Annotated in this window: 96 protein-coding genes and 2 pseudogenes (1 of these 98 running past the window's edge); 53 read left to right on the forward strand and 45 right to left on the reverse strand. The window is 71.6% G+C overall.

The window, feature by feature from the left end; translation table 11 throughout:
• Positions 1-98 precede the first annotated feature (98 nt).
• On the reverse strand, positions 99-1,826 hold the full coding sequence (locus tag ACWGJM_RS19065) for a recombinase family protein (RefSeq protein WP_453412834.1): 1,728 nt from the start codon (positions 1,824-1,826) through the stop codon (positions 99-101).
• A 41-nt stretch (positions 1,827-1,867) separates the two neighbouring features.
• Here ACWGJM_RS19065 and ACWGJM_RS19070 point away from each other — a divergent pair.
• The 4 genes and pseudogenes from ACWGJM_RS19070 to holA form a co-directional block, all read left to right on the forward strand.
• Positions 1,868-2,011: pseudogene (locus tag ACWGJM_RS19070) on the forward strand (ComEC/Rec2 family competence protein); the annotation flags it as partial.
• Positions 2,012-2,015: 4 nt separating this feature from the next.
• Complete coding sequence (locus ACWGJM_RS19075) at positions 2,016-2,843, forward strand: arylamine N-acetyltransferase family protein (RefSeq protein WP_453412835.1); 828 nt, start codon at positions 2,016-2,018, stop codon at positions 2,841-2,843.
• A 4-nt stretch (positions 2,844-2,847) separates the two neighbouring features.
• Positions 2,848-3,093 (forward strand): hypothetical protein, encoded by a 246-nt coding sequence (locus ACWGJM_RS19080; protein WP_453412836.1) that lies wholly within the window; start codon positions 2,848-2,850, stop codon positions 3,091-3,093.
• A 53-nt stretch (positions 3,094-3,146) separates the two neighbouring features.
• Complete coding sequence (holA, locus tag ACWGJM_RS19085) at positions 3,147-4,136, forward strand: DNA polymerase III subunit delta (RefSeq protein WP_453412837.1); 990 nt, start codon at positions 3,147-3,149, stop codon at positions 4,134-4,136.
• A 200-nt stretch (positions 4,137-4,336) separates the two neighbouring features.
• Here the strand turns inward: holA and rpsT are convergent, their stop codons facing one another.
• On the reverse strand, positions 4,337-4,603 hold the full coding sequence (rpsT, locus tag ACWGJM_RS19090) for a 30S ribosomal protein S20 (protein WP_361797179.1): 267 nt from the start codon (positions 4,601-4,603) through the stop codon (positions 4,337-4,339).
• Positions 4,604-4,823: 220 nt separating this feature from the next.
• Between rpsT and lepA the strand changes: the two genes are divergently transcribed.
• Complete coding sequence (gene lepA / locus ACWGJM_RS19095; protein ID WP_453412838.1) at positions 4,824-6,692, forward strand: translation elongation factor 4; 1,869 nt, start codon at positions 4,824-4,826, stop codon at positions 6,690-6,692.
• Positions 6,693-6,953: 261 nt separating this feature from the next.
• Complete coding sequence (locus tag ACWGJM_RS19100; protein WP_453412839.1) at positions 6,954-8,828, forward strand: AMP-dependent synthetase/ligase; 1,875 nt, start codon at positions 6,954-6,956, stop codon at positions 8,826-8,828.
• A 14-nt stretch (positions 8,829-8,842) separates the two neighbouring features.
• Here ACWGJM_RS19100 and ACWGJM_RS19105 read toward each other — a convergent pair.
• Both ACWGJM_RS19105 and ACWGJM_RS19110 read right to left on the reverse strand, forming a co-directional pair.
• Positions 8,843-8,947, reverse strand: a pseudogene (locus tag ACWGJM_RS19105) (response regulator); the annotation flags it as partial.
• Between the two features lie 43 nt (positions 8,948-8,990).
• Positions 8,991-13,082, reverse strand: a complete 4,092-nt coding sequence (locus ACWGJM_RS19110) for a HAMP domain-containing protein (RefSeq protein ID WP_453412840.1) — start codon at positions 13,080-13,082, stop codon at positions 8,991-8,993.
• A gap of 113 nt (positions 13,083-13,195) precedes the next feature.
• Between ACWGJM_RS19110 and ACWGJM_RS19115 the strand changes: the two genes are divergently transcribed.
• Both ACWGJM_RS19115 and hemW read left to right on the forward strand, forming a co-directional pair.
• A complete protein-coding gene (locus ACWGJM_RS19115) occupies positions 13,196-15,154 on the forward strand; it encodes a SpoIIE family protein phosphatase (protein ID WP_453412841.1) in 1,959 nt (652 codons plus the stop codon).
• Positions 15,155-15,181: 27 nt separating this feature from the next.
• Positions 15,182-16,414: a radical SAM family heme chaperone HemW gene (hemW, locus tag ACWGJM_RS19120; RefSeq protein ID WP_453412842.1), complete on the forward strand. Its 1,233-nt coding sequence runs from the start codon at positions 15,182-15,184 to the stop codon at positions 16,412-16,414.
• Positions 16,415-16,433: 19 nt separating this feature from the next.
• On the opposite strand, the gene ACWGJM_RS19125 is transcribed toward hemW, so the two are convergent.
• Positions 16,434-17,249 carry a DUF3097 domain-containing protein gene (locus ACWGJM_RS19125; protein ID WP_453412843.1) on the reverse strand — a complete coding sequence of 272 codons (816 nt, stop codon included), beginning with the start codon at positions 17,247-17,249 and terminating at the stop codon, positions 16,434-16,436.
• A 31-nt stretch (positions 17,250-17,280) separates the two neighbouring features.
• The gene (locus ACWGJM_RS19130) at positions 17,281-18,006 is read right to left on the reverse strand and encodes an MBL fold metallo-hydrolase (protein WP_453412844.1); all 726 of its coding nucleotides are present in this window, start codon (positions 18,004-18,006) and stop codon (positions 17,281-17,283) included.
• Between the two features lie 173 nt (positions 18,007-18,179).
• Between ACWGJM_RS19130 and hrcA the strand changes: the two genes are divergently transcribed.
• The 10 genes from hrcA to ACWGJM_RS19180 all read left to right on the forward strand — a co-directional run bounded on the left by hrcA (position 18,180) and on the right by ACWGJM_RS19180 (position 29,119).
• Positions 18,180-19,196 carry a heat-inducible transcriptional repressor HrcA gene (gene hrcA / locus ACWGJM_RS19135; protein WP_453412845.1) on the forward strand — a complete coding sequence of 339 codons (1,017 nt, stop codon included), beginning with the start codon at positions 18,180-18,182 and terminating at the stop codon, positions 19,194-19,196.
• Positions 19,197-20,333: a molecular chaperone DnaJ gene (gene dnaJ / locus ACWGJM_RS19140; protein ID WP_453412846.1), complete on the forward strand. Its 1,137-nt coding sequence runs from the start codon at positions 19,197-19,199 to the stop codon at positions 20,331-20,333.
• Between the two features lie 225 nt (positions 20,334-20,558).
• Entirely contained in the window at positions 20,559-21,632 is a 1,074-nt protein-coding gene (locus ACWGJM_RS19145; protein ID WP_453412847.1) for a nitronate monooxygenase, read from the forward strand.
• Entirely contained in the window at positions 21,629-22,381 is a 753-nt protein-coding gene (locus ACWGJM_RS19150) for a 16S rRNA (uracil(1498)-N(3))-methyltransferase (RefSeq protein WP_453412848.1), read from the forward strand. The genes ACWGJM_RS19145 and ACWGJM_RS19150 overlap by 4 nt, the downstream gene beginning before the upstream one ends.
• 16 nt (positions 22,382-22,397) lie before the next feature.
• Positions 22,398-22,790, forward strand: coding sequence for a VOC family protein (locus ACWGJM_RS19155; RefSeq protein WP_453412849.1), 393 nt, complete (start codon positions 22,398-22,400; stop codon positions 22,788-22,790).
• A 122-nt stretch (positions 22,791-22,912) separates the two neighbouring features.
• Positions 22,913-23,488, forward strand: a complete 576-nt coding sequence (locus ACWGJM_RS19160; protein WP_453412850.1) for a hypothetical protein — start codon at positions 22,913-22,915, stop codon at positions 23,486-23,488.
• Between the two features lie 46 nt (positions 23,489-23,534).
• Positions 23,535-26,771, forward strand: coding sequence for a S41 family peptidase (locus tag ACWGJM_RS19165; RefSeq protein WP_453412851.1), 3,237 nt, complete (start codon positions 23,535-23,537; stop codon positions 26,769-26,771).
• A gap of 57 nt (positions 26,772-26,828) precedes the next feature.
• The gene (locus ACWGJM_RS19170) at positions 26,829-27,194 is read left to right on the forward strand and encodes a histidine triad nucleotide-binding protein (RefSeq protein WP_453412852.1); all 366 of its coding nucleotides are present in this window, start codon (positions 26,829-26,831) and stop codon (positions 27,192-27,194) included.
• 6 nt (positions 27,195-27,200) lie between these two features.
• Positions 27,201-28,106: a ribonuclease Z gene (locus ACWGJM_RS19175; protein WP_453412853.1), complete on the forward strand. Its 906-nt coding sequence runs from the start codon at positions 27,201-27,203 to the stop codon at positions 28,104-28,106.
• A gap of 20 nt (positions 28,107-28,126) precedes the next feature.
• Positions 28,127-29,119, forward strand: coding sequence for an adenosine deaminase (locus ACWGJM_RS19180; RefSeq protein WP_453412854.1), 993 nt, complete (start codon positions 28,127-28,129; stop codon positions 29,117-29,119).
• A gap of 203 nt (positions 29,120-29,322) precedes the next feature.
• Here the strand turns inward: ACWGJM_RS19180 and ACWGJM_RS19185 are convergent, their stop codons facing one another.
• Positions 29,323-30,606 (reverse strand): MFS transporter, encoded by a 1,284-nt coding sequence (locus ACWGJM_RS19185; protein WP_453412855.1) that lies wholly within the window; start codon positions 30,604-30,606, stop codon positions 29,323-29,325.
• 201 nt (positions 30,607-30,807) lie between these two features.
• On the reverse strand, positions 30,808-31,587 hold the full coding sequence (locus ACWGJM_RS19190; protein WP_453412856.1) for an IclR family transcriptional regulator: 780 nt from the start codon (positions 31,585-31,587) through the stop codon (positions 30,808-30,810).
• A gap of 95 nt (positions 31,588-31,682) precedes the next feature.
• On the opposite strand from ACWGJM_RS19190, the gene ACWGJM_RS19195 reads away from it, so the two are divergent.
• The 11 genes from ACWGJM_RS19195 (at position 31,683) to ACWGJM_RS19245 (ending at position 42,433) form a co-directional block, all read left to right on the forward strand.
• Entirely contained in the window at positions 31,683-32,621 is a 939-nt protein-coding gene (locus ACWGJM_RS19195) for a 5-dehydro-4-deoxyglucarate dehydratase (RefSeq protein ID WP_453412857.1), read from the forward strand.
• On the forward strand, positions 32,618-33,907 hold the full coding sequence (locus ACWGJM_RS19200) for a glucarate dehydratase family protein (protein WP_453412858.1): 1,290 nt from the start codon (positions 32,618-32,620) through the stop codon (positions 33,905-33,907). Before ACWGJM_RS19195 ends, ACWGJM_RS19200 begins: the two co-directional genes overlap by 4 nt.
• A gap of 95 nt (positions 33,908-34,002) precedes the next feature.
• Positions 34,003-35,154, forward strand: coding sequence for a carbohydrate kinase family protein (locus ACWGJM_RS19205; protein ID WP_453412859.1), 1,152 nt, complete (start codon positions 34,003-34,005; stop codon positions 35,152-35,154).
• A gap of 229 nt (positions 35,155-35,383) precedes the next feature.
• Positions 35,384-36,454, forward strand: a complete 1,071-nt coding sequence (locus tag ACWGJM_RS19210; protein ID WP_453412860.1) for a PhoH family protein — start codon at positions 35,384-35,386, stop codon at positions 36,452-36,454.
• Between the two features lie 14 nt (positions 36,455-36,468).
• On the forward strand, positions 36,469-36,966 hold the full coding sequence (ybeY, locus tag ACWGJM_RS19215) for an rRNA maturation RNase YbeY (RefSeq protein WP_355931716.1): 498 nt from the start codon (positions 36,469-36,471) through the stop codon (positions 36,964-36,966).
• Between the two features lie 9 nt (positions 36,967-36,975).
• Entirely contained in the window at positions 36,976-38,286 is a 1,311-nt protein-coding gene (locus tag ACWGJM_RS19220) for a hemolysin family protein (protein WP_453412861.1), read from the forward strand.
• Positions 38,283-38,642 (forward strand): MmcQ/YjbR family DNA-binding protein, encoded by a 360-nt coding sequence (locus ACWGJM_RS19225; RefSeq protein WP_453412862.1) that lies wholly within the window; start codon positions 38,283-38,285, stop codon positions 38,640-38,642. Before ACWGJM_RS19220 ends, ACWGJM_RS19225 begins: the two co-directional genes overlap by 4 nt.
• 17 nt (positions 38,643-38,659) lie before the next feature.
• Entirely contained in the window at positions 38,660-39,013 is a 354-nt protein-coding gene (locus ACWGJM_RS19230; protein ID WP_453412863.1) for a cytidine deaminase, read from the forward strand.
• Between the two features lie 292 nt (positions 39,014-39,305).
• A complete protein-coding gene (locus ACWGJM_RS19235) occupies positions 39,306-39,782 on the forward strand; it encodes a hypothetical protein (protein ID WP_453412864.1) in 477 nt (158 codons plus the stop codon).
• A gap of 156 nt (positions 39,783-39,938) precedes the next feature.
• Positions 39,939-41,267 (forward strand): beta-xylosidase, encoded by a 1,329-nt coding sequence (locus ACWGJM_RS19240; RefSeq protein ID WP_453412865.1) that lies wholly within the window; start codon positions 39,939-39,941, stop codon positions 41,265-41,267.
• A gap of 98 nt (positions 41,268-41,365) precedes the next feature.
• Positions 41,366-42,433 (forward strand): WxL protein peptidoglycan domain-containing protein, encoded by a 1,068-nt coding sequence (locus ACWGJM_RS19245; RefSeq protein ID WP_453412866.1) that lies wholly within the window; start codon positions 41,366-41,368, stop codon positions 42,431-42,433.
• On the opposite strand, the gene ACWGJM_RS19250 is transcribed toward ACWGJM_RS19245, so the two are convergent.
• Positions 42,327-42,665 (reverse strand): P-II family nitrogen regulator, encoded by a 339-nt coding sequence (locus ACWGJM_RS19250; RefSeq protein ID WP_361797268.1) that lies wholly within the window; start codon positions 42,663-42,665, stop codon positions 42,327-42,329. The two genes, ACWGJM_RS19245 and ACWGJM_RS19250, sit on opposite strands and share 107 nt — an antisense overlap.
• A complete protein-coding gene (locus ACWGJM_RS19255; RefSeq protein ID WP_453412867.1) occupies positions 42,662-43,978 on the reverse strand; it encodes an ammonium transporter in 1,317 nt (438 codons plus the stop codon). Before ACWGJM_RS19255 ends, ACWGJM_RS19250 begins: the two co-directional genes overlap by 4 nt.
• Positions 43,979-44,152: 174 nt before the next feature.
• Between ACWGJM_RS19255 and era the strand changes: the two genes are divergently transcribed.
• Positions 44,153-45,106, forward strand: a complete 954-nt coding sequence (era, locus tag ACWGJM_RS19260) for a GTPase Era (RefSeq protein WP_453412868.1) — start codon at positions 44,153-44,155, stop codon at positions 45,104-45,106.
• Positions 45,107-45,155: 49 nt separating this feature from the next.
• Here era and ACWGJM_RS19265 read toward each other — a convergent pair whose 3' ends face one another.
• Complete coding sequence (locus tag ACWGJM_RS19265) at positions 45,156-46,022, reverse strand: helix-turn-helix transcriptional regulator (RefSeq protein ID WP_453412869.1); 867 nt, start codon at positions 46,020-46,022, stop codon at positions 45,156-45,158.
• Positions 46,023-46,154: 132 nt separating this feature from the next.
• Here ACWGJM_RS19265 and ACWGJM_RS19270 point away from each other — a divergent pair, with 132 nt between their 5' ends.
• Complete coding sequence (locus ACWGJM_RS19270; protein ID WP_453412870.1) at positions 46,155-47,009, forward strand: NAD-dependent epimerase/dehydratase family protein; 855 nt, start codon at positions 46,155-46,157, stop codon at positions 47,007-47,009.
• Positions 47,010-47,020: 11 nt separating this feature from the next.
• Here the strand turns inward: ACWGJM_RS19270 and ACWGJM_RS19275 are convergent, their stop codons facing one another.
• The gene (locus ACWGJM_RS19275; RefSeq protein WP_453412871.1) at positions 47,021-48,274 is read right to left on the reverse strand and encodes an MFS transporter; all 1,254 of its coding nucleotides are present in this window, start codon (positions 48,272-48,274) and stop codon (positions 47,021-47,023) included.
• Positions 48,271-49,584, reverse strand: a complete 1,314-nt coding sequence (locus ACWGJM_RS19280; protein ID WP_453412872.1) for a GH1 family beta-glucosidase — start codon at positions 49,582-49,584, stop codon at positions 48,271-48,273. Before ACWGJM_RS19280 ends, ACWGJM_RS19275 begins: the two co-directional genes overlap by 4 nt.
• Before the next feature lie 117 nt (positions 49,585-49,701).
• Here ACWGJM_RS19280 and ACWGJM_RS19285 point away from each other — a divergent pair, with 117 nt between their 5' ends.
• A complete protein-coding gene (locus ACWGJM_RS19285) occupies positions 49,702-50,256 on the forward strand; it encodes a GNAT family N-acetyltransferase (protein ID WP_453412873.1) in 555 nt (184 codons plus the stop codon).
• Here ACWGJM_RS19285 and ACWGJM_RS19290 read toward each other — a convergent pair.
• Together ACWGJM_RS19290 and ACWGJM_RS19295 are read right to left on the reverse strand one after the other, a co-directional pair.
• Positions 50,253-50,519, reverse strand: a complete 267-nt coding sequence (locus tag ACWGJM_RS19290; RefSeq protein WP_453412874.1) for a protealysin inhibitor emfourin — start codon at positions 50,517-50,519, stop codon at positions 50,253-50,255. The two genes, ACWGJM_RS19285 and ACWGJM_RS19290, sit on opposite strands and share 4 nt — an antisense overlap.
• A 31-nt stretch (positions 50,520-50,550) precedes the next feature.
• On the reverse strand, positions 50,551-51,621 hold the full coding sequence (locus ACWGJM_RS19295; protein ID WP_453412875.1) for a M4 family metallopeptidase: 1,071 nt from the start codon (positions 51,619-51,621) through the stop codon (positions 50,551-50,553).
• A gap of 338 nt (positions 51,622-51,959) precedes the next feature.
• Between ACWGJM_RS19295 and leuA the strand changes: the two genes are divergently transcribed.
• The 3 genes from leuA to ACWGJM_RS19310 all read left to right on the forward strand — a co-directional run bounded on the left by leuA (position 51,960) and on the right by ACWGJM_RS19310 (position 55,915).
• On the forward strand, positions 51,960-53,681 hold the full coding sequence (leuA, locus tag ACWGJM_RS19300; protein WP_453412876.1) for a 2-isopropylmalate synthase: 1,722 nt from the start codon (positions 51,960-51,962) through the stop codon (positions 53,679-53,681).
• 185 nt (positions 53,682-53,866) lie between these two features.
• Complete coding sequence (locus tag ACWGJM_RS19305; RefSeq protein WP_453412877.1) at positions 53,867-54,562, forward strand: TerB family tellurite resistance protein; 696 nt, start codon at positions 53,867-53,869, stop codon at positions 54,560-54,562.
• Positions 54,563-54,736: 174 nt separating this feature from the next.
• Positions 54,737-55,915, forward strand: coding sequence for a sialidase family protein (locus ACWGJM_RS19310; protein WP_453412878.1), 1,179 nt, complete (start codon positions 54,737-54,739; stop codon positions 55,913-55,915).
• A gap of 12 nt (positions 55,916-55,927) precedes the next feature.
• On the opposite strand, the gene ACWGJM_RS19315 is transcribed toward ACWGJM_RS19310, so the two are convergent.
• Genes ACWGJM_RS19315 through ACWGJM_RS19335 form a run of 5 tightly spaced genes read right to left on the reverse strand, consistent with a single transcriptional unit; the run spans position 55,928 to position 62,541 of the window.
• On the reverse strand, positions 55,928-56,863 hold the full coding sequence (locus ACWGJM_RS19315) for a dihydrodipicolinate synthase family protein (protein ID WP_453412879.1): 936 nt from the start codon (positions 56,861-56,863) through the stop codon (positions 55,928-55,930).
• On the reverse strand, positions 56,860-57,915 hold the full coding sequence (locus ACWGJM_RS19320) for an oligopeptide/dipeptide ABC transporter ATP-binding protein (RefSeq protein WP_453412880.1): 1,056 nt from the start codon (positions 57,913-57,915) through the stop codon (positions 56,860-56,862). The genes ACWGJM_RS19315 and ACWGJM_RS19320 overlap by 4 nt, the downstream gene beginning before the upstream one ends.
• Before the next feature lie 51 nt (positions 57,916-57,966).
• Entirely contained in the window at positions 57,967-59,943 is a 1,977-nt protein-coding gene (locus ACWGJM_RS19325) for a dipeptide/oligopeptide/nickel ABC transporter permease/ATP-binding protein (RefSeq protein ID WP_453412881.1), read from the reverse strand.
• Entirely contained in the window at positions 59,943-60,899 is a 957-nt protein-coding gene (locus ACWGJM_RS19330; RefSeq protein WP_453412882.1) for an ABC transporter permease, read from the reverse strand. The genes ACWGJM_RS19325 and ACWGJM_RS19330 overlap by 1 nt, the downstream gene beginning before the upstream one ends.
• Before the next feature lie 4 nt (positions 60,900-60,903).
• On the reverse strand, positions 60,904-62,541 hold the full coding sequence (locus tag ACWGJM_RS19335; protein WP_453412883.1) for an ABC transporter substrate-binding protein: 1,638 nt from the start codon (positions 62,539-62,541) through the stop codon (positions 60,904-60,906).
• A gap of 528 nt (positions 62,542-63,069) precedes the next feature.
• On the opposite strand from ACWGJM_RS19335, the gene ACWGJM_RS19340 reads away from it, so the two are divergent.
• The 6 genes from ACWGJM_RS19340 (at position 63,070) to ACWGJM_RS19365 (ending at position 68,358) form a co-directional block, all read left to right on the forward strand.
• Positions 63,070-64,224, forward strand: a complete 1,155-nt coding sequence (locus ACWGJM_RS19340; RefSeq protein ID WP_453412884.1) for an abortive phage infection protein — start codon at positions 63,070-63,072, stop codon at positions 64,222-64,224.
• A 68-nt stretch (positions 64,225-64,292) separates the two neighbouring features.
• A complete protein-coding gene (locus ACWGJM_RS19345; RefSeq protein ID WP_453412885.1) occupies positions 64,293-64,424 on the forward strand; it encodes a hypothetical protein in 132 nt (43 codons plus the stop codon).
• Positions 64,421-65,167, forward strand: a complete 747-nt coding sequence (gene recO / locus ACWGJM_RS19350; RefSeq protein WP_453412886.1) for a DNA repair protein RecO — start codon at positions 64,421-64,423, stop codon at positions 65,165-65,167. Before ACWGJM_RS19345 ends, recO begins: the two co-directional genes overlap by 4 nt.
• A 30-nt stretch (positions 65,168-65,197) precedes the next feature.
• Positions 65,198-66,049, forward strand: a complete 852-nt coding sequence (locus ACWGJM_RS19355) for an isoprenyl transferase (protein ID WP_453412887.1) — start codon at positions 65,198-65,200, stop codon at positions 66,047-66,049.
• Positions 66,050-66,086: 37 nt separating this feature from the next.
• Positions 66,087-67,457, forward strand: a complete 1,371-nt coding sequence (locus ACWGJM_RS19360) for a histidine-type phosphatase (protein ID WP_453412888.1) — start codon at positions 66,087-66,089, stop codon at positions 67,455-67,457.
• Between the two features lie 64 nt (positions 67,458-67,521).
• A complete protein-coding gene (locus ACWGJM_RS19365; protein WP_453412889.1) occupies positions 67,522-68,358 on the forward strand; it encodes a glycosyltransferase family 2 protein in 837 nt (278 codons plus the stop codon).
• A 12-nt stretch (positions 68,359-68,370) separates the two neighbouring features.
• On the opposite strand, the gene ACWGJM_RS19370 is transcribed toward ACWGJM_RS19365, so the two are convergent.
• The 4 genes from ACWGJM_RS19370 to ACWGJM_RS19385 form a co-directional block, all read right to left on the reverse strand.
• Complete coding sequence (locus tag ACWGJM_RS19370; protein WP_453412890.1) at positions 68,371-68,781, reverse strand: Fur family transcriptional regulator; 411 nt, start codon at positions 68,779-68,781, stop codon at positions 68,371-68,373.
• Between the two features lie 126 nt (positions 68,782-68,907).
• Complete coding sequence (locus ACWGJM_RS19375; RefSeq protein ID WP_453412891.1) at positions 68,908-69,810, reverse strand: metal ABC transporter permease; 903 nt, start codon at positions 69,808-69,810, stop codon at positions 68,908-68,910.
• Positions 69,810-70,613 carry a metal ABC transporter ATP-binding protein gene (locus ACWGJM_RS19380; protein WP_453412892.1) on the reverse strand — a complete coding sequence of 268 codons (804 nt, stop codon included), beginning with the start codon at positions 70,611-70,613 and terminating at the stop codon, positions 69,810-69,812. The genes ACWGJM_RS19375 and ACWGJM_RS19380 overlap by 1 nt, the downstream gene beginning before the upstream one ends.
• A gap of 20 nt (positions 70,614-70,633) precedes the next feature.
• The gene (locus tag ACWGJM_RS19385; protein ID WP_453412893.1) at positions 70,634-71,587 is read right to left on the reverse strand and encodes a metal ABC transporter substrate-binding protein; all 954 of its coding nucleotides are present in this window, start codon (positions 71,585-71,587) and stop codon (positions 70,634-70,636) included.
• Between the two features lie 149 nt (positions 71,588-71,736).
• Between ACWGJM_RS19385 and ACWGJM_RS19390 the strand changes: the two genes are divergently transcribed.
• Positions 71,737-73,119, forward strand: coding sequence for a glycine--tRNA ligase (locus ACWGJM_RS19390; protein ID WP_453412894.1), 1,383 nt, complete (start codon positions 71,737-71,739; stop codon positions 73,117-73,119).
• 95 nt (positions 73,120-73,214) lie between these two features.
• Here the strand turns inward: ACWGJM_RS19390 and ACWGJM_RS19395 are convergent, their stop codons facing one another.
• Positions 73,215-74,297 carry an endonuclease/exonuclease/phosphatase family protein gene (locus ACWGJM_RS19395; protein ID WP_453412895.1) on the reverse strand — a complete coding sequence of 361 codons (1,083 nt, stop codon included), beginning with the start codon at positions 74,295-74,297 and terminating at the stop codon, positions 73,215-73,217.
• Positions 74,298-74,512: 215 nt separating this feature from the next.
• Between ACWGJM_RS19395 and ACWGJM_RS19400 the strand changes: the two genes are divergently transcribed.
• Complete coding sequence (locus tag ACWGJM_RS19400; RefSeq protein WP_453412896.1) at positions 74,513-75,124, forward strand: LysE family translocator; 612 nt, start codon at positions 74,513-74,515, stop codon at positions 75,122-75,124.
• A 3-nt stretch (positions 75,125-75,127) separates the two neighbouring features.
• On the opposite strand, the gene ACWGJM_RS19405 is transcribed toward ACWGJM_RS19400, so the two are convergent.
• Entirely contained in the window at positions 75,128-76,180 is a 1,053-nt protein-coding gene (locus tag ACWGJM_RS19405) for a chitinase (protein ID WP_453412897.1), read from the reverse strand.
• A 174-nt stretch (positions 76,181-76,354) separates the two neighbouring features.
• Here ACWGJM_RS19405 and ACWGJM_RS19410 point away from each other — a divergent pair, with 174 nt between their 5' ends.
• A complete protein-coding gene (locus ACWGJM_RS19410) occupies positions 76,355-77,362 on the forward strand; it encodes an aldo/keto reductase (protein ID WP_453412898.1) in 1,008 nt (335 codons plus the stop codon).
• Positions 77,363-77,384: 22 nt separating this feature from the next.
• Positions 77,385-77,978, forward strand: a complete 594-nt coding sequence (locus ACWGJM_RS19415) for a TetR family transcriptional regulator (RefSeq protein ID WP_453412899.1) — start codon at positions 77,385-77,387, stop codon at positions 77,976-77,978.
• Between the two features lie 187 nt (positions 77,979-78,165).
• Here ACWGJM_RS19415 and ACWGJM_RS19420 read toward each other — a convergent pair whose 3' ends face one another.
• The 3 genes from ACWGJM_RS19420 to ACWGJM_RS19430 form a co-directional block, all read right to left on the reverse strand.
• Positions 78,166-79,320, reverse strand: coding sequence for a serine hydrolase domain-containing protein (locus tag ACWGJM_RS19420; RefSeq protein WP_453412900.1), 1,155 nt, complete (start codon positions 79,318-79,320; stop codon positions 78,166-78,168).
• Between the two features lie 84 nt (positions 79,321-79,404).
• Positions 79,405-79,614 carry a hypothetical protein gene (locus ACWGJM_RS19425; RefSeq protein ID WP_453412901.1) on the reverse strand — a complete coding sequence of 70 codons (210 nt, stop codon included), beginning with the start codon at positions 79,612-79,614 and terminating at the stop codon, positions 79,405-79,407.
• Between the two features lie 107 nt (positions 79,615-79,721).
• Complete coding sequence (locus ACWGJM_RS19430) at positions 79,722-81,149, reverse strand: MFS transporter (RefSeq protein ID WP_453412902.1); 1,428 nt, start codon at positions 81,147-81,149, stop codon at positions 79,722-79,724.
• Positions 81,150-81,250: 101 nt separating this feature from the next.
• On the opposite strand from ACWGJM_RS19430, the gene ACWGJM_RS19435 reads away from it, so the two are divergent.
• On the forward strand, positions 81,251-82,171 hold the full coding sequence (locus ACWGJM_RS19435) for a helix-turn-helix transcriptional regulator (RefSeq protein ID WP_453412903.1): 921 nt from the start codon (positions 81,251-81,253) through the stop codon (positions 82,169-82,171).
• On the opposite strand, the gene ACWGJM_RS19440 is transcribed toward ACWGJM_RS19435, so the two are convergent.
• A complete protein-coding gene (locus tag ACWGJM_RS19440) occupies positions 82,132-83,574 on the reverse strand; it encodes an MFS transporter (RefSeq protein ID WP_453412904.1) in 1,443 nt (480 codons plus the stop codon). The two genes, ACWGJM_RS19435 and ACWGJM_RS19440, sit on opposite strands and share 40 nt — an antisense overlap.
• An 82-nt stretch (positions 83,575-83,656) precedes the next feature.
• Between ACWGJM_RS19440 and dusB the strand changes: the two genes are divergently transcribed.
• Positions 83,657-84,799 (forward strand): tRNA dihydrouridine synthase DusB, encoded by a 1,143-nt coding sequence (dusB, locus tag ACWGJM_RS19445; protein ID WP_453412905.1) that lies wholly within the window; start codon positions 83,657-83,659, stop codon positions 84,797-84,799.
• Positions 84,800-85,120: 321 nt separating this feature from the next.
• Here the strand turns inward: dusB and ACWGJM_RS19450 are convergent, their stop codons facing one another.
• The 3 genes from ACWGJM_RS19450 to ACWGJM_RS19460 form a co-directional block, all read right to left on the reverse strand.
• Positions 85,121-86,797: a CDP-alcohol phosphatidyltransferase gene (locus ACWGJM_RS19450; protein ID WP_453413012.1), complete on the reverse strand. Its 1,677-nt coding sequence runs from the start codon at positions 86,795-86,797 to the stop codon at positions 85,121-85,123.
• Positions 86,798-87,664: 867 nt separating this feature from the next.
• Positions 87,665-89,602: an amylo-alpha-1,6-glucosidase gene (locus ACWGJM_RS19455; protein WP_453412906.1), complete on the reverse strand. Its 1,938-nt coding sequence runs from the start codon at positions 89,600-89,602 to the stop codon at positions 87,665-87,667.
• Positions 89,599-91,188 (reverse strand): MGH1-like glycoside hydrolase domain-containing protein, encoded by a 1,590-nt coding sequence (locus ACWGJM_RS19460; protein WP_453412907.1) that lies wholly within the window; start codon positions 91,186-91,188, stop codon positions 89,599-89,601. The genes ACWGJM_RS19455 and ACWGJM_RS19460 overlap by 4 nt, the downstream gene beginning before the upstream one ends.
• Before the next feature lie 120 nt (positions 91,189-91,308).
• On the opposite strand from ACWGJM_RS19460, the gene ACWGJM_RS19465 reads away from it, so the two are divergent.
• The 3 genes from ACWGJM_RS19465 (at position 91,309) to ACWGJM_RS19475 (ending at position 96,910) form a co-directional block, all read left to right on the forward strand.
• Positions 91,309-92,511 carry an ROK family protein gene (locus tag ACWGJM_RS19465; protein ID WP_453412908.1) on the forward strand — a complete coding sequence of 401 codons (1,203 nt, stop codon included), beginning with the start codon at positions 91,309-91,311 and terminating at the stop codon, positions 92,509-92,511.
• Between the two features lie 440 nt (positions 92,512-92,951).
• The gene (gene ppdK / locus ACWGJM_RS19470; RefSeq protein ID WP_453412909.1) at positions 92,952-95,672 is read left to right on the forward strand and encodes a pyruvate, phosphate dikinase; all 2,721 of its coding nucleotides are present in this window, start codon (positions 92,952-92,954) and stop codon (positions 95,670-95,672) included.
• Positions 95,673-95,983: 311 nt separating this feature from the next.
• On the forward strand, positions 95,984-96,910 hold the full coding sequence (locus ACWGJM_RS19475; protein WP_453412910.1) for an oxidoreductase: 927 nt from the start codon (positions 95,984-95,986) through the stop codon (positions 96,908-96,910).
• A gap of 4 nt (positions 96,911-96,914) precedes the next feature.
• Here ACWGJM_RS19475 and ACWGJM_RS19480 read toward each other — a convergent pair whose 3' ends face one another.
• The 3 genes from ACWGJM_RS19480 to ACWGJM_RS19490 form a co-directional block, all read right to left on the reverse strand.
• Positions 96,915-97,682 carry an SDR family NAD(P)-dependent oxidoreductase gene (locus tag ACWGJM_RS19480; protein ID WP_453412911.1) on the reverse strand — a complete coding sequence of 256 codons (768 nt, stop codon included), beginning with the start codon at positions 97,680-97,682 and terminating at the stop codon, positions 96,915-96,917.
• A 68-nt stretch (positions 97,683-97,750) separates the two neighbouring features.
• A complete protein-coding gene (locus ACWGJM_RS19485) occupies positions 97,751-98,335 on the reverse strand; it encodes a TetR/AcrR family transcriptional regulator (protein ID WP_453412912.1) in 585 nt (194 codons plus the stop codon).
• Positions 98,336-98,372: 37 nt separating this feature from the next.
• Entirely contained in the window at positions 98,373-99,215 is an 843-nt protein-coding gene (locus ACWGJM_RS19490; protein ID WP_453412913.1) for an AraC family transcriptional regulator, read from the reverse strand.
• An 80-nt stretch (positions 99,216-99,295) separates the two neighbouring features.
• Between ACWGJM_RS19490 and ACWGJM_RS19495 the strand changes: the two genes are divergently transcribed.
• Positions 99,296-100,285 carry a DMT family transporter gene (locus ACWGJM_RS19495; protein ID WP_453412914.1) on the forward strand — a complete coding sequence of 330 codons (990 nt, stop codon included), beginning with the start codon at positions 99,296-99,298 and terminating at the stop codon, positions 100,283-100,285.
• A gap of 3 nt (positions 100,286-100,288) precedes the next feature.
• Here the strand turns inward: ACWGJM_RS19495 and nirD are convergent, their stop codons facing one another.
• The 6 genes from nirD to ACWGJM_RS19525 all read right to left on the reverse strand — a co-directional run bounded on the left by nirD (position 100,289) and on the right by ACWGJM_RS19525 (position 106,933).
• On the reverse strand, positions 100,289-100,648 hold the full coding sequence (gene nirD, locus ACWGJM_RS19500) for a nitrite reductase small subunit NirD (RefSeq protein WP_453412915.1): 360 nt from the start codon (positions 100,646-100,648) through the stop codon (positions 100,289-100,291).
• Positions 100,645-103,251 carry a nitrite reductase large subunit NirB gene (nirB, locus tag ACWGJM_RS19505; RefSeq protein ID WP_453412916.1) on the reverse strand — a complete coding sequence of 869 codons (2,607 nt, stop codon included), beginning with the start codon at positions 103,249-103,251 and terminating at the stop codon, positions 100,645-100,647. Before nirB ends, nirD begins: the two co-directional genes overlap by 4 nt.
• Complete coding sequence (locus ACWGJM_RS19510) at positions 103,251-104,468, reverse strand: NAD(P)/FAD-dependent oxidoreductase (RefSeq protein WP_453412917.1); 1,218 nt, start codon at positions 104,466-104,468, stop codon at positions 103,251-103,253. Before ACWGJM_RS19510 ends, nirB begins: the two co-directional genes overlap by 1 nt.
• A gap of 130 nt (positions 104,469-104,598) precedes the next feature.
• The gene (locus tag ACWGJM_RS19515) at positions 104,599-105,219 is read right to left on the reverse strand and encodes a class F sortase (RefSeq protein WP_453412918.1); all 621 of its coding nucleotides are present in this window, start codon (positions 105,217-105,219) and stop codon (positions 104,599-104,601) included.
• A 169-nt stretch (positions 105,220-105,388) separates the two neighbouring features.
• Complete coding sequence (locus ACWGJM_RS19520) at positions 105,389-105,970, reverse strand: hypothetical protein (protein WP_453412919.1); 582 nt, start codon at positions 105,968-105,970, stop codon at positions 105,389-105,391.
• 219 nt (positions 105,971-106,189) lie between these two features.
• The gene (locus ACWGJM_RS19525; RefSeq protein WP_453412920.1) at positions 106,190-106,933 is read right to left on the reverse strand and encodes a TetR/AcrR family transcriptional regulator; all 744 of its coding nucleotides are present in this window, start codon (positions 106,931-106,933) and stop codon (positions 106,190-106,192) included.
• 187 nt (positions 106,934-107,120) lie between these two features.
• Between ACWGJM_RS19525 and ACWGJM_RS19530 the strand changes: the two genes are divergently transcribed.
• A complete protein-coding gene (locus ACWGJM_RS19530; RefSeq protein ID WP_453412921.1) occupies positions 107,121-108,647 on the forward strand; it encodes an MFS transporter in 1,527 nt (508 codons plus the stop codon).
• Positions 108,648-109,881: 1,234 nt separating this feature from the next.
• Here the strand turns inward: ACWGJM_RS19530 and ACWGJM_RS19535 are convergent.
• The gene (locus tag ACWGJM_RS19535; RefSeq protein WP_453412922.1) at positions 109,882-111,525 is read right to left on the reverse strand and encodes a M4 family metallopeptidase; all 1,644 of its coding nucleotides are present in this window, start codon (positions 111,523-111,525) and stop codon (positions 109,882-109,884) included.
• 139 nt (positions 111,526-111,664) lie between these two features.
• On the opposite strand from ACWGJM_RS19535, the gene ACWGJM_RS19540 reads away from it, so the two are divergent.
• Positions 111,665-112,081: a gamma-glutamylcyclotransferase family protein gene (locus tag ACWGJM_RS19540; RefSeq protein ID WP_453412923.1), complete on the forward strand. Its 417-nt coding sequence runs from the start codon at positions 111,665-111,667 to the stop codon at positions 112,079-112,081.
• On the opposite strand, the gene ACWGJM_RS19545 is transcribed toward ACWGJM_RS19540, so the two are convergent.
• Together ACWGJM_RS19545 and ACWGJM_RS19550 are read right to left on the reverse strand one after the other, a co-directional pair.
• A complete protein-coding gene (locus ACWGJM_RS19545; RefSeq protein ID WP_453412924.1) occupies positions 111,971-114,115 on the reverse strand; it encodes an alpha-galactosidase in 2,145 nt (714 codons plus the stop codon). The genes ACWGJM_RS19540 and ACWGJM_RS19545 overlap by 111 nt on opposite strands.
• Before the next feature lie 23 nt (positions 114,116-114,138).
• Positions 114,139-115,343 carry the 3' portion of a molybdopterin oxidoreductase family protein gene (locus ACWGJM_RS19550; RefSeq protein WP_453412925.1) on the reverse strand. 943 nt of this gene lie beyond the right edge of the window, so 1,205 of the gene's 2,148 nt are visible here — the last part of the coding sequence; its start codon lies off the right edge, out of view; it ends in the stop codon at positions 114,139-114,141.

Here is a 115,343-nt window from a genome sequence, read left to right on the forward strand (position 1 = left end):
CCTGAGGCTCTGTGCGCCTGCCTGCGGGCAGCAGAGAGCCCCGCCCGACCGATCCACGCGGGACCAGCCGACGGGGCTCAGCGGGGCGCTCAGGGCGTCTAGGCGTTCAATTGCCGCGCTGCGTCAGCGTCGCCGAGTAGCTCCGCAAGCTCGATGGCATCGGCCGGGATATCGCCTGCTGCCGCATTGAAGAACGGGTCTCGGACGTTGAAGTCCACCCGCCGCTCATCCAACTTGCGCCAGCCTCCACGTGCCGCACGCTTCACGCTCAGGTGCGCCCCGGCGTCCTGCAACATCTGTCGCCTGCCCGCCGTGTCGGCCTTCACCCAGAGCGTGTCGTAGGTCTTGCCGGTACGGATTTCCTCAGTGCGGGGCTCCACCTTTTCGCGGGACTCAAGGTCAGCGAGCCGCGCGTCAAGGGCATCTGCGTGCCTCTGCCACGCTGCCTTAGCCGCATTCGACTTTTGGCGCCCCTGCTGCGCCTGATGCTCTTCGAACTCGGCGAGAGTGGCGTCAATCTCCGGCTGCGGGTCGTATCCGGGAATGGTGCGGGTCTGGGTGACTTCCAGCGCCCCCAGCATCCGCAGAAACTCGCGCTCTGCGTACTCTTCGGCCCACTCGCGTTTGATGATGGCGGGCGCATCGCACTTATGACCCCTAGTGTGCGCGCCGCACTTGTAGGTTTCCGTCTTGCTGGTGCTCTTGCTGGTGGGAGACGGCCGGTGAAGATACATCCGTTCCCCGCAGCTATCGCAGTGAATGACCCGGAGCAGGAGTGCCACGCTGTCCACCCGGTCCGCCGGTTTGTTATCCACGGAGCGCTCAGCCAGAACAGCGCCGATAGCGTCGAATTCCGCGCGGGTGAGTATCGGCTCGGCGGTAGCCATGACGGGCGCACCCTCGCTGTCCCGCACAGGCTTGTTATCGGTGATCTTCCATCCCAACAGGCGCTGAGAGGTCAAGAGTTCTTTGATGGCTCCGTGTCGCCATGTAAAGCGCCCTCGAACGACAGTCTCGCCAGCCTTACCGCCAGTCTTCCCGCCGGTTTCCCGTCCCTGCTTGAGACTCCAGTGATCACGGGACGAGGGAATGCCGTCCTCATTTAGTCCGCGTGCGATTGCTGCAAGGCTCTTACCGGGAATGCCCTGGCTCGGGTCTCCCATGAGTTCCCGGATGATGCGCTCAAGTACGGCCACGGCTTCCGGGTCCTGAACCAGGGTCCAGCCGCCACCTTCCAGGGGGGCGGGCATGTAGCCGTACGGCGGACGGGACCCACGCCAGCGAAGAGGCATGGCCCGCATTGCTGCCTGTGCGCTGGTCACGCGTTCGCGGATGGACTGAGCTTCCATCTGTGCGGCGAACGCGAACAGCGTGACCATGAGCTGAGCCATGGGGTCCAGCGAGTTGCGGAAGTCGAGCACCAGGCGCCCACCCGGCCCCTCGGCGAACACGATCATTTTGCAGTTTTCGCGCGCCCACTTCGCCAATTCGTGCATGTCGTCCATGGATCGGACGGCGCGATCGAAGCGCCAGAAAACCAGCGCGTCAAAGTCGTTCGGGTGGCGAAGCCAAGAGCCCAATTCCGGGCGCTCAAAGGGCGTGGTCTTGCTTGCGCTTACTCCCAGGTCGACGGCTTCCCGGTCGGCAAGGTCGATTCCCAGAGAGGCGGCAGCGCCTCGGTTGGCCTCCCGCTGGCGCTCGGGGCTGGTGGTCTCGTCGGTGAGTACGGACAGGCGGAGGCAGGACACGCCCCTGAGTTGAGTGGTCATGCGCGTGTACTGGCGAGTCGGATACTCGGTGCCTCTGACCTGCGCAGATGTCGTCATGGCCGGTGTCTCCCAGAACTGCTAGTCGGAGACCCTTTGGAAACCCGTACGGCCACCCGGCGCCCGGCACGGTACAGGCGCTGCGGGCCGAGGGCGCGGTGGTGCTGCGCACGGACCGGGACGGCGCGCTGGCGGTCGGGGGGACCGGCGGGGCGGACGGGGAGGTGCGGGTGGCGAGAGACTGAGGGCATGAACTCCGCACAGGCCGACGCCTACCTCCGCCGTCTCGGAGCCGCGCACCCGGCGCGGCCCACCGCCGAAGCACTGCGCGAACTGCATCTCGCCCATCTTCGGACCGTGCCCTTCGAGAACCTGTCCGTGCACCTCGGAGAGGAGATCGTGCTGGAGGAGAAACGGCTCGTGGACAAGCTGGTGGGCGCGCGGCGGGGCGGGTTCTGCTACGAACTGAACGGTGCCTTCGGGGCGTTGCTCGCCGCGCTCGGCTTCGACGTCCACCTGATCGCGGGGCGGGTGTACGGGGACGAGGGCCGGCTGGGGATCCCGTACGACCATCTGGCGCTGCGGGTGCGGACGGTGGACGCGGGTGAATGGCTCGCCGACGTCGGGTTCGGGGCGCACAGCCACCATCCGCTGAAGCTGGGGGAGCGGGGCGAGCAGCGGGACCCCGGCGGCACGTTCCGGATCGAGGCGGCCGGGCCGGACGCGGCCACGGACCTGGACGTCGTGCGGGACGGCAATCCCCAGTACTGCCTGGAGACCCGGCCCCGGGCGCTCGGCGACTTCGCCGCCGGTGCCTGGTGGCACAGCACCTCGCCGCGGTCGCACTTCACGCGGTCCCTGGTCTGCTCACGGGTCACGGAGGACGGAGGGCGGGTCACCCTGAGCGGTCGCAGATGGACGGTGACGGCCCCCGACGGGACGCGTGAGGTGCGGGGACTGGGCTCGGACGAGGAGGTGCTCGCGGTGTACCGGGAGCGGTTCGGGATCGAGCTGACCACCGTGCCGACCGTGGGAGTGCCCGCCGTGGAGGCGCCGGTCGTGGGTCGCGGAGAATGACGCGGTGAGCGATGTGAGACATGTGCTGGTGCTGCCCGACCGGGATGCCGCGGAAGAGGTGGCTGAGGCGCTCGGGGAGCGGTTCGGTGTCAAGGAGGAGCCGCAGCTGGTGCGGGACGCGCTGGCCGGTGAGGACGACGCCGAGGACGCGCAGTGGCTCCTCGTCCTGCGGGACGAGGAGGAGCGGCTGGCCGCGGAGGACCTGGACGCGCTGGCCGGCGAGTGGGACGGCTGGCGCGAGGAGCCGTAGGCCGCGGGGCCGGCGCCGGGGCGTTGTCAGTGGCGCGTGGGATGCTTGTCGCGATGGCCAGGAAGACTGCGAATGACGACCCTCTCGCCCCGGTGACCCTTGCCGTGGGCCAGGAGGACCTCCTGCTCGACCGTGCCGTGCGGGAGGTGGTGGCCGCCGCCAGGGCCGCCGACGCCGACACGGACGTGCGGGACCTGAACCCGGACCAGTTGCAGCCCGGCACGCTCGCCGAGCTGACCAGCCCCTCGCTCTTCGCTGAGCGCAAGGTGGTGGTCGTACGCAACGCTCAGGATCTGTCGGCCGACACGGTCAAGGACGTGAAGGCGTATCTCGGATCGCCCGCGGAGGAGATCACCCTCGTGCTGCTGCACGCGGGCGGCGCGAAGGGCAAGGGACTGCTCGATGCCGCGCGCAAGGCGGGGGCGCGCGAGGTGGCGTGCCCGAAGATGACCAAGCCGGCCGACCGGCTGGCGTTCGTGCGCGGGGAGTTCCGCGGGTTCGGGCGGTCGGCCACGCCCGAGGCGTGCCAGGCGCTGGTGGACGCGATCGGGAGCGATCTGCGGGAGCTGGCGTCGGCGGTCTCGCAGCTGGTCGCCGACGTCGAGGAGACGATCGACGAGGCCGTCGTCGGGCGGTACTACACCGGGCGGGCCGAGGCCTCCAGCTTCACGGTCGCGGACCGGGCGGTCGAGGGGCGTACGGCGGAAGCCCTGGAGGCGCTCAGATGGTCGCTGGCGACCGGGGTGGCGCCGGTGCTGATCACCAGCGCGCTGGCCCAGGGCGTACGGGCCATCGGAAAGCTGTCGTCGGCGCGCGGTGGCCGCCCCGCCGACCTCGCCCGGGAGCTGGGCATGCCGCCCTGGAAGATCGACCGGGTGCGGCAGCAGATGCGCGGGTGGACGCCGGACGGGGTGGCGATCGCCATGCGGGCGGTGGCCGAGGCGGACGCGGGCGTGAAGGGCGGCGGGGACGATCCCGAGTACGCCCTGGAGAAGGCGGTCGTCACCATCGCACGGGCGGCGCGGTCCAGAGGGCGGGCGTAGAACAGCAGCACTGGGCGGTCACGCCGAAGGCCCCGGCACCCGCCCTGGGGAAGGACGGAGGCCGGGGCCTTCGGTTCAGGCTGTCGGATCCGCGCCCGCGTGGCGAACGCAGGCCGCGCGCGGATCCTGGGGTGCCGGTCGGGAGCGGATGAGAGAGGGCCCGCTCTGGGTCCTTCCGGCGATCAGATCAAAGAAGAGGTTCAGCCCTTGAGGGACGCGACCTTGTTGGCCAGCGCCGACTTCTTGTTGGCGGCCTGGTTCTTGTGGATGACGCCCTTCGAGACGGCCTTGTCGAGCTGACGCGCGGCAGCGCGCTGGTACTCGGTGGCCTTCTCGACGTCACCCGCGGCAGCAGCCTCACGGGCCTTGCGGATCGCGGTCTTCAGGGAAGACTTGACGGCCTTGTTGCGCAGCCGGGCCTTCTCGTTGGTCTTGATCCGCTTGATCTGGGACTTGATGTTCGCCACGAATGAGCCTTCTCAGGTTCTGGCACGGGGCCGCACTGGTCCCGCGCCGGTGATTTCTTGGGTCGTGCCTCACGCAGAGACGGCATGAGACACAGCCACCCAGCCTACCAGCGGCCCACCGAGTGGCCCAAACCCGTCGCCGGTCCCCACCCGTGGGACCATGGAGACTACGTATCGATCCGACCCGAGGCATAAGGCGCCTCAAGAGACAGGACCCTGCGTGCCCGCGACCCCTAACCATGTGCCCGAGCCGAGCCGTACCGACCCGGCACTGATCCGCAATTTCTGCATCATCGCGCACATCGACCACGGCAAGTCCACGCTCGCCGACCGGATGCTCCAGCTGACCGGTGTGGTCGAGCAGCGGCAGATGCGTGCTCAGTACCTCGACCGGATGGACATCGAGCGTGAGCGCGGTATCACGATCAAGTCCCAGGCGGTGCGCCTGCCGTGGGCTCCCACCCACGACCCCGGCAACACGCACATCCTCAACATGATCGACACCCCGGGGCACGTCGACTTCACCTACGAGGTCTCGCGGTCGCTCGCCGCCTGCGAGGGGACCGTCCTCCTCGTGGACGCCGCCCAGGGCATCGAGGCGCAGACCCTCGCCAACCTGTACCTGGCGATGGAGAACGACCTCGCCATCATCCCGGTGCTCAACAAGATCGACCTGCCGGCCGCCCAGCCGGAGAAGTTCGCCGAGGAACTGGCCAACCTCGTCGGCTGCGACCCCGACGACGTGCTCAAGGTCTCCGCCAAGACCGGCCTCGGCGTGGAGGCGCTGCTCGACAAGGTCGTCGCCGAGATCCCCGCCCCGGTGGGCGTCAAGGACGCCCCCGCGCGCGCCATGATCTTCGACTCGGTCTATGACTCCTACCGCGGCGTCGTGACGTACGTACGAGTCATCGACGGGCAGCTCAACAAGCGCGAGCGCATCAGGATGATGTCCACCGGCGCCACCCACGAGCTGCTGGAGATCGGGACCAACTCGCCCGAGATGCTGCCGGCGGACGGCCTCGGCGTCGGCGAGGTGGGCTACCTGATCACCGGCGTGAAGGACGTCCGCCAGTCCAAGGTCGGTGACACCGTCACCAGCCAGGCCAAGGGCGCCACGGAGGCGCTCGGCGGCTACAAGGACCCCAAGCCGATGGTCTTCTCCGGCCTGTATCCGCTGGACGGCTCCGACTACCCCGAGCTGCGCGAGGCCCTCGACAAACTCCAGCTCAACGACGCCGCGCTCGTCTACGAGCCGGAGACCTCCGCCGCCCTCGGCTTCGGTTTCCGCGTCGGCTTCCTGGGCCTGCTGCACCTCGACGTGATCCGCGAGCGCCTGGAGCGCGAGTTCGGCCTCGACCTGATCGCCACCGCGCCGAACGTCGTCTACCGCGTGGTCATGGAGGACGGCAGCGAGCACACCGTCACCAATCCGAGCGAGTTCCCCGAGGGGAAGATCGGCGAGGTGTACGAGCCGGTCGTGCGTGCCACCATCCTGGCGCCGAGCGAGTTCATCGGGTCGATCATGGAGCTGTGCCAGACCCGGCGCGGCACGCTCCTCGGCATGGACTACCTCTCCGAGGACCGGGTCGAGATCCGCTACACGCTCCCGCTCGCCGAGATCGTCTTCGACTTCTTCGACCAGCTGAAGTCCAAGACGCGCGGCTATGCCTCCCTCGACTACGAGCCCACCGGCGAACAGAGCAGCTCACTTGTCAAGGTCGACATCCTGCTGCACGGCGACAAGGTGGACGCCTTCTCCGCGATCACGCACCGTGACCAGGCGTACGCCTACGGCGTGCGGCTCGTGGCCAAGCTCAAGGAGCTGATCCCGCGGCAGGCCTTCGAGGTCCCCGTCCAGGCCGCCATCGGCTCCCGGGTCATCGCCCGCGAGACCATCCGCGCCATCCGCAAGGACGTCCTCGCCAAGTGCTACGGCGGTGACATCTCCCGCAAGCGGAAGCTGCTGGAGAAGCAGAAGGAAGGCAAGAAGCGGATGAAGATGGTGGGTTCCGTGGAGGTTCCGCAGGAGGCCTTCATCGCGGTCCTCTCCAGCGATGACAGCGCGGGGTCGGCCAAGGGCAAGAAGTAACCACCGGTAATAAGGGGTGGCGTCCGTAAATCGGGTGCAACGGGGGCTCGTCGTGCGAAAGTGCGGTGGGCCCCTACGCGTGCGTAGCGTCGCTCTCTGTACGAAGTGACATGCCGCCGCCCCTTACGCGTCGGCGCGTAGCGCTTTACTCTGATCCCTGCTCGATAGTTACTCGCGAGTTAAACAACTGGCCGAACCACTGCCCGTGAGTCACCCAAGCCGCAACTGACAGCCGCACCGTCGCGGGCCCCGGAGGATGTCGTGAGCGACACACAGACACTGATCGAGAACCGTCCGCCGTCCGTCGCGGCCCTCTTCCTGGAGCGCGTCGACGCCACACCGGACGCCGAGGCGTACCGCTACCCCGTACCGCCGGCCTCGGGCCAGGGCCCCGACGACTGGAAGTCGCTGAGCTGGGGACAGACCGCCGAGCGCGTCCACGCGATCGCGGCCGGTCTCATCGAGCTGGGCGTGCAGCCGGAGCAGCGGGTGGCGCTGGCCTCCTCGACCCGGGTCGAGTGGATCCTCGCCGACCTGGGCATCCTGTGCGCCGGTGCGGCCACGACCACCATCTACCCGCAGACCAACGCCGACGAGTCGGCCTTCATCCTCTCCGACTCCGAGAGCCGGGTGCTGATCGCGGAGAACGCCGACCAGCTCGCCAAGGCGGTCGAGAAGCGCTCCGAGCTGCCCGAGCTGCACCACGTGGTGGTCATCGACCCGGCCGGCGTGGAGACCGGCGACTGGGTGCTCACCCTCGCCGAGCTCGAGCAGCGCGGTGCCGCGTACCTGGAGAAGCACCCCGAGCTGATCAAGGAGCGGGTCGGCGCCATCGCCAAGGACCAGCTGGCGACGCTGATCTACACCTCCGGCACCACCGGCCGCCCCAAGGGCGTCCGCCTCCCGCACGACAACTGGTCGTACATGGCGAAGGCGATCTCCGCGACCGGGCTGATCAGCGCCGAGGACGTGCAGTACCTGTGGCTGCCGCTCGCGCACGTCTTCGGCAAGGTGCTCACCTCCGGGCAGATCGAGGTCGGGCACGTCACCGCCGTCGACGGCCGCGTCGACAAGATCATCGAGAACCTGCCGGTGGTGCAGCCGACCTACATGGCGGCCGTCCCGCGCATCTTCGAGAAGGTCTACAACGGCGTCGCCGCCAAGGCCCGCGCCGGCGGAGCCGCCAAGTACAAGATCTTCCAGTGGGCCGCCGAGGTCTCCCGCGAGTACGCCAAGGTCTCGCAGGACAACTTCCGCCGCACCGGCACCCACTCCGTGCCCTTCGGCCTCGGCGCCAAGCACAAGGCCGCTGACGCGCTCGTCTTCGCCAAGATCCGCGAGGCCTTCGGCGGCCGGCTGCGGGCGTGCGTGTCGGGATCGGCCGCCCTGGCCCCCGAGATCGGCTACTTCTTCGCCGGTGCCGGTATCCACATCCTGGAGGGCTACGGCCTCACGGAGTCCTCGGCCGCCTCCTTCGTCAACCCCGGCGAGGCGTACCGCACCGGCACGGTCGGCAAGCCGCTGCCCGGCACCGAGGTGCGCATCGCGGAAGACGGCGAGATCCTCCTGCGGGGCCCCGGCATCATGCAGGGCTACCACCAGCTGCCCGAGAAGACCGCCGAGGTCCTGGAGTCGGACGGCTGGTTCCACACCGGCGACATCGGCGAGCTGTCGCCCGACGGTTACCTGCGCATCACCGACCGCAAGAAGGACCTGATCAAAACCTCGGGCGGCAAGTACATCGCGCCCGCCGAGGTCGAGGGCCAGTTCAAGGCCGTGTGCCCGTACGTCTCCAACATCCTCGTGCACGGCGCCGACCGGAACTTCTGCACCGCCCTCATCGCCCTCGACGAGCCGTCGATCCTCGAGTGGGCCAAGGAGAACGGGCTGGGGGGCAAGTCGTACGCCGAGGTCGTCGCCGCGCCGGTCACCGTCGAGATGGTCGACGGCTACGTCCGGCAGCTCAACACCGGCCTCCAGCGCTGGCAGACCATCAAGAAGTTCCGCCTCCTGCCGCGCGACCTCGACGTCGAGCACGGCGAGATCACCCCGAGCCTGAAGCTGAAGCGGCCGGTGGTGGAGCGGGAGTACAAGCACCTCATCGACGAGATGTACGCGGGGTCGCGGGAGGCGTAGCGAGCGGTGGGGGAGCGCCGGCGGAGCGCCTTCATCGCCTCCTCGCTGGAACGGGCGCGGACCAGCGGCTCGTCGAGGGAGCCCAGGACGGCCTCCAGGGCTGTCAGGCTGTCCTCCATGTCGTCGACCAGGAGGATGCCGGCACGCTCGCCGGTCCAGGTCTCACTCACCCGCCGGCTCTCCGGTGCCGGCGCTCCCCTCCGGGTCCAGCAGCGCGCAGACCACCGTGAGCAGCCGGTCCACGTCCACCGGCTTGGGTACGTAGTCGTCGGCGCCGCGCGCGATGGACTTCTCCCGGTCGCCGGGCATGGCCTTCGCGGTCAGGGCGACGATGGGCAGACCGGCCCAGCGGGGGGTGCGGCGGACGGCGGAGATCGTCTCGTAGCCGTCCATCTCCGGCATCATGATGTCCATCAGGACCAGTTCGACGTCCGGGTTGCGTTCGAGGGTCTCGATGCCCTCCCGGCCGTTCTCCGCGTACAGCACGGGCATGCCGACGCGGCCCAGGACATGGGTGAGCGCGAAGACGTTGCGGATGTCGTCGTCGACGATCAGTACCCGCCTGCCGGGCAGCACCTGCCCGGCGCGGCCCGTCTGCCACGCCTCCAGCTTGGCGGGTGTGGGCCAGCAGTCGTCCGCCGCGAGAGGCTCCGCCGAGGGCTCCGGCACCCGGTCGTCCGCCGCCGGGCCGGCCTCCGTGTGACCGGGGCTGACGACGGGGACGTACAGCGTGAAGGTGGACCCCTTGCCGGGTTCGCTCTCCGCGACGATCCGGCCGCCGAGCAGGCCCGCGATCTCCCGGCTGATGGACAGCCCGAGTCCTGTGCCGCCGTACTTGCGGTTCGTCGTGCCGTCGGCCTGCTGGAACGCCTCGAAGATCACCGGGAGTTTCTCCGGGGCGATCCCGATGCCGGTGTCGGTGACGGCGAACGCGATCACCTCGTCGCTGTCGCGGACGTACCGGTGTTCCGCGTCCTGCACCCGGTTCACCCGCAGCTCCACCCGGCCCGTCGCGGTGAACTTGATCGCGTTGGAGAGCAGGTTGCGCAGGATCTGCTGGAGGCGCTGCTCGTCCGAGTACATCTCCCGCGGTACGTTCTCGCCGACCGTGATCTCGAACGCGAGCCCCCGGTCGATGGTGAGCGGGCGGAAAGCGGCGTGGACGTAGTCCAGCAGCTTGATCAGCGGCAGCCGCTTCGGGCGGACGTCCATGCGGCCCGCCTCGATCTTCGACAGGTCCAGGATGTCGTTGATCAGCTGGAGCAGGTCGGAGCCGGAGCGGTGGATCGTCGTCGCGAACTGGACCTCCTGGTCGGAGAGGTGGCCGTCGGGGTTGTCGGACAGCAGCCGGGCCAGGATCAGCAGCGAGTTCAGCGGGGTGCGCAGCTCGTGCGACATGTTGGCGAGGAACTCCGACTTGTACTGCGACGACGTCGCGAGCAGCGCGGCCTTCTCCTCCAGTTCCGCGTTGGAGCGCTGCAACTCCGCCTGCTGTTCCTGGAGTTCGTCGGAGCGCTCCTGGAGCTGCATCGCCAGCCGCTGGGACTCGCCGAGCAGGGACTCCGTACGGGAGTTGGCGATGATCGTGTTGATGGCGACGCCGATGGTGTTCACGAACTGGTCGAAGAACGCCAGGTGCACATCGGAGAAGCGGGAGAAGGAGGCGAGTTCGATCACGCCGAGGAGCTTGTCCTCGAACAGGATCGGGATGATGACGATGGTGGTGGGGGCCGCCTCGCCCAGACCGCTGTTGATCTTGATGTAGTCCGGCGGGGCCTCCTCCACCAGGATCCGCTTCTTCTCCCGGGCCGCCTGGCGGACCAGGCCGTGCACCGGGAGACCGCCGGTCTCGACGGTCGCGCCCTCCGCCGACCCGTACCCGGCGATGAACGCCAGCCCCTTGGCGGGCACGGTACCGCGGACCGCCGGGTCCTCCTCCGGGTTGGCCAGGTAGAACGCGCCGTACTGGGCGTTCACCAGCGGGGTCAGTTCGCGCAGGATCAGGTCGGCGACCTCCATCAGGTCCCGGTGGCCCTGCATCAGCGCGGCCAGCCGGGCCAGGTTGGACTCCAGCCAGTCCTTGGCCCGGGTGGTCTCGCGCAGGTTGGCCACCATCAGGTTGATGTTGTCCTTCAGCTCGGCCACCTCGCCGCGCGTCTCCACGGTGATCGAGCGCGACATGTCGCCCTGGGCCACCGCGGAGGCGACCTCGGCGATGGCGCGGACCTGGGTGGTCAGGTTCGACGCGAGTTCGTTCACGTTCGTCGTCAGGCGCTTCCAGGTGCCGTACACGCCTTCGACCCTCGCCTGGCCGCCGAGTTGGCCCTCGCTGCCCACCTCCCGGGCCACGCGGGTGACCTCGGAGGAGAAGGAGGACAGCGTGTCGACCATCGTGTTGATGGCGGTCTTCAGCTCCAGGATCTCGCCGCGCGCGTCCACGTCGATCTTCTTGGACAGGTCGCCGTTGGCGACGGCCGTGGTGACCTGCGCGATGTTGCGGACCTGCGAAGTGAGGTTGTCCGCCATGTAGTTGACGTTGTCGGTCAGGTCCCGCCAGACCCCCAGGACGCCCAGCACCTGGGCCCGTCCGCCCAGCCGGCCGTCGGTGCCCACCTCGCGGGCCACCCGGGTCACCTCGTCGGCGAAGGCCCGCAGCTGCTCCACCATCGTGTTGACGGTGTCCTTCAGCTCCAGGATCTCGCCGCGCGCGTCGACTGTGATCTTCTTCGACAGGTCGCCGTTGGCGACGGCGGTGGTCACCTGGGCGATGTTGCGCACCTGGGAAGTCAGGTTCAGCGCCATGAAGTTGACGTTGTCGGTGAGGTCCTTCCAGACGCCCGAGACACCCCGGACCTGCGCCTGACCGCCGAGATTGCCCTCGGTGCCGACCTCGCGGGCCACGCGGGTGACCTCGTCGGCGAAGGCGGAGAGCTGGTCGACCATCGTGTTGATCGTGGACTTCAGCTCCAGTATCTCGCCCTTCGCCTCCACCGTGATCTTCTTGCCGAGGTCGCCCTGCGCCACGGCGGTCGAGACGAGCGCGATGTTGCGGACCTGGGAGGTCAGGTTGTCCGCCATGAAGTTGACGTTCTCCGTCAGGTCCTTCCACACCCCGGACACCCCGCGCACCTGTGCCCGCCCGCCCAGGTTGCCCTCGGTGCCGACCTCGCGGGCCACGCGGGTGACCTCGTCGGCGAAGGCGGAGAGCTGGTCGACCATGGTGTTGATCGTCGACTTCAGCTCCAGGATCTCGCCCTGCGCGTCAACGGTGATCTTCTGGCTCAGGTCGCCGTTGGCGACGGCGGTGGTGACCTGGGCGATGTTGCGGACCTGGGAGGTCAGGTTCGACGCCATGAAGTTGACGTTGTCGGTCAGGTCCTTCCAGACCCCGGACGCACCCCGCACCTGCGCCCGGCCGCCCAGCCGGCCCTCGGTGCCGACCTCGCGGGCGACCCGGGTCACCTCGTCGGCGAAGGCGGACAGCTGGTCCACCATCGTGTTCACCGTGAGCTTCAGCTCCAGCAGCTCGCCGGTCGCCTCCACCGTCACCGTCCGGGTCAGATCGCCGCGCGCCACCGCCGTGGTCACCAGGGCGATGTCGCGGACCTGCGCGGTCAGCCGGGCCGCCATCGTGTTGACCGCCTCGGTCACGTCCCGCCAGCTGCCCGACAGTCCCCGCACCTTCGCCCGCCCGCCGAGCCGGCCCTCGGTGCCGACCTCGCGCGCCACCCGGGTCACCTCGCCGGTGAACAGGGACAGCTGGTCGACCATCGTGTTCACCGCCCGGCCGAGCCGCCGCAGATCGCCCCGCAACTGACGGCTGCCGTCGTGCAGGTCGACCCGCTGGGTCAGGTCACCCCCGGCCACCGCGTCCAGCACGCGCGTGGCGTTGGCCGCCGGGGCCACCAGGGCGTCCAGGATCTGGTTCACGTCGTTCACCCGGGATGTCCAGGCACCCTGCCCCGGGCTTGCCGAGACCCGCTCGTCGAGCCGGCCGTGCCGCACCAACTCCCGCTTCACCCGCTGCACTTCCGAGTTGAAGTGCACACTGCGGTCCATGATCTGGTTGTGGACCGCGATGAGTTCGGCGACGATCCCGTGACCCGTCTCCGGTACCTTCGTGAAGTCGCCGTCCCGGGCGGCGGTCATCGCGGCGAGCAGCGGTCCCAGTTCGGACGCACGCGGTTCGGATGCTCGGACTTGTTCCGTTTTCTGTCCGTCTTCGAGCACACGCGTGCCAGTGTTCTCACTCATGGCGGCCCACTTCGGTAACTCGGCGCTTATGGGCGCAGTCAGTCTGTCACTCTGTCCGCAGTCACCGAGACGCATTCGTCTGAAGTTCGTCCGATCTGCTCGGGGAGTCGGCCATGGGCGCCATACCGACGCAACGGGAAACCGTTTCCCGTGCCTCTGATGTGCCCGCGCACGGGGGCGCGGGGGAGCGTACGGCGATATGCGCGAACCTTCCCGGAAGCCCCCTCGCGCCCAGATCCGCCCGCGCACTGCTGCGCGCGGCGCTCGCCGAGTGGACCGAGCTCGGCCTCGCGCCCTCCCAGCGGCTCGCCGACGACGCCATGGTGGTCGTCAACGAACTCGTCACCAACGCCGTCGTGCACGCGGGCACCGACGTCGAGCTGACCTGCCGCCTGGAGGAGACCGGCGCGCTCGTCGTCGAGGCCCGCGACCACCACCCCTCCCGCGCCCCGCGCCGCGGTGGCACCGAAACGCCGCACGAGCTCCCCGAGTACGGGCGCGGCCTGCGCCTGGTCGCCACCCTCGCCGAGGCCTGGGGCGTCACCTACCGCACCGGCGCCAAGACGGTCTGGGCGCGCCTGCCCGCCGAGGACAGGCCGGCCGCCGAGGAACCCGAGGCCTACGCCGCCGAACGCGGGCTGGAGGTCGCCGGGATCCTCGCCTTCGACCCGCCCCCGCTGTCCACCGCACTCGAACGGGGCGACCCCCACCGCGCCGAACGCGACCGCGAATGGCTCGGCCGCGGCGCCCTGTCCTTCCTCGCCGAGGCCTCCGACCTGCTCGCCGGACAACTCGACGAGAACCTCGTCGCCGCCCTCACCGGACAGCTGCTCGTGCCCCGGCTCGCCGACTGGTGCGCGGTGTGGCTGGAGGACGAGTCGACCGGCCGATGGGGGGCCGCCCGCTCGGGCGGAACCGGGAACGGGGCAGGCTGGGGCGACGGGGCGGGAGCGCCGGGGCCCCGGCTGGCGCGGGTGTGGCACGGCAGCGAGAACCGCATCGAGGAACTGCGCCGCGCCCTGGAGAAGGACCCGCCCCGCCCCCGGGACGGCTTACGGTCCGGACCCGAGCCCTACCCCTGGCCCGGCGAGGCGCTCGGCCCGCACGGCACGGACGGCTCCGCGCTGGCGTACCGGCTGATCGCGGGCGGCCGTCCGCTGGGCACGCTGGTGATCGGACGGTGCGGACCGCCGGCCTTCCCCGACGAGATCACCGGCCTGGTCGAGGACCTCAGCCGCCGGGTGGCGCTGGCCATCGGCGCGGCCCGCCAGTACGCCCGCCAGGCCACCATCAGCGCCGTCCTCCAGCGCGGGCTGCTGCCCGGCGCGGTCGCCGAGATCCCGGGCGTGAGCAGCGCACTCGTCTACGAGCCGTGCGACAAGGGCGGCCCCAGCGGCGACTTCTACGACCTGTTCCCGGCGGGCGACGGCCGCTGGTGCTTCGCGGTGGGCGACGTACAGGGAAAGGGACCGGAGGCCGCCGTGGTGATCGGGCTCGCCCGCCCCTGGCTGCGGCTCCTCGCTCGTGAGGGCTACCGCGTCGCCGATGTCCTCGACCGCCTCAACCAGCTCCTCCTGGACGACGCCACCGAGGCCGCCGACGCCGCCGCCCGCGCCCTGGTCGCCGGCGGCCGCCCCGTCGCCCCCGGCGACGGCCCGCAGACCCGCTTCCTCTCCCTGCTCTACGGCGAGCTCACCCCTTTCGACGGCGGCATCCGCTGCACCCTCGCCTCCGCCGGACACCCCCTGCCGCTGCTCCTCGGGCCCGACGGCCGGGTCCGTACGGTCGCGAAGCCGCAAACGCTCCTCGGGGTCATCGAGGACGAGACGTACACCAGCGAGACCTTCGAGCTGCGACCCGGAGACACCCTGCTGTGCGTCACGGACGGGGTGACCGAGCGGCGCTCCGGCTCCCGCCAGTTCGACGACGGCGACGGGCTCGCGCAAGCGCTCGCGGGCTGCGCGGGGCTGAGCGCCGAGCTGATCGCGGAGCGCATCCGCCGGCTGGTGCACGAGTTCGGCGGCGGCCTGCCGGAGGACGACCTGGCGCTGCTGGTGCTCCAGGCGGAGTAGTCCCGCCGGTACGGGACAATGGAGGGCATGCCCTCCGCACTCCCCGACGGCGAGCCCGTCCCCGCCGACGGCGCCCTGCCCGCGTCCGCGCTGGCCGGGGCCGCCGACCGGCCCCTCGGCTTCTATCTGCACGTCCCGTACTGCGCGACCCGCTGCGGCTACTGCGACTTCAACACCTACACCGCCACCGAGCTGCGCGGCACCGGCGGCGTGCTCGCCTCCCGCGAGAACTACGCGGACACCCTGACCGACGAGATCCGCCTGGCCCGCAAGGTGCTCGGCGACGACCCGCGCGAGGTCCGCACGGTGTTCGTCGGCGGCGGTACGCCCACGCTGCTGGCCGCCGACGACCTGGTACGGATGCTGGGCGCGATCCGCGACGAGTTCGGCTTCGCGCCCGACGCGGAGATCACGACCGAGGCGAACCCGGAGTCCGTGGACCCGGCGTACCTCGCGCGGCTGCGGGAGGGCGGCTTCAACCGGATCTCCTTCGGCATGCAGAGCGCGCGGCAGCACGTGCTGCGCGTGCTCGACCGGACGCACACCCCGGGCCGCCCGGAGGCCTGCGTGACGGAGGCGCGCGCGGCGGGCTTCGAGCACGTCAACCTGGACCTGATCTACGGCACGCCCGGCGAGTCGGACGACGACTGGCGGGCCTCGCTCGACGCGGCCCTCGGCGCCGGGCCGGACCACATCTCCGCCTACGCCCTGATCGTCGAGGAGGGCACCCAGCTCGCCCGCCGCATCCGCCGGGGCGAGGTCCCGATGACCGACGACGACGTCCACGCCGACCGCTACCTGATCGCGGAGGAGCGGCTGTCGGCGGCCGGCTTCGACTGGTACGAGGTCTCCAACTGGGCCACCTCCGAGTCGGGCCGCTGCCTGCACAACGAGCTGTACTGGCGGGGCGCCGACTGGTGGGGCGCGGGGCCGGGGGCGCACTCGCACGTGGGGGGCGTCCGGTGGTGGAACGTGAAGCACCCGGGGGCGTACGCGGCGGCTCTGGCGGCGGGGCGGTCGCCGGGCGCCGGGCGGGAGCTCCTGTCCGACGAGGACCGGCGAGTGGAGCGCATCCTGCTGGAGCTGCGGCTGCGGGAGGGTGCGCCGCTGTCGCTGCTGAAGGAGGAGGGCCTGGCGGCTTCGCGGCGGGCGCTGGGGGAGGGGCTGCTGGAGGCGGGGCCGTACGACGACGGGCGGGCCGTGCTGACGCTGCGGGGGCGGCTGCTGGCCGACGCGGTGGTGCGGGACCTGGTGGACTGATTCGGCGCCTGCCAGGGCCTCAGGCCCCACCGCCGGCCGTGACGAAGTCGATCAGTTCCTCCACCCGCCCCAGCAGCTCCGGCTCCAGGTCCTTGTAGGACCCCACCCGCTTCAGCATCGCCTGCCACACCGCCCCGGTGTTCTCCGACGGCCAGCCCAGCGCCCGGCAGACCCCCGTCTTCCAGTCCTGCCCCTTCGGCACCGTCGGCCACGCCTCGATCCCCAGTGCGGCCGGCTTCACGGCCTCCCAGATGTCGATGTACGGGTGGCCGACCACCAGCGCGTGCTCGCTGGTCACCGACTCGGCGATGCGCCACTCCTTCGTGCCCGGGACGAGGTGGTCCACCAGCACGCCGAGGCGGGCGTCCGGTCCGGGCGCGAACTCGGCCACGATGGCGGGGAGGTCGTCCACGCCCTCCAGGTACTCCACCACCACGCCCTCGATGCGCAGGTCGTCGCCCCACACCTTCTCGACCAGTTCCGCGTCGTGCCGGCCCTCGACGTAGATGCGCCCGGCGCGGGCCACGCGCGCGCGTGCGCCGGGGACGGCGACCGAACCGGAGGCGGTGCGGGCGGGACGTAGCGGAGCCGACGACGGCGGCCGCACCAGCGTGACCACCCTGCCCTCGAGCAGGAACCCGCGCGGCTCCAGCGGAAACACCCGGTGCTTGCCGAAGCGGTCCTCCAGGGTCACCGTGCCCGCCTCGCAGCGGATCACCGCGCCGCAGAATCCGGTGCCGGGCTCCTCCACCACCAGACCGCCCTCCGCCGGGACCTCCGGGACGGGCTTCGGCTTCTTCCACGGAGGGGTCAGGTCGGCGGAGTACTGGCGCATTCGGCAGACGATAGGAGAAGCCGTACCGCCATCAGGGCGACACGCCGAAACGCGCCGCCAACTCGTCGCGCTGCCGCCGCACGAACGCCGCGTCCACCACCGCTCCGTGACCGGGCACGTACAGCGCGTCCTCGCCCCCGAGGTCGAGCAGCCGGTCGAGGGCGGCGGGCCACTGGGACGGTACGGCGTCGGGGCCGGCCTGCGGTTCGCCGGACTCCTCGACCAGGTCGCCGCAGAACACCACCTCGGGCTCGCCGGGGACGAGGACCACGAGGTCGTGGGCGCTGTGCCCCGGGCCCACGTTGGCCAGCAGCGCCTGGCGGCCGCCGCCGAGGTCGAGGGTCCACTCGCCCGAGACCAGATGGCGGGGCACGGGAAGAGCGTTCACCGCCTCGTCCGCCTCCGCCACCGGCAGGCCCTGCCGGACGGCGTCCAGGCGGAGCTCCGCGCGTTCGTGCGTGAGCAGCGCGTCCATGCCCACCGCCGCGAACATCTCCGCGCCCGCGAAGGCCGCCGCACCGAGCACATGGTCGAAATGGGGGTGGGTGAGCGCGAGATGGGTCACACGGCCCCCGGCCAGCTCCTGCGCCTGTGCGCGCAGGAGCGCGCCTTCGGCGAGACTCGACCCGGCGTCCACCACGAGCGCCGTACCCTCGCCGAGGACCAGCCCCGTCGTGCAGTCCCAATGCGGCAGCCGGACCCGCCCCACCCCGGCGGCCACCCGCTCCCACCCCAGCTCTTCCCAAGTCACGGTCATACCGCGACGCTAGCGGGTACGACCACACCCAGGTACAGCGGCACGAACCGGCCTTGCCCGGGGTGTACCCCACGGCCGTACACTGGGCCGGGGAATGCTGGCACTCACAAGCGCAGAGTGCCAGGCGAAGGGCCCGAGGGCCGCAGGGGACGACTTTCTGGAGGTGTGCGCGGATGCTGAGTGAACGCAGGCTTCAGGTGCTGCGCGCCATCGTCCAGGACTACGTCGGCACCGAGGAGCCCGTCGGCTCGAAAGCGCTCACCGAGCGGCACAGCCTCGGCGTCTCCCCGGCCACCGTCCGCAACGACATGGCGGCCCTGGAGGACGAGGGGTACATCGCCCAGCCGCACACCAGCGCCGGGCGCATCCCCACCGACAAGGGCTACCGGCTCTTCGTCGACAAGCTCGCGGGCGTCAAGCCGATGACCGCCCCCGAGCGGCGGGCGATCCAGAACTTCCTCGACGGCGCCGTCGACCTCGACGACGTCGTGGCCCGCACGGTGCGGCTGCTCGCGCAGCTGACCCGGCAGGTCGCGGTCGTGCAGTACCCTTCGCTGACCCGCTCGACCGTGCGGCACGTGGAGCTGCTCTCGCTCGCCCCCGCGCGTGTGATGCTCGTGCTGATCACGGACACCGGCCGGGTCGAGCAGCGGATGGTCGACTGTCCGGCCCCGTTCGGCGAGGCGTCTCTGGCGGATCTGCGCGCGCGGCTGAACAGCCGGGTCGCGGGTCGCCGGTTCGCGGATGTGCCGCGGCTGGTCGAGGACCTCCCGGAGGGCTTCGACGCAGAGGATCGCGGTACGGTCTCGACCGTGCTCTCCACCCTGCTGGAGACACTCGTCGAGGAGAATGAGGAGCGGCTGATGATCGGCGGTACCGCCAATCTCACCCGTTTCGGACATGACTTTCCCCTCACCATCCGGCCGGTGCTCGAAGCACTGGAGGAGCAGGTCGTCCTGCTCAAGTTGCTGGGCGAGGCGAAGGATTCGGGCATGACCGTGCGCATCGGCCACGAGAACGCCCATGAGGGACTCAACTCCACGTCGGTGGTGTCGGTCGGCTACGGTTCGGGCGGCGAGGCGGTTGCCAAGCTCGGCGTGGTCGGACCGACCCGCATGGACTACCCGGGAACGATGGGAGCGGTACGCGCAGTGGCACGGTACGTCGGACAGATCCTGGCGGAGTCGTAAGTGGCCACGGACTACTACGCCGTTCTCGGCGTGCGCCGCGACGCGTCGCAGGAAGAGATCAAGAAGGCCTTCCGTCGGCTCGCGCGCGAGCTGCATCCGGACGTCAATCCTGATCCCAAGACGCAGGAGCGCTTCAAGGAGATCAACGCCGCCTACGAGGTGCTGTCGGACCCGCAGAAGAAGCAGGTCTACGACCTCGGCGGCGATCCGCTCTCGCAGTCCGGCGGCGCCGGCGCGGGAGGCTTCGGGGCCGGTGGCTTCGGCAACTTCTCCGACATCATGGACGCCTTCTTCGGTACGGCGTCCCAGCGCGGCCCGCGCTCGCGGACGAGGCGCGGCCAGGACGCGATGATCCGCATCGAGGTCGAGCTGGACGAGGCGGCCTTCGGTACGACCAAGGACATCCAGGTCGACACGGCGGTGGTCTGCAACACCTGCAACGGCGAGGGTGCCGCGCCGGGCACGACCGCCCAGACGTGCGACATGTGCCGCGGCCGCGGTGAGGTGTCCCAGGTCACCCGGTCCTTCCTGGGCCAGGTCATGACCTCGCGCCCCTGCCCGCAGTGCCAGGGCTTCGGCACGGTCGTGCCGACGCCGTGCCCGGAGTGCGCCGGCGACGGCCGCGTACGCTCCCGGCGGACCCTGACCGTGAAGATTCCGGCCGGTGTCGACAACGGCACCCGCATCCAGCTCGCCGGTGAGGGCGAGGTCGGGCCGGGCGGCGGTCCCGCCGGTGACCTGTACGTCGAGATCCACGAGCTGCCGCACTCCACCTTCCAGCGGCGCGGCGACGACCTGCACTGCACGGTCACCATCCCGATGACCGCGGCCTCCCTCGGCACCAAGGTGCCGCTGGAGACGCTGGACGGCATGGAGGAGGTCGACATCCGCCCGGGCACCCAGTCCGGCCAGTCGATCCCGCTGCACAACCGGGGCGTCACGCATCTGCGCGGCGGCGGCCGGGGTGACCTGATCGTGCACGTCGAGGTCATGACCCCGACGAAGCTCGACCCCGAGCAGGAACGCCTGCTCCGCGAGCTGGCCAAGCTGCGGGGCGAGGAACGCCCGCAGGGGCAGTTCCAACCGGGGCAGCAGGGGTTGTTCTCGCGGTTGAAGGATGCGTTCAACGGGCGCTGACGCGGGTTGGCGTGCGGTGGCTGGTCGCTCTGCCGGGGGTCCGGGGGTCGTCCCCCGGGCAGGCACAGTCGGCCGGGGCAGCAGGGGTTGTTCTCGCGGTTGAAGGATGCGTTCAACGGGCGCTGAGGAGCCGTTTTACGGGCTCTGACCGCCGATAATGCCGCTGGCACATGTCAGTGGAAGCCCGGATTCGGACTTGTTCGGAGGACGTGACAACATGCCGTCATGTCCTCCGCGCTGACCGATCTCTTCGCTTATCCGATCGTGCAGGCCCCCATGGCGGGCGGTGTCTCCGTGCCGCGGCTCGCCGCCGCCGTCTCCGAGGCGGGCGGTCTCGGGTTCCTGGCCGCCGGGTACAAGACCGCCGACGGCATGTACCAGGAGATCAAGCAGCTGCGGAGCCTGACCGGCCGCCCCTTCGGCGTGAACCTCTTCATGCCGCAGCCGGAATATGCCGAGTCCGGTGCGATCGAGGTCTACGCCCACCAGCTGGCCGGCGAGGCCGCCTGGTACGAGACCGGGCTCGGGGACCCGGACAGCGGCCGGGACGACGGCTACGACGCCAAGCTCGCCGTGCTGCTGGACAACCCGGTGCCGCTGGTCTCGTTCCACTTCGGCGTGCCGAGCCGGGACGTGCTCGACTCGCTGCGCCGTGCCGGCACCCTCACCCTGGTCACCGCGACCACCGCCGAGGAGGCCCTCGCCGTGGAGCGGGCCGGGGCCGACGTGGTCATCGCGCAGGGCGTGGAGGCCGGCGGCCACCACGGCGCCCACCGGGACATCCAGGAGAACGACGGCTCCGGCATAGGCCTCCTCTCGCTGATCGCCCAGGTCCGCGAGACCGTGAGCATCCCGATCGTCGCCGCCGGCGGCATCATGCGCGGCAGCCAGATCGCCGCGGCCAGGGCGGCCGGCGCGAGCGCGGCCCAGCTGGGCACCGCGTTCCTCGCCACCCCCGAGTCCGGCGCGAACGCCCTGCACAAGCAGGCGCTGACCAACCCGCTGTTCGCCCGCACCGAGCTGACCCGCGCGTTCTCCGGCCGCCCGGCCCGCGGCCTGGTCAACCGGTTCCTGCGCGAGCACGGCCCGTACGCCCCCGCCGCCTACCCGGAGGTCCACCACCTGACCTCGCCACTGCGCAAGGCCGCCGCCAAGGCCGGTGACGCGCAGGGCATGGCGCTGTGGGCGGGCCAGGGGCACCGGATGGCGCGCGACCTGCCGGCCGGGCAGCTGGTCGAGGTGCTGGCCGCCGAGGCCGAGGCGGCGACGACAGCGTTGTCCCAGGGCGGTGCCCGGTGACCGCGCCGGTCTTCGTGGTCGACTCCCTGGAGGGCGTGGGCCCCGGCTCGACCATCGACGTGACAGGCCCGGAAGGGCGGCACGCGGTCTCCGTACGGCGGCTTCAGCCCGGCGAGGACGTGGTGGTCACCGACGGGCAGGGCCGGGGGGCGGCCGGGGTCGTCCTCAGCGCGCAGGGCAAGGACCATCTGGTCGTCGAGCCCTTCGAGTTCCCGGTGGAACCGGAGCCCAGCCCCCGTATCACCGTCGTCCAGGCCCTGCCCAAGGGCGACCGAGGTGAGCTCGCCGTGGAGACGATGACCGAGACCGGCGTCGACGCGATCGTGCCCTGGGCGGCGTCCCGCTGTATCACCCAGTGGAAGGGCGAGCGCGGCCTGAAGGCGCTCGGCAAGTGGCGCGCCACCGCCCGCGAGGCCGGCAAGCAGTCCCGGCGGCTGCGCTTCCCGGACGTCGCGGACGCGGCGACGACCAAGCAGGTTGCACAGCTTCTCGCCAAAGCCGACTTCGCCGCCGTCCTGCACGAGGACCGGGACTACCCGAGCGAGCCGCTGGCCACCGCCGAACTCCCCGCCGAGGGCGAGATCGTGCTGGTGGTCGGCCCCGAAGGAGGCGTCGCCGCACAGGAGTTGGCGCTCTTCGAGGAGGCGGGCGCGAAGGCGTACCGGCTCGGGCGTACCGTACTGCGTACATCGACCGCCGGGACCGCTGCGGCGGCCCTGCTCCTGGGCCGTACCGGCCGCTGGTCCTGACCGCTGGGGGAAGACCGTGGAACTCGCCCAAGTACGGCTGCTGGTCAGCGACTTCAGCGCCTGCTACCGGTTCTACGCCGACGTGCTCGGCCTGAAGCCGCAGTCCGGCGCGACCGGGGGACCGTACGAGAAGTTCAGCCCGGCCACCGGCTCCGCCGGGATCGCGCTACAGGACCGCTCGATGATGGCCGAAGTGCTGGACGAGCTGGGCGACACCGCGACCGGCCACCGCTCCCTGGTGGTCCTGCGCGTCGACGACCTCGACGCCTACTGCACGGAGATCGCCGGCCGCGGCGCCACCCTCCTGCACGGCCCGGCCCCCATGACCGAACGCATGCGAGTCGCCCACCTCAAGGACCCGGAGGGCAACCTGGTCGAACTCCAGGAGTGGCTGCTGCTGCGCACCTGACGAGCCCACGCGCACCGGGGACGGCGGGGGACCGGAGAGACACCCGAAGGTGAGGCGCCCGAACACTCGAGTGGCCATATGCGCCCTACCGCCCCGTCCCCGTCGGTGGCACGCTGCCCTGCATGGGGGCTTTCAGGCATATTCGGCAAAGGTCCCGCCGGACGCGGGTGACGCGGGCGGCGGCCGTGGCGGGGCTCGCGGTGGTGGCCGTCGGCGGCGTCGCGGCGTGCGAGCCGACCGATCTGAGTTCGGCGTCGGTGGCATACACGACGGACAGGACCGCGACCGCGGAGCTGGAGCGGCAGCACGTGAAGGTGCAGTGGCTCACCTGCACGGGCAGCTACGGAGGCAAGGGCTACACCCCGGGGAAGACGCCGTCGCCGAGCGAGAGCACCGTCGTCACCGTCGACTGCCAGGGACAGACGGACGACGGACGGAAGATCACCGTCACCGGCAAGGTCACCAAGGCCGTAGACGGCGCGTGCGTACGCGGCGACCTCACCGCGAAGGTCGGCGGCAAGGAGTGGTTCCACGTGGACGGGCTGGGCAACTGCGACGCCAAGCCCGGACCCACGTACACCCCGCCTGTCACCTACCGGCCTTCGAACGGGCAGCCCCGCCCCACCGTCACCGTCACGGTCACCAAGACCATCTGGTGCAAGGGCGATCCGACCTGCTGGCCCGTCGAGGGCAAGTGATCGGAAACCGGACCCGCGGGCGCCGTCCGCTGCGTAGGGTGATCGGGTGACCCAGGGCGCATCCACCACGACAGCGGCAACCCCGGCATACCTCCGATTCCCGCATGTGCAAGGCGAGTTGGTCGCCTTCACCGCCGAGGACGACGTGTGGCTCGCCCCGCTCGACGGCGGCCGGGCCTGGCGGGTCAGCGCAGACAACGTCCCGGTGACCCATCCGCGCATCTCGCCCGACGGCACGACGGTCGCCTGGACCTCCACCCGCGACGGCGCCCCCGAGGTGCACATCGCCCCCGTCACCGGCGGCCCGGCGAAGCGGCTGACGCACTGGGGGAGTTGGCGCACCCAGGTGCGCGGCTGGACCCCCGATGGGCGGGTCCTGGCGCTCAGCACCCAGGGCCAGGCCAGCCTGCGCCGCAGCTGGGCCCACGCGATCCCGCTGGACGGCGGGCCCGCCGGCATCCTGCCGCACGGACCCGTCGGGGACGTGGCGTACGGCCCGGCCACCGTGCTGCTGTCCGCGCCGATGGGCCGCGAGGCCGCCTGGTGGAAGCGCTACCGGGGCGGTACGGCGGGCAAGTTGTGGATCGACCGTGCGGCCGAAGGTGAAGAAGGGGCCGGGGAGTTCGTACGGCTGCACGAGGAACTCGACGGGAACATCGAGTACCCGGTGTGGGTGGGGGAGCGCATAGCCTTCCTGTCCGACCACGAGGGCACCGGAGCGCTGTACTCCTCCCTCGCCGACGGCTCCGACCTGCGCCGGCACACCCCTGTCGACGGCTTCTACGCCCGGCACGCCGCAGGCGACGGCACCCGCGTCGTCTACACCGCCGCCGGTGAGCTGTGGCTCCTGGACGACCTGGACGGCGCCGAGCCGCGGCGGCTCGACATCCGGCTCGGCGGGCCGCGCACGGACCTCCAGCCGCACCCGGTGAACGCCGGCCGCTGGTTCGACTCCGCCGCCCCCGACCACACCGCGCGCGGCAGCGCCGTCGAGGTGCGCGGCGCCGTCCACTGGGTCACCCACCGCTCCGGGCCCGCCCGCGCGCTCGCCGCGCGGCCCGGCGTCCGGGCCCGGCTGCCGCGGGCCTTCCGCGCCGACGGTGAGGAGTGGGTGGTGTGGGTGACCGACGCCGAGGGCGACGACGCCCTGGAGTTCGCCCCCGCCACCGGACTCGCGCCCGGCGCCACCCCCCGGCGGCTCGCCGCCGGACAGCTCGGCCGGGTCCTGGAGCTGGCCATGGCCCCCGACGGCAGCCGGGCCGCCGTCGCCGCGCACGACGGGCGGCTGCTGCTCGTCGAGCGGGAGACCGGCGAGGTGCGCGAGGTCGACCGCAGCGAGGACGGCGAGGCCTCCGGGCTGGTCTTCTCGCCCGACTCGGCCTGGCTCGCCTGGTCCCACCCCGGTCCCCGCCCCCTGTCCCAGCTGCGGCTCGCCCACACCACCGACCTGTCGGTCACCGACGCGACCCCGCTGCGCTTCCAGGACTACGCGCCCGCCTTCACCCTCGACGGAAAGCACCTCGCCTTCCTCTCCACCCGCGCCTTCGACCCGGTCTACGACGAGCACGTCTTCGACCTGGCCTTCGTGGTCGGCTCCCGCCCCTACCTGATCACCCTCGCCGCCACCACCCCCTCGCCGTTCGGCCCGCAGCGGCACGGCCGGCCCTTCGACGCGCCCGACAAGGACGAGACCCCCGACAGCGAGGGCACCCCGACCACCCGGATAGACCTGGAGGGGCTCGCCGACCGGATCGTGCCCTTCCCGGTCGAGGCCGCCCGCTACTCCAACCTGCGCGCCGCCAAGGACGGGGTGCTGTGGCTGCGCCACCCGGTGCGCGGCGTCCTCGGCGCCTCCCGGGCCACCCCCGACGACCCCGACCCCAAGACCGAACTGGAGCGCTACGACCTCGCCCAGCAGCGCATCGAGCACCTCGCCGCCGACGCCGACCACTTCGAGGTCAGCGGCGACGGCAGACGCGTCCTGCTGTGGACCGACGGCCGGCTTAGGGTCGTCCCCAGTGACCGGCGCGCCTCCACCGACGACGACGACACCTCCGTCACCGTCGACCTCGCGCGGGTGAGGCAGACCGTCGACCCGGCCGCCGAGTGGCGCCAGATGTACGACGAGACCGGCCGCATCATGCGTGACCACTTCTGGCGGGCGGACCTGGGCGGCGTCGACTGGGACGGCGTCCTCGACCGCTACCGCCCGGTGCTGGACCGCATCGCCACCCGAGACGACCTCGTCGACCTGCTGTGGGAGGTGCACGGCGAACTCGGCACCTCGCACGCGTACGTCACGCAGTACGGCGCACACGGCGGCGGTCCCCGCCAGGGCCTGCTCGGCGCCGACATCTCCCGCCACGAGGACGGCAGCTGGCGCATCGACCGCATCCTGCCCGCGGAGACCTCCGACCCCGACGCCCGCGCCCCGCTCGCCGCGCCAGGCGTCGCGGTGCGCGCCGGGGACGCGATCGTCGCCGTCGCCGGGCACCCCGTCGACCCGGTGACCGGTCCGGGCCCGCTGCTCGTCGGCACGGCCGGCCAGGCGACCGAGCTGACCGTCTCACCGGCCGGCGGCGGCGAGCCGCGGCACGCGGTGGTGGTCCCGGTCGCCGACGAGGAGCCGCTGCGCTACCACGCCTGGGTCACCGACCGGCGCGCCCACGTCCACGAGCTCTCCGGCGGCCGGCTCGGCTACCTCCACGTGCCCGACATGCAGGCCCCCGGCTGGGCCCAGATCCACCGGGACCTGCGGGTGGAGGTGGCCCGCGAGGGGCTCGTCGTCGACGTCCGGGAGAACCGCGGCGGCCACACCTCCCAGCTGGTCGTCGAGAAGCTGGCCCGGCGGATCGTCGGCTGGGCCCGGCCACGCGGCCAGCGGCCCTACAGCTACCCGCAGGACGCGCCCCGGGGTCCGGTCGTCGTGGTCGCCAACGAGTTCTCCGGCTCCGACGGCGACATCGTCAACGCGGCGATCAAGGCGCTCGGCATCGGTCCGGTCGTCGGCACCCGTACCTGGGGCGGTGTCATCGGCATCGACAGCCGCTACCACCTGGTCGACGGCACGCTGATCACCCAGCCCAAGTACGCGATGTGGCTGGAGGGTTACGGCTGGAGCGTGGAGAACCACGGCGTGGACCCGGACGTGGAGGTGGTCCAGCGCCCGCAGGACTGGGCCGCCGGCCGGGACGTCCAGCTGGACGAGGCGGTACGGATGGCGCTGGCCGCGCTGGAGGACGACCCGGCGAAGACCCCGCCGTCATTGCCGGGCCTGGACTGACACCCCGGGTCGATACGATGCCCCCGTACTGGATCACCGGCGTGAGGAGGCACACGCATGGCAGGGCAAGAAGGCGGCGCGCCGCAGGACGACTGCCTGTTCTGCAAGATCGTCGCGGGACACGTCCCGGCGACGATCGTCCGTGAGACCGAGACGACCGTCGCCTTCCGCGACATAAACCCCCAGGCGCCCACCCACGTCCTGGTGATCCCCAAGGCGCACTACCGGGACGCCGGCGCGCTCGCCGCCGGCGCACCGCAGCTCGCGGCTGACGTCCTGGCCGAGACCCAGGCGGTCGCCGACGACGAGAAGCTGGAGAGCTACCGCATCGTCTTCAACACCGGCAGCGGCGCCGGCCAGACGGTGTGGCACGCGCACGCCCACGTGCTCGGCGGCCGCGGCCTCCAGTGGCCTCCCGGATAAGCAGCCATGTCCGTACGCGAGTTGGTCGTCCTCGGCACCGCCAGTCAGGTCCCGACCCGGCACCGCAACCACAACGGCTATCTGCTGCGCTGGGACGGCGAGGGCATCCTGTTCGACCCCGGCGAGGGCACGCAGCGCCAGATGCTGCGCGCCGGGGTCGCCGCGCACGACCTGAACCGGATCTGCGTCACCCACTTCCACGGCGACCACTCCCTCGGGCTCGCCGGGGTCATCCAGCGCATCAACCTGGACAAGGTCCCGCACCCGGTCACCGCCCACTTCCCGCGCTCCGGTCAGCGCTTCTTCGACCGGCTGCGCCACGCGACGGCCTACCGGGAGACGGTCGACCTCACCGAGGCACCGGTCGACGCCGACGGCGACCTCGCGGTGACCGCCTCGTACACCCTCCAGGCGCGCAAGCTCTCCCACCCCGTGGAGTCCTACGGCTACCGGCTGACCGAGCCCGACGGGCGCCGCATGCTGCCCGAGCGGCTCGCCGCGCACGGCATCAAGGGGCCGGACGTCGGGCGGATCCAGCGCGAGGGCGTCCTCGGAGAGGTGACGCTGGAGCAGGTCAGCGAGGTGCGGCGCGGGCAGCGGTTCGCGTTCGTCATGGACACCCGGCTGTGCGACGGGGTGCACGCGCTCGCCGAGGGCTGCGACATGCTGGTCATCGAGTCCACCTTCCTCGACGAGGACGAGGAGCTCGCCGACGAGCACGGTCATCTGACAGCCGGTCAGGCGGCGCGGGTGGCCCGGGACGGCGGTGTACGCCACCTCGTCCTCACCCACTTCAGTCAGCGCTACTCCGACCCGGACGAATTCGAACGGCAGGCGCGGGCGGTCGGGTTCGATGGAGAGCTGACGGTGGCGCACGACCTTCAGAGGGTGCCGGTTCCGAAACGGCGATAAAACGGCCGTACGATGCTTTGATGTCCCTCCCCAAAGCAGAACTGCACCTCCACATCGAAGGCACCCTGGAGCCCGAGCTGGCGTTTCGGCTCGCCGAGCGCAATGACGTCACCCTGCCGTACGCGGACACCGACGAGCTGCGCAAGGCGTACCAGTTCGAGGACCTCCAGTCCTTCCTGAACCTGTACTACGAGCTGATGGCAGTCCTGCGCACCGAGCAGGACTTCGCGGACCTGGCCGACGCCTACCTCGCCCGCGCCGCCGCCCAGGGCGTGCGGCACGCGGAGATCTTCTTCGACCCGCAGGCGCACATCTCCCGGGGCGTCGGCATGGGCACGGTCGTGGAGGGGCTCTGGCGGGCGCTCGGCCGCAGTGCGGAGAACCACGGCGTCTCCACCAAGCTGATCATGTGCTTCCTGCGGGACGAGTCCGCCGAGTCGGCCATGGAGACCCTGGAAGCGGCCAGGCCCTTCCTCGACCGGATCACCGGCGTCGGCCTGGACTCGGCCGAGGTCGGCCACCCGCCGGTGAAGTTCCGCGAGGTGTACCGGGCCGCCGCCGCGCTCGGACTGCGCCGGGTGGCGCACGCCGGTGAGGAGGGCCCGCCGGAGTACATCACCGAGGCGCTGGACGTGCTCGGCGTGGAGCGCGTCGACCACGGCCTGCGCTGCGTGGAGGACCCGGCGCTGGTCGCCCGGCTGGTCCGCGACCGGATCCCGCTGACCCTGTGCCCCCTGTCCAACGTCCGGCTCCGCGCCGTCGACGTCCTCGCCGAGCACCCGCTGCCCGCCATGCTCGACGCGGGCCTGCTCTGCACGGTCAACTCCGACGACCCCGCCTACTTCGGCGGCTACGCCGGCGACAACTTCCGAGCCGTCCGGGAGACGCTGGGCCTGACCGACGACCGCCTGCGCGAACTGGCCCGGAACTCCTTCCTGGCGTCCTTCCTGGAGGACGACGAGGAGCTCCGGGCCCGTTACCTCGCGGAGGTCGAGGCGTACGAGTTCGGCTAGCCGCCGATTCGAGCGGAGCACGGGTCCCCGTGTGGCTGCCGCCCGCCGAGGACGGCCCGCCGCGTTGTCGGACCGCGGCGGGCGTCCGCTGGGACGGGGCGTCGAGACGGGGCGAACGGCCGGGAAACCGTGTCCGGACCTGCCGGTCGGGAGGGCCGGGGGCGGCCGTCTTCCGCCGCCCTCGGGAGCCTGTCGCGTGTCGGCTAGTTCGCGGAAGTGGCGGCGTACGAGTTCGGGGACGCCGTGTCGTAGGCCTGGCGGGCGGGGGCGGCCGTGGTGTCCACCGGGACCTCCACGACCTCCACCGTCGCGGCGACCGGCAGCGGGCGCCGGGTCGCGCGCAGCGCCACCGCCGTCATCGGCGCCGCGATCAGCAGCAGCCCGACGGCCAGGACCTCGCCCATGACGGGGAAGCCCGCCCGCGCGGACAACAGGCTGCCGGCCAGCGGACCCGCCGCCGTGCCCAGTGAGCCGGCGGAGCCGACCAGGACCGCCCAGCGGCCGCGCGGGTCGAGGGAGACGGCGAGGCCGATCAGGTACGACAGCACGATCGGGTAGAGCGCGTTCCAGGCGATCTCGCCCGCCGCGAAGGTCGGCAGGTCCCTCGCCGAGGCGCTGAGCGCGATGCAGGCCGCGATGAGTGCCGTACCCGCCCCGATCGGCACCGCCCGGCCGAGCCGCGGCCCGAGCGCGCCCGACCCGACGACCCCGAGCAGCCCGGCGCCGAGTGCGATCGCGAACACCGCGCCGACGGTCACCTCGGTGAGGTGCGCCTGGGCCAGGCCGATCCGGCCGCTGACGCCCCACAGGGCGTTCTGGGCCAGGGACCAGCAGGGCATCGCGGCGGCGAGGAGCAGGCCGGAGCGCGGGTGGGGGAGGGGGCTCCGTGCGACGTGGCCGCGGGCGGCGGTGGCAGGGGCGGACAGGCGGCCGGTGAGCGGCCACACCGCGATCGCGGCGAGCGCGATCGCGGCCAGCGGCTGCCCGTGGCCCGGGCCGAGGTGCGGGACCGTCAGATACACGACGCCCGCGAGGGCGGAGACGCTGAGCAGGCCGAGCGTGGTGACCCGGTGCGGATCGCTCCCCCAAGCTCTCGACTCCGCTCGAGCAGGGGGCGCCCCCAGGGCGGCGATGCCGGTGGCCGCGACCGCGGTGACCGTGCCCGAGCCGAACCCGCCGAGGACCGCGCCCGCGACGACGGCCGGTACCGCACCGGTGAGCGCGGCCCCGCCGTAGCCGAGGACGGCCAGCGCGAGCCCGGTCCGGGCGAGCGCGCGGGCCCCGAGCCGCTCCACCCTGGAGGCCAGCAGGAACCCCGCCGTGGCCGAACTCAGCAGCAGCGCACTGCCGATGGCCCCGGCCTGGGTGGCGGAGAGGGGAAGCCCCGCGTCGAGTCTGCCCACGGTGGTGGGCAGGAGGTACGGGGCGAGGTACCCGGCCGTGAAAAGGGCGACGAGGGGCCAGGGCGTGGTGCGGGGGGAGGACACGGGCGTTCCCAGGGCATGCGAAAGGAGCGGCTCAAGAAGGGGGGTTGGGCGCAGGCCGTCGACGGACGGGAACGCGCGAGCTAGTTGTATCAAGCACGCGGTTGCGGAAGAAGCGCGAAGAGTACGTGAAAGACGTGATCTAGGTCACATTGCGTTTGGGGTTGGAGGAGTCGGGTAAACGGGCGCCCCTTCACTGGTGGGCTACCGCCAGTTCACCGCTCCACCCGCCCCGGGCGCCGTCTCCTCGATCTTCGCCCTGATCTCCCGCATCACCGCCACGATCCGCTCCTCGTGGCCCGGTGTCAGCCGGGCGACCGGCACCGAGCAGCTGATCGCGTCCTGGGCGGGGGAGTCGTAGCGCAGGGCGAAACCGAAACCGACGATGCCGAGGACGCCCTCCTCGCGGTCGACCGAGTAGCCGCGGGCCCGGGTCTCGGCGAGGTCGGCCGCCAAGGACTCGCGGGTGGTGCGGGAGTTGGGCGTCAGCGCCGCGTACGGCCCCTCGGGCAGCTCGGCGTCCGGGCGCTCCGCGAGCAGCGCCTTGCCGAGCGCGCCGGCGTGCGCGGGCAGCCGCCGCCCCACCCGGCTGATGGTCCGCAGGTATTCGTGCGACTCCCGCGTCGCCAGGTACGCCACGTCCCGGCCGTCCAGCCGCCCCAGATGGATGGTCTCGCCCAGCGCCTCGGAGGCCTCGTCGAGACAGGGGCGTACGGCGCGCACCCGCGGGTCGGAGTCCAGGTAGCCGGTGCCGGTGAGCAGCGCGTGGATGCCGATGCCGTACAGGGACCCGGTGACGTCCGTGCGCACCCAGCCCCTGCCGATGAGGGTCTGAAGCAGCGCGTACATCGAACTGCGCGGCACGCCGAGCTCGTCCGCCAGCTCCTGGAGCCGCGCCGGACGGTCGCCGCGCGCGGCGAGCACTTCCAGCAGCTCGACCGTCCGCGCCGCGGACTTCACCTCGCGGACGCCCCCTGTCTCCATGGAGCGATCGTAGTCGGGGCCTGCCGGGCCATTGACGGCCGTCGTTCGCGTATCTAATCTCCATCTACGTACGTGGATGACGTCTACATGGGGAGATGCTCAGGGTGAACGGCGTTACGGACCGGCTGCGGACCGGGATGGCGAACGGTGTGCTGTCGTTCCCGCTGACGAGCTTCCACGCGGACGGCTCCCTCGACCCCGACGGCTTCCGCGCCCATGTCGCGGCGCAGATCGCCACCGCCCCCGGGGCCGTCTTCCCCGCCTGCGGCACGGGCGAGTTCTTCTCGCTGGACGAGGACGAGTACCGCCAGGTCGTCTCCATCGCGGTCCAGGAGGCGGCGGGCCGTGTACCCGTCGTGGCGGGCGTCGGATACGGCTGGGCGCAGGCCGTACGGTTCGCGCGCATCGCCGAGGAGGCCGGCGCCGACGCGCTCCTCGTCCTGCCGCACTACCTCGTCGCCGCCCCGCAGGACGGACTGGTCGCCCAGCTGGAACACATCGCGGCCCGCACCCGGCTGCCGCTCATCGCCTACCAGCGCGGCCAGGTCGCCCTCGGCACGGACGCCTTCCGGCGGATCACGGCGATCCCCGGCGTCATCGGCCTCAAGGACGGCCACAGCGACCTCGACCGCCTCCAGCGCCTCACCCTGGCCGCCCCCGAGGGCTTCCTGTTCTTCAACGGGGCCGCCACCGCCGAGATCCAGGCCCGGGCCTACGCCACCGTCGGCGTCCCCGCCTACTCCTCCGCCGTGCACGCCTTCGCCCCCGAGATCGCGAACGCCTTCTTCGCCGCGCTGCGGGGCGGCGACGACGGCACGGCGGACAAGCTGCTGCGCGACTTCTACGTCCCGTTCGTCGAACTCCGCGACCGGGTCCCCGGCTACGCCGTGTCGCTGGTGAAGGCGGCGGCCCGGCTGCGCGGCCGACCGGTGGGTCCCGTGCGCGCCCCGCTCACCGACCCGTCGGCCGCCGACCTGGCCGACCTGAAGACCCTGCTCGCCTCCGGACTCGACCTCGTAGGAGCCACCCTGTGAACCTCGCCATCACGGACGTACGGCTGACCCCGATCCTGGTCGCCGACCCGCCCCTGCTCAACACGCAGGGCGTGCACCAGCCGTACACGCCCCGGCTCATCGTGGAGGTCGTCACGGCCGACGGGATCACGGGCGTCGGCGAGACGTACGGCGACACCAAGTACCTGGAGCTCGCCCGCCCGTTCGCCGACGGGCTGGTCGGCCGGCAGGTCAGCGATCTCAATGGGCTGTTCACCCTCGCGGACGAGGTGTCCGTGGACGCCTCCCGGGTCTCCGGCCAGGTCGACGTCGGCGGGCTGCGCGGGGTGCAGACCGCCGACAAGCTGCGGCTGTCCGTCGTCTCCGGCTTCGAGGTCGCCTGCCTCGACGCCCTCGGCAAGGCCCTCGGCCTGCCGGTGCACGCGCTGCTCGGCGGCAAGCTGCGGGACGAGGTCGAGTACAGCGCGTACCTCTTCTACAAGTGGGCCGCTCATCCGGAGGGCATCCCCGCGGAGAAGGACGACTGGGGTGCCGCCGTCGACCCGGCCGGAGTCGTCGAACAGGCCCGGAAGTTCAAGGAGCGGTACGGGTTCACCTCCTTCAAGCTCAAGGGCGGCGTCTTCCCGCCGGACGAGGAGATCGCGGCCGTACGGGCACTGGCCGAGGCGTTCCCGGGGCATCCCCTGCGCCTCGACCCCAACGGCGCCTGGTCCGTGGAGACCTCGCTGAAGGTGGCGAACGAGCTGGGGGACGTCCTCGAGTACCTGGAGGACCCGGCGCTCGGCACCCCCGCCATGGCCGAGGTGGCCGCCGGGACCGACGTACCGCTGGCCACCAACATGTGCGTGACGACCTTCGCCGAGATCAGGGAGGCGTTCACGAAGAACGCCGTCCAGGTCGTCCTGTCCGACCACCACTACTGGGGCGGCCTGCGCAACACCCAGCAGCTCGCCGCGATCTGCCGCACCTTCGGCGTCGGGGTGTCCATGCACTCCAACACCCACCTGGGGATCAGCCTGGCCGCGATGACCCACGTGGCGTCCACCGTCCCGGGCCTCCACCACGCCTGCGACTCGCACTACCCCTGGCAGTCGGAGGACGTGCTCACCGAGCGGCTGACCTTCACCGGCGGCCGGGTCGCCGTGCCGGACGCCCCCGGGCTCGGCGTGGAACTCGACCGGGAGAAGCTGGCGTTCCTGCACCGCCGCTGGGCGCAGGACGACGGCTCGCTGCGGGACCGCGACGACGCCGCGGCGATGCGCGTCGCCGACCCGCGGTGGGTCACGCCGGCCGTGCCGCGCTGGTAAGCCCCTGAGGTCACCGGCGCACCCGGCGGCACGCCCCCGCCGGGTGGGCGAAGTGGTGCACACTGGCCAGATCCGCACCACCAGGGAGCGCCATCGTGACCGCGTCCAACGCGTTTGCCGGATTCGCCGGAGAGGAACGGGAGCACCTCGGAGAGGCCCCGCACGCCCACGCCCACGTCGACCCGCTCGCCGCCGTGCGCTCGTCGGCCGACCCGCCCTGGGACGTCTACCTCACCGGCACCGTCTTCCTGGACATCATCTTCACCGGGCTCGACACCGCCCCGGTGCGCGGAACCGAGTCCTGGGCGCGCGGGATGGGCTCGAGCCCCGGCGGCGTCGCCAACATGGCCACCGCACTGGCCCGCCTGGGCCTGCGGACGTCGCTGGCGGCGGCCTTCGGGGACGACCACTACGGCGAGTACTGCTGGGACGCGCTCGAACAGGGCGAGGGCATCGACCTCTCCGCCTCCCGCACCGTCCCCGGCTGGCACTCCCCGGTGACCGTCTCCATGGCCTACGAGGGCGAACGCACCATGGTCTCCCACGGCCACGAACCGCCCCCCGAGGAGCCCGCCCCCGATTGCCCGCCCCGCGCGCGGGCGGCCGTCGCCTCACTGATCCCGGGCCGGCGGGCGCACTGGATCGCGCAGGCGGCGAGCGAGGGCACCCGGATCTTCGCCGACGTCGGCTGGGACGACACCGGTGCCTGGGACCTGACCGGGCTGGCCGACCTGGAGCACTGCGAGGCGTTCCTGCCGAACGCCGAGGAAGCCATGCGCTACACGGGCGCCGACTCCCCGCGCGCGGCGGCCCACGCTCTCTGCGAGTACGTACCGGTGGCGGTGGTCACCCTCGGCGCGGAGGGCGCCTACGCGGTGGACCGGCGCACCGGCGAGAGCGCCGAGGTGCCCGCGATCGCCGTCGAGGCCCTCGACCCCACCGGCGCCGGGGACGTCTTCGTCGCCGGTTTCGTCACCGGCACCCTGGCGGGCTGGCCGCTCGCGGACCGCCTCGCCTTCGCCGGGCTGACCGCCGCGCTGTCGGTCCAGGAGTTCGGCGGCTCCCTGTCGGCCCCCGGGTGGGCGGAGATCGGAGCGTGGTGGCACCGGGTCCAGTCGGTGGCCGGCCAGGACCCCGCGGCCCTGCGCCGGTACGCGTTCCTGGCCGGCCTGGCCCCCCAGGAGCCGCTCACGGCGTGGCCCCGGCGCAGAGCGGTGCCGACGATCGGGTTCGGCCGTTCGGCCTGACGGTTTCCGGCACCGGTCAGTACCACTCAGCCCGTCCGGCGTTCGAGGACGAGGCCAGTTCAGGGCCTGAGCGGGGGCCTGGGGGCAGCCCCCAGGGGCGGTGAGGACACGGGCCCTCGCGAAAAGCCCTACGGCGTTGTCAGCCCCCCGTCGTACTCTTGATAGCGCGAGGCCGCCCTCAGCTACGCGGCCGTGACGAGGAGGAACCGCAGGCCTTAAGAGCCGGCCCATGACTCAGACACCCACAGCTCGCACCCCCGCGCAGGAGCAGGCGAAAGCACAGATCACCGTTCCCGCACAGCACCCCATGGTCACCGTACTGGGGTCCGGCGACTCCCTTCTGCGCGTGATCGAGAAGGCCTTCCCGGCGGCCGACATCCACGTCCGGGGCAACGAGATCAGCGCGGTCGGCGACCCGGCGGAAGTCGCCCTCATCCAGCGCGTGTTCGACGAGATGATGCTGGTGCTCCGCACCGGGCAGCCGATGACGGAGGACGCAGTGGAACGCTCGATCGCCATGCTGAAGGCGAGCGAGGCAGGGACGAGCGACGGGCAGGAGACCCCGGCCCAGGTACTGACGCAGAACATCCTGTCCTCGCGCGGCCGCACGATCCGCCCCAAGACGCTGAACCAGAAGCGGTACGTCGACGCCATCGACAAGCACACCATCGTCTTCGGTATCGGCCCCGCAGGCACCGGCAAGACCTACCTGGCCATGGCCAAGGCGGTGCAGGCCCTTCAGTCCAAGCAGGTCAACCGCATCATCCTGACCCGCCCGGCGGTCGAGGCGGGCGAGCGGCTGGGCTTCCTGCCCGGCACGCTCTACGAGAAGATCGACCCCTACCTGCGCCCGCTCTACGACGCGCTGCACGACATGCTCGACCCGGACTCGATTCCCAGGCTCATGGCCGCCGGGACCATCGAGGTCGCGCCGCTCGCCTATATGCGCGGTCGCACGCTCAACGACGCCTTCATCATCCTGGACGAGGCCCAGAACACGAGCCCCGAGCAGATGAAGATGTTCCTCACCCGCCTCGGCTTCGACTCCAAGATAGTCATCACGGGTGACGTGACGCAGGTGGACCTGCCGACCGGCACCAAGTCGGGTCTGCGGCAGGTGCAGGAGATCCTGGAGGGGCTCGACGACGTCCACTTCTCCCGGCTGTCGTCGCAGGATGTCGTACGGCACAAGCTCGTCGGCCGTATCGTCGACGCGTACGAGCAGTACGACACCAAGCACGGCACGGAGAACGGCACGCACAAGGGCGTCCGGGGCAAGGCCGGGCACAAGGGGAAGTAGACAAGCACAGCACCATGTCGATCGACGTCAACAACGAGTCCGGAACCGAGGTCGACGAGCAGGCGATCCTCGACATCGCCCGCTACGCGCTCGCTCGGATGCGCATCCACCCCCTCTCCGAGCTCTCGGTGATCGTCGTGGACGCCGGCGCCATGGAGCAGCTGCACATCCAGTGGATGGACCTGCCCGGGCCGACCGATGTCATGTCCTTCCCGATGGACGAGCTCCGGCCGCCGGGCAAGGACGACGAGGAGCCCCCGCAGGGGCTCCTCGGCGACATCGTGCTCTGCCCGGAGGTCGCCGCCAAGCAGGGGGCGGAGGCGCCCACGCAGCACTCCATGGACGAGGAGCTCCAGCTGCTCACCGTCCACGGCGTGCTGCACCTGCTCGGGTACGACCACGAGGAACCCGACGAGAAGGCCGAGATGTTCGGGCTCCAGGCCGCGATCGTGGACGGCTGGCGGGCCGAGCAGGGCCTGACCGGGCCGTCCCCGGCGCCGACGGTCTCGTAAGCGCGGCTCATGAGTCCTCAGATCGTCCTCGGCGCGATCGCCCTGGTCGTCGTGGCCTGGCTCGCCGCCTGCGCGGAGGCGGGCCTCGCCCGGGTCTCCAGCTTCCGGGCGGAGGAGGCGGTGAAGTCCGGGCGGCGCGGCAGCGCCAAGCTCGCCCAGGTCGCCGCCGACCCCACCCGCTACCTCAACGTGGCCCTGCTGGTCCGCGTCGCCTGCGAGATGGCGGCCGCGGCGCTGGTCACGTACGCCTGCCTGAAGGAGATCCACGGCACCGCCCAGGCCCTGCTCGTCGCGATCGGCGTCATGGTGCTGGTGTCGTACGTCGCCGTCGGCGTCTCCCCGCGCACCATCGGCCGCCAGCATCCGCTGAACACGGCGACGGCGGCGGCGTACGTCCTGCTGCCGCTGGCGCGGATCATGGGCCCGATCCCGTACCTGCTGATCCTCATCGGCAACGCCCTCACCCCCGGCAAGGGCTTCCGCCGCGGCCCCTTCGCCTCCGAGGCGGAGCTGCGCGCGCTGGTCGACCTCGCCGAGCAGGAGTCCCTGATCGAGGACGACGAGCGCCGCATGGTGCACTCCGTCTTCGAGCTCGGCGACACCCTGGTCCGCGAGGTCATGGTCCCCCGGACCGACCTGGTCGTCATCGAGCGCTACAAGACCATCCGCCAGGCCCTCACCCTGGCCCTCAGGTCCGGCTTCTCACGCATCCCCGTCACCGGCGAGAACGAGGACGACATCGTCGGGATCGTGTACCTGAAGGACCTGGTCCGCAAGACGCACATCAGCCGCGACGCCGAGAACGAGCTGGTGTCCACGGCGATGCGGCCCGCGTTCTTCGTACCCGACACCAAGAACGCCGGCGATCTGCTGCGCGAGATGCAGAAGCAGCGCAACCACGTCGCCGTCGCCATCGACGAGTACGGCGGCACGGCGGGCATCGTCACCATCGAGGACATCCTCGAGGAGATCGTCGGCGAGATCACCGACGAGTACGACCGTGAACTCCCGCCCGTCGAGGACCTCGGCGACGGCCGCCACCGGGTCACCGCCCGCCTCGACATCACCGACCTCGGCGAGCTGTACGGCCTGGAGGAGTACGACGACGAGGACGTGGAGACCGTCGGCGGCCTGCTGGCCAAGGCGCTGGGCCGGGTGCCCATCGCCGGGGCCTCCGCCGAGGTGGAACTGCCGGACGGGCGCAAGCTGCGTCTGACGGCGGAGGCGGCGGCCGGGCGGCGGAACAAGATCGTGACGGTGCTGGTGGAGCCGGTGGCCCCCGAGGACCTGCCGGAGGACGAGGAGACGAAGCCGGAGTGACGCCCAAGGAGCTGCGCGCGTTCTGCCTGTCGTTCAACGCGGCGGTGGAGGACTTCCCGTTCAACTTGGAGATCTCGGTCTTCAAGGTGCTGGGCAAGATGTTCGCGCTGAGCCGGCTGGACGACCGGCCCCTGAAGGTCAACCTCAAGTGCGACCCCGAGGACGCGGTGCGGCTCCGGGCCGAGCACGAGGGGCTGATCGCTCCCGGCTACCACATGAGCAAGCGCCACTGGAACACCGTCACCGTCGAGGGCGAGCTCCCGGACCGCCTGGTCCGGGAGCTCATCGAGGACTCGTACGACCTGGTGGTCGCCGGACTACCGCGAGCCGACCGCCTCCGCCTCGACCGCCCCTGACTCCGTATGCTCGGGGCATGACCGACAGCAGCGCGCTTGATCCCGAGGACCGCAAGATCGTCACCCTGGCCCGTTCCGCGCGGGCCCGCAACGGTGTGCCGGAGGGTGCGGCGGTGCGGGACGAGACGGGCCGTACGTATGTCGCCGGGACCGTGGCCCTCGACTCCCTCCAGCTGAGCGCCCTGCGGACGGCGGTCGCGATGGCGGTGGCGTCCGGCGCGAAGTCCTTGGAGGCGGCGGCGGTGGTGACGGAGGCGGAGGAACTCCCCGCGGAGGACCTCGCGGCCGTGCGGGATCTTGGCGGGGCGGGGACGCCGGTGCTGGTGGCCGGGCCTGACGGCGCGGTCCGGCTGACCGCCTCCGCGGGCTGAGCTCCCAGGGGCTGCGCCCCCTGGCCCCCCATCGGCCTGAACGGCCTCGTCCTCAAGCGCCGGACGGGCTGAGTGATGCCGGGCCGGGGTGGAGAGTGAGCCCGGGACGGGTTGAAAAGTGAATAGGCCGGAATTCAACCTTGCAAGCGCTTGCCCGCCGCGCATCAATGAGACCGTCACTTCCGACGGACCGTCAGATACGGGGCCGCCGTGCAGTTGACCGCACCCACCTGCCGAGACCGGACGGCCCGTCGACCCGCATTCACAGGCGACGGGAAGGAAGCTCATGCCCATGAGAGGCAAGCGCGCAAGCACGGGTGCGGCAGTACTGGTCGGGGCCCTCGCGGTCACCGGACTCGCCTTCGCGCCCACCGCGGCCGCCGTCACTCCGACGTCGGCGACGATCAACGCCGGCTGCGGCCTGTTCGGCGGCGGGGCGGCGACGCTCACCGCCACGCAGAGCGGCACCTCGGCCACCATCACCCTCACGTCCACCGCCATCACGACACCGCTCGCACTGGCGCAGGACTCGATCGCGTCCAAGCTCACCATGGTGAAGGCGAGCGGCGGCACGACCGTCTTCACCGGGACGAAGAATCCGGGCATGGCCGCCGGGGACCCCGTGACGGTCGGTCCGCTCAGCGGCACCGTGGCCTCCGGCGACAGCCTGGAGTTCTACGGCGGTTCGTTGCAGATGACCATCTTCGGGATCACCGTCACCTGTACGGCGACCGCGAAGCAGCAGCCCGGCCCGTTCGTGTTCGACTGAGTGGTCGGCTGAGTGAGCTGTTCCGGATGCCGCAGAACTGATGATCCGTCAGGTTTCTGCGGCATCTGCATTGACTTCTCACGCTGCCTCCTCATCAATGGCCCCCTGTCGGCGCAGACGAGCCGCTGCGCCCGCATCCCTCAGGAGGGGGCAAGCATGGGTCCGAGACTCCGAAGACCGCACCGGCGCCGCTGGGCGTCGCTGCTCGCGGTGACCACGGTCGCGGTCACCGCGGGCGGGGCGCTGGCCTGCCCGGCCGGCGCGGCGGGCAGCAACGTGGACTTCGCGACGCACTGCATCCCGCCCGCCATCGCGGGCCTGCCGCCGATCGACGGCACCACCACCGCGAACGTCTCGGTGGACAACACCAGCCCCAAGGTCGGCGACACGGTCACCGTGACGTACACCGTGGTCACCCCCGCCGCCAACAACCCCACCGACCTGGCTCTGCCCGCCGACATCATGACCCCGACCGGCAAGGTCACCCTCGGCGGCGCGCAGACGGGTGACGTGACGGTGGCGGGGCCGAAGAAGAACGACCCGGTGCCCGGCAAGGGCGTCTTCCCGTCGTTCTCCATGACCGGCACGTTCAAGGTCACCTCGCCCGGCGCGATCAAGCTCTCGCCAGGCGACTACAACATCCACACCAGCTACATCCTGGAGCTGGACACCCCGTGCACGGTGACCAACCCGCCCGCGCCGGTCTCCGAGACCGTCACCGCGACGGACTCGACGCCGGTCAACAACCGTGCCATCACGCTGGGTTCGGCCTCCGGGAACCCCGGTGACAGTGTCACCGTCAACGGCGCCGGCTTCACGGCGGGCGCGACCGTCACGCTGGCCGGACGCTCCGGGGGCGCACAGACCGCGGACACCGCGACCGTGACCGCCGGCACCGACGGCTCCTTCAGCGGCTCGCTCGTCGTGAACGACAAGACGACGACCGGGATCGTGGCCTACGAGGGCTCCTCCTGGAGCGCGGAGAAGGGTGCCCCGCCCGCGTCCTACGTCGTGAACGACACCACGCCCGTACCCGCCGGCAGCCAGAAGCTGACGACGACCGTGAAGGCGGGGACGCTGTCGATGTCCCAGGCCGGGGACGCCGTCTCGCTGTCGGCGGTCGACTTCGGCAAGGGCGGGGCGTCGACCGGCTCCCTCAACACGGTGACCGTCAAGGACTTCCGCGGCGGCCCCGCGGGCTGGTCCCTGACCGGCAAGGTCACCGACTTCACCGGTCCCGGCGCCAAGATCGACGCCGGAAAGCTCAGCTGGACCCCCGCCTGCGCCACCAAGGCGGGCAGCCCGAGCACCTGCAAGGCCGGTTCGGCGGGCACGGTGGGCACCTCGGGAGCGACCCTGGCGTCGACCCCCGACGGCACGCTCACCGGCGGTGAGTTCACCGTCGATGCCGGACTCTCCCTGGACGTACCGGCGTTCACGCCTCCGGGCTCGTACTCCGGCGTCCTCACCCTCACGCTCAGCTGAGCGTACGCGTCACCTCGCCGGTGGCCGGGCGCCCGACCGCACCGGGGCCGCACCCGCCCGACCGCCGACCCGACTCACGCCTGTGGGGGTCCGCACCCATGCGCAAGCCGCACGTCCTCCTCCTGCTCCGACGCCTGCTCCGAGGCCTGCTCCCAGGCCTGCTCCTCGGCCTGTTCCTGGCCGCCGGAACGGTCCACGCGCACGCCGCCGACAACGGCAGCTGGTCCGTCTACCCCGTCTCCTCCCGCATCGCCGCCCGGCCGTACTTCTACCTGTCCGCCGACCCCGGCCGGACGATCACCGACAAGGTGGTCGTCGCCAACAAGACCGGCGCGCCCCTGACCTTCCGGCTGTACGCGGCCGACGCCTACAACACCGCCCGCGACGGCGGCTTCGCCGTGCGCACGGTCAAGGAGCGGATGCGGGGCGTCGGCGCCTGGGCGCGGCCCGCGAAGTCCCGGATCACCGTCCCCGGCCACAAGAAGGTCACCGTCCCCTTCACGCTGCGCGTGCCCAAGGGCGCCGAACCGGGCGACCACCCGGGCGCGATCGTGGCGCTGGACGAACGCGTCGAAAAGACGGCAAAGGGTGCCAAGGGCGACGGGTCCCTCGCGCTCGGTGTGCAGCGGGCCGTCGGCGCCCGCGTCTACCTGCGGGTCGGCGGGCCCACGCTGCCCGCCGTCGCCGTCGAGAACGTCCGCGTCACCCACCACCAGCCGCTCGTCCCCGGTCTCGGCGACAGCACGGCGACCGTCTCCTACACCCTGCACAACACCGGCAACGTCACCCTCGACCCGAAGGTGCGGCTGAAGGCCACGGGTATGTTCGGCCGCACGCTGCTGGCCCGCGACCTGACGAAGATCCCCTCCGAGCTGCTGCCCGGGCAACGGGTGCGGCTCAGCGAACCCTGGCGGGGCGCGCCCCAGCTCGACTGGGGGGATGTGACCCTGACGGCCAGCGCCACCGGCACCCGCGAGTCGGCGAGCGCCTCCTTCTTCGCGCTGCCCTGGCTGGTGGTGGCGGTGGTGTTCGTCGCCGGGGTGGGGGCCGGGGCCCTGCTCAGAGCGCGTCGGGGCCGCGCTCGCCCGTCCGCACCCGTACGACCGTCTCCACCGGCAGCGCCCACACCTTCCCGTCCCCGATCTTCCCCGTCTGCGCGGCCCTGACGATCGCGTCGATCACGTCGTCCGCGACGGCGTCCTCGACGACGACCTCGATACGTACCTTGGGCACCAGGTCGACCCGGTACTCGGCGCCGCGGTACACCTCGGTGTGGCCGCGCTGCCGGCCGTACCCACTGGCCTCGGTCACAGTCAGGCCGTGCACACCGAGCTCCTGGAGGGCGGTCTTGACCTCGTCGAGGCGGTACGGCTTGACGACGGCGGTGATGAGCTTCATGCCTGGGTGTCGACCTTCTGGGCGGTGGGGACGGACTGGGACACCGGGGCGCCGTGGCCCAGGACCCCGTGATCGTAAGCCGTCTCGGCGTGCACCGTAAGGTCCAGACCGGTGTACTCCTGCTCCTCGCTCGCCCGGAAGCCCATCGTCTTGTCGAGCAGCTTGCCGATGCCGTACGTCATCCCGAAGGCGTATACGGCCACGACCACGACGGCGAACAGCTGCTTGCCGAGCTGGCCGGCGCCACCGCCGTAGAAGAGGCCCTCCGCGCCGCCGGTCATCGCCTTCTCGGCGAAGAGGCCGATGAGGAGGGTGCCGACGATTCCGCCGACCAGGTGGACGCCGACGACGTCGAGGGAGTCGTCGTAGTTCAGCTTGAACTTCCAGCTCACGGCGTACGAGCACAGGGCACCGGCGGCGAGGCCGACCACCAGGGCGCCCAGCAGGGAGACGGAGCCGCAGGCGGGGGTGATGGCGACCAGACCGGCCACGGCACCCGAGGCCGCGCCCAGGGTGGTGGGGTGGCCGTCGCGCTTCTGCTCGACGAAGAGCCAGCCGAGCAGGCCGGTGCAGCCGGCGGCGAGGGTGTTGAGGAAGGCCGCGGCGGCCAGGCCGTTCGCGCCGAGCGCGGAGCCCGCGTTGAACCCGAACCAGCCGAACCAGAGCAGGCCGGCGCCGAGGACGACCATGGGGAGGTTGTGCGGCCGCATGGCGTCCTTCTTGAACCCGAGCCGCGGCCCGAGGACCAGGCACAGCGCCAGTCCGGAGGCGCCCGAGGTGATCTCCACCGGCAGACCGCCCGCGAAGTCGAGCGCGCCGAGCCTGTCCAGGATCCAGCCACCCGGGCCCCACACCCAGTGGGCGACGGGAACGTATACGAGCAGCGCCCACACGGGGACGAAGACCAGCCACGCGGAGAATTTCGCCCGGTCGGCGATCGCGCCGCTCACCAGGGCGGCCGTGACGATCGCGAAGGTGAGCTGGAAGGTGGCGAAGAGCAGGGTGGGGACGGTCCCCTGCACGCTGTCCGGGCCGAGACCGGCCATTCCGGCGTGGTCGAGCCCGCCGATGATCCCGCCGCCGATGTCGTCGCCGAAGGCGAGCGAGTACCCCCCGGCCAGCCACACCACCGTCACCAGGGCGATCGACACGAAGCTCATCATCAGCATGTTGAGGACGCTCTTCGTGCGGACCATGCCGCCGTAGAAGAGGGCGAGGCCCGGGGTCATCAGCAGGACGAGGGCGGTGGCGGCGAGCAGCCAGGCGGTGTCGCCGGTGTCGACGTGCGCTGCGTGTGCTGCGGCGAGGGTCACGGGTGTCTCCAACGGTGTGGGGGCTCGTCAGAGCGTCACCGGCGTGCGTTTCCGGTTGCGTACGGGTGTGTTTCCGTGACGTTTCGTTGCGGGTGGGTTTCCGGAATCTCACGGAGAGAACCGGTGGTCCCCGGTTGTACGGCGGGACCCTGTGGATCAGGGACAATGAACGCCATGAGCGTTCGTACCCAGTCATCCGAAGAGTCGGGCGAGACCGTCCACCGCGCCGGCTTCGCCTGCTTCGTGGGCCGCCCCAACGCGGGCAAGTCCACCCTCACGAACGCTCTGGTCGGGCAGAAGGTGGCGATCACCGCGGACCAGCCGCAGACGACGCGGCACACGGTACGCGGCATCGTGCACCGGCCGGACGCACAGCTGATCCTGGTCGACACCCCCGGGCTGCACAAGCCGCGCACGCTGCTCGGCGAGCGCCTGAACGACGTGGTCCGCACGACCTGGGCCGAGGTCGACGTGATCGGCTTCTGTCTCCCCGCGAACGAGAAGATCGGCCCCGGCGACCGCTTCATCGCCAAGGAACTGGCCGGGATCCGCAAGACCCCGAAGGTCGCCATCGTCACCAAGACCGACCTGGTCGACCCCAAGTCCCTCGCCGAGCAGCTGATCGCCATCGACCAGCTGGGCAAGGAGCTGGGCATCGAGTGGGCGGAGATCGTCCCGGTGTCGGCGGTGGGCGCGAAGCAGGTGGACCTGCTGGCGGACCTCCTGGTCCCGCTTCTCCCCGAGGGCCCGGCGCTCTACCCCGAAGGCGACCTCACGGACGAGCCCGAGCAGGTCATGATCGCGGAACTCATCCGCGAGGCCGCGCTGGAGGGTGTCCGCGACGAGCTGCCGCACTCGATCGCGGTGGTCGTGGAGGAGATGCTCCCGCGCGAGGACCGGCCCGCGGACCGTCCCCTCCTGGACATCCACGCCAACGTCTACATCGAGCGTCCCAGCCAGAAGGGGATCATCATCGGTCCCAAGGGCAAGCGCCTGAAGGAGGTCGGCATCAAGTCCCGCAAGCACATCGAGGCGCTCCTGGGTACGCCGGTCTTCCTCGATCTCCACGTGAAGGTCGCCAAGGACTGGCAGCGGGACCCGAAGCAGCTGCGACGGCTGGGCTTCTGAACCTTTCCGGGGCTTCGCCCCGGACCCATCGGTCTGAACGGCCTCGTCCTCAAACGCCGGACGGGCTGGAGTTTCCCGTCGGTGTCATGTCCTGGAGGCCCACCACCCGCAGCAACCGCAACCGCTCGTACGACTCCGTTCCCGGGCGGGCCGTGTGGATGACGAGGATCTGGTTGTGCCCGGAGTGGAGGAGGACCTCGCAGTCCAGTTCCAGGGTGCCCACGGACGGGTGGCGGAAGCGTTTTGTCGACGCGCGGCGGACCGCCACCTCGTGTTCGGCCCAGAGGTGGGCGAACTCCTCACTGCCCGCGCGCAGTTCGGCGACGAGGGCGGCGGGCTCCGGGTCCGTGGGGCGGGCCGCCGCCACCGCACGCAGGCTCGCCACCTGCTCGCGGGCCCGCGCCGGGCGGTCCTCCGGCGGGAACAGGTCGCGGGCCGCCGGGTCCAGGAAGAAGCGGCGGACCAGGTTGCGCTCCTTGGGCGGGCGGGCGAGGACGTCCCCGCTCAGCGCCCGCGACATCGCGTTCTGGGCCAGGACCTCGCCGCAGTCGGTCACCACCAGCGCCGGGGTGTCGTGCAGCCGGTCCAGGACCAGGAGGAGGCCGGGGCGGACGTGGGTGCTCGTCGCCTCCCGGCGCGGCGGTTCCTCGCCCGCCAGGTGGAACAGGTGGTCCCGTTCGTCGTCCGTCAGGCGCAGGGCCCGGGCCAGCGCGGTGAGCATCTGGCGGGACGGGCGCGGGCCGCGGGACTGCTCCAGGCGGGTGTAGTAGTCGGCCGACATGCCGGCCAGGGACGCCACCTCCTCGCGGCGCAGTCCCGGCGTGCGGCGGCGGGCGCCTGCCGTCAGGCCCACGTGGGTGGGGTCCAGGCGGGTGCGGGCGCGGCGCAGGAAGTCGGCGAGTTCGGGTCGGTTCACCCTTCCAGGCTGGGGCAGACCGCCCGGCTTATCCAGGGACTGCCGATCCCCTGATCGACGGGTCTCTCCCGGCCGGCCCGGTCCCGCCCGAGGGTGGTGGCACCGGATCGACCGGACCGAGAGGAACAGATCATGTTGACACTGGTGACGGGCACCACGGGGCAGGTCGGCCGGCGCTTCGTGCCGAGGCTGCTGGCGCAGGCCGGGCGGGGCGAGCGTGTGCGGGTCCTGGTGCGCGACGCCGCGCGGGGGGAGCGGTTCGCGGAGCTGGGCGCCGAGGTCGTGCTCGGGGACCTGCGGGACACGGAGGCGCTCGGCAAGGCGGTGGCCGGCGCGGACGCGGTCGTGAACGTCGCCGCGTCCTTCCGCGGGGTGCCGGACGAGGAGGCGTGGGCCGTCAACCGGGACGCGGCGGTGGAGCTCGGCCGCGCCGCGCTGGCCTCCGGTGTACGGCGCTTCGTGCAGGTCAGCACGGGCATCGTGTACGGCGTCGGGCGGGGCCGCCCGTTGACCGAGGAGGACGAGATCCGGCCCGGCGGCGAGATGTGGGGCGCCTACGCCGAGTCCAAGGCCGAGGCCGAGCGGGAACTGCTCGCGCTGGACGGCCTGGACGTACGGATAGGCCGGCTCCCCTTCGTCTACGGCGAGGGCGATCCGCATCTCACCCAGTCCCTGAGGTGGGCCGGGAACTGGGCGGCGGCCCAACGGCTCCAGATGGCCCACCACGTGGACGTCGCCCAGGGCCTGCTGCGCCTCCTGTACGCGCCGGGAGTCGGCGGACCGGTCTACAACATCGCCGACGACGCCCCCGTGACGGCGGTCGAACTGCACCAGCTCAACGGCGTCGAGGTCCCCGCCGAACTCCACACCAACACGGATCCCGACCCGTGGTTCGGGATCATGTCCACCGGGCGGATCCGCAGGGACCTCGGCTTCCGGCCCCACTTCCCGACGGTGTGGTCCGCCCGGGACGCCGGAGCCCTCTGACCGTCACTTCCTCACTCCACTCCTCTGATCCGGTCCACCAGCACCGCCCCCGCCAGCCCGATCACGGCCGCCACCAGGTACAGCACCCGGTAGCCGCCCAGGTACGTCACGATCGGCGCGGCGAGGGCGGGGGCCGCGACCTGGGGCAGCGCGTTGGCGACGTTGATCACGCCGAGATCCTTGCCCCGGTCCAGCGCCTTCGGCAGGACGTCCGTCATCAGCGCGAAGTCGACGGAGGTGAACACGCCGAAGCCGATGCCGAGGACCGCCGCCGCCACGATCGCGCCGGGCCACGTCTGCCAGCCGGCGAGCGCGGCCGTCGCCACCGCCATCAGCACGCCCGACCACACCACGAACGGCTTGCGCCGGCCCACCCGGTCCGACCACACCCCGCCCACCACGACGGTGGCCAGCAGGGTCAGCCCGTTGACCGCGGTCAGGATCAGCACGCCCTCGTCGGGGTCGTGGTAGTGGAGGCGGTCGCGCAGGTAGTACAGGAGGTACAGCAGCACCAGCGCGTTGCTGAGGTTCATCAGGAAGCGGGTCAGCCACGCCCAGCCCAGGTCCGGATACCGGCGCGGGCTCAGCCAGAAACCCGCGAGGAAGCCGCGCCAGGACCACGGCGGGCGGTCCTCGACGGCCAGCCGCAGATCCTCGTAGCGCCACACGTACGGCAGCACGCCCACCGCCGTGAACACCGCGCAGGCCACGTAGCCCGCCCCGACGCCCCCGGCGGCCGTCGCCAGTCCCGTCCCGCCGACCACGCCCAGGATCTGCGCCGCCCCCAGCCAGCCGCCGACCGAGCCCCGCTGGAGCCGGGGCACCCGGTCGGGGACCGCCGCCGTCACCGCGGCGAAGGCCGCGTTGAGGGTCAGCTGGACCAGGCACCAGCCCAGCGTCATCGTGGCCATCCCGCCCGCGCCCGCGAGGAGGAGCAGGGACAGCGCGCCGCCCGCCGTCCCGGCCACGATCCACGGCGTGCGGCGGCCCCGGCGGGACGTCGTACGGTCCGACAGCGCGCCGAAGAGCGGGTTCGCCACCAGCGACACCACCGCGCCGGCGCCCGTCACCCACGCCAGCATCGTCTCCTTCGACATGCCGGAGCCGGGCGCGAAGTCCTTGGCCTGCGAGGCGAGCAGGATCTGCAGGGGGCCGTACCAGCCCACCCAGATCGCCCCGTTGGCGAGCGAGAGGGACGCCGTCCAGCCCCGGCCGACCCGTTCGACGGGCTCGGTGAGCGCACCCGGCGGGCGGACGGTCGTCATCTCTGTGCCCGCAGCAGCTCCCGGAACCAGCCGTACGAGGCCTTCGGGGTGCGCTCCAGCGTGGAGTAGTCCACGTGGACCAGCCCGAAGCGGCGCGCGTACCCTTCCGCCCACTCGAAGTTGTCCAGCAGCGACCAGACGAAGTAGCCGCGCACGTCCACCCCGGCCTCCAGCGCCCTGTGCAGCGCCCGTACATGGCCGTCCAGGTAGGCGATCCGGTCCTGGTCGTCGACGCCCTCGTACGAGCAGCCGTTCTCGGTGATGACGATCGGCGGGAGGCGGTCGCCGTAGCGGTCGCGGAAACCCGTCAGCAGCTCCGTCAGCCCCTCCGGGACGATCGGCCAGCCGAAGTCCGTCACCGGGCGGCCCTCGATGTCCTGTACCGAGAAGGGCAGTTCGGCTGGCATGGTGATGCCGCCGAACTCGATCTCGGTGCCCTGCGGGGCGCCCACCTTCGTCGGGGCGTAGTAGTTGACGCCGTACCAGTCGACCGGATCCGAGATCACCTTCAGGTCGGCGGCGACATCGCCGGGCATCAACTCAGCGATTCCGGCGGGGTATTCGCCGAGGATCAGCGGTTCCGCGAAGAGCCGGTTCAGCAGCAGGTCGTAGAAGTCCGCCGCCTCGACGTCGGCGCTGTCGCCGGAGGCGGGCCAGGTCGGCCCGTGCGAGTTGGCGATCCCGATGTCGGCCGCGCCGGCCGCGCGCAGCGCCCGTACCGCGAGGCCGTGGGCGAGCAGCTGGTGGTGGGCCACCGGCAGCGCGTCGAAGAGGAGTTTGCCGCCGGGCGCGTGGACGCCGAGGGCGTGGCCGAGCAGGGTGTGCTCGGCGGGCTCGTTGAGGGTGATCCATTTCGTCACGCGGTCACCGAGCCGCTCGGCGACCACCGACACGTACTCGGCGAACCGGGACGCCGTGTCCCGCTCCAGCCAGTCCAGCGTGGCCGGCAGGTCCCAGTGGAAGAGGGTCGGGACGGGCCGTACGCCCGCCGCGCACAGCTCGTCCACCAGACGGTCGTAGAAGTCCAGGCCACCGGGGGAGTTCACCCGGGGCCAGGAGACGGAGAAGCGGTACGCGTCCACGCCCAGGCCGGCCAGGAGCGCCACGTCCTCCCGGTAGCGGTGGTAGTGGTCGCAGGTCACATCCGCCGTCGAGCCGTCCTTCACCCGCCCCGGCCCGGCAGTGAACGCGTCCCACACGGAAGGCTCGCGTTCGCCCACGGCTCCCTCGATCTGGTGGGCCGAGGTCGACACGCCCCACAGGAAGCCGTCCGGGAACCGGGGTATCGGGTTGCCTGCATCAGTCGCCATGGGCGCGATCATCCTTACCGCCGGTAACGGAAGTCAACGCCCGGGCGTGAACTGTGCGTTGGGCGGCCGCGCGAAAACCGGGGATCACTGGACGACGGACGTACCTATGATCATCCGATGATCGACGGCCAACTCGTACGACTTCGGGCACTGCGCGCCGATGACCTGGACGCCCAGCTGCGTTGGCGCAACGACCCCGAGGTGGTGCACTGGGCCACCGGAGGCCATCCGGGCTTCGGCCCGGTCACCCGGGAGGCGATGGAGCGCTTCCACGAGGCCCGGCTCCGCGAGGACCCGCGCGACGGAGCGACCTTCACCGTCGAGGAACGGGACGGCGGACGCCCGATCGGCATGGCCGACTACCGCGACCTCGACCCGTTCGCGAGCCGGGCCACCGTCGGTGTCACCATCGGCGAACGCGACCGCTGGGGCGGCGGCTACGGCTCCGAGGCGCTGCGGCTGCTGCTGGGCCACCTGTTCGGCGCCTGCCGGCTGCGGCGGGTCGAACTGGACACCTGGAGCGGCAACGAGCGCGCCGTCCGGGCCTTCCGCCGCCTCGGATTCGTCGAGGAGGGCCGCCGCAGGGCCGCCGTACGGGTGGGGGACACCTGGTACGACGGCGTGCAGTTCGGCCTCCTCGACGAGGAGTGGGCCGCGTCCCAGGGGCGTTAGGCGCCCTCTTTGAGGACGCGTGAGATCAGCTCGCGTTGCTCCCGGGTCAGCCGGGGATCGGCGGCGTACACCGTTCTTCCGTCAACGGTGATCGCGTAGCTGAAGCCGTCCGGAACCCCTGTCGGCGGCGTGCCCCGGCCGTCGGCCAGTGCCTTCTCGGCCAGGGCCTGCCACTCGTGGGCATCGGGCCGCGCCGAGGTGTCCACCTCGGCGCGCCGCTCGATGCCCGCGAACCCACCCGTGCGCCTCACCCGAATCCGCATGGGTCCCTGTCTAGTACGGATACGCCCGGAATCACAGCGTCCGCACCCCGACCTGTTCCCACGCCTTCTGCACGGCCTGGAACTCGTCCCCGGCGCCGTACCGCTCGCGCGAGGCCTTCACGGTCAGCGTGGCGAAGTCCGCGAACAGGGCGTCCTGCCGCAGCTCGCCGCCGGTCAGCACGTCGTACCAGATCTGGCCGGCCTTCTCCCAGGAGTGGCCGCCGAGGGCGGTGGCGGCCAGGTAGAAGGCGTGGTTGGGGATGCCGGAGTTGATGTGGACGCCGCCGTTGTCGCGGCCGGTGCGGACGTAGTCGTCCATGGTCGCGGGCTGCGGGTCCTTGCCGAGGACGTCGTCGTCGTACGCCGTGCCCGGGGCCTTCATCGAGCGCAGCGCGGTGCCGGTGACGCGCGGGGCGAGCAGCCCGGCGCCGATCAGCCAGTCGGCCTCGGCGGCGGTCTGGCCGAGGCTGTACTGCTTGATCAGCGAGCCGAAGACGTCGGAGAGCGACTCGTTCAGCGCGCCGGACTGGCCGTAGTACTCCAGGTTCGCGGTGTGCTGGGTGACGCCGTGGGTCAGCTCGTGGCCGATGACGTCGACCGGGATGGTGAAGTCGAGGAAGATCTCGTTGTCCCCGTCGCCGAAGACCATCTGCTCGCCGTTCCAGAAGGCGTTGTCGTAGCCCTCGCCGAAGTGCACGGTGGCGTCCAGCGGCAGCCCGTTGCCGTCGATGGAGTGGCGGCCGTACGCCTTCAGGTACAGCTCGAAGGTGGCGCCGAGGCCCGCGTAGGCGCGGTTGACGGTGGCGTCCTGGCCGGGCTCGGACCCCTCCGCGCGGACCTTCTCGCCGGGCAGGTCCTGCGTGTGCCCGGCGTCGTAGATGGTGCGGTGCGGCTGGTCGGCGGCGGCCCCGGCGGGCGGGGCGACGGCGGGTGCGCCGATGACCGTGGTCAGCCGGCGCTTGGTGCGCTGGTAGGAGTCGTGCTCCAGGGACCGGCGGGCGGGTCCGGACAGCGCGGGATCCTCGTGCCGGGCGAGCTTGTCGAGGACGTGGGGCGGCACGATCGTGCAGAAGACGGGCTGGAAGCCCCCGTTGGTGGTCATGCCGGGCACCCTTGCACTGAGTGACTCCAGTGTCACTACTCGCAACCATGATTGGTGAAATACCCCGACATTCGGCGTCGCGCAGCGTCACGGAGTGGTATGGCGCACTTTTTGTCCGGTTCATCCTCGCGGTCCCGCATACTGGGACGGTCCCGCGCGTCCGGCGGGGCCTCGGCTAGGCTGCGGAGCATCATGCGTTTCGGGCTGCTTCTCCTTAGCTGCCGCGGCGAGGGCCTGTAGTCAGAGGCCGACTCCCTCCCCGCGGAGCTTGGTGTTGCGTCGTCGGCCGTCCTTCCGGACACCGGTCACACCGGACTTCTCGAGGAGCCCACGCAATCATGGCGAACCGCCAGCAGCCCACCTCCATGCCGATCCGCAAGTACGGCCGGTACGAGCAGGTGGACATCCCCGACCGCACCTGGCCCGACCAGCGCATCACCGTCGCCCCCCGCTGGCTCTCCACCGACCTGCGCGACGGCAACCAGGCCCTGATCGACCCCATGTCGCCCGAGCGCAAGCGCCGGATGTTCGACCAGCTGGTCAAGATGGGCTACAAGGAGATCGAGGTCGGCTTCCCCGCCTCCGGCCAGACCGACTTCGACTTCGTGCGCTCGATCATCGAGGAAGAGGGCGCGATCCCCGAGGACGTGACGATCTCCGTCCTGACCCAGGCCCGCGAGGACCTGATCGAGCGGACCGTGGAGTCCCTGAAGGGCGCCAGGCGGGCCAACGTCCACCTGTACAACGCCACCGCCCCGGTCTTCCGCCGGGTCGTCTTCCGCGGCTCCAAGGACGACATCAAGCAGATCGCCGTCGACGGCACCCGCCTGGTGATGGAGTACGCCGAGAAGCTGCTGGGCCCCGAGACGGAGTTCGGCTACCAGTACTCGCCGGAGATCTTCACCGACACCGAGCTGGACTTCGCGCTGGAGGTCTGCGAGGCGGTCATGGACGTCTGGCAGCCCGGTCCGGGCCGCGAGATCATCCTCAACCTGCCCGCCACGGTGGAGCGTTCGACCCCCTCCACGCACGCCGACCGCTTCGAGTGGATGGGCCGCAACCTGTCCCGCCGCGAGCACGTCTGCCTGTCGATCCACCCGCACAACGACCGCGGCACGGCCGTCGCCGCCGCCGAGCTGGCGCTGATGGCCGGCGCCGACCGCGTCGAGGGCTGCCTGTTCGGGCAGGGCGAGCGCACCGGCAACGTCGACCTGGTCACCCTGGGCATGAACCTCTTCTCCCAGGGCGTCGACCCGCAGATCGACTTCTCCGACATCGACGAGATCCGTCGTACGTGGGAGTACTGCAACCAGATGGAGGTCCACCCGCGCCACCCGTACGTGGGCGACCTGGTCTACACGTCCTTCTCCGGCTCCCACCAGGACGCCATCAAGAAGGGCTTCGACGCCATGGAGGCCGACGCCAAGGCCAAGGGCGTCACCGTCGACGACATCGAGTGGGCGGTCCCGTACCTGCCGATCGACCCGAAGGACGTCGGCCGCTCCTACGAGGCCGTCATCCGCGTCAACTCGCAGTCCGGCAAGGGCGGTATCGCGTACGTCCTGAAGAACGACCACAAGCTGGAACTGCCCCGCCGGATGCAGATCGAGTTCTCGAAGATCATCCAGGCGAAGACGGACGCCGAGGGCGGCGAGGTCACCGGCGGCGACATCTGGGCGGTCTTCCAGGACGAGTACCTGCCGAACCCGGAGAACCCGTGGGGCCGCATCCAGGTCCGCACCGGCCAGTCGACCACCGACACCGACGGAGTGGACACCCTCACCGTCGAGGCCACGGTCGACGGCGAGGACACCGTCCTGACCGGTTCCGGCAATGGTCCGATCTCCGCCTTCTTCGACGCCCTGGAGTCCATCGGCGTCGACGTACGCCTGCTGGACTACACGGAGCACACGATGAGCGAGGGCGCCTCCGCGCAGGCCGCCTCCTACATCGAATGCGCGATCGACGGCAAGGTCCTGTGGGGGATCGGCATCGACGCGAACACGACGCGTGCGTCACTCAAGGCGGTCGTGTCAGCCGTGAACCGCGCGACCCGCTGACACCCTCCGACCAGCGCTTTCGGTGCCCTGACCGCCTTCCGAGGCGGTCAGGGCACCGTCGTATATCGGCCATGTGTTCGTGAAGGTCACGGACAGGTCTCGTACGGGGTACTGACTCCACCTCAACAATGTGGCTAACATCACGCCAGCGCGGCGATGTTGCCGCGTCGTTACGGAGGTGCGACGTGCTGCCAGTACGGGGACGAGACGACCGTGCCACCAGGCTTGTCCGCATTGCGGGTACCCGCGTCGCGTGGACGCCCGTCGGCGACGGCGAGTTCTTCTGTCCGGGCTGCGGAGGCGACCGCAACTACGAGCGCCTCACCGGCCGCCGCCGCTTCACCCTCCTGGGCGTGCCCGTCCTGCCGCGCGGGGTGACCGGACCGGTCGTGGAGTGCGCGTCCTGCCGCCACCACTTCGGCACCGAGGTCCTCGACCACCCGACCACCTCCCGCTTCTCCGCCATGCTCCGCGACGCCGTGCACACCGTCGCCCTCGCCGTCCTGACGGCGGGCGGCACCTGCGCCCGTGCGTCCCTGGAGACCGCGGTCAGCGGAGTGCGCGCCGCCGGCTTCCAGGACTGCACGGAGGAGCAGCTCGCCGCGCTCGTCGAGGCGCTCCACGCCGACACGGGCCGGGTCTTCGAGCAGCCGGGCGGCGCGAGCCTGGCCATAGAGCTGCACGAGTCCCTCGACCCGCTCGCCCCGCACCTCGCCGCCGCCGGCCGCGAGTCGATCCTGCTCCAGGCCGCCCGCATCGCCCTCGCCGACGGCCCCTACACCCCGGCCGAACGCGACGCCCTGATCACCGTCGGCGCCGCCCTCACCATCCGCGCCGACGACGTGATCCGACTGCTGGCGGCGGCCCGGACACCGTCCTAGACCTCCCGCTCCTGGACCTCCGTCACTCCCCGGGAGTAATCAGGCCGTTCGGTGACCCCGGGCAGTCGGACCGCCCGGGCGGCGGGGGCCGGGGCCGAACCGCCCGTTCGAGCCGACGGCGCCCCGGCCGCCGTGGGCGCCGCGCCTACCGCATCGTGCAGGAATCATGGGACCGTGACCCCGCTGAGCCGCACCCTCCTCGCCGCCGCCGCCCTCCTCACCCCGCTCACCGCCACCCAGGCCGCCCACGCCACACCCGGCTGCGTGTCCTCCGTGCCGTACGTGTCCGGCGAGGGCGGCTACGACACGTACCGCATCCCGGCCGCGGTCGCCACCTGGACGGGCACCCTCCTGGCCTTCGCCGAAGGACGGCACAGCGGTGCGGGCGACACCGGTGACATCGATGTCGTCCTGCGCCGCTCCACCGACGGCGGCTGCACCTGGGGCCCGCTGCGGGTGGTCGCCGCCGGGGACGGGGACACCCGGGGCAACCCGGCGCCGGTGGTGGACCCGCGCACCGGCGCGATCGTGCTGCTGACCTCCTACAACAGCGGTGCCGTGACCGAGGCGCAGATCATGCGCGGCGAGGTCACCGCCGAGCAGAGCCGCCGGGTGTTCGTGCAGCGCAGCCGGGACGACGGCCGGCACTTCACGCGCCCGCGGGACATCACGGACGAGGTGAAGCCGCGCGGCTGGCGCTGGTACGCGACGGGACCGGGGCACGCGGTGGCGCTCACCCGCGGCCCGCACGCGGGACGGCTGGTGGTTCCCGCCAACCACTCGGCGGCCCCGCCCGCCGGTTCCCCCGACACCGGCCAGGAGGCGAGGTACTACGGCGCCCACGCGCTCTACAGCGACGACGGCGGGCACAGCTGGCGGCTGGGCTTCGTGGACGACTCCTACGACGGCCTGGACAACGCCAACGAGAACACAGCCGCCCAACTCCCCGACGGGCGCCTGTACTTCGCCTCCCGCGACCAGAACGGCACGAGCCCCGGCAATCGCCTCGACACCTACTCCAGTGACGGCGGGGAGTCCCTCGACCGGCCCTACGCCGTCCAGCCGACGCTGGACGACGTGCCGGTGGTCGAGGGCAGCGTGCTCCAACCGCGCGGGTCCGGAGCCCCGCTGCTGTTCTCGGCACCGTCCGTGCCCACCGCCCGCCGCTCCATGGCGATCTGGCGCAGCACGGACGACGGGGCGACCTTCAGCAAGGCGCTGACCCTGTCCGATCGGCCGGCCGCCTACTCCGACCTCGTGCAGACCGGCCACGAGAGCGTCGGGATCCTCTATGAGACGGGCACGACGGGGCCGTACGACACGATCGAGTTCCGCAGGCTGAACCTCTCCTAGAGCGGACCCGTCCTAGAGCAGACCCGCCGCCGCCAGGAACTTCCCCACCTGCTCGACCTCCTCCGCCGACAGCGGGATCTGCGGCTCGGCGGTCAGCGGGCAGTCGATCACGCCCCGCAGGTGCAGGGCCGCCTTGAAGGCGCCGATGGCCGACGAGTTCCCGCCCATCCGGGCGGGACTTCCCACGCCCACCATCCCGAACAGGGCGCACAGCCGCTCCTGTTCGGCCCGGGCCGCGTCCCGGTCGCCCGTCCGGCACAGCTCGTCGAGGCGGACGTAGCCGTGCGGGTCGACGTTGGCGAGGCCGGGCACGGCCCCGTCGGCGCCCAGGGCGAGGGCGGCGTCGACGACGAGCTCGGACCCGGTGAGCACACTGAAGCCGCTGACGCCCGGACCGCCGCGGACGCCGGTGACGACCTGCCGGAAGCCGCCCAGGTCGCCGCTGGAGTCCTTCAGCCCGGCCAGCACGCCGTCGGCGGCCAGTGCCAGCACGAGTTCGGCGGGCAGCTTGGTGTGCACGGCCACCGGGATGTCGTACGCGAACACCGGCACCGGGCAGGTGGCGGCGACCCGGCGGTAATGGCGGGCGATCTCCGCCGGATGGGTGCGGGTGTAGAAGGGGGCGGTGACGACGACAGCCTGGGCGCCCGCCGCGGTGACCTCGCGGACGTTGTCCAGCACCCGGGGCGTGGTCATGTCGATCGCCCCGGCCAGCACCGGGAGCTGACCGCCGACGTGGCCCACGACCGCCTCCACCACCAGCCTGCGCTGGAGGTCCGTGAGGAACGCCGCCTCGGAGGTCGAGCCGAGCACGAACAGGCCGTGCACCCCGGCCGCCACCAGGTGGTCGACCAGCCTGAGGAGCGAGGTGACGTCCACCTCGCCGTCCGGTGTCAAGGGTGTGCAGACGGGCGGTACGACACCGGAGAGCGGGGCGGGCAAGGTCATGAAGGCTCCCTGGGTTGGCTCTGGGGTACGAGGTCGCGGGTCGAACGGTCCTCCTCCACAGGATGGTGGCAGCGGTAGCGGTGCCCGGGGTCCGACGCGGCCGAGAAGTCCGGCATCTCCGCCGCGCACACCTCGTCCGCCTTCCAGCAGCGGGTGCGGAACGGGCAGCCGCTCGGCGGCCGGGTCGCCGAGGGCACCGGCCCGGTCAGCGGGATCGGGTCGATCGGGTGCAGCAGGCCGGGGGTCGCGGAGAACAGGGCGCGGGTGTACGGGTGGCGGGAGCGGTCGGTGACCCGGCCGGCCGGGGTCTCCTCGACGATCCGGCCCAGGTACATGGTGATCACGCGGTCGCTCATCCGGCGTACCGTCTGGATGTCGTGCGAGACGAAGACCAGGGCGAGGCCGAGGCGTTCCTTCAGGTCCAGCAGGAGGTTGAGGATCTGCGCGCGGACGGAGACGTCCAGGGCGCTGGTCGGCTCGTCCGCCACCACCAGGCCGGGGTCCAGGGCGAGCGCGCGGGCGATGGCGACCCGCTGCCGCTGTCCGCCGGAGAGCTGCCCGGGCAGCGCGTCGGCGAGCGCCCGGGGCAGACCCACGAGGGCCATCAGCTCCCGTACCCGGTCCTCCCGTTCGGCCCGTGTCCCGCGCCCGTGGACGTCCAGCGGGTCGCGCAGGACACGGCGTACCGTCAGCCGGCGGTTCAGGGCCGTCGACGGGTCCTGGAAGATCATGCCGGTGCCCGCGCCGACGGCCGACCGGCGTTCGGCGGGCGGCATCGACCACAGGTCACGGTCCCGGTACGACACCGTCCCCGAGGCCGGCCGCTGGATGCCCACGAGCACCTTCGCCAGCGTCGTCTTCCCGCACCCGGACTCGCCGACCACGCCCACCGTCTCGCCGCGGGCCACGGCCAGATCGGCGCCGGTCAGTGCGTACACCCGGTCCCGGGCGAACAGGCCGCCGCTGCGCGCCCGGTGGACCACATGGACGTCCCGTACCTCGACGATCGCGTGATGATCTCCTCGCGTGCCATGCGAGAGCCAAGCCGGCACGGAAACCTCCGTCTTCCGAGAGCCAGGCACCCCCTCGTCCGAGGGGGAGCTTCAATGGAGGGCCTCCTCGCTTTCTGCGGTCGTCAGATTGATCGCGGGGTGGTGGCAGGCAGCCATGTGCGTCGGCGTCCCTCGTAAACCGGGCGCCGTCGTACGGCAGACCTCGGTGGCCAGCGGGCAGCGGCCGGCGAAGCGGCAGCCCGCCGGGAAGTCGGCGGGGGCCGGTACGACCCCCTTGATCTGAGTCATCCGCTCCTCGGCCGACTCCAGCGAGAGCACGCTGCCGAGCAGCCCGCGCGTGTAGTGGTGGGCCGGTGCCTCCACCAGGTCGGCGGTCACGCCCGTCTCCACGATCTGCCCGCCGTACATCACCACCACCCGGTCGGTGACGTCCGCGACCAGCGCCAGGTCGTGCGAGACCAGGATCAGCGCGAAGCCCAGCTCCTCGCGCAGCCGCAGCAGCAGCTCCATGACCTGGGCCTGCACGGTGACGTCCAGGGCGGTGGTCGGCTCGTCGGCCACGATCAGGGCGGGGTCGCGGGAGAGGGCCATGGCGATCAGTACGCGCTGGCGCTGGCCGCCGGAGAGTTCGTGCGGGTAGCTGCGCAGGGTGCGGTCGGGGTCGAGCCCGACCAGCGACAGCAGCTCCCGCGGGCCGCGGCGGCCACCGCGCCGCACGAGCTGCTTCAGCTGGGCGCGCATGGTCATCGCCGGGTTCAGCGAGGACAGGGCGTCCTGGTAGACCATCGCCATCTCGTGGCCGAGCAGCCGCCGCCGTACCCGCATCGGCTCGGCGAGCAGGTCCCGCTGCCGGAAGCGCACCCGGCCGCGCACCCGGGCGCCCTCGGGCTGGAGCCCCATGACGGTGAGCGCGGTCAGCGACTTGCCGCAGCCCGACTCGCCCACCAGCCCCAGCACCTCGCCCGGACGCACCTCGAAGCTGACGCCGGCCACGATGTCCACGCCCCGGTGCCGGCCAGGGAAGCCGATGGCGAGGTTCTCCACCGCGAGCACCGGCGGCCCGCCGGGCGCGGGCCGGGGCCGGGCCCGCGCGCGCAGCCGCCGGGCCGCGTCGGCGAGGCCGGGCAGCGGGAGCACCTCGCCGGTGCCGGGTTCCGGTGCCTCCAGGTGGTCCTCTGGCGCCGCCACCTCCCGGGGCGCCGGGGCCGCCCAGGCGTCCGAGACGCCCTCGGAGAGGATGTTCAGGCACAGCACGGTGAGCAGGATCAGCAGCCCGGGGAAGACGGTCGCCCACCAGCCCCCGGTCAGCACCATGTTCTTGCCGTCGGCGATGACACTGCCCCAGGACGGGTCCGGGGGCCGCACCCCCGCGCCGATGAAGGACAGCGACGCCTCGAAGACGATGGCCTCGGCGACCTGGACCGTGCAGAACACCAGCACCGGGGCGGCACAGTTGACGGCCACGTGCCGCAGCACGATGTGCGGGGTGCGGGCGCCGATCACGCGTTCCGCGGTGACGTAGTCCTCCCCGTACTGGTCGAGCACATTGGCCCGCACCACCCGCGCGACCGGCGGCGTGAACAGGAACGCGATCGCGCAGATCAGTACGCCGATCCCGCCGCCGAAGACGGCGACCAGCACGGCCGCCAGCGCGATGCCCGGGAACGCCATCACCACGTCCAGGCAGCGCATCAGCGTCTCGTCCACGGCCTTGCGGGAGGTGGCCGCGAGCGCCCCGAGCAGCGCCCCGACGACCAGCGCGAGCCCGGTCGCGCCGAGACCGATCGCCAGCGACCAGCGGGCGCCGTACATCAGCCGGCTGAGGAGGTCCCGGCCGAGGCTGTCCTGGCCCATCCAGTGCGCCGCCGACGGGTGCCCGGTGCCGTCGACCGGGTCCTGCTGGTCGAGCGGATCGTGCGGGGCGAGCACCGGTGCGAGGACGGCGACCAGGAGGACCAGCGCCAGGAAGCAGACGGCGGCTTTCGACAGCAGCGGCAGCCGGTGCCATCCGCGCAGCCGGACGCCGGGCCGGGAGAGCCGCTCGGTGAGATCGGCGCGCATGACCATCAGGCCGCCCTCAGACGTGGGTTGACGAGCAGGTAGAGGATGTCGATGACGAGGTTGACGACGACGAACCCGGTCGCCGTGGTCAGCACGACCCCCTGGACCACCGCCGGGTCGCCGTTCTGCACGGCGTCGATCATCAGCTTCCCCATGCCGGGCAGCGAGAAGATCGTCTCGATGACGACCGCACCCCCGAGCAGATAGCCCACCCTGAGACCCAGCACGGTCAGCGGGTTGACCAGGGCGTTGCGCAGCACGTTCCGGCCGACGACCACCCGGGGCGGCAGCCCGCTGCCGACCGCGGTGCGCACGTAGTCCTTGTCCAGCTCCTCCACCACCGACGTCCGCACGATCCGGGTCAGCTGGGCGGCCACCGGCAGGGACAGCGCGAACGCGGGCAGGGCCATCGTCTTCAGCCAGCCGGTGACGGAGTCGGCCGGATTGATGTAGCCGCCGGCCGGGAACCAGCCCCGGTCCACCGCCAGGTACTGGATCATCAGCAGCGCCAGCCAGAAGCCGGGCGCGGCGACTCCGACGAGGGAGACGACCCGGATCACCTGGTCCGGCAGCCGGTCCCGGTGGACGGCGGCCGTCACCCCGCCGGCCAGTGCCAGCACGACAGCGATGCCGAGCCCGAGGAAGGTCAGCTGGAGGGTGAGCGGCAGCGCGGTGGTGACCTGGTCGACGACCGGCGCCCGGGTCAGCGCGCTGGTGCCCAGGTCGCCGTGGAGCAGGTCGCCGACGAAGTGGAGGTAGCGGACGGGCAGCGGGTCGAGCAGGCCGTTGCGCTCCCGGAAGTCGTGCAGCTGCCGGGGCGTCGGGTTGGCGCCCTGGAAGAACGCGGACGCCGGGTCGACGTCCGAGAACCTCATCACCAGGAACACGAACAGCACGATGCCGAGCATCAGCGGCACGAGCAGGGCGACACGGCGGAGCAGGATCCGTACGACGGCTGTCATACCGTCAGGTCCACTTGGCCTGGAGGAGGTTGATGCCCGGGTACGGCTGGGGCCTTATACCGGTGAGCTTCTTCGGGTCCCAGGCGGTCATCAGCTCGTTGTGGACGACCGGGTAGAGCACGGCCTGTTCGGCGACGACGTCGATGTAGTCCTGGACCATCGCCTTCTTCCTGTCCGGGTCCGGCTCCCGGGTCGCCCGGTCCATGTCCTTGAACAGCTGCTTGGCGACGGGGTCGTCGGCCCACCGGGTGTAGCGCATCCAGAGGTTCTCGGGGCCGTAGTTGTAGTGCATGATCAGGTCGGCGTCGAGGCCGAACTGGTTCGGGTTCGAGGCGGCGGCGACCACCTGGTAGTCCTGCTTCTGGTCCATCTTGGTGAAGACGGCGGTGGTCTCCTGCGGGGAGAGGGTCGTCTCGACGCCGATCGCGTCCCAGGAGGCCTTGACGGTGGGCAGGCAGTCGACGATCCAGCTGACGTTGACGGCCAGGATTTCGATCTTCAGACCGGTCACCCCGGCGGCCTTCAGCAGTGCCTTCGCCTTGTCGGGGTCGTGGTCGTAGACGGTCTTCGCCCGCCGGTAGGCGGGGTTGCCCTCGTTGAGGAAGGACGAGGACGGCTTCCCGTGCCCCTTCAGTGCCACCTGCACCATCTTCTCGGTGTCGATGGCGTAGTGCAGCGCCTGCCGCACCCGTACGTCGTCGAAGGGCTTGTGCCGGGTGTTGAACATCAGGAACAGGTTGTTCATACCGGCGCCGCCCGCGACCGTGAGCCCGCCCCGCTCCAGCCGCGCGATGTTGGCGTACGGGATGTTGTCGGCGATCTGGGCGCCCGCGCCGGACCCGGAGATCCTGGCCACGCGCGGTGCCGCGTCCACGATCGTCAGCCAGTTCATCTTCTTGAAGGCGGCCTTGCGCGGCCCGTTGTAGCCGTCGAACGCCTCGAAGGTGGTGTTGGACTTCGGGTGGTGCGCGGTCTGCCGGTACGGCCCCGAGCCGATCGCCTTGCCCTTGATCGCGTCGTCCCAGGCGCCGGGCCGGGAGAACACGTGCTTCGGCATGACCTTGGCCAGGGTGAGCCGGGAGACGCCGTCCGGGAACGGGAACCTCAGCACCAGCTCCACGGTCCGCGCGTCGACCTTGCGGACCTCCTTCAGCCAGCTCGCGAAGAAGCCCTTGGCGAGGGTCTGGGTCTTCGGATCGAGGATCCGGTCGAAGACGAAGACGACGTCGTCGGCGGTGACCGGCTTCCCGTCGTGGAAGGTCGCCCCCGCCCGCAGCGTGAACCTCCAGGACGTGCTGTTCGGATCCTTGGGGACCTCGGTGGCGAGCGCCGCGTACGGCTCGCGGGAGATCGGGTCGGTGTCGAGCAGCCCCTCGTAGATGTGGTTGTTGGCGGCCATGGCGAACGCGGACGCCGTCTGCGTCGGATCCCAGCTGCCGTCGTTGCCGTAGCCGATCACCGCCGTCAGCGTGCGGTCCCCGCCGCCCCCGCCGCCGGTGTCGTTCGTCGACTCCGGGCCCGAGGAGCAGGACGTCAGAGCCGGTAACGACGAGGTGAGAGCGGCGGCCGCGCCCAGCGCGCCGGTGTGCTTCAGGAACGACCGGCGGTGCACCGCCGGCACGTCGTGGGTCACGTCGCGCACGGGTCCTCCAGCGGGGGGGAGATACGACGTCCTACGTCCGGTCGGTCAGCGTGACCTTAGGAGGGCCCGTGGGGGCGGTCAAGGGATGGCACACGAACGGCGGTATCCGCCAGAGGTTGGACCAATGGCGGGTTTCCGTGCCGCCCGCTCGCCCTGTTCGACCCGCGCGGCTGGGAGGAGCCCCGGATGTCTGCGCAGTTGGCCAGCGCCTTGGACGCCTGGCTTTTGGCTCCTGACCGTGCCCGGCGAGCAACCGAGCGCCTCGGCCACCTCCACCTCGGACAGGTCCTCCCGGCAGCGCGGGACCACCACCGCCCGCTGCCCGGCGGCAGTTGGGCCAGTGCGCCGACCAGAGCACCGCGCTCGTCGGCCCGAACTCCTCGTACTGGGCCTCCAGAGCACGCCACAGGGCCGCCAGTACCGCCGACTCGTCCGTGTGCCGCTCAACGAACAACTCGTACCTTCGTCGCACCGCCGTAGACCATCGGTGGATGGCCCGTCGGGTGGTACGCCCGGCACGGTCACCGTATGGAGAAGAAGACCGAAGGAATCAGCCGGGCACGCTTCCTCGCAGGTGCGGCGGCGGCCGGGACCGGGGCGGCGCTGCTGCCCGCGCGCCCCGCCGCGGCGACCGGACCGACGGCAGCGACCGCGGGGCACCGGCGCGGGCTCCGCCACCGGGGCGTCGTCTACACGGTCGGCGAGGGCGCGACACCGGCCACCGCGTGGTGCACCGCCCGTATGCGCGAGGACATCCGGGTCATCCGCGACGACCTGCACGCCGACACCGTCGACGTCACCGGCGACGGCGTCGAACGTCTCACGGCCACCGCCGCCGAGGCCGCCGAACGAGGACTGCACGTCTGGCTCCAGCCGACCCTCGGGGACGTCCCCGAACGGGAGATCCTGGAGCACCTCGCCGAGTGCGGCCGGTTCGCGGAGCGGCTGCGCCGGCAGGGGGCGAGCGTCGATCTCAGCGTCGGGTGCGAGTTCATCCTGTTCGTGCCGGGGATCGTGCCGGGCGACAACGCCCTGGAACGCGTCCGGCACCTCCTCGACGGCACCTTCGACCCGGTGCGGGCGCAGCGCCTGCTCGACCGCTTCACCGCGAAGGCCGCGGCGGTCGGCCGCTCCGTGTTCCGCGGCGGTCTCAGCTACGCCGCCGCGCAGGACGACAGGGTCGACTGGCGGCTCTTCGACATCGTCGGCATCGACTACTACGCGTACTTCCCGCGCCGCGCCGACCACGTCCGGGAGCTGCGCCGCCACCTGCGCCGGGGGAAGCCGCTGGCCGTCACCGAGTTCGGCACGTGCGCGTACGTCGGCGCCCCCGAGGCCGGCGGCATGGCCTGGGACATCGTCGACCACGACAAGCGGCCCGAGGAGATCAAGGGACACCCGGTGCGCAGCGAACGCACCCAGGCCGCCTACCTCGTCGACCTGGTGGACGTCTTCGAGGCGATGGGGCTGTACGCGGCGATGGCGTTCGAGTTCGTCACCCCGGACGCCCCGCACCGCCCCGGCGACCCGCGCCACGACCTCGACCTGGCGAGCTATGCCATCACCAAGCCGATCCAGGACCGCCCCGGCGACCCGCGTTCCCCCTGGCACCGGGAGCCGAAGGAGGCCTTCCACGCCCTGGCCCACCGGTACGCACACGGCCGCCGGTGCGCGGAGGCGTGAGCCACAGTGGGTGAGCCGCCTCTACGATCCGGTCCGGGCCGCCGGCGCCGTAGGGGAGAATGGACCCCATGAGTCTGTTCCGCGACGACGGCATCGTGCTGCGCACCCAGAAGCTGGGTGAAGCGGACCGGATCATGCTGCTGTCTCCCGGGGGGCAACCCCCGGACCCCCGGCAGAGGCCCTGGGGGGGTGGGCTGTGAGTCTGTTCCGGGATGACGGAATTGTCCTGCGCACTCAGAAGCTGGGTGAAGCGGACCGGATCATCACGTTGCTCACGCGGGGGCATGGGCGGGTGCGGGCGGTGGCCCGGGGGGTGCGGCGGACCAAGTCGAAGTTCGGGGCGCGGCTCGAGCCCTTCTCGCACGTGGACGTGCAGTTCTTCGCGCGGGGGAGCGAGCTGGTGGGGCGCGGGCTGCCGTTGTGCACGCAGAGCGAGACCATCGCGCCGTACGGTGGCGGCATCGTCAGCGACTACGCCCGCTACACCGCCGGGACGGCCATGCTGGAGACGGCCGAGCGGTTCACCGACCACGAGGGCGAGCCGGCTGTGCAGCAGTATCTGCTGCTCGTCGGCGCCCTGCGGACGCTGGCCCGTGGCGAGCACGCGCCGCACCTCGTGCTCGACGCCTTCCTGCTGCGCTCGCTCGCCGTCAACGGGTACGCCCCGAGCTTCGGCGACTGCGCCAAGTGCGGGATGCCCGGTCCGAACCGGTTCTTCTCGGTGGCCTCGGGTGGTTCCCTGTGCGTGGACTGCCGGGTGCCCGGCAGCGTCGTACCGTCGCCGGCGACCCTCGAACTGCTCGGCGCGCTGCTTACGGGAGACTGGGGGACCGCGGACGCGTGCGAGCCGCGGCACGTCCGGGAGGGCAGCGGACTGGTGTCCGCCTACCTGCACTGGCATCTGGAGCGCGGGCTGCGCTCGCTCAGGTATGTAGAGAAGTAGACCGGCAACACCGAGGGAGACGAGAAGCACATGGTGGTACGCGGAATCCTGGGGCGCCAGCGCCGCGAGTACAGCACGCCGGAGCCGCACCCGTCAGGCGCCCGCGCGCCCAAGCTCCCCGGTGAGCTCGTCCCGAACCATGTGGCGATCGTCATGGACGGTAACGGCCGCTGGGCCAAGGAGCGCGGGCTGCCGAGGACGGAAGGGCACAAGGTCGGGGCCGAGCGCGTACTGGACGTGCTCCAGGGCGCCATCGAGGTCGGCGTCGGGAGCATCTCCCTGTACGCCTTCTCCACCGAGAACTGGAAGCGCTCGCCCGACGAGGTCCGCTTCCTGATGAACTTCAACCGCGACTTCATCCGCAAGACCCGCGACCAGCTCGACGAGCTCGGCATCCGGGTGCGCTGGGTGGGGCGGATGCCCAAGCTGTGGAAGTCGGTCGCCAAGGAGCTCCAGGTCGCGCAGGAGCAGACCAAGGGCAACGACCGGCTCACGCTGTACTTCTGCATGAACTACGGCGGCCGGGCCGAGCTCGCGGACGCGGCGAAGGCGATGGCGGAGGACGTGCGGGCGGGACGCCTCGACCCGGCCAAGGTCACCGAGAAGACCATCCAGAAGTACCTCTACTACCCGGACATGCCGGACGTGGACCTGTTCCTGCGGCCCAGCGGTGAGCAGCGCACCTCCAACTACCTGCTCTGGCAGAGCGCGTACGCCGAGATGGTCTTCCAGGACGTGCTGTGGCCGGACTTCGACCGCCGTGACCTGTGGCGCGCGTGCGTCGAGTTCGCCTCCCGCGACCGGCGGTTCGGCGGGGCCGTACCCAACGAGCAACTGCTGCAAATGGAGCGGGACATGCGGGGACGCCCGGCCACCTCGTAGCCACCGGGGGTTCACGGTGATCGCCGACGATCCGGCCATGAAGCGTGTCACCCCCGCCCTGGCCCTGTGCGGCCTGCTGGTCGCCGCCCTGCCCGCGCGGGCCGCCGACCAGCAGCCGGCGCACCACGACAGCTACGGCACGAAGGCGCCGTATTCCCCCACGCTCGGATTCGCTCGCGCGGGGGGACCCCCAACGCACCAGAGCCTGCGCACTTATCAGCGGCCGCCGGCCGGCTTCACCCCCGTCTTCACGGAGAACGTCTCCCGGCACGGCTCACGCTCCGCCACCGACAGCGAGGACGGCGACCTGATCCTCGCCCTGTGGGACAAGGCCGAGGCGGAGGGCCAACTCACCCGCAAGGGCGAGCAGTTCGGGCCGACCGTGCGAGCGCTGCTCGACGCCATGGCCAAGGTGGGGTACGGCAACCTCAGCGGGCGCGGCCGAGCGGAGATGCGGGACACGGCCACGCGGATGGCCGACCGGCTTCCTTCCCTGTTCGCGAAGATCGCCGCCGACGGCGAGAAGGTCGATGTCGTCAGCTCCGGGCAGGGGCGGGCCGTCGACAGCGCGGGCGAGTACGTGGGCGCCCTCGCCGACGCCGACCCGGCTCTGCGGCCGCTGATCGGCCCGACCCGCACGGACAAGGACCTGCTCTACTTCCACAAGGCGGCGGGCGGGGCGGCGTACCGCGACTACATCGCGAACGACCAGCGCCTGGCGAGCACGCTGAAGAGCATCACCGGCCAGCCCAGGACACACCGGGCCGCCCGCGGCGTCCTGCGGAAGATCTTCAAGGACGCCTTCGTCGAGCGGATCGCCGACGCCGACGCGGTCTCCGCCGCCGAGGCCGTCTACAACCTGTACGCCATCGCCCCCGCCATGAGCGAGGAGAGCCCCGACGGGACGGGCTGGGGCATGGAGCGGTACATCTCGCGCTCCGACGCCGCGTGGTTCGGATACCTGGGCGACACCGAGGACTTCTACGAGAAGGGCCCCGGCTTCTCGGACAGCGACATCACCTACAAGATGGCCGGCGTCCTCCTCGACGACTTCTTCAAGCAGGTCGAGGCCGAGCGGGACGGCACCAGCGACCTCGGCGCCGAACTCCGCTTCACCCACGCCGAGGAGATCATTCCGCTCGCCGCCCTGATGGGCCTGCCCGGCAGCACACGGCCCGCGACGCCCGGGCAGCCGTACACCTACGCCGACAACCCCTGGCGCGGCGCGGAGGTCTCCCCGCTGGGCGCCAACATCCAGTGGGACGTGTTCCGCAAGGGCGACCGCTACCTGGTCCGGATGCTCTACAACGAGAGGGAGACCGCCTTCAAGGCCGGGTGCCGTCCGATCGCCAAGGGCAGCAAGTTCTACGAACTGGACGAACTGGAGCGCTGCTTCGGGCGGGAATAGGCCCCGCGCGTGTGCGATTTAAGATCATGAGCGACTGCTCGATCTCAACGGGGGTTGGTTCCGCTTGTTCGCTTTCGTGATTCCCGCGCACAACGAAGAGGCCACGGTGGCCACGATCGTCGGCCAGGCCCTCGCGGCCGCGCGGCCGGGCGACCGGGTGCTGGTCGTGGACAGCGGCTCGACCGACGACACGGCCCGACGGGCCCGCGAGGCGGGTGCGGAGGTGCTCAGCGGCCCGCTCGGCAAGGGCGCGGCCATGCAACTGGCCGTGTCGGCGGTGGACAGCGAGTGGACGTGCTTCCTCGACGCCGACCTCGTCACCTCGGAACGGAATGTCGCCGTACTGCTCCGCGAGGCCGCGGCCGGCGGCACGGCGGACCACGTGGTCGGTGACTACGAGTACGACCACCCGGGCACCATCCTGGCGTCCACGTTCACCATCTACGAGCCGCTCACCGGCCGGTTCTTCCCGGAGGTCGGCTTCCACGGGGCCAACGCCCTCACGGGCTACCGCGCGGTCCGCACCCGCCTTCTGCGGGCCGCCCCGCTGCCGCCGGACTTCGGTGTCGAGACCTTCCTCAACATCTCCGTCGCCCTGTCCGGCGGGCAGGTGAACGTGTGTCACCTGGGTGTCATCGGCAGCCGCTACCGCTTCCACGGGGGCTCGATGGCGACCGAGATAGGCACCAGGATCCTGGACCTGGCCGAGACCCACGGCCGCCTGGATCCGGCCGACCGGCCGGAGTGGGACGAGTGGCTTCGGGCGGGCGTGGCCGCCATCGCGCCGAACACGGCGGACCAGGGCCGCTCGGCCGTCCTGGCCCGGCTGTTCAGCACCGTCCGCAGGCCGATGCCGATGACCGGCCCGACGGCACCGGTCCACTCCACCAGCCGTTTCTGACGGACCCGGGTCCTACTTCGCCGCGCACTCCGCGCAGGTGCCGAAGATCTCCACCGTGTGCGCCACGTTGACGTACCCGTGCTCGGCCGCGATGGCGTCCGCCCACTTCTCGACCGCGGGGCCCTCGACCTCGACGGCCTTGCCGCAGACGCGGCAGACGAGGTGGTGGTGGTGTTCGCCGGTGGAGCAGCGGCGGTAGACGGACTCGCCGTCGGAGGTGCGCAGGACGTCGACCTCGCCGGCGTCGGCGAGGGACTGGAGGGTGCGGTAGACCGTGGTCAGGCCGACCGAGTCGCCCTTGTGCTTGAGCATGTCGTGGAGATCCTGCGCGCTGCGGAACTCGTCGACCTCGTCGAGGGCTGCCGCCACGGCGGCACGCTGCCGGGTGGCACGGCCCTTCACGGGCGGTCCAGCGGTCGTCACCGGTTCCTCCTTTGTCGGCTCGTTCGCCTACGGGGCGCTCTGTGCCGGTGTCGCGCCCCTTCAGCTCCCTCGCGGCTCACGTCTCACACCGACCCGGGCCATTGTGCCAGCCCGGCCTGTGCGCGGTCAGACGCCGATCTCGTCGGCGGCCCCCCGGGTGGCCGGAATCGAGCACTCCGCCGGATCCCCGGAGGGCCGCGCGGCGGCGGCCGCCCGGGCGCGGCGGCGGGCCAGTGGAGTGGCCAGGGCGGTCAGGACGATGAACGCCGCGATGGTCAGCAGCACGATCGTCGCGCCGGGCGGGACGTCCTGGTAGTACGAGGTGACCGTGCCGCCGATGGTCACGGACACGCCGAGCGCGACGGCGATCGCGAAGGTGGCGGCGAAGCTCCGGGTGAGTTGCTGCGCGGCGGCGACCGGGACCACCATCAGCGCGGAGACCAGGATCAGGCCGACCACCCGCATCGCGACGGTGACCGTGACGGCCGCGGTGACCGCCGTGAGCAGGTTCAGGGCGCGGACGGGCAGCCCCGTGACCCGCGCGAACTCCTCGTCCTGGCTGACCGCGAACAGCTGGCGGCGCAGTCCCAGGGTCACCAGGACCACGAACCCGGCGAGCAGCGAGATGGCGGTCACGTCCGACGGGGAGACCGTCGACAGCGAGCCGAAGAGGTACGAGTTCAGATTGGCGTTGGAGCCGCCGGGCGCGAGGTTGACGAACATCACGCCGCCGGCCATGCCGCCGTAGAAGAGCATGGCGAGGGCGATGTCGCCGCGGGTCTTCCCGTACCAGCGGATCAGCTCCATCAGCACCGAGCCGAGCGCCGAGACGGCGGTCGCCATCCACACCGGCGAGGTGTTGAGAAGGAAGCCGAGGCCGACGCCGGTCATCGCCACGTGCCCGATGCCGTCGCCCATGAGGGGCTGGCGGCGCTGCACGAGGTAGATGCCGATCGCGGGGGCGGTGACGCCGACGAGGACGGCGGCGAGGAGCGCCCGCTGCATGAAGCCGTAGTCGAGGAGTTCCATCAGCTCAGCAGTCCTGTGCGGAGGGGTTGGGTGCCCGCGGGCTCGTGCGGGTGGACGTGGTCGTGGCCGGGGTGGGGGTCCCCCCGCTCGAGCGAAGCCGGGAGTGGGGGAGCGTGCTGGCCGACGGCGCGCGGGGGCGGGCCGTCGTGGGTGACGCAGCCGTCGCGCAGGACGACCGCCCGGTCGATCAGGGGCTCGAGGGGGCCCAGTTCGTGCAGCACGAGGAGGACCGTGGTTCCGGCCTCGACCTGCTCCCGCAGGGTCCGCGCGAGCACCTCCTGGCTGGCCAGGTCGACGCCCGCCATCGGCTCGTCCATGATCAGCAGCTCGGGTTCGGCGACCAGGGCGCGGGCGATCAGCACCCGCTGGTGCTGGCCCCCCGAGAGGGCGGTGACGGAGTCCCCGGCCCGGTCGGCCATGCCGACCAGCTCCAGGGCCCGTCGTACGGCCTCGCGGTCGGTCCTGCGGAAGAGGCCGAAGCGGGTGCGGGAGAGGCGGCCCGAGGAGACGATCTCGGTCACGGTGGCCGGGACGCCGCCCGCGGCCGTGGTGCGCTGCGGTACGTAGCCCACCCGCGCCCAGTTCCGGAAGCCGCGGCACGGGGTGCCGAACAGCTCGATCTCGCCCGCGCTCACCGGTACCTGGCCGATGATCGTGCGGATCGCGGTCGACTTGCCGGATCCGTTCGCGCCGAGCAGCGCGACCACCTCGCCGCGGCGCACGGTGAGGTCGATGCCGCGCAGCACGGGGCGGGAGCCCAGCTCGGCGCGTACGCCGCGCAGGCGTATGACGGGCTCGGTCATGGCGTCGTCCTCCGTGGCTGTCACTTGGTCCCAAGGGCCTTCTGAAGGGCCTTGAGGTTGGACTCCTGGACCGAGAAGTAGTCCTTGCCGCGGGACTTGGAGGTGATGCCCTCGACCGGGTCGAGGACGTCCGTCCTCAGCCCGGCGTCGGCGGCGATGGTCTTCGCGGTCTTGTCGCTGACGAGCGTTTCGTAGAACACGGTCGTGACGCCGTCGGCCTTCGCCATCGTCTCGAGGTTCCTGACGCGGGCGGCGCTGGGCTCGGCCTCGGGGTCGAGGCCGCTGATGGCCTCCTCGGTCAGGCCGTAGCGCTCGGCGAGATAGCCGAAGGCGGCGTGGGTGGTGAGGAAGACCTTGGTCCTCGTGGTCGCGAGGCCGCTCTTGAACTGGGCGTTCAGGTCGTCCAGCTGCTTGACCAGGGTGGCGGTGTTCTTCTTGTAGTCGGCGGCGTGGCCGGGGTCGGCCTTCTCGAAGGCCTTGCCGACACCCTCGGCGACCTGGGCGTAGCGCACCGGGTCGAGCCAGATGTGGGGGTCGAGGCCGGCCAGTTCCTCGTTCTCCGAGGAGTCGTGCTCGGCCGCGTGGCCGCCGACCTCGTTGCCGTGCTTCTCCAGGGGGGTGAGGGAGGCGGCGTCGATCTTGGTCTTCAGCTCGGACTGAGCGACCGCCTTGTCGACGGCGGGCTGGAGGTTCTTGAGGTAGAGCACCGCGTCGGACTCCTGGAGCTGCGCGGTCTGCCTGGCGCTGATCTCCAGGTCGTGCGGTTCCTGGCCGGGCTGGGTGAGACTGGTGACGTGGACGTGGCTCCCGCCGATCCGCTCGGCGAGGAAGGCCATCGGGTAGAACGACGCGACGACGTCGAACTTGTCCGTGTTGCCCGCGGCGGTCGCGCCGGAGCAGGCGGAGAGGGTGGCGAGACCGAGGGCGGTGACCGCGGTCGTGGCCACCGCGGGTATGACTCGTCGTACGTTCATGACAGTCATTTTCAACAAAAATGGAAACCGTTGTCAACAACGGTTGTAGGGCCTACCGATTTGGTTGAGGGGGAGGCCACGCCGGTACCCTGAAGCATTCGCTGGAAGCAACTCGCTTCGTCGCCCGTCGTCGTAATGAAGAGAGCACCGTGGCCGCCGACAAGATCGACACCATCGTCAGCCTGAGCAAGCGCCGTGGCTTCGTATTCCCGTGCAGTGAGATCTACGGCGGACAGCGTGCCGCCTGGGACTACGGGCCGCTGGGTGTCGAGCTCAAGGAGAACATCAAGCGCCAGTGGTGGCGCTACATGGTGACGTCGCGCGAGGACGTGGTCGGTATCGACTCGTCCGTCATCCTGGCCTCCGAGGTCTGGGTCGCCTCCGGCCACGTCGCCACCTTCACGGACCCGCTGACCGAGTGCACCTCGTGTCACAAGCGGTTCCGCGCCGACCACCTCGAGGAGGCGTACGAGGAGAAGAAGGGCCACGCCCCGGCCAACGGCCTGGCCGACATCAACTGCCCGAACTGCGGCAACAAGGGCCAGTTCACCGAGCCCAAGCAGTTCTCGGGCCTCCTCGCCACCCACCTCGGCCCCACGCAGGACTCCGGCTCCGTCGCCTACCTGCGCCCCGAGACCGCCCAGGGCATCTTCACCAACTTCGCCCAGGTGCAGACCACCTCGCGCCGCAAGCCGCCGTTCGGCATCGCCCAGATGGGCAAGTCCTTCCGCAACGAGATCACGCCCGGCAACTTCATCTTCCGTACCCGCGAGTTCGAGCAGATGGAGATGGAGTTCTTCGTCAAGCCGGGCGAGGACGAGAAGTGGCAGGAGTACTGGATGGAGCAGCGCTGGAACTGGTACACCGGCCTGGGCCTGCGCGAGGAGAACATGCGGTGGTTCGAGCACCCGAAGGAGAAGCTCTCCCACTACTCCAAGCGCACCGCTGACATCGAGTACCGCTTCCGGTTCGGCGGCAGCGAGTGGGGCGAGCTCGAGGGTGTCGCCAACCGTACCGACTACGACCTCGGCGCCCACGCCAAGGCCTCCGGCCAGGACCTCTCCTACTTCGACCAGGAGGCCGGCGAGCGCTGGACGCCGTACGTCATCGAGCCCGCGGCCGGTGTCGGCCGCACCATGCTGGCCTTCCTCCTCGACGCCTACGTCGAGGACGAGGCGCCCAACGCCAAGGGCAAGATGGAGAAGCGCACGGTCCTGCGCCTGGACCACCGCCTGGCCCCGGTGAAGGTCGCGGTGCTCCCGCTGTCCCGCAACCCGGAGCTGTCCCCGAAGGCCAAGGGCCTCGCCCAGGCGCTGCGCCAGAACTGGAACATCGAGTTCGACGACGCCGGCGCCATCGGCCGCCGCTACCGCCGCCAGGACGAGATCGGCACGCCGTACTGCGTCACCGTCGACTTCGACACCCTCGAGGACAACGCGGTCACCGTGCGTGAGCGTGACTCGATGAAGCAGGAGCGTGTGTCGCTGGACCAGATCGAGGGCTACCTCGCGGGCCGTCTGATCGGCAGCTGACGCATCCGCTGACGTATCCGTTCCACCGGTGCCGGGTCCCTCCGGGGGCCCGGCACCGGTGCGTTCGCGGGTCTCGCGGGGGCCTTACACGGGCCTCACAGGTCGATGTCCGCGTAGAGCGCCGCGTGGTCGGACGCCTCGTCGGCCTTCGAGGTCACGGTGTCGAAGGACTTGAACGTCCTGGGCGCCCACACCCCGCGCCGCTCCACGTCCACGTGCTGCACCCGTGGCCACAACTCCGGTGCGAACAGCAGGTAGTCGATCTTCTGGTCCAGTGAGTTGCCCGTCCCGTAGGTGCCGGGTGCTCCCGTGTAGCCGGGGTGGCTCATCGCGTCCTTCAGACCGGTGGCCAGCAGTGTCTTGATCGGATCGCTGTCCGGGGAGTCGTTGAGGTCCCCGGCGACCAGGACGTGCGGGGAGCGCTCCAGGGCCGCCGCGCAGATCTCCGCCACCCGCTTCGCCTGGGCCAGGCGCAGGGCACCGCCGCCGCCCCGCTTGCTCTTGAAGTGGTTGCCCAGGACCAACAGGGGCGTCCCGTTGACCTGGATCTCGTACTCGGGGCAGTCCCGGCTGAACACCGGCCTGCCGCCCGTCCCCGGGTCGAAGATGTGCGACCGCACGGACGTGATGGGGTGCCGGCTGAGGATCCCGATGTCTATGCCGCGGCTGTCGTTGCCGTCGATCAGCAGGTTGTACGGGTACATGCCGTGCAGGACCTGCTGGTTGAAGCGGTCCAGGGTGAGACGGTCCTCGACCTCGACCGTGAGCAGGATGTCTGCGTTGACCTCGCGGATCACCCGGCCGGTGTTGCGCACGACGTCCCAGTCGAGGTCGGTGCGGACGAGTTCCGCCCAGCCGGCCCACTTCGCCCGGCCGTCGGCGACGACCGTGATGACGGGTTCGTTCGGCGGGCCGGTCTTCTTGAACAGCAGTCCGCGGATCTCGTTGACGACGAAGGGCGGGGGGTCCGCCGGGTCCAGGTCGTAGGCGCGGTGCTTCTTGACGATGCCGGCGATCCGGTCCTTGACGGAGTCGTCGTACGCCGGAAGGTCGAGCAGCTTCTCCAACTCGCCGAAGTCCTCAAGGACTTCCTGGCGCTTCTCGGCGTCCGCGATATCGAAGGCCATGGGGCGGCGGAAGAGGTTCTCCGTGTTGTACGTGGCGATCCGGATGGTCATGGCGCCTCCTCGGGCGGCGCAGGAGCACCGCACGGCCGACGGCAGGCGCCGCCAAAGTGACTGCTCGCCGACAATCCCATTGTCGGCGGGGCACCGAGGGGTGTCCAACGGAGAGGGGGCGGCGGAGAGGGGTTTCCAACGGAGGCGATTGGCCCGGCAGCGCTGCCCGCGATTGGCCCTGTTGCCCGGCCCGCGGCGCCGAGAGGGTGGCCCGCATGAGCCTCGCCTTCCTCCTGACCACCCTCGTCATCGTCGCCACCCCGGGCACCGGCGTCGTCTACACCCTCGCCGCCGGGCTCTCCCAGGGGCGTCGCGCGAGCGTCGTCGCCGCGTTCGGCTGCACGCTCGGGATCGTGCCGCACGTGGCCGCCACCGTCACCGGAGTCGCCGCGCTGCTGAACGCGAGCGCGACGGCGTTCCAGGTCCTCAAGTACGCCGGTGTCGCCTACCTCCTGTACATGGCCTGGGCGACGGCGCGGGACAAGGAGGCGATCGCCGTGGACGAGAAGGCCGCCCCGCGCTCGGCGGCGCAGGTGATCGCCCGGGCGGTGCTGGTCAATCTGCTCAACCCCAAGCTCACCATCTTCTTCTTCGCGTTCCTGCCGCAGTTCGTGAGCCCCGACGAGCCGCACGCGGTCGTCCGGATGCTGGGGCTCAGCGGGGTGTTCATGCTGGCGACGTTCGTCGTCTTCGCCGCGTACGGCGTCCTCGCCGCCTCCGTGCGCAGCCACGTCACCTCACGGCCTCGTGTGATGGCATGGCTGCGGCGAAGCTTCGCGGGGTCCTTCGTGGCGCTGGGCGCGAAGCTGGCGCTGACCGCCCGGTGAGCGTCAACGGCCCTGAAGTGACTTCACGTTGTCGCCGAAGGTCCAGTTCTTCGAGCCGTCCCAGTTGACCGACCAGGTCATCAGGCCCTTGAGCGAGGTGCCGTAGTGCTTCCAGGCCTGGGAGACCAGTGAGGGCGACATGTAGCCGCCGCCCGCGCCGGATTGCGCGGGCAGGCCGGGCACCTGCTTGTCGTAGGGCACCTTCACGGTCGTACCCTGCACCACCAGCCCCTTGTCGAGGCAGTCGGTCTGGGCGGTGAAGCCCGCGACCGTGCCCGCCGAGTAGGAGTCGCCGGAGCAGCCGTACATGCTGCCGTTGTAGTACTGCATGTTCAGCCACCACAGGCGGCCGTTGTCTGCGTACTTCTTGATGATCGGCAGGTACGCGCCCCAGATGGAGCCGTAGGTGATGCTGCCGCCGGTGACGTAGGCCGTCTCCGGGGCCATCGTCAGGCCGAAGCCGGACGGCATCTTCGCCAGCACCCCGTCGATGATGCGGATCAGGTTGGCCTGGGACGTGGAGAGTTGCGTGATGCTGCCGCTGCCGACCAGGCCGGTCTCGATGTCGATGTCGATGCCGTCGAAGTTGTACTTCTTCAGGATCGGCACGATCGTCGCGACGAACCGGTCGGCGACGGCGCTGGAGGAGAGGTCGATTCCGGCCGCCGCCCCGCCGATCGACAGCAGGACCGTCTGCCCGGACGCCTTCGCCGCGCACATCTCCGCGGGCGTGGCGACCTTCACGCCCGTGTCCATGCCGTCCTCCCAGAGGGCCGTTCCGTCGGAGCGGATGACCGGGAAGGCCGCGTTGAGCACGTTGTAGCCGTGCGCGGCGATGCGGGAGTCGGTGATCGGGGTCCAGCCGAAGGGCGGGTGGACGCCGTTGCCGGCGCCGTCCCAGTTCTCCCAGTAGCCCTGGAGGACCTTGCCGGCCGGGCGGGACTTCACGGCGCAGGTGTCCGCGGCGGAGGCGGTGGGCGCGGTGGCGAGGGCGAGCGGGGCGAGGACGGCCCCGGTGAGAGCGGCGGTGAGCAGACGCAACGTGTGGCGGATCATGCGAGGCCTCCCGGTGGGGGTGCGGTGAGGTGTCGTAGGCATGCCGGTGTCGTAGGCATGACAGTGCTCGTGGTCCAGACCTTTCGTCAATAGGTCTGGACCAAACCCCCGCTCATTTGGATTGACAGCTGACAGATATTGAAATCTGTCAGCTGTCATGCAAGGGTGAGGGGCATGACAATGCGAACCCGCAACCTCGGAACCACCGGCCCCCAGGTCTCCGCCCTCGGCCTCGGCTGCATGGGCATGTCCGCGCTGTACGGCGACGCGGACCGGACCGAGTCCATCGCTACCATCCACGCCGCCCTCGAAGCAGGAGTCACCCTGCTCGACACCGGCGACTTCTACGCCATGGGCCACAACGAGATGCTGATCGGCGAGGCCCTGCGCGCCGCCCCCGCCGCCCTGCGTGAACAGGCGCTGACCAGTGTGAAGTTCGGCGCGCTGCGTGACCCGGACGGCAACTGGAGCGGCTACGACGGCCGCCCGGCCGCCGTGCGGAACTTCGCCGCCTACTCGCTCCAGCGCCTCGGCACCGACCACATCGACGTCTACCGGATCGCCCGGGCCGACCCGGACGTGCCGATCGAGGAGACCGTCGGCGCGATCGCCGAGCTGGTCGAGAAGGGGTACGTCCGGCACATCGGCCTGAGCGAGGTCGGTGCCGACACCATCCGCCGGGCCGCCGCCACCGCGCCGATCTCGGACCTCCAGATCGAGTACTCGCTCCTCTCCCGCGGCATCGAGGAGGAGGTCCTGCCGACCACCCGTGAGCTCGGTATCGCCATCACGGCGTACGGCGTCCTCTCCCGCGGTCTGATCTCCGGCCACTTCACCCCCGACCGGCAGCTCGCCGCGAACGACTTCCGGGCCCACTCGCCCCGCTTCCAGGGCGAGAACCTCCAGCACAACCTCCGCCTCGTCGAGGCGCTGCGGAAGACCGCCGAGCAGAAGGGCGTCAGCGTCGCGCAGATCGCCATCGCCTGGGTGCTCTCCCGGGGCGAGGACATCGTGCCGCTGGTCGGCGCCCGCACCCGGGAGCGGCTGACCGAGTCGCTGGGCGCGCTGGACGTCACGCTGGACGCGGCCGACCTCGCCGCGATCGAGGAGGCCGTCCCGGCGGACGCGGCGGCGGGCGACCGCTACCCGGCCGCGCAGATGGGCCACCTCGGCAGCAAGTGACGCGCCGGGTACGGTTCAGCTCATGTCTCCGACCACCGAAGCCCTGACCGCCGAGCGCATCCTCGAGGCCACCGAGGAGGTGCTGCGCCGTCACGGCCCGGCCAAGGCCACCGTGGTGGACGTGGCCCGCGCGCTCGGTGTCAGCCACGGCAGTGTCTACCGCCACTTCCGCACCAAGGCGGCGCTGCGGGAGGCCGTGACGAAGCGGTGGCTGGACCGCACGTCGGAGACCCTGTCCGGGATCGCCGCCGACGGGGACCGCGACCCCGAGTCCCGGCTGCGCGAGTGGCTCGGGGCCCTGTTCGACGCCAAGCGCCGCAAGGCGGGCGACGACCCCGAGCTGTTCGCCACGTACATGGTGCTGGTCGACGAGAGCGGCGCGGCGGTCGCCGAGCACATCACCGACCTGACCGGCCAGCTGACCCGGATCATCGAGGCGGGCGTCGGCACGGGCACCTTCACCGCCGCCGACCCCGCCACCGCCGCCCGCGCCGTCTTCCAGGCCACCGGCCGCTACCACGACCCGTGCTACGCCCCGGCGTGGCGGCAGCCGGGCGTGGAGGACGAATTCTCAGCCCTGCTGGACCTGCTGCTGCGCGGCCTCCGGCGCGGTTAGGGCCTGCCCGGCGGATCAACCGCAGGCGCGGAGCCCGGCACGCCCTCCCCACTCTCGGCGCGGGGGCCCCATCGCGTCGACTCCCTCCTCCGCCTTGCGGCTGGACGCCCCGAGCCCCGCTCACCGGCATGGATGAGGCGCCGCCCGTTTCCTGAGACCCGATCCGCCGGACAGGCCCTGGTCGCGGTCAGGCGCCCGCCGCCCACCGCCAGAAGTCCCGCATCACAGGGGTCGGCGTCGGGCTCGTCATGGACACCTGGGTCAGCAGGACGGCGACCGTTCCCGCGCTGGGGACCAGATGGGCCGTGGTCCCGGTGCCGCCGAGCCAGCCGTAGCGGCCGGGGACGTTCCATGGGTCGGCCGGGGTGACGTCGACCTGGGCGCCATAGCCCCAGCCCTGACCCTCCAGGAAGCGCGCGCCCATCTCCCGCTGGGCCGCCGAGAGGTGGTTGGCCGTCATCCGGCTGACCGAGGTGGGGGTCAGCAGGGGGCGGCCCCGCCATTCGCCGCCGCTGAGCAGCATCCGGGCGAAGGCCAGCCAGTCGTCGGCCGTGGAGACGAGCCCGCTGCCGCCCGAGGGGAACTCGGGGATGCTCCTGAAGTCGCCGTCCGGGGTGTCCACGACCTCCAACGTGCCGTCGATTCCGGGCCGATAGGCCGTCGTGAACCGTCCGCGCTCACCCGCCGGCACCTCGAACCCGGTGTCCGTCATGCCCAGCGGCTCGAAGATCCGCTCGGCCATGAAGTCCGGCAGGCTGCTGCCGGAGACCCGGGCGATCAGCACGCCCTGGAGATCGGAGCAGGTGCCGTACAGCCATGCCTCGCCCGGCTGGTACAGCAGCGGCACGGCGGCGAGCGAGGCCAACCAGGTGTCGGGGTCCGGCCGTTCCCGCATGGCGTGGCCGAGCTTCTGCACCCCGAGCAGCGCCTGGACGGCCGGGAGCGAGAAGTCGGAGTGGAGGCCCCAGCCCGCCCGGAAGCTGAGCAGGTCCTCGACGGTGACCGGGCGTGCCGCCGGGACGACGTCGTCGACCGGGCTCGACGGGGTCCGTACCACCACCGGCTTCGCCAGCTCCGGCAGCCAGGTCTCCACCGGGTCGTCCAGCGCGACCCGGCCCTCCTCCACCAGCATCATCAGCGCCGCCGCGGTGACCGGCTTGGTGATCGAGGCGATCCGGAAGATCGAGTCCCGGGCCATCGGGGCCGCGCCGCCGGCGTCCATGGAGCCGACGGCCACCGCCTCGACGTCGTCACCGCGGGCGAGCAGGCCCACCGCTCCGGGGACCGTCTCGTCGTCGACGTACCGCCGAAGCAGCTCGTGCAGATCCTGTCGTCCGCTCATCAGTCCCAGGCCTTCCGTCGCTCGCGGTCGCGGTCGCACGTACGACTCCTCCCGCGTCGGAAAGTCATCGGACCGCCGGGCCGCTCACGCCGCCGCGGTCGGGTCCACCGTGGCCTGGTGCGCCTCGGCCAGGTGCTCCGCGGCCCTCGCCCAGGACAGGAACGGCGCCCCCTTCCGCCAGCCGCAGGTGTCACATCTGATCGTGCGCTGCACGCCCGCACGCCGCACTCTGACGACGTGCCGCCGACCGTGCTGGTCCCAGCGGCTGATCTCACTCGTGCTGTCCCGCGACATGTGCCCTCCCGTACCGGCGCCCCGCGTCCCGCGTCCCTCGACGTGGCACGCCAACAGAGTGCCCTGTGCCGGTACTTCACCAGGCTGTGTTCTGCCTCACCCGGTCGTCACCGGATCGTCCGCGGCAGCCGCAGACTGAGCAGCCCGGTCAGGACCACCCCGGCCAGCTGCACCAGCAGCGTCGTCACCAGGGCGTCCCGCATGCCGTGGCCGGGGACGAGGGAGAGGAAGAGCGTGCCCAGGGTGGCGACGCCGAGGGCGAGGGCGGACTGCTGGGTGGTGACCATCACACCGCTGCCGACGCCGGCCCGGGCGGCCGGCACCTCGGAGAGCACGATCCGCATGACGACGGGCAGTTGCAGCGCCTGGCCCGCGCCGGCGACCGCCGCGCCGGGCAGGAGCTCGGCGAAGCCCAGGTCCGGCCAGTCCCGCCAGGCGGCCAGCACGATCAGCGCCACGCCGACGCCCTGGACCAGCGCCCCGGCGGTGACGACACGCGTGCCGTAGCGGGCCACCAGGCGCGGCCCGGCGAGCGAGACGAGGAGGAACGCCACCGCCATCGGGGCCAGCGCCAGGCCCGCCGGGACCGGCCCGAGGCCCGCGCCGCGCTGGAGGGCCACCGCGATGACGAACATGAACCCGCTGAAGCCGATGGAGAACGGCACCATCAGCACCAGCCCCCGGCGCAGCGACGTCAGCGCGAACAGGCTCGGCGGCACCAGGGGCGTACGGCCCCGCCGGTCCGCCCGCCGCTCCACCGCGTAGAAGGCCGAGACGACCCCCGGGAACGCGGCCAGCGACAGCCACGTCCACACCGGCCAGCCCGCCGCCCGGCCCTCGGTGAGCGGGGCGAGCAGCGTGAGCAGGGAGAGCGCGAGCAGCACCGTGCCGGGGCCGTCGAGCGGCTCGGGCCGCTGGGAGCGGGTCTCCGGGACGGCGCGGGCGGCCAGCACCAGGCCGGCGAGCACGACGGGCACGTTCACCAGGAACACCGAACGCCAGCCGGTGCCCGCTATGTCGGCGGCGACCAGAACGCCGCCCAGGATCTGGCCCGCCACCATGGACAGGCCGGCGGTGGCGCCGTACAGGCTCATGGCACGGGCCCGGCGCGGGCCGGCGGTGGTCGCCTGGATGGTGGCGAGCACCTGCGGCAGCATCGCCGCCGCCGACGCGCCCTGCGCGACCCGAGCCGCGACCAGGCTCCAGGCGCCCGGCGCGAGGCCGCAGGCCAGCGAGGTCAGACCGAAGGCGGCCATGCCGCCCAGGAAGAGCCGGCGGCGGCCGAAGAGATCGCCGAGCCGCCCGCCGAGGACGAGGAGGACGGCGTACGCCACCCCGTAGCCGGCGACGACCAGTTCGAGGACGGCCTCGCCCGCGTGCAGGTCCGCGCCGATGGTGGGCAGGGCGACATTGACGATGAAGAAGTCGACGAGGGGCAGGGACGCGGCCAGCAGGACGGTGAACAGTCCGAGGGTGCCGAGCGCCGGTGGCGCCGCCGGTGAGCGGACGGTGGGCGTGGTGACGGTTTCGGTCATGACCCCGAGCCTGCGCGCGCGCCCAGACTGGTACCAGAGTCTTCTTGTCCTGGTACAAGGAGTACCTGGCAACAGGCTCCGCGAGACGGCAGGCTGGAGACATGACGACCACGGCCCAGGAGAACACGACCCGGCCGGACAGGGGCTCGGACATCCGGCGCCACGAGCTGGCCGCCTTCCTGCGCAGCCGCCGTGAGCGCATCACCCCGGAGCAGGTGGGGCTGCCCCGCGGCACCCGCCGCCGCACGCCCGGGCTGCGCCGCGAGGAGGTCGCCCAGCTCTCCGCGGTCGGCGTCACCTGGTACACCTGGCTCGAACAGGCGCGGGACATCCAGGTCTCCGTACAGGTCCTCGACGCCCTGGCCCGCACCCTGATGCTGGACGCGAGCGAACGCGCCCACCTCTTCCAGCTGGCCGGCTCCGTCGACCCGACACCCGCCTCGAGCTGCTCGGGGGTCACCCCGGCCCAGTTCGAGCTGCTGCGCCGACTGGAGCCGGTCCCGGCCTGCATCCAGAACAGCCGGTACGACATCCTCGCCTACAACCGCACCTACGCCCGTCTGATGGGCGACCTGGACGCGGTCCCGCCCGAGGACCGCAACTGCATGCTCCTCGTCCACACCAACGAGGAGTGGCGGACCGCGACCGTCCACCTGGAGGAGACCAGGCGCCTGATGGCCGCCAAGCTGCGCGCCTCCATGGCCGGCCACCTCGGCGAGCCCGCCTGGAAGATGCTGATCAAGCGGTTGGAGGCGGCGTCACCGGAGTTCTGCGAGAACTGGGACCGCTACGAGGTGGTCGGCGCCCGCGGCAAGACCAAGCAGTTCCTGAACCCGTACGTCGGCCTCCTCACCCTCGACCACGTGGACCTGTGGCTGAACCCGGAGGTCGGGGCCCGGATGGTCACGTACGTGCCGACGAACGAGGAGAGCAGGGAGCGCGTGGAGCAGCTGTACGCGTTCGTCCTCGAACAGGAGGCGGCTCAGCTGACGCCCGCCGCTTCCCTGACCTCCGCGGACTGAAGCCGCCGGGCGGTGTGCTCGGCCGTGCGGCGGGCCCAGCGGCCGCTGGTGAGCGCGCCGAGAACGAGGACCGCGAGGCCGCAGCCGGCGAGGATCCACCACGCCGGCCGGGCCGCCGACACGAACGCGGTCCGGTACGACGACGAGCTGACCCCGGACGCGAGCACCGCCCCGATCACGGCGACCCCCAGCGTCTGCCCGAGCTGCCTGCTGGTGGAGGCGACGGCCGCGGCGACCCCGGCCTGCGCCCGGGGCATCCCGGACACGGCCGTGTTGGTGATCGGCGCGTTCACGAAGCCGAACCCGATGCCGAACAGCACGTACCCGATGACCAGCGTGACGTTCGACGTCTCCGCCTCGAACGCGGCGAACAGCACCCCGCTCACGGTCATGGCGATCCCGGCGATCAGCAGCGGCAGCCGCGGCCCCCGGCTGCCGACCAGCCGTCCGGACAGCGGCGCGCACAGGAACGTCGGCACGGCCATCGGCAGCATCCACAGACCGGCGTGGAGGGCGTCCAGCCCGCGCACGTTCTGGAGGTACAGCGTCGACAGGAACAGGAACCCGCCCAGCGAGGCGAACGCGCTGATGGCGATCACCGTGGCCCCGCTGAACGGCGCGGACCGGAAGAAGCGCAGGTCGATGAGGGGTTCGGTGCGCCGGGGCTCGTACCACAGGAGCCCGAGGAGGGCGACGAAGGCGATCAGTGCGAACGGCAGCACCCGGCCGGTGCCCGAGTCCGGCGCCTCGATGATCGCGTACGTGAGGGAGCCGAACAGGGCGATCACCAGCAGCTGGCCGACCGGGTCGGGGCGGCGGGCCTTGGGCGCGCGGGACTCGGGGACGAAGCGCAGGGTGAGCAGGAGCGCGGCCAGGCCGACCGGCAGGTTGACCCAGAAGATGGACCGCCAGCCGACCGACTCCACCAGCAGGCCGCCGACCAGTGGCCCGGCGGCCATGGATATGCCGACGACCGCACCCCACACGCCGATCGCGCGGGCGCGCTCGCGCGAGTCGGTGAAGGTGTTGGTGATGATCGACATGGCGACCGGGTTGAGCATCGAGCCGCCGACCGCCTGGATCATACGGAAGACGACCAGCGCCTCCAGGCTGGGCGCGAGGGAGCACAGCAGTGAGCCGGTCACGAACACGATCAGGCCGGTCATGAAGACCTTCTTGCGGCCGACCCGGTCGGCCGTGGAGCCCGCGAGCATCAGCAGTGAGGCCAGCACCAGGGTGTAGGCGTCGATCGTCCACTGGAGACCGGAGGTGGTGGCGTGCAGGTCGCGCTGCATGGACGGCAGGGCCACGTTCAGGGCGGTGACGTCGAGGCTGACGATCAGCAGGCTCATGCAGCAGATCGCGAGCACGAGCAGACGTCGGCGATGGCTGAGCTCGGGCATGCGTTCCATCGTACGCCAGCTTCGATAGTGCGTCTAACTAATTACCGCTACACGATCATTGCCGATGGGTGACAATGGGGCAATGCCCACGCCCACCACGCCCCTGCCGATCGGCCCGCACACCGTCCAGCCTCCGGTCGTGCTCGCCCCCATGGCGGGCATCACCAACGCCCCCTTCCGCACGCTGTGCCGGGAGTTCTCCGGCGGCAAGGGGCTGTTCGTGAGCGAGATGATCACGACCCGGGCGCTGGTCGAGCGCAACGAGAAGACCATGCAGCTGATCCACTTCGACGCGACCGAGAAGCCGCGCTCGATCCAGCTGTACGGCGTCGACCCGGCGACCGTCGGCAAGGCCGTCCGCATGATCGCGGAGGAGGACCTCGCCGACCACATCGACCTCAACTTCGGCTGCCCGGTGCCGAAGGTGACGCGGAAGGGCGGCGGCTCCGCGCTGCCGTACAAGCGCAACCTGCTGCGCGCGATCCTCCGCGAGGCGGTGTCCGGCGCCGGTGACCTGCCGGTCACGATGAAGATGCGCAAGGGCATCGACGACGACCACATCACCTACCTCGACGCCGGACGCATCGCCGTAGAGGAGGGTGTCACGGCCATCGCCCTGCACGGCCGCACCGCCGCCCAGCACTACGGCGGCACCGCGGACTGGGACGCCATCGCCCGCCTGAAGGAGCACGTCCCCGAGCTCCCCGTGCTCGGCAACGGCGACATCTGGTCGGCGGAGGACGCGCTGCGGATGGTCCGGGAGACCGGCTGCGACGGCGTGGTCGTGGGACGCGGCTGCCTGGGCCGGCCCTGGCTGTTCGCGGACCTGGTGGCCGCCTTCGAAGGCCGTACGGAGGCCATCGCGCGCCCCACGCTCCGCGAGGTCGCCGACGTCATGGTCCGCCACGCCACCCTCCTCGGCGAGTGGATCGGCGACGAGTCCCGCGGGGTCATCGACTTCCGCAAGCACGTCGCCTGGTACCTGAAGGGCTTCGCCGTCGGCTCGGAGATGCGCAAGCGCCTCGCCATCAGCTCCTCCCTGGAGGAACTCCGCTGCGGCCTGGACGAGCTGGACCTCGACCAGCCCTGGCCCACCGGCGCCGACGGCCCCCGCGGCCGCACCTCCGGCAACAACCGGGTGGTCCTGCCGGACGGCTGGCTGAAGGACCCGTACGACTGCGCGGGCGTCAGCGAGGACGCGGAGCTGGACACGTCCGGGGGCTGACACACTGGCCGGCATGGGGGACAGCGCGGTGTGGGTCGCGGCACTCACCGGCGGTACGGCGGTGGTCGCGAGCCGGGTGACCCACCTCGGGAACGTGCAGGCGCCAAGGCCCAGGCGGAAGCGTCGGCGTCGGCGCAACGCAGCGGTGGAGCCATTCTCGAGACGGCGCGGCAGGCGAACCAGGCCCTGTGGCTCATGTCCCTCGAAGAACCCGACGCGCGCGCACGCTTCGACGAGGCCAACAGTGGTTTCACCCGCTGTCCGGAACGGTTCGTCGAAACGGCGCGCGCGGCGATGGAGGCGTCCTGAACGGGCGAAGGGTCAGCCCTTCTTCGGGTGCGGGGTCGAGCCGTACGCCGTCAGGAACCTGTCGCGGAAGGAGCTCATCTTCCACACCGGGGCGTCGTGAGCGGGCCGCAGGCCGTCCGTCCAGTTCCAGTCGGCGATCTTGTCCAGCACCTTCGGGTCCTTGGCGACGACGGAGACCGGGACGTCACGGCTGGCGTGGTTGCCGCTGACCCGGGCGATGGGCTGGTGGTCGCCGAGGAAGACCAGGACGGTGTCGTCGCTGCCGTAGCGCTCCAGCCACTGGGTGAGGGCGGTCACCGAGTACTGGATCGACTTGCCGTACTCCTCGCGGGACTTGGTGGTGTCGGCGATGACGTCGGCCGGCTTGTTGCCCGCCGCCTCGATGCCCTTGAAGACCGAGCCGTCGCCCAGCTGGTCCCAGTCGACCATCTTCGGGATCGGCGCCCAGGGCTGGTGGCTGGAGGTCAGGATGAGCAGCGACATCCGCGACTTGCCGTCGGCGACCTTCTTGCTGTGCACCCGCTCCTGGTACTGCTGGAGCGCGTACTGGTCCGGCATGGTCGACCAGCTGAACTTCGGGCCCTTGTAGCCCAGCTGGAAGGCGTTGTAGACCTTGTCGAGGCCGTACCACTTCTGCTCCGGCCAGCCCTTCTGCACGCCCGGCATCACGCCGACCGTGTCGAACGCGCCGGTCTTCTTGAAGGCGTCGGTGAGGCTCATGTGGTCACTGGCCATGACGGTGCGGTAGCGCTGCTGGTTGCTGATCCACAGGCCCGACATGGTGGTGGAGTGGCCGAGCCAGCTGCTGCCGCCGTACGTCGCCGAGGTCAGCCAGCCGCTCTTGGCGTGGAAGCCCGCCTTGGCGAGGGCCTTGGTCCGCACGTCCAGCGTCTTGTCCACGCCGGGCGCCATGACCGGGTCCTCGATCGCGCTGCGGCCGTAACTCTCGATGAACGTGAAGATCATGTCCTTGCCGCGCAGGTCCGGCACCAGCTGGTTGCCCGGCGTGTCACCGAAGGCGTCGACCTTGGCGACCTTCTCGAACTCCGCCTCGTCGCGCAGGGTGTCCTTGACTTTGTGCGCCTGGATCTTCAGGGCGGAGGCGGTGCGGTCGGAGGCGATCGGCACGCCGGAGATCTGGATGCCGAGCGAGGAGCAGGTGATCCAGACGACGCCGGCGATCAGCGTGCCCCGGGTGGCGGTGCCGGTGTTCCGGGCCAGCAGGTTGCTCAGCCGGACCGTGGACAGGGCCAGCAGGAGGAACAGCAGCAGCACGAGGACGATGACGCCGACGGTGGCGGCGAGCGTGACCGTCCTGCCGAGGGAGTCGTTCAGGTACGACTGCGCGTCGCTGAGCAGGGTCCAGTCGAGGATGGGGTTGAAGGTCCGGCCGAGGTACTGGTTGAAGCCCATGTCGAGGAAGTTCAGTACGGTCATCGCACCGAGCGCGACGCCGGAGACGGCCGCCAGCACGATCCGGGGGCGGCGCGGCAGCGCCAGCATCACGGCGGCCCCGATGATCGCTTCCGCCGGTATTCGCGCGAACTTCATCGGCTTGAGCCCGACCACGGTGTTCGGCAGCAGCAGCGCGGCCAGCACCAGCGCGGCGGCCAGTACGGTCACGGTCACCGACAGCACGGCGGCAGCCGTCGGATGCGCCGCCCGCCACGCCTCCCGTCGCCGACGCATCCGGGCCCGCCCACTCCACCCGGGCCAGCCACGACGCGCGGGGCGCTGGTCGGCGGCGGGCGCCTCACCGACGCCTTCGGGGGCGGTGGAGGCGGCCTCGAGCGCGACTTCCGGGGCGGGTGCCTCGTCGGCGGCCTCGGGGGCGTGGGTTTCCGGAGCGGGTGCCTCGCTGGCGGCCTCGGGGGCGTGGGTTTCTGGGGCGGGTGCCTCGTCGGCGGCCTCGGGGGCGGTCGCCTCGGGGGTGTCCTTCGGGGTGGCCGTGGAGGTGGTGGCCTCGCCCGTGGTTTCCGGGATGTCGGCCTTCGGTGCGGCCTCGGGGGCGTCGGTTTCCGGGGCGCTTGCTTGGGGGGCGGTTTCCGGGGCGGCGGTCTCTTCCGGGGCCGCCGGGGCGGTGGCCTCCGGGTCGGCAGCGGCTTCCGGGGCGGGCTTCAGGGCGGTGGCCGGGGGTGCGGTTTCCGGGGCGCTTGCTTCGGGGGCGGTTTCCGGTCCGGCGGTGTCGGGCGCGGCCTCCGCCTCGGCGGCCTGCTCGGTGCCGTCCCCGACGGCCTTCCCGGTGGCGGCTTCGCCGGAGTCGCTCGGCCCGGCCTCGGCAGAGGCACCGCCCTCGGTCTCGGCCCCGGGTTCCTCGAATTCCGGCCGGGCGGCGGCGCCGTCCGTTTCCGGTGACTGGCGAATGCTCGTGTGCTGAGGCAACCCGGGGGTCCTTCCGTGCGAGGCCCGTGAACGGCGGCGGCAGGCCACGCGGGGAGGCAGGGGCCGGCCGCCATCCCGTACGGTCCGCCTCCGGTGCCTGTTCAGGATCCTGGGCAAACACCCGGCAAACGGCTCGTCAATACCTAACCGGACGGGACTGATGGCGACAGATCCCTAGGCGCCCCCGACCGCCGTGAGCAGCGCCAGCGGCGCCGCCGCCGAGCGGGATTCGCGTACGCACGCGTGCGGGTAGGGCACGGGCTCGGCGTGGGTGTCACGGCCGTATCCCGCGAGTACCTCCGGCAGCCGGTGCCCGGCGGCCGTCGCCGCGTCGACCAGGGCGTGGGCGACCGTGCGGGCCTCGTCGTGCAGGCCGTAGCGGGCCAGACCCAGGGTGAGCAGCGCGTTGTCGTGCGGCCAGACCGAACCGCGGTGGTAGGAGAGGGGGTGGTACGCCGGTTGCCCGGCCGCCAGCGTGCGGACGCCCCAGCCCGAGAAGAAGTCCGGTTCCAGGAGCCTGCGGCCGACCACTTCCCCGTACTCCTTGTCCAGCAGCCCCGACCACAGCAGGTGCCCCGCGTCCGAGGCCAGCGCGTCGACCTGGCGGCCCTCCCCGTCCAGCGCGAGCGCCGGGAAGGAGTGCTCCCGCATCCAGAAGTCCCGCTGGAAGCGGTCGCGCAGGTCGGCGGCGGCCTGTTCCAGCAGGGCCGCGTACGTCTCGTCGCCCCACACCGTGCGCGCCACCCACGCCGTGCGGCGCAGCGCGTCGTAGGCGTAGCCCTGGGCCCCGGCCGCCACCACAGGCCCGTGCGGGCGGGTGCCGTCGGCCGAGCAGATGGCGCCGGGGGAGTCCTTCCAGTTCTGGTTGGCGAGGCCGCCCCGGTCGGAGCGGTACACCAGGTAGCCGCGCGAGGTCAGGCCGCCGTGGTCGAGCATCCAGCCGATCGCCGCGCGGGCATGCGGTTCCAGGCGGCGGGCGAGGGCCGCGTCCCCGGTCTGTTCGACGTACGCGCCGAGCAGGACGAGGAACAGCGGGGTGGCGTCGACCGAGCCGTAGTACCGCCCGTACGGCACCTGCCCGAAGTGGGCCAGCTCGCCGTGCCGCACCTCGTGCACGATCTTGCCGGGCTGGGCGACCGAGGCCGCGACGCTCCGGGTCGCCTGGGTGGCGGCGAGCGCGGGGAGCGTCGCGGCGGCCAGGCGAGGGCGGTAGGGGAGGGTGAACAGCGAGGTCAGCAGGGCGTCCCGGCCGAGGAGCGTGAGGAACCAGGGCGCACCCGCCGCGGGCACGCGCAGTTCCTCCCCGTCCGGTCCGGTCGCCGGGACCTGGAGCGAGGCGAGGTCGGCCAGGCCTCGGGCACAGGCCGCCGCCAGCTCCGGCCAGCCGGTCGGGAAGGCCACGCCCTCCACGAACTCACCTTCAAGGACGAGCAGTTGCTCGTTCACCGAGGCGGGGGAGCGCGGCACCCGCAGTGCCCGCTTCTCGCCGTGCGGCCGGGCGATCACGCGCAGCACCAGCTCGGCCGTGCCATGCGGTTCCAGTTCGAGGGTCCACACGAGCCGGCGGGCTCCCGTGCCGGTCTCCTCCACACCGTCGGGAGCGGGGTCGGCCATGATGGTCGTACAGGACCGCCATTCGCCGCGGCGGTAGGTGAACTCCAGGCCGTCGTCCAGGACCTGGCGGGAGCGCACGACGCCGGTCTTGGCGTAGGTGCGGTGGTCGGAGCGCAGCTCGAACTGGTCGGTGAAGTCGGCGTCGGCGGTGATCGCCAGGCGGACCGTGGTGGGCACCGGGCGGTTGCTGGTCACCCGCAGCGACTCCACGAACGAGCTGTCGCCGACCGCCTGTTCACGGAACAGGGTGTGCGCGGGCGGCTCCTGCCGGCCGCCGCGCGGGACCAGGACGCAGCGCGCGCCGTCGCCGTCCGCGACCGGCGTGAGCACCTCGGGCATCGCGCCGTCCACGGTGAGCTGCCAGCGGCTGAGGTGCCGGGCGTCGCGGACGAACAATCCGTCCGGGGAGCCGCCGCCCCGGACGCCGCTGATGTCGCCCCGGTCGCCCACGGCGGCGAAGGTCGCGCCGTGCACGAGCAGATGATGCCGGTCCGTCATCCCCGGTCCCCTCCCTTGTCGCTCCTGCCGAAGTCGCTTCCGTGCAAGTCGATTCGGTGGAAGTCGCTTCCGTGCAGGTCGCTTCCGTGTAAGTCGCTTCCATGGAAGTCGCTCCTGTGGAAGTCACTCCTGTCGAACGTGCCGAGACCCTCGGGAGACGCGCCGTCCCCGGGGGACTCGTGAAGCAGATCGAGCGTGAGCGCGGCGGTCCAGCCGAAGCCGAGCGCGCCGCGGGCCTCGCCGGTGTACGGGTCGACGTACTCGGCGAACCCGGTCGCCCCGGCGGTGTGCACGATGGCCTCCCGCAGCGCGTCGGCCCGGTCCCGCTCCCCGTGCGCGCGCAGGCCCCGCTCCATCAGCCAGCCGGTGTTGAACCAGGCGGGACCGCGCCAGTAGCGGTGCGGGTCGAAGGCCTCGCCGAGCAGGTCGTAGCTGGGCACCAGCCGGGTGGTGCCGCCCAGGCCGAAGTGCGGGCCGGTGAGCGTGCCGACCAGCGCGGTGGCGATCTCGCGGGGCAGGCCGGGCAGGAGGAGCGGGACGAGACCGGAGACGCCGCGCTCGGGGATCAGGCCGCCGTCCCGTACGTCCCGGCAGAAGAACATGCCCCGCGCCGGGTCCCACAGCCTCTCCAACAGCGCGCCCGTCAGGCGTTCCGCGCGCGCGTGCCGGGCCGTGCCGGTCGCGCCCAGCTCCTGGGCGATCCGGGCCAGCGCGTGCTCGGAGGCGATGAGCAGGGCGTTGAAGGCCGGGTCCTCCACCGCGAACTCTCCCGCGCCGTCGGCGTATCCCCGGTCCCGGTAGTCCGTCGCGAGCCGCACGTACCGCCCGTAGTCGAGGTCCGTCGGCCGGGCCTCCGCCGCGCCGTGGTCGAGGTCGGCGCGGCGGAAGGAGCGGGCCGGTGCCGGGGTGACGCGGGAGAGCGGGGCGTCCCAGCAGGGGCTGTTGTCCATGCCCTGCTCCCAGGGGTGCACGACGGACGCCAGCCCGCCGCCGCCCAGGTCCCGTCGGTGCAGCAGATAGCGGTGCCAGGCGGCCAGCCGCGGGTACACCCCGGCCAGGAAGCCCCGGGCCCGGGACAGCCCCGGGTCGGCGAGGTGCACCAGCCAGGCCGCCAGCGCGTGCACCGGTGGCTGCACGATGCCGGAGGTCTGTACGGTGCGCGGGGCGCCCGCAGCGCGCCCCGCGGTCGAGGAGCGCCAGAAGTCGGGGCTCGGGAAGTACGCGTCGAGCGGTACGGAGGGGTTGAAGACGATGTGCGGGACGCGCCCGTCGCCCCACTGGGCGGCCAGCAGTGTCTCCAGCTCCGTCTGTGCCCGTAGCGGCGAGACGTGCCTCAGGCCGATCGCGATGAACGCGGAGTCCCAGGACCACTGGTGCGGGTACAGGCTGCGGGAGGGGACCGTCGACGTGCCCGTCCAGTTGCCCTCCAGCACGCGCGCGGCGCTGAGGTGCAGCGACCCGGCTGGTCCTGTCGTCCCTGTCGTCCCTGCCGTGTCTGTGGTCCCAGCCGTCTCTGGCGCGGACGGCGGGTCGTATGCGATCGCACGCGCGGTGCGTTGGGCGGTGAGCTGGGCAGTGCGATCCACTCGGGGCTCCCCGAAAGACGTCCGGCCGAGCGGTTCGGCCGCGGCCACCGTAGAGTTACGTCTATTTAACACGCAAAACTCAATATGTAATGCAAACTTGAGAAACACAAGGGGGTGTGCATGAGCGGTCGGAGTCAGGCGAGCGCCGGCGATCTGCTCGAACTGGTGCGCACCGGGCGTGCCACCACGCGCGGTGCCCTCCAGCAGGTCACCGGGCTGTCCCGGGCCACCGTCGGCCAGCGACTCGACCGTCTCTTCCGGGCCGGCTGGCTGCGCGAGGGCGCCGGTGGCCCGGTCGACTCCCCGCTGGGCGGCCGCCCCTCGATCACCCTGGAGTTCGACGACGCCCACGCCGTCGTCCTCGCCGCCGACCTCGACACCCGGCACGCGCGCGCGGCGGTCCTCACGCTGACCGGCGAGATGCTCGCCGAGCACTCCGGCACGCTGGCCGTCGAGGACGGCCCGGACACCGTGCTCGGCGAGCTCGGCCGGTGGTTCGCCGAGCTGCTGGAGAAGGCGGGGCACCGGGCGGCGGAGGTCTGCGGCATCGGGCTCGCCGTGCCGGGGCCCGTCGACAGCGAGACCGGCCGGGTCGTCCAGCCGCCGATCATGCCCGGCTGGGACGGCTACGACATAAGAGGCCGCCTGGCCCGAGCCCTCGCCGAGCACACGGGTGCCCCGCCCGTCCCCGTGCTCGTCGACAACGACGCCAACCTCATGGCGTACGGGGAACAGCGCACCGGGCACCCGGACTGCTCGGCGTTCGTGCTGGTGAAGGTGTCGACCGGGATCGGCGCCGGGGTCGTGGTGGACGGCTCCGTCTACCGGGGCATCGACGGCGGCGCCGGGGACATCGGGCACATCAGGGTGCCGGGGGGCGCCGAGGCACTGTGCCGGTGCGGGTCGTACGGCTGTCTGGCAGCCGTCGCCAGCGGTGGCGCCGTGGCCCGTCGGCTCGCCGAGGCGGGCGTGCGGGCCGCCAGCGGCTCGGATGTGCGGGACCTGCTGGCGGCCGGGCACCCGGAGGCGGCGGCGCTGGCCCGGGAGGCCGGGCGCCAGGTCGGGGACGTCCTGGCGACCGTGGTGACGCTGCTCAACCCCGGCGTGCTGATGATCGCCGGCGACCTGGCCGGGACGTCCTTCCTCACCGGCGTACGGGAGCTGCTCTACCAGCGGGCCCTGCCGCGCTCCACCGCCCACCTGGCCGTCGTCACCTCGCGGCTCGGGGAGCGGGCCGGGCTGCTGGGGGCCGGTGCGCTGGTCGTGGAGCATCTGTACGCGCCGGAGCGGGTGGAGGAGCGACTGCTGGCGCTGGGCGTGTGACGTCCGCTTTCCGTCCGTTTTCCGTCCGTTTTCCATCCGCCTCGTCCGTCCGGATACTCGTCCGCATGGTGAAATCCGACCCGCTGTGGCAGCGTGATTCTCGCCACCCTTGATAAGGGCTGCGCTCAGATGAGCGGATCTTGCACGGCTGCACTTCTCCAAGGGGTGGCACTCGGTGCCACCCCTTGATCGTTCATCGATCGAAATCAGACGTGCAGGTAGCTCGCTCGTTTGAGCGGAAAACCGCACCTGTGGGCACCCGTGTGTTCAAGAAGTGAAAACATTCGCCCGTCACCGCTTGCCAAGCTTTGACTTTGGATCCGCTGGCGGACGACTGGTTACGGGCGCATGACACGCAAGTGGACGTACCCAGGCGCCTTCGATCTGGGTATGTTCCTCGCCGTCAGGGCAGCCACCGCGGCCTCAAGGAGTCGAGACCCGTGTCGGAAAACAAAGAACCCCACGTAGCGAAGTTCGTTTACGACTTCACCGAGGGAAACAAGGACCTCAAGGACCTCCTGGGTGGCAAGGGCGCCAACCTCGCCGAGATGACCAACCTGGGTCTCCCGGTGCCGCCCGGCTTCACCATCACCACCGAGGCCTGCAAGGTCTACCTCGACAGCGGCGAGGAGCCCGCGGCACTGCGTGACGAGGTGAGTGCGCACCTCGACGCCCTCGAGCAGAAGATGGGCAAGAAGCTCGGCCAGGCCGACGACCCCCTCCTCGTCTCCGTCCGCTCCGGCGCCAAGTTCTCCATGCCCGGCATGATGGACACCGTCCTGAACATCGGCCTCTCCGACAAGTCGGTGCAGGGCCTGGCCAAGCAGGCCGGCGACGACCGCTTCGCGTGGGACTCCTACCGCCGCCTCATCCAGATGTTCGGCAAGACCGTCCTCGGCGTCGACGGCGAGCTCTTCGAGGAGGCCCTCGACAAGGCCAAGGAGGCCAAGAAGGTCACGGTCGACACCGAGCTGGAGGCCGCCGACCTGAAGAAGCTGGTCACCGCCTTCAAGAAGATCGTGAAGAAGGAGGCCGGCCGGGACTTCCCGCAGGACCCGCGCGAGCAGATGGACCTCGCCATCAAGGCGGTCTTCGAGTCCTGGAACACCGACCGCGCCAAGCTCTACCGCCGTCAGGAGCGCATCCCGCACGACCTCGGCACGGCCGTCAACGTCTGCTCCATGGTCTTCGGCAACCTCGGCCCCGACTCCGGCACCGGCGTCGCCTTCACCCGCGACCCCGCCTCCGGTCACCAGGGCGTCTACGGCGACTACCTCCAGAACGCCCAGGGCGAGGACGTGGTCGCGGGCATCCGCAACACCGTGCCGCTCGCCGAGCTGGAGAGCATCGACAAGAAGTCGTACGACCAGCTCATGCAGATCATGGAGACCCTGGAGAACCACTACAAGGATCTCTGCGACATCGAGTTCACCATCGAGCGCGGCCAGCTGTGGATGCTCCAGACCCGCGTCGGCAAGCGCACCGCCGGTGCTGCCTTCCGTATCGCCACCCAGCTGGTGGACCAGGGCCTGATCGACGAGACCGAGGCGCTGCAGCGCGTCAACGGCGCCCAGCTCGCGCAGCTGATGTTCCCCCGCTTCGACGAGCACGCCAAGGCCGAGCAGGTCGGCCGGGGCATCGCTGCCTCGCCGGGCGCGGCGGTCGGCAAGGCGGTCTTCGACTCCTACACCGCCGTCAAGTGGTCCCGCTCGGGCGAGAAGGTCATCCTGGTCCGCCGGGAGACCAACCCCGACGACCTGGACGGCATGATCGCGGCCGAGGGCATCCTCACCTCCCGCGGCGGCAAGACCTCCCACGCGGCCGTCGTCGCGCGCGGCATGGGCAAGACCTGTGTCTGCGGCGCCGAGGAACTGGAGGTCGACACCAAGCGGCGCCGGATGACGGTCCCGGGCGGGCACGTCGTCGAGGAGGGCGACGTCATCTCGATCGACGGGTCGAGCGGCAAGGTCTACCTGGGCGAGGTCCCGGTGGTCCCCTCCCCGGTCGTGGAGTACTTCGAGGGCCGGATGCACGCGGGAGCCCACGACGCCGACGAACTCGTCGAGGCCGTGCACCGGATCATGGCCTTCGCCGACCGCAAGCGCCGGCTGCGGGTGCGGGCCAACGCGGACAACGCCGAGGACGCGCTGCGCGCCCGTCGCTTCGGCGCGCAGGGCATCGGCCTGTGCCGTACGGAGCACATGTTCCTCGGTGACCGCCGAGAGCTGGTCGAGCGCCTCATCCTGGCCGACACGGAGGAAGAGCGCGAGGAGAGCCTGAAGGCGCTGCTCCCGATGCAGAAGCAGGACTTCGTGGAGCTGTTCTCGGCGATGGACGGCCTCCCGGTGACGATCCGCCTCCTGGACCCGCCGCTGCACGAGTTCCTCCCCGACATCACGGAACTCTCGGTCCGTGTGGCCCTCGCCGAGTCCCGCCAGGAGCCGCACGAGAACGAACTGCGCCTGCTCCAGGCCGTGCACCGGCTGCACGAGCAGAACCCGATGCTGGGTCTGCGCGGCGTCCGTCTCGGCCTGGTCATCCCCGGCCTGTTCACCATGCAGGTCCGGGCCATCGCCGAGGCCGCGGCCGAGCGCAAGAACGCCAAGGGCGACCCGCGCGCGGAGATCATGATCCCGCTCGTCGGCACCGTCCAGGAGCTGGAGATCGTCCGCGAGGAGGCCGACCGGGTCGTCGCCGAGGTCCAGGCGGCCACCGGCATCCAGCTGAAGCTGGCGATCGGCACGATGATCGAGCTGCCGCGCGCCGCGCTCACCGCCGGTCAGATCGCCGAGGCGGCGGAGTTCTTCTCCTTCGGCACCAACGACCTCACCCAGACGGTGTGGGGCTTCAGCCGGGACGACGTCGAGGCCTCGTTCTTCACGGCGTACCTGGAGAAGGGCATCTTCGGGGTGTCGCCCTTCGAGACGATCGACAAGGACGGCGTCGGCTCCCTGGTGAAGGCGGCGGCGAAGGCGGGCCGCGAGACCCGTCCCGACCTCAAGCTCGGCGTCTGCGGTGAGCACGGCGGCGACCCGGAGTCGGTCCACTTCTTCCACGAGGCCGGGCTCGACTACGTCTCCTGCTCCCCGTTCCGCATCCCGGTCGCCCGCCTGGAGGCCGGCCGCGCGGCCACCCAGTCGGAGGGCAGCGACCACCGCTGACCCCCCCCCGCGAGACCCCGGAGCCGTCGTCGGTCCCCGACCCTCAACCGATCGGCGGCGGCTCCGGTGCACGAGAAGAGGGGCGGCACCCTGTGCGGGGGTGCCGCCCCTTCGGCGTGTCCGGCGCCGGCGCCGAGCCACCGCCCTGTTCCTGGCCGCCTGGGCCTTTTCCCTGGCCCTGCGGTGGCTCGTGGCGCGCGGCGAGCGGCGTGCCCCGCCGGCCTGACGCACGCGTCCTTTGCGATCGACGGCGGCCACGACATCCTGGGACCGGTGATTCCCATGGCAACCCCTTCGGAAGGACCAGGCTCATGTCCGGCTGGACCGTGCACGACATCCCCGACCAGACCGGCCGCACCGCTGTGGTCACCGGCGCCAACAGCGGCCTCGGCCACGTCACCGCACGGGAGTTGGCGCGTCGGGGTGCCCGGGTGGTGATGGCGTGCCGGAGTGAGGCACGGGGGAGGGCGGCCGTCGAGCGGGTCACGAGGGAAGTGCCAGGGGCGTCCGCGGAGTTGAGGCTGCTGGACCTCGGCGACCTCGCGTCCGTACGGGAGTTCGCGAACGGCCTGCCGTACGACCGGATCGACCTGCTCGTCAACAACGCCGGGGTGATGGCGCTGCCGTACGGGACGACGGCCGACGGCTTCGAGACCCAGTTCGGCGTCAACCACCTGGGCCACTTCGCCCTCACCGGCCTGCTGCTGCCCATGCTGCTCGCCGCCCCCGGCGCCCGGATCGTGACCGTGTCCAGCATGATGCACACGCTGGCCAACATCGACCCCGCCGATCTCAACAGCGCGCACCGCTACCGGCGTTGGATCGCCTATGCCCGGTCCAAGACCGCCAACCTGCTCTTCACGCATGAGCTGGCCCGCCGGCTCGCGGGTGCCGGGTCGGAGGTCGTCGCGGCCGTCGCCCATCCCGGGTACGCCGCCACCAACCTCCAGACCGCCGGTGTCCGGGCCGAGGGCCGCAGGGTCGCCGAGCGGCTCGTGGAGCTCGGTAACCGGGTCGTCGCCCAGTCGGCCGAGGCGGGCGCCCTGCCCACGCTGTACGCGGCGACCGCCCCCGACGTACGGCCCGATGCCTTCTTCGGCCCGTCGTTCGCCGCGTGGCGGGGCGCGCCGGCGCCGTCCTGGCGGGCGCCGTGGACGCTCAACGACGCGATGGGCGAGCGGCTTTGGGAGGAGTCCGAGCGGCTGACGGGGGTCGCGTACGACGCGCTGAAGGTGTGACGCGCTAGAGCGAGCCGCCGCCGTCCACCACCAGGTCCGTGCCGACGGTGGACGCCGCGGCGTCGGAGGCGAGGTGGAGGACGGCGGCGGCCACCTCCTCGGTGGCCGAGATCCGGCCGAGCGGCAGCGTGGCCCGGGCGCGCACGGCCCGGTCGGCCTCCGTCTCGCCGGGGCGCAGGGACATGGGCGTGGCGGTGGCACCGGGACTGACCACGTTGACGCGGACCCCGTCCCGGATGTGGTCCACGGCGGCGGCCCGGCTGAGCGCGGTCACGGCGGCCTTGGTGGCGGAGTACGCGGCGGCCCCGGCCGGGCTCGAGTGCGCCCCGAAGGTGGAGGAGATGTTGACGATGGCGCCGCCGGACGGCTGGGTCCGCATCCGGCGGATCTCGGCCCGCAGGGCCAGGAACACGCCGGTGACGTTGACGTCGAGCTGCTCGCGCCAGTCGGCCTCCGGGAGGTCGGCGAGGGGCTGCCCGCCCCGGAAGACGCCCGCGTTGTTGACGGCGATATCGAGCGAGCCGAAGCGCTCCACCGCCGCCCGTACCAGCGCCTCGGCGTCCTCGGCGCGGGAGACGTCGGCGGGCACCGCGAGCGCCTTGCCGCCCCGGTCCTCGATCAGCCGGACCGTCTCGTCGAGCGGCTCGCGCCGCCGTCCGGCCACGACGACCTCTGCCCCTTCGGCGGAGAACGCGAGGGCGACGGCACGGCCGATGCCGGAGCCCGCGCCGGTGACGAGGGCGGTTCTGCCGGTGAAGCGCGTGGTGGTCATGATCTCCCCTTTTCTTGACCGATCGGTTCAGTATGAGGGCAAGAAAGAAGCCCCGATGGAGCGGTGTCTCAGTCGAGCAGGCCCAGCGCCTCTTCCGCCGCGTCCCGCACCCGGGCCGGATCCGGCGACGCCTTGCCGACGACCCGCAGGCCCTGCATCAGTACGAGCAGCATGCGCGCGAGGGTCAGCGGATCGCGGTCGGCGGACAGTTCGCCCTGGGCCTGGGCACGCACCAGCGCCGAGTGCAGCAGGGTCTCCAGTTGGTCCCAGCTGTGTTGGACGCGGCGGGCGGCGGCTGGGTCGTGCGGGGCCAGTTCGGCGGCCGTGTTGGTGACAAGGCAGCCGCTCAGCCGCCGCTCTTCGGTGGCTGCCTCCGATGCGAAACGCCGAACGACGGCCCGCACGGCCGGCAGGGCGGGGCCGGGCTGCGACAGCTCCCGCAGCAGCGGCCCGTCACAGCTCTGCTGGTAGCGGTCCAGCGCCTTCAGATACAGCTCGTGCTTGCTGCCGAAGGTCGCGTAGAGGCTGGCCCGGCCGATGCCCAGGTGTTCCACCAGGTCGGACATCGACGTCGCCTCGTAGCCCCGCCGCCAGAACAGCTCCAGGGCCGACTGAAGCGCTGCGTCCGGGTCGAACTCCTTGGTTCTGGCCATGCGTCACACGCTACAGTTTTCCAGAACGACCGGTCAATTAAAGCCCGGCCGCCCGCTGGAACACCCCCGGCGTCACCCCGTAGCTGCGGACGAACCAGCGGTGCAGGTGGCTCTGGTCCGCGAAGCCGGTCTCCGCCGCCGCGAGGGCCGCCGGCCGGCCCGCCGCCAGCAGCTGCCGGGCCCGGCTGAGGCGCAGGTGGCGCTGGTAGTCGCTGGGCGCCATGCCGTACTCCTCGCGGAACGCCCGGTACAGCGCGAAGCGGCTCACCCCCGCCGCGTCCGCCAGATCCCGCGCGGACAGCTGCTCGGCGAAGCGCTCGCGCAGCACGTCCCGGGCCCGGCGCACCGCCCGGGTCTGCTCGCCCGCCGCGGACAGCGGCCGGATGCGCGCCGGCCGGGTCGCGCCCCGCGCGGCCATCGCCGTGACCGCGGCCGTCAGCCGCTCATCGCGCACCAGCTCCTCCGCGCCGTCGGTGAGGGCGGCGTGCAGCCGGGTCAGGGCCCGGCTGAGCACCGGGTCGTGGAAGGCCGGTTCGGCGAAGAGAGGCAGAGGGACGGGGCGCCCGGCGCCGTCCGCCGCGTCCGCGAGGACCGTGCCGACCAGGTCGGGGCCGAGGTGCACGATCCGGTACTGGTAGCCGAACTCGGAGGAGGACCGCCCGTCGTGCGGCTCGTCCGGGTTGAACGCCATCACCATGCCCGCCCCGCTGACGTGCGAGGCGCCCCGGCAGTGGAAGCGCTGGGCGCCCTCCTCGGTGAAGCCGAAGGAGTACGTGTCGTGGCGGTGCGGGGCGTAGACGTGCTCGTAGAAGTGGGCGTGCATCGCCTCCAGCGGACGCTCGGGATCACGCCAGTACCGGGTCCAGGCCTCGCCGTGCATGCGCCCATTGTGCGACGCCGTGTGCGGGGGCCCGCACGAGCGTTCAAGACCCCCGTCCGGTGCGGCGGCAGGCTCGGCCCATGAGCACCGAGTCCGAGTCCGAGTACGGGTCCGAGTACGAGTACGAGTCCACGACGGCGGCGCCCTCCGGGGCGGCGCGGCCCGGCTCCGAAGGCCCTCCGGCGCACCTCCTGCTCACCGTCACCATGGTGCTGTGGGGCTGCGCCTTCGCCTCCTCCAAGGAAGTCGTCGGCCAAGTCCCGCACTCCGTCGCCGCGTTCCTCCGCTTCGGCGGCGGAGCGCTGGCCCTGCTGGTCGCGCTGCGGCTGTCCGCCGACCGGCGGACGAGGCCGGGGTGGCGGGAGCGCGGGCGGGCGGCGATGGCCGGGGTGCTCGGCGTCTTCGTCTACAACGTCTGCTTCTTCTGGGGCCTGTCCCTGGCGCCCGCCATGGACGGCAGCCTGATCATCCCGGTGCTGAGCCCCGTGCTGACGTCGGCCGTCGTGCTGCTGGCCGGCCGGGAGACGGCGTCCGCGGGACGGGTGGCCGGGCTCGTGCTGGGCCTGGCGGGCGCGGTGGTGTTCTTCCTCGGTGCGGGCGGCGCGGCGGGCGGCGGAGGGGGTCGGCTCGCCGGTGACCTGCTGTTCCTCGCGGCCGCGGCCTGCTGGGCGGCGTTCACGCTGCTGGGGCCGCGGGTGCTGGTGGGCATCGAGCCGCTGCGGGCGACCACCTACGCGACCGTGGCGGGCGCCCTGCTGCTCGGTGCGTACTCCGCCCCGGACTGGGGCCACACCAACTGGTCGGGTGCGGGCACCGGCGTATGGCTGAACGTCCTCTTCCTGGCCCTCGGCCCGGCGGCCCTCGCCAACCTGCTGTACTACCGCGGCGTGAAAGAGGTGGGACCGGCATCCGCCTCGCTGATGATGTTCCTCGTCCCCGCCATCGGCACGCTGTGCGCCGCCGTCTTCCTCGGGGAGTCCTTCACGGGCACCCAGTCGGCGGGCGCCGGGATCCTGGTGGCGGGAGCGGTCCTGGCCGCCGCGCGCGGGCGGCGCGGCGGCCGGACCTGAGCGTCAGGAGGCCCGCACCTCGTACGCGGCGATCGTCACCGACTCGTCGTCCAGGCACTCCCCGCTGACCAGGTCGAAGCGCTGCTTCAGCAGCGGGGACGCGACGAACGGGCGGCCCTGGTGGGTGCCGGTCAGGCCGCGGGAGAGGACCGCCGCGCCGCCGAACGGATCGCGGTTGTCGATGCCGTACAGGCTGCCGTTCCGGTCGCGGAACAGGGCGACCTGGCGGCCGTCCGGCAGCAGCGCGGCCACGCCCCGGCCCGGGGTCAGGGCGCTGAGGTCGCAGACCGTGAACCAGTCATCGTCCTCGGTGTCCAGCTGGAGCTGGACCTTCAGATCGGTGGTCTCGGGTGCCAGGGTCATCGCTGGGCGCTTCCTTCCAGAATGTCTTCGGTGGGGCGCATGCCGATGGACAGCAGCGGCAGGTCGGGCTTCATCTGGTCGCGTTCGGGGACGAATCCGACGACCGGGTCGGGGGTGTCCGGGGCGTTCACGAAGGACACGAACCGGGCCAGCTTCTCGGGGTCGTTGATGGTCTCGGCCCACTCGTCGCGGTAGCCGCCGACGTGTGCCGCCATCAGCGCCTCCAGCTCCTCGCAGATGCCGAGCGAGTCCTCCACCACCACGTCCCGTACGTGGTCCAGGCCGCCCGGGATCCGCTCCAGCCAGGTGGAGGTGCGCTCCAGCCGGTCGGCGGTGCGGATGTAGAACATCAGGAACCGGTCGATCAGACGGATCAGTTCGGCGTCGGACAGGTCCTGGGCCAGCAGGTCCGCGTGGCGTGGGGTCGCGCCGCCGTTGCCGCCGACGTACAGGTTCCAGCCGTTGGAGGTGGCGATCACACCGAAGTCCTTCGACTGGGCCTCCGCGCACTCCCGGGCGCAGCCGGAGACCGCGGACTTGAGCTTGTGCGGGGAGCGCAGCCCCCGGTAGCGCAGCTCCAGGTCGATCGCCATCCGCACGGAGTCCTGCACTCCGTAGCGGCACCAGGTCTGGCCCACACAGGACTTCACCGTGCGCAGCGACTTGCCGTAGGCGTGCCCGGACTCGAAGCCGGCGTCCACCAGCCGCGCCCAGATCAGCGGCAGCTGCTCCACGCGGGCGCCGAACATGTCGATCCGCTGACCGCCGGTGATCTTCGTGTAGAGGCCGAAGTCCCGGGCGATCTCGCCGATCACGATCAGCTTCTCCGGGGCGATCTCACCGCCGGGGATGCGCGGCACGACCGAGTACGAGCCGTTCTTCTGGAGGTTGGCGAGGAAGTGGTCGTTGCTGTCCTGGAGGGCCGCCTGCTCGCCGTCCAGGACGTAGCCGCTCGCGCCGATCGTCGGGGCGAGGGAGGCGATGATCGAGGCCACCGCCGGCTTGCAGACCTCGCAGCCGTCGCCACCCCGGGCGCCCTCGCGGCCGTACCGGTCCAGCAGGTCCTGGTACGAGGTGACGCGCAGGGCGAGGACGATCTCGTACAGCTCCTCGCGGGTCTGGGAGAAGCAGCCGCACAGGCCCTTGTCGACCTCGACGCCGCTCGCCTCCAGTTCGGCGGTGACCAGCTGGCCGAGCACCTTCACGCAACTGCCGCAGCCGGTACCGGCCTTGGTGCACTTCTTCACCTCGGGCACGGTGGTGCACCGGTGCTCGGTGACCGCGCCCCGGATCGTGCCCTTGCTGACGTTGTGGCAGGAGCAGATGATCGCCTCGTCCGGGAGGGCGGACGGGCCGAGCTGGGCCCCCGAGCCGGCTCCGGCGGGCAGGACGAGCGACTCGGGGGAGATCGGCGGGACCGAACCGGTCAGCGCGCGCAGGGTGCCGTACGCGTCCGCGTCGCCGACCAGGATGCCGCCGAGCAGCGTGCCGTCCCGGCCGATGACGAGCTTCTTGTACAGGCCCGCGCGGGAGTCGGAGTAGACGACGTCCAGGCAGTCCTCGGTCGTGCCGTGCGCGTCGCCGAAGGAGGCCACGTCGACGCCGAGGAGCTTGAGCTTGGTGGACAGGTCGGCGCCGTTGAACGCCGCCTCGTCCCGGGCGATGGTCGCGGCGGCCGTCTCCGCCTGCTCGTAACCGGGCGCCACCAGGCCGTACACCCGGCCGTCCGCCGCCAGCGCGCACTCGCCGATCGCGAACACGTGCGGGTCGGTGACCGTGCGGCACTGCTCGTCGACCGTGATGCCGCCGCGCTCGCCGACCGTGAGGCCGCAGTCGCGGGCGAGCTGGTCGCGGGGGCGGACACCGGCGGAGAACACCACCAGGTCGGTGGCCAGTTCGGAGCCGTCGGACAGCTTCATACCGGTGACGGCGCCCTCGGAGCCGACCACGACCTCCTGCGTGCCCACGCCGGTGTGCACGGTCAGGCCCATGTCCTCGATGGTGCGCAGCAGCGCGGCGCCGCCGCCCTCGTCGACCTGCACCGGCATCAGGCGCGGCGCGAACTCCACGATGTGCGAGGTGAGTCCGAGACCCTTCAGGGCACCGGCCGCCTCGAGACCGAGCAGACCACCGCCGACCACGGCGCCCACCTGGGCAGTCTTCGCGTACTCCTCGATCGCGAGCAGGTCCTCGATCGTGCGGTAGACGAAGCAGCCCTCGGCGTCCTTGTTCGGGACCGGCGGCACGAAGGGGTACGAGCCGGTGGCGAGGACGAGGGTGTCGTACTCGAAGACCTGGCCCGACCTGGCCGTGACCTTCCTCGCCTCGCGGTCGATCGTCTGCGCCGGGTCACCGACGTACAGCTCGATGCCGTGCGTGTCGATGAACTCCATGTCGGTCATGGAGAGGTCCTCGGGCGTCCTGCCCGAGAAGTACGAGGTGAGCGCTACGCGGTCATAGGCGGGACGCGGCTCCTCGCACAGCACGACCACGCGGTGCGTGGCGGTCAGGCCGCGCTCGGCGAGCGCTTCGAGGAAGCGCTGGCCGACCATGCCGTGGCCGACGAGCACGATCGTGGGGGTGGCCCCCAGGGTGGCGGTCATCAGGAGCCTCCATCGTTGGTGAGCAGGTGGAGCAGGGGGCCGCCGTCCGTGGGGAGCGGCTCTGCTCCCTCCCAGGCGCGGGCGAGCGCGCCGACGGTGCCGAGTTCGCCGACCAGGACCCCGCCGACCAGGCGGTCGTCGCGGACGACGACCTTGCGGTAGGTGCCCCGGGTGGCGTCGGTGAGCTGCACGACGTCGTCGCCGGGACGCGGCTCGGGCTCCCCGAAGGCGGCGAGGTCGAAGGGGGAGTCCTGCCCGGTCAGGGTGAGCCGGGTCAGGGAACGGGTGCCGGTGTAGCGGACGCCGGCGCGTCCGGCGAGCAGCTCGGCGAGCGCCTCGGCCTGTTCGAGGGCCGGGGTGGCCAGGCCGTACACCGTGCCGTCGTGCTGGGCGCAGTCGCCGATCGCGTGGATGTGCGGGTCGGAGGTGCGCAGTTCGTCGTCGACCAGGATGCCCTTGTGGACGGCGAGCCCGGCGTCCTGGGCGAGACCGGTGCGCGGGTGAACCCCGCAGGCCAGCACCACCAGGTCGGCGTCGAGGGCGTAGCCGTCGGCCATCTCCACCGAGCGGACCGCGCCGGCCACGCAGCGCACGTCCCGTACCCGGCACTCGGTGTGCACCTCGGCGCCCAGTTCCTCCAGGTGGCGCCGGACGAGCTTCGAGGCGGCCGGGTCGAGCTGGCGCTCCATCAACCGCTCGCCCTGCTGGGCGAGGACGACCTGCGCGCCGCGCACCGCGAGCGCCCGGGCCGCGGAGACCCCGAGCAGTCCGCCGCCGATGACGACCGCCCGCACACCCGGCCGGACCGCCTTGGAAAGGCCCAGGCAGTCGTCCATGGTGCGGAACGCGTGTACACCCTCGGGGAGTTCGTGGTCCGGGGTGAACAGGCCGCGCAGCGGCGGGAGTACGGGGTTGGAGCCGGTGGCCAGGACCAGCCAGTCGTATGCGATCTCCGAGCCGTCCGCGCATCGCACCTGACGTGCGGCGCGGTCGATGCCGGTGACGCGGGTGCGGAGCAGGCCGTCGAACGCCGGGAGGGCGATCACCTCGGGTGCGTAACGGCCGGCCAGCACCTCGGCGAGCAGCACCCGGTTGTACGGGCGGTGCTCCTCCTCGCCGACGAGCAGCGCGGGCGTGCCGAGCTCACCGAGCCGCCGGGCGAGCCGTACGCCCGCGAGGCCGGCGCCGATCACCACCACACGCGTATTCGAGGTCATGTCCTTGAGCGTGCGGTGCGGACGTTACCCGGCCGCATCACATCTGTTTCCCGCGAGGAACGCTGCCCTCAGCGGGGGCGGGGAGGGGGTGTGAGGGCTCTGGGCATGCGTCGGGGCCTGCTGTGAGGCGCTATCGGCTCCCCGTCAGATGGGCGAACACGACCACGTTCCCCTGGTACCCGGTCGTCTTCGAGTAGCCCCCGCCGCAGGTGATCACCCGCAGCTCGGGGCGCTTCGCCGCGCCGTACACCTTCTCGTCGGGGAAGTTCCGCGCCGAGTACACCTCCACCGCGTCCACGGTGAACACGGCCACGCTCCCGTCCTGCCGGGCGATCTCGATCGCGGCGCCGCGCCTGAGGGCGCCGAGGTCGTAGAAGACGGCGGGACCCTCGGTGTTGTCGACGTGCCCGGCGACGATCGCGGTGCCCCGCTCGCCGGGGCTGGTGCCGGCCTCGTACCAGCCGGCGAGGTTCTTGTTCCCCGCGGGCGGCACGTCCAGGCTGCCCGAACTCGTCAGGCCCAGCCCCATCAGCGGGGCGTTCACGCGGATCGCGGGGATGCGGATGCGGGTGGGCGGCGAGGGCGCCAGCGCGGGGGACGCGAGCCGCTCCTCGGCGGGATCGGGGCGGCCCTCGACGGCGGACGGCTGGGGCGGGGCGTGCGTCCCGTAGCCGCTGCCCAGCAGCCACGCCCCGGAGCCCAGGGCGACCACGGTGACCGCGGTTATCGCGGTGTCCCCGATCCTGCGCATGCGAATCCCTTCCCGGATCCTTTCCCGGATCCCTCCCGGATCCCTCCCGGATCCCTTCCCGAATCCCTTCCTGGAGTTGGACCCCCTTCCCCCTCCGGGCCACGAGGGGCATCGGGCCCGGAGGGGGAGGGAGTTGCGGTACCGGCTGACGGACAGCGGAGGGTGTCCGTCAGAACCCGTCGCCTCTCGCCCGGCGATGCAGGAGCCAGGTACCGCCCGCGGCGGCGACGGCCAGAGCCGCCACACCCGCCGTGGTATGCGTGGGGTCGGAGCCCAGTGCGCCCCCCACCCCCGTCTTCACACTTCCGTGCGGCTGTAGCTGGTCGCGCGCCGTCACCAGCGTCACCACCAGGTCGCCCGTCACCCGCTTACCGTCCTCGGCCGTGCCGCCCTTACCGGCCTCGTCGGCTTTGTCGCCCTTGCCGGCCGTACTGCCCTCGGCGCACCGCGCGACGATCTCGTACGTCCCCTGCTGAGCGCTCGGCGGCACCCGGAACTGCCCGATCGCCTCGCCCTCGTGCGTACTGGGCGCCAGCATGAACGTCCCGGCGCCCACCGCGGTGGCGTCCCCGGCCGCCGCGCCGCGTCCCTCGCAGGCCGCCGTGTTCACCGTGACCGTGTCGCCGGGGGCCACTGTGGACGGGTACACGTCGAGCCCGGTGGCGTTCCCGGCGTACGCCGGCGTGGTGGCCAGCCCGGCGGTGGCGGCGGCGAGCGCGGTACCGGTCAGCAGACGGGCGGTGCGACGCATGGTGCTCCCTCGAGCTCGTCCGACTCGTTGACGTGCTCTTCCGAGGTAAGTGGCACATCGCCGCGCGCGCTTGTCGAGCGGATGCCCGGGATGGGATGAACGGGTGTCACCGCCCGGCCCCCCGAGCGGCGTTCCGGCAGGTCATGGGCGTACGAGGGGCCCCGGACAAGAGCACCCGAACGGCCGGGCGCCCCGGGTGAACGTCTGGTCGCGGGACCCCTAACCGTGCGGCAACCGCAGCGCCAGCCCGTCCAGGACGACGTCCAGGCCGTAGGCGAACTTGGCGTCGCGCAGCCGCACGGGATCCTCCGTCGCCGCGGAGGCCTCGGCGTAGGACTCGGCGAGGTGGTCGTGGGCGGCGGCGGCCTGCTGGGCGCTGGGCATCAGCCGGGCGACGAACTCGGCCTCGCTCTCCCCGGAGCGGGCGACCGTGGTGAGCCAGGCGGCCTCCGTGGTGCTCATGCCGAGCGTGTAGGACAGCACCGCGTCGATCGCGCCCCGCGGCTCGGGGAAGCCGATCGCGCCGAACAGCGCGGCCAGCCGCTCGAAGTAGGCCATCAGATTGGGGCCGAGGTAGGTCAGGCCCGCCTGGCCGATGACCGAGGACAGCCAGGGGTGCCTGAGCGCCGTCGCCCGGAAGGAGTTCGCGGCCTCGGTGACGGCGGCCCGCCAGTCGGGGCTGTCCGCCGGCGGCACGTGGGTCTCGGCGGCGACCTCGTCCACGGCCAGCTCCATCAGCTCGTCCTTGGTGGCCACGTGCCGGTAGAGGGAGGTCGCGCCGGCGTTCAGGCGGGCGCCGAGCTTGCGCATGCTCAGTGCCTCGACGCCGTCGGCGTCCAGCATCGCGATCGCCTCGCGGACGATCGCCTCCCGGCTGAGGCCGGGCTGGTCGGGTTCGCGGCGCTGCCTCGCCCAGACGGAGGGGACCGGGTCCGGTTGCGTCGTCTTCGCCTTGGCGGCCATGAGGCTCCTCTACGGCTTGCGCGCCCGTCCCCGACGGGCCTGTCTGCGTACATCGTGCGCGTCCAGCGTACAGCGATCGGGAGTTGCGCACATCGTTCCGCGATGCGTACAGTGTTCGCAGACGCCGCCGGAACGGTGTTCGCAATTTGGGAACGGTGTGCGCAAGCCGAGAGGGAGACGAAGGCCGATGGAAGCCCTGAAGGAAACCCCGAGCGAGACCCGGTCCCGCGACCCCCGCCGCTGGTGGATCCTCGTCGTGCTGTGCCTGAGCACGCTGGTCCTGGTGATCGACAGCATGGCCCTCACCGTCGCGGTGCCCTCGATGACCGAGGACCTCGGTGCGAGCGCCCAGCAGACCCAGTGGATCCTCGACTCCTACATCCTGGTCTTCGCCGGCCTGCTGCTCACCTCGGGCAGCCTCGGTGACCGCTTCGGCCGCCGGAAGGTGATGCTGATCGGCCTGCTGCTGTTCGGGGCGGCGTCACTGGCGGCGGTCTTCTGCGCCGACCCCGGTGAAGTGATCGCAGCGCGGGTCGCGATGGGCGTCGGCGGGGCGCTGATCATGCCCTCCACCCTGTCGATCCTCATCACCGTCTTCGACGAGGAGGAACGCGGCAAGGCGATGGCGGCGTGGGGCTCGGTGTCGATGCTCGGCCTGGTCGGCAGCCCGATCCTCGGGGGTGTCCTGATCGACCACTTCTCCTGGCACTCGATCTTCTTCCTCAACGTGCCGGTCGTCGCCCTGGCCGTCGTCGCGGGCCTGCTCCTCATGCCGGAGTCCAAGGCGCCCTGGCAGAAGGCCGATCCGCTGGGCGCGGTGCTCTCCGCCGCCGGGATGACCGCCCTGGTCTGGTGGATCATCGAGATCCCGCAGCACGGCGCGTTCGCGGGCCGCTCCCTGCTCACCCTCGCGACCGCGGTGGTCGCCCTCACCGGCTTCGTGATCTGGCAGAACCTGACCGCCGCCCCGATGGTCCCCCTGGCCCTGTTCAAGCACCGCAACTTCAGCGGCGGTTCGCTCTCCCTGGCCCTGGTCCAGATCGGCAACGGCGGCCTGCTGCTCGTGCTCACCCAGTACCTCCAGTTCGTCCTCGGCTACTCGCCCATCAAGGCGGGCCTGGCCTTCCTGCCGCTGGCGGTGACCGCGCTGATCGGCAACACGGGAGGCGTCAAGCTCGCCGCCCGGATCGGCAACCGCTTCGTGATCCTCACCGGCATGCTGGTGATGGCCGCCTGCTTCGCCCTGCTGACCACGGTCGACGCCGATTCCGGCTTCACCGTCCCGGCGATCGCCCTCGGCCTCCTCGGCCTCGGTGCGGGCATGGCGATGCCGGCCGCGGTCGGCGCGCTGATGGGCACCATCCCGGCGGACAAGGCGGGCGTCGGCTCGGCCCTGAACGACACCATCCAGCAGGCCGGCACCGCCCTCGGCATCGCGATCCTCGGCTCCCTCCTCTCCAGCGGCTACGCGGCCCGCATGCCCTCCAACGCCCCCACCGCGGCCCGCCAGTCCATCGCCGGCGCGTTCACCACCACCGACCCCGCCCTCCTGCACACGGCCCGCGAGGCCTTCACCTCCGCCATGTCGACCACCTTCACCCTCAGCGCGGCCGGCGTCCTCGCGGCGGCGGTGCTGGCCACGCTGGTGATGCGTGACATGAAGCCGGAGCGGCCCGCCGAAACCCATGAGCGGGAACCGGAACTGGCCGCCTGAACCGCGGCTCCGCATGCCGAGAGGCCGACGCTCTCCAGAGCGTCGGCCTCTCGGGCGTTGTCCTCACGCATGGGTGGGATTCGCCTACTCCGTCGATGGCCTTTCCCAGGTCGTAACGTCCATGATTACTTGACTCAATCCGCCGTCGTCAAGGCGCTGCCACCCCAAAATCTTGACGAGTGCCGTCCGCTGCTCATTCGTCGAGACACATAGCGTCATGCCGTGCCTGATATTGTTCTCCGTTACTTTGTAGCCGAATTCCGTAGCTTCGTTGCATGATTTCCAGGTCGCGGCGCTCGGGGATCTGGCGATGGCGCCGGCGTCGCCGATCAGTCCTGGGCCATCCCAGGAGGACAGCTTGACGTCGTCCGTCCCGTACGAAGTCCAAGTCGGGTCTGTGGAATCGAGATCAACCCCGTCATCATATTGAAGTACCAGCTTATGGTGGTTCCTTACCTCTGGTTCGCCTCCTTGACCCGCCGACGCCGCGGGTGGCGACATCCTGTTGGACGGCGAAGCGGTAGCTCCGGTGGAAGGGCTGGGAGACACATGGGGCGAAGATGGCTCCGCACTGGCCTTCGGCAGGACGGAGTTGGAAGAACCGCCGCTGCTCGGCCAATATCTGATGCCTAGTACCACCCCGATGACGAGCAGTCCGACCACCGCTACATAACTGGTCCCCTTGTACTTCATCCGCAATCCTGGGGCCTGGATGGACAGGTCCGCCTCCGACCCGGAGGCCTCCGGCGATCGACCTGGTGCCGGTGGCGCTCCAGTGGCGCGCACGCCGTCTCTGACCTCCTTGATCCTCGCCTCGGCTTCAGCGTCCTTCACCCTGCGGTTTCTGTCCTGATCGCTGAGGATCTCTCCGATCTCGCTCATCACCCTCGCGGCGTCGGGAGTGACCGGAGTGGCGCCCTCCCCAGGTCTCCTCTCTGGGGGCGCCGGGTGTGGAACCCTTGCAGTCCCCTCCTCGGGTGGTGTTGCCTGGCTCAACTCGCTCGATCCCTCCGTGCAGTGAGTGGAGCCGTGCGTGTCGTGGTCCTCGCACGGTTCTCTCTGGAAACGACCGACCGTGGCTTCTCGACACGCCCTCCGTGCCTCAGCGTGAGGCGCCGAAATCGAGGGTGAGGACCGCTCGGGGCGGCCCCGTGACGGGGGCCGGGCTGCCCCGCGGCACCGCGAAACGGCCGCCCCGGCACGATCACCGAGACGGCCGCTGTCACTGGGCTCGTCAGTTGACGTTGACCGCGCTCCAAGCCGCCGCCACCGCGTTGTACTCCGCGCTGCCCGCGCCGTAGAGGTCCTTCGCCGCGTTGAGGGTCGCCGTGCGGGCGCCCGCGTAGTTGGTCGAGGACGTCATGTAGACGGTCAGGGCCCGGTACCAGATCTTGCCGAGCTTGTCGCGGCCGATGCCGGTGACCGTCGAGCCGTTGGAGGTCGGGGAGTCGTAGCTGACGCCGTTGATGGTCTTGGCGCCGCTGCCCTCCGCGAGGAGGTACGCGAAGTGGTTGGCGACGCCCGAGGAGTAGTGGACGTCGAGGTTCCCGACCGACGAGCTCCAGTAGTCGGCCGAGCTGCCGTCCTTGGACGGCTTGTCCATGAAGCGGAGGGCCGCCTTGCCGAAGCCGGACCGGACGATCCGCTCGCCGATCAGGTAGTCGCCCTTGTCGGTGGGGTTGTTGGCGTACCACTCGACCAGGGTGCCGAGGATGTCGGAGGTGGCCTCGTTCAGGCCGCCGGACTCGCCCGAGTAGGTCAGCGCGGCCGTCTTGGAGGTGACGCCGTGCGTCATCTCGTGACCGGCGACGTCCAGCGCCACCAGTGGGCCGAAGGTCGTGCCGTCACCGTCGCCGTACGTCATGCAGAAGCAACTGTCGTCCCAGAAGGCGTTGTTGTAGCTGCTGCCGTAGTGGACGCGGTTGTACGAGCCCTTGCCGTCGCCGGCTATGCCGCTGCGGCCGTGGACGTTCTTGTAGTAGTCCCAGGTCTCGTTGGTGCCGTACTGGGCGTCCACCGCCGCCGAGGAACGGTCGCTCGAAGCCCCCGTGCCCCAGTGGTTGTCGGCGTCCGTGTACAGCGTCGCGGGGGCGCGGCTGAAGCAGATGCCGAAGAGGCACAGGTCGGTCTTGTTCTCGGCGTCGCCGGTGTAGGTGTTGCCGCGGGTGGGGTCCTTCAGCTGGTACGAGGACCCGGACTGCGTCGTCTCCAGCGGGACCGTACCGCTGTAGAGGGACTGGCCGTCGCCCGTCGCCGTCTCGATGCTGTCCCAGGCGTCGATCTGCGCGCCCGTGAGGGCGTTGGTCAGGACGGTGCGGGCGACCGGGTTGCCGAGCGAGTCCTTGCCGACGGCGTTGGTGCGCCAGGCCAGCTTCGGCTTGCCGTGCAGGGCGTCCACCACCAGCTCCGGCTTGGCCTTCAACTGCCGTAGCGTTTCGCCCAGGTTGGCGGCGCGCAGCGCGTTCACCGCGAGGTCGGCGGCTTTGGGAGCGGAGACCTTCGGGGTTATGGAGGAGAGGGATATCGCACCGCGCGTGGCGCGGTCGGCGCTGCCGTACGTGCCGTTCGGGGTGAGGTGGACGACGAAGTCGCCGCCCAGCACCGGGAGTTGGCGATAGGTGCGGTCGTAGCGGACGTGCTGGGTGCCGTCCTTGTCGACGATCACGTCCCGGACCGCGGTGTCCTGGGTGGAGGTGAGTCCCAGGCCGGTGGCGTGGGCCACGAGTGCCGCCGCCGCGTTCTCGATCGCGGTGGTCCGGGTCGGTCTGCCGTCGGCGTGCGCGGCGGGGGAGAGGGCCGCGGCCAGCAGCGTGGCGGTCGTGGCGGCGATGCCGGCCGTGGCGAGACGTGATCCTCGGTGGTGCCGTGTCCGACTCATCGGTCTCCTAGGGAAGGCGCCTGGAAGGCGTGGGGGCGGCGCGCTGATGTCCCTGAGATTTAAGGGCCACCGACATGTCATGTCCATAGCGCCTATGGGGAGATGTGTGGGGAGTCGGAGGGGGTACAGAATCGTTTCTGTGACCCTGCCGTTCTTCGTCTACGGAACCCTGCGCCCCGGCGAGGGCAACCATGACCTGTACCTTCGCGGCAGCACACGCTCGGAGGAGCCCGGCCGGCTCACGGGCGCGGTGCTGTACGACGGTCCCGGCTATCCCTATGTCGTCGAGCAGCCCGGCGGTGAGGTCCGCGGGGACCTCGTCACCGCGCTGCCCGAGGAGTACGGACGGCTCCTGCGCGAACTCGACCGGCTGGAGGAGTACGCGCCGGGCGACCCGCGCAACCTCTACGAGAGGGTCGGCCGGAACGTCGTACGCGCCGACGGCTCAACCGCCCGCGCCTGGGTCTACATCGCGGCGCCCCACGTCGCCGCCCGCCTTCGGGCACGTGGCCGGCTCATCGCGGGCGGGGACTGGCTGACCCGCAACAGGCCGTAGACGTGCCAGCAGCATCCCCGGTACCTCCGGCAGCCGCACCCGCAGCCCCGCCCCGTCCCGCTCGGCCGATGCGCCCGCCCCGGCCGCGTGCAGCACCTCCACCCGTACGCCGTTCGCCAAGTCGGCCAGCGGCAACGCGAGTTCCTCGCCCCCGCCACCTCTGCGCCACACCGACACGTACGTCACCTCCGGCGCCCGCAGCCCCAGCGCCACCCACTCGTCATCCCACCCCGGCAGCCCCAGCGGCCAGAAGGGAACCGCGCCCGGCAGCTCACCCCGGATCACCTTGTAGACCGCCACCGCTTCCCGTACCAGGCCGAGTTGACGATCCGTCATACGATCGAGGCGACCGGAGAGATGAATGCGCCCCAGCAGTGCCGTCCCCACCGTGAAGCCGATCTCCGTGTCCGTGAACTCCGGCTGCGGGTACGCCCACACCGCGCCCTGTTCCGGCGGCACCGCCGTCGGCGCGGCGGCCGCGATCGGCGGGTAGCGGAGGGGGTCCTGCTGGTCGGAGGTGGACTGGAGCTGGGTGACGGACAGGGACGCGCCGTCCATGCGCATACCGCCGGACGCGCAGTTCTCGATGACCAGGTGCGGGTGGCGGTCCAGGAGGGCGGACACCCAGTCGCGCCAGGCGCGGGTGTGGCCGAGCAGGCCCGGGGCCGTGGTGGTGATGTTGTAGTCGAGTTTGAGGTAGCCCACGCCCCACGCGCCGACGATCCGGTCCACGGCCTTGTCCAGGTGCGCGCGGGCGGCAGGGTGGGTCAGGTCCAGCTGGTGGCGGCCCTGTTCGGTGACCCGGGTGCCGTCGTCGTGGCGCAGGAACGCCGCGTCCGGCAGCTCGGCGGCGACCGGACTGCGCACCCCGACCACCTCCGGCTCCAGCCACAGCCCCGGCACCATCCCGCGCGCCCGGATCCGCCCCAGCACCTCCTCCATCCCGCCGGGGAAGCGCCGCGGGGCCGCCTGCCACGCCCCGACGCTGTCCCACCAGCCGCCGTCCTCGGCGTCGTACCAGCCGGCGTCCACGCAGAAGTACTCGGCACCCGCCTCCGCCGCCGCGTCGACCAGCGGCAGCAGCTTCTCGGTCGTCGGGTCGCCCATGAGCGTGTTCATGTAGTCGTTGAAGATCACCGGCAGCCGGTCGTGGTCCGGGTGCGGGCGGCGGATCCTGCGGCGGTACGACGTCAGCGCGGCCAGCGCCCCGTCGAAGCCGTCACCGAGGGCCAGGGCGGCGTACTCGGACACGAACTCCTCGCCGGGCGCCAGCGTCCGGCGCCAGCCGTGGTCGTCGTACGACGGGCCGCCCAGGCCGACGTACGTCCGCCCGGCCGCCTCCCCGGCGTCCCAGGACCAGCCCGCCGCCGACTCGACCTGCCACAGCCAGGTCCGGCCGTCCGTACGGTCGGTGAGCGCGCCCATCGCCAGGTGGCCGTCGGTCGGCCAGCTGCCCCGGCCGGTCAGCCGCAGGGCCGCGCGGGCGTCGTGACCGTGCACCGCCCGGCCGATGTCGGGCACGGCGGCCCGCAGCGGCCGGGCGGACCAGCGGCACTCGGCGAGCCAGTCGTTGCGGGCCAGGTGCGCGTCGAGCACGTCGGGGGAGGGCAGCCCGCCCAGCAGCAGGCTGCCGACGGCGCGGACGGTGACGGGTGTGCGGCCCTCGTTGCGCAGCCGCACCCGGGAGCGCAGGACCGGCACGCCGTCGGGGGCGGAGTACTCGGCGAACACGGTCAACCCGCTCTCCAAGTCGTGGAGTTCGACTGTGAGACGGTGCCATCCGTCGTCACCGTACGTCGCGTGGTGCGCCCGGTGACGCAGCCGCGCGCCGAGCGCCGTCCCCGTGAAACGCGGCCCGGACCAGCCGGCGCCCGCACCCAGCAGCGTCACGTCGGCGAGCGGCAGACCCTCGTACGGGACCTCCGGATCGCCCGGACGCGCCACGCGCAGCAGCCGGGGCGGGCGGTCGCCGCCGAGGCCGACGTCTACGGTGAGCGCGGAGTGGCCCCAGCGGAGGGCTTCGCCATGGATCATGACGGACCCCTACCCAAGAGGCCCTAGGACCGCACCGCCTCCACCCGCACCGCGCACGCCTTGAACTCCGGCATTCGCGAGGTCGGGTCGAGCGCGGGGTTGGTGAGGGTGTTGGCGCGGCCCTCGCCCGGCCAGTGGAAGGGCATGAACACGGTGTCGGGACGGATGCCGGTGGTGATGCGGGCCGGCGCCACCGCACGGCCGCGCCGCGAGACCACGGCCACCGGGTCGCCCTCGGCGGCCCCGAGCCGGGCCGCCAGCCGCGGGTGCAGCTCCACGAACGGGCCGGGGGCGGCGGCGTTCAGCTCGGGCACCCGGCGGGTCTGGGCGCCCGACTGGTACTGGGACACCACCCGGCCGGTCGTCAGCAGCAGCGGGTACTCGTCGTCCGGCTCCTCGGCCGCCGCCCGATGCGTCACGGCGACGAACCTCGCGCGGCCGTCCTCGGTGGCGAACCGGTCGAGGAAGAGGCGAGGGGTGCCGGGGTGTGGGGCGGGGGAGTCCTGGGGGTCCTGGCGGCCCACCGCCGGGTCCACGGAACCAGGCGCCACCTCCGCCACCTCGGCCGTCTCCGGGCACGGCCAGAACACCCCGTTCTCCTCCGCCAGCCGCCGGTAGGTGATCCCCGAGTAGTCCGCGGGCCCGCCCGCGCTCGCCCGGCGCAGCTCCCCGAAGACCTCCTCGGGGTCGGTGGGGAAGCCCTTCTCCACGCCCAGCCGGGAGGCGAGCCCGTGCAGCACCGCCAGGTCGCTGCGGACCTCGTCGGGCGGGGTGACCGCCTGCCGCCGTAGCAGCACCCTGCCCTCCAGACTGGTGGTCGTGCCGGTCTCCTCGGCCCACTGGGTGACCGGCAGTACGACGTCCGCGAGCGCCGCCGTCTCCGACAGCACGACGTCCGCCACCGCGAGGAAGTCCAGCGACCGCAGCCGCTCCTCCACGTGCGCGGCGCGCGGCGCGGACACCACCGGGTTGGAGCCCATCAGCAGCAGCGCCTTGATGTCCGTGCCCAGCGCGTCCAGCAACTCGTACGCGCTGCGGCCCGGGCCCGGCAGGCTGTCGGGGTCCACACCCCACACCTCGGCGACATGCCGCCGCGCGGCCGGGTCGGTCAGCTTGCGGTAGCCGGGCAGCTGGTCGGCCTTCTGGCCGTGCTCGCGCCCGCCCTGCCCGTTGCCCTGCCCGGTGAGGCAGCCGTACCCGGACAGCGGACGGCCCGCGCGGCCGGTCG

The organism is Streptomyces sp. NPDC054834 (assembly GCF_053611185.1).

Bases quoted from the DNA above. Each gene is read 5' to 3' on its own strand.
- ACWGJM_RS19065 (WP_453412834.1), bottom strand. From the start codon at position 1,826: ATGACGACATCTGCGCAGGTCAGAGGCACCGAGTATCCGACTCGCCAG.
- ACWGJM_RS19075 (WP_453412835.1), top strand. From the start codon at position 2,016: ATGAACTCCGCACAGGCCGACGCCTACCTCCGCCGTCTCGGAGCCGCG.
- holA (WP_453412837.1), top strand. From the start codon at position 3,147: ATGGCCAGGAAGACTGCGAATGACGACCCTCTCGCCCCGGTGACCCTT.
- ACWGJM_RS19110 (WP_453412840.1), bottom strand. From the start codon at position 13,082: ATGAGTGAGAACACTGGCACGCGTGTGCTCGAAGACGGACAGAAAACG.
- ACWGJM_RS19115 (WP_453412841.1), top strand. From the start codon at position 13,196: ATGGGCGCCATACCGACGCAACGGGAAACCGTTTCCCGTGCCTCTGAT.
- hemW (WP_453412842.1), top strand. From the start codon at position 15,182: ATGCCCTCCGCACTCCCCGACGGCGAGCCCGTCCCCGCCGACGGCGCC.
- ACWGJM_RS19125 (WP_453412843.1), bottom strand. From the start codon at position 17,249: ATGCGCCAGTACTCCGCCGACCTGACCCCTCCGTGGAAGAAGCCGAAG.
- ACWGJM_RS19130 (WP_453412844.1), bottom strand. From the start codon at position 18,006: ATGACCGTGACTTGGGAAGAGCTGGGGTGGGAGCGGGTGGCCGCCGGG.
- hrcA (WP_453412845.1), top strand. From the start codon at position 18,180: ATGCTGAGTGAACGCAGGCTTCAGGTGCTGCGCGCCATCGTCCAGGAC.
- ACWGJM_RS19145 (WP_453412847.1), top strand. From the start codon at position 20,559: ATGTCCTCCGCGCTGACCGATCTCTTCGCTTATCCGATCGTGCAGGCC.
- ACWGJM_RS19160 (WP_453412850.1), top strand. From the start codon at position 22,913: ATGGGGGCTTTCAGGCATATTCGGCAAAGGTCCCGCCGGACGCGGGTG.
- ACWGJM_RS19170 (WP_453412852.1), top strand. From the start codon at position 26,829: ATGGCAGGGCAAGAAGGCGGCGCGCCGCAGGACGACTGCCTGTTCTGC.
- ACWGJM_RS19175 (WP_453412853.1), top strand. From the start codon at position 27,201: ATGTCCGTACGCGAGTTGGTCGTCCTCGGCACCGCCAGTCAGGTCCCG.
- ACWGJM_RS19180 (WP_453412854.1), top strand. From the start codon at position 28,127: ATGTCCCTCCCCAAAGCAGAACTGCACCTCCACATCGAAGGCACCCTG.
- ACWGJM_RS19190 (WP_453412856.1), bottom strand. From the start codon at position 31,587: ATGGAGACAGGGGGCGTCCGCGAGGTGAAGTCCGCGGCGCGGACGGTC.
- ACWGJM_RS19195 (WP_453412857.1), top strand. From the start codon at position 31,683: ATGCTCAGGGTGAACGGCGTTACGGACCGGCTGCGGACCGGGATGGCG.
- ACWGJM_RS19210 (WP_453412860.1), top strand. From the start codon at position 35,384: ATGACTCAGACACCCACAGCTCGCACCCCCGCGCAGGAGCAGGCGAAA.
- ybeY (WP_355931716.1), top strand. From the start codon at position 36,469: ATGTCGATCGACGTCAACAACGAGTCCGGAACCGAGGTCGACGAGCAG.
- ACWGJM_RS19220 (WP_453412861.1), top strand. From the start codon at position 36,976: ATGAGTCCTCAGATCGTCCTCGGCGCGATCGCCCTGGTCGTCGTGGCC.
- ACWGJM_RS19230 (WP_453412863.1), top strand. From the start codon at position 38,660: ATGACCGACAGCAGCGCGCTTGATCCCGAGGACCGCAAGATCGTCACC.
- ACWGJM_RS19235 (WP_453412864.1), top strand. From the start codon at position 39,306: ATGAGAGGCAAGCGCGCAAGCACGGGTGCGGCAGTACTGGTCGGGGCC.
- ACWGJM_RS19240 (WP_453412865.1), top strand. From the start codon at position 39,939: ATGGGTCCGAGACTCCGAAGACCGCACCGGCGCCGCTGGGCGTCGCTG.
- ACWGJM_RS19245 (WP_453412866.1), top strand. From the start codon at position 41,366: ATGCGCAAGCCGCACGTCCTCCTCCTGCTCCGACGCCTGCTCCGAGGC.
- ACWGJM_RS19250 (WP_361797268.1), bottom strand. From the start codon at position 42,665: ATGAAGCTCATCACCGCCGTCGTCAAGCCGTACCGCCTCGACGAGGTC.
- era (WP_453412868.1), top strand. From the start codon at position 44,153: ATGAGCGTTCGTACCCAGTCATCCGAAGAGTCGGGCGAGACCGTCCAC.
- ACWGJM_RS19270 (WP_453412870.1), top strand. From the start codon at position 46,155: ATGTTGACACTGGTGACGGGCACCACGGGGCAGGTCGGCCGGCGCTTC.
- ACWGJM_RS19275 (WP_453412871.1), bottom strand. From the start codon at position 48,274: ATGACGACCGTCCGCCCGCCGGGTGCGCTCACCGAGCCCGTCGAACGG.
- ACWGJM_RS19280 (WP_453412872.1), bottom strand. From the start codon at position 49,584: ATGGCGACTGATGCAGGCAACCCGATACCCCGGTTCCCGGACGGCTTC.
- ACWGJM_RS19285 (WP_453412873.1), top strand. From the start codon at position 49,702: ATGATCGACGGCCAACTCGTACGACTTCGGGCACTGCGCGCCGATGAC.
- ACWGJM_RS19290 (WP_453412874.1), bottom strand. From the start codon at position 50,519: ATGCGGATTCGGGTGAGGCGCACGGGTGGGTTCGCGGGCATCGAGCGG.
- ACWGJM_RS19295 (WP_453412875.1), bottom strand. From the start codon at position 51,621: ATGACCACCAACGGGGGCTTCCAGCCCGTCTTCTGCACGATCGTGCCG.
- leuA (WP_453412876.1), top strand. From the start codon at position 51,960: ATGGCGAACCGCCAGCAGCCCACCTCCATGCCGATCCGCAAGTACGGC.
- ACWGJM_RS19315 (WP_453412879.1), bottom strand. From the start codon at position 56,863: ATGACCTTGCCCGCCCCGCTCTCCGGTGTCGTACCGCCCGTCTGCACA.
- ACWGJM_RS19325 (WP_453412881.1), bottom strand. From the start codon at position 59,943: ATGGTCATGCGCGCCGATCTCACCGAGCGGCTCTCCCGGCCCGGCGTC.
- ACWGJM_RS19330 (WP_453412882.1), bottom strand. From the start codon at position 60,899: ATGACAGCCGTCGTACGGATCCTGCTCCGCCGTGTCGCCCTGCTCGTG.
- ACWGJM_RS19340 (WP_453412884.1), top strand. From the start codon at position 63,070: ATGGAGAAGAAGACCGAAGGAATCAGCCGGGCACGCTTCCTCGCAGGT.
- ACWGJM_RS19345 (WP_453412885.1), top strand. From the start codon at position 64,293: ATGAGTCTGTTCCGCGACGACGGCATCGTGCTGCGCACCCAGAAGCTG.
- ACWGJM_RS19355 (WP_453412887.1), top strand. From the start codon at position 65,198: ATGGTGGTACGCGGAATCCTGGGGCGCCAGCGCCGCGAGTACAGCACG.
- ACWGJM_RS19360 (WP_453412888.1), top strand. From the start codon at position 66,087: ATGAAGCGTGTCACCCCCGCCCTGGCCCTGTGCGGCCTGCTGGTCGCC.
- ACWGJM_RS19375 (WP_453412891.1), bottom strand. From the start codon at position 69,810: ATGGAACTCCTCGACTACGGCTTCATGCAGCGGGCGCTCCTCGCCGCC.
- ACWGJM_RS19380 (WP_453412892.1), bottom strand. From the start codon at position 70,613: ATGACCGAGCCCGTCATACGCCTGCGCGGCGTACGCGCCGAGCTGGGC.
- ACWGJM_RS19385 (WP_453412893.1), bottom strand. From the start codon at position 71,587: ATGAACGTACGACGAGTCATACCCGCGGTGGCCACGACCGCGGTCACC.
- ACWGJM_RS19395 (WP_453412895.1), bottom strand. From the start codon at position 74,297: ATGACCATCCGGATCGCCACGTACAACACGGAGAACCTCTTCCGCCGC.
- ACWGJM_RS19400 (WP_453412896.1), top strand. From the start codon at position 74,513: ATGAGCCTCGCCTTCCTCCTGACCACCCTCGTCATCGTCGCCACCCCG.
- ACWGJM_RS19405 (WP_453412897.1), bottom strand. From the start codon at position 76,180: ATGATCCGCCACACGTTGCGTCTGCTCACCGCCGCTCTCACCGGGGCC.
- ACWGJM_RS19410 (WP_453412898.1), top strand. From the start codon at position 76,355: ATGACAATGCGAACCCGCAACCTCGGAACCACCGGCCCCCAGGTCTCC.
- ACWGJM_RS19415 (WP_453412899.1), top strand. From the start codon at position 77,385: ATGTCTCCGACCACCGAAGCCCTGACCGCCGAGCGCATCCTCGAGGCC.
- ACWGJM_RS19420 (WP_453412900.1), bottom strand. From the start codon at position 79,320: ATGAGCGGACGACAGGATCTGCACGAGCTGCTTCGGCGGTACGTCGAC.
- ACWGJM_RS19425 (WP_453412901.1), bottom strand. From the start codon at position 79,614: ATGTCGCGGGACAGCACGAGTGAGATCAGCCGCTGGGACCAGCACGGT.
- ACWGJM_RS19430 (WP_453412902.1), bottom strand. From the start codon at position 81,149: ATGACCGAAACCGTCACCACGCCCACCGTCCGCTCACCGGCGGCGCCA.
- ACWGJM_RS19435 (WP_453412903.1), top strand. From the start codon at position 81,251: ATGACGACCACGGCCCAGGAGAACACGACCCGGCCGGACAGGGGCTCG.
- ACWGJM_RS19440 (WP_453412904.1), bottom strand. From the start codon at position 83,574: ATGCCCGAGCTCAGCCATCGCCGACGTCTGCTCGTGCTCGCGATCTGC.
- dusB (WP_453412905.1), top strand. From the start codon at position 83,657: ATGCCCACGCCCACCACGCCCCTGCCGATCGGCCCGCACACCGTCCAG.
- ACWGJM_RS19450 (WP_453413012.1), bottom strand. From the start codon at position 86,797: ATGCGTCGGCGACGGGAGGCGTGGCGGGCGGCGCATCCGACGGCTGCC.
- ACWGJM_RS19455 (WP_453412906.1), bottom strand. From the start codon at position 89,602: ATGACGGACCGGCATCATCTGCTCGTGCACGGCGCGACCTTCGCCGCC.
- ACWGJM_RS19465 (WP_453412908.1), top strand. From the start codon at position 91,309: ATGAGCGGTCGGAGTCAGGCGAGCGCCGGCGATCTGCTCGAACTGGTG.
- ACWGJM_RS19475 (WP_453412910.1), top strand. From the start codon at position 95,984: ATGTCCGGCTGGACCGTGCACGACATCCCCGACCAGACCGGCCGCACC.
- ACWGJM_RS19480 (WP_453412911.1), bottom strand. From the start codon at position 97,682: ATGACCACCACGCGCTTCACCGGCAGAACCGCCCTCGTCACCGGCGCG.
- ACWGJM_RS19485 (WP_453412912.1), bottom strand. From the start codon at position 98,335: ATGGCCAGAACCAAGGAGTTCGACCCGGACGCAGCGCTTCAGTCGGCC.
- ACWGJM_RS19490 (WP_453412913.1), bottom strand. From the start codon at position 99,215: ATGCACGGCGAGGCCTGGACCCGGTACTGGCGTGATCCCGAGCGTCCG.
- ACWGJM_RS19495 (WP_453412914.1), top strand. From the start codon at position 99,296: ATGAGCACCGAGTCCGAGTCCGAGTACGGGTCCGAGTACGAGTACGAG.
- nirD (WP_453412915.1), bottom strand. From the start codon at position 100,648: ATGACCCTGGCACCCGAGACCACCGATCTGAAGGTCCAGCTCCAGCTG.
- nirB (WP_453412916.1), bottom strand. From the start codon at position 103,251: ATGACCGCCACCCTGGGGGCCACCCCCACGATCGTGCTCGTCGGCCAC.
- ACWGJM_RS19510 (WP_453412917.1), bottom strand. From the start codon at position 104,468: ATGACCTCGAATACGCGTGTGGTGGTGATCGGCGCCGGCCTCGCGGGC.
- ACWGJM_RS19515 (WP_453412918.1), bottom strand. From the start codon at position 105,219: ATGCGCAGGATCGGGGACACCGCGATAACCGCGGTCACCGTGGTCGCC.
- ACWGJM_RS19520 (WP_453412919.1), bottom strand. From the start codon at position 105,970: ATGCGTCGCACCGCCCGTCTGCTGACCGGTACCGCGCTCGCCGCCGCC.
- ACWGJM_RS19525 (WP_453412920.1), bottom strand. From the start codon at position 106,933: ATGGCCGCCAAGGCGAAGACGACGCAACCGGACCCGGTCCCCTCCGTC.
- ACWGJM_RS19530 (WP_453412921.1), top strand. From the start codon at position 107,121: ATGGAAGCCCTGAAGGAAACCCCGAGCGAGACCCGGTCCCGCGACCCC.
- ACWGJM_RS19535 (WP_453412922.1), bottom strand. From the start codon at position 111,525: ATGAGTCGGACACGGCACCACCGAGGATCACGTCTCGCCACGGCCGGC.
- ACWGJM_RS19545 (WP_453412924.1), bottom strand. From the start codon at position 114,115: ATGATCCATGGCGAAGCCCTCCGCTGGGGCCACTCCGCGCTCACCGTA.